The sequence below is a fragment of the Nocardia sp. NPDC102475 genome, from assembly GCF_055584605.1.
Window position 1 is genome coordinate 1 of the sequence record NZ_JBVJLS010000033.1, and the last position, 93,056, is coordinate 93,056.

The window sequence follows — 93,056 nt, forward strand, 5'->3', positions numbered from 1 at the left end:
ATCCGACAGCACAATCTCGACAGCAGAAGGCCCACGATGCGACACACAAAATAGGTTACATACTTACTTGCCTAATTTCAGGCGCGACACACTAGTTGCGGGACGCGCGGCAGTAACAGTGGCGGCGGGAGTGCCGTAACAGGTGAGGTCCCCTGTTGTCGGAGCCGCCGGCTTGGTCTGCGGATGTGTTGGCGCCGTGGGTGAGTTCGATTCCCGTCCGGGCGCAATTGCGCGCTCAGCGTAATTGGTGCGCTCGACTTGACCTCAACTCTGCTTAAGGTTTCAGGCTGGTCCATGTCGGATCGAGTCAGGAATTGATGGAGGTTGTCATGCGCGCTGTACACGCTGCGGAATTCGGTGGGCCCGAAGTTCTTTCGGTGCGTGAAGTGCCGGAGCCGGTCGCCGGACAGGGGCAGGTGGTCGTCGACGTCGCGGCCGCCGATGTCATGTTTCTGGATGTCCAGCTCCGAAGTGGTTGGGGCACCGAGTTTTTCCAGCTCGAACCGCCGTATGTGCCGGGCGGTGCGGTCGCCGGGGTGGTTACTTCGGTCGGTCCGGAGGTCGACCCGAGTTGGGTCGGCAAGCGCGTTGTCACCGATACCGCCGCGAGCGGCATCGGGGGCGGTCAGCCGGTCGGTGGCTATGCGGAGCAAGCACTCGCCAAGGCCGAAACTCTTGTCGCCGTGCCTGAAGGGCTGAGCTTGACGGCGGCGGTAGCGCTCGCCCACGACGGTAAGACCGCGTTCGCCATCTTCGATCGAGCCGCGGTCCAGCCCGGTGAGTGGGTTCTCATCACCGCGGCGGGTGGGGGATTGGGAACCTTGCTGATCCAGCTCGCCCGCGCGGCCGGAGCCAATGTTGTCGCCGCGGCGCGTGGTAGCGTCAAGCTGGAGCTCGCGGCACGACTCGGCGCGAATGCGGTCATCGACTACTCCGAGTCCGATTGGTCTGCGAAGGCGCGCGCCGCGACCGGTGGAGCAGGTGCGAATGTTGTATTGGACGGTGCGGGTGGCGAATTGGGTGCCGGTGCGATCGAAGCCGCAGCCGACCGCGGGCGCTTCATCGGATATGGGGCTGCCGCAGGGCAATTCGCCGACTTCGATCGAGAATCGGTGGCAGCACGCGGAATCAACGTGCTCGGGCTGTTCGACCTGACCGGAAAAGGCGATATCGATTGGCTCGCCTTGACCGGACGTTCGCTCGCCGAAGCGGCGGCCGGACGGCTGGAAGTCATTATCGGCCAGTCCTTTCCGCTCGAACAAGCCGATCGCGCACATGTGGCAATAGAATCGCGAACCGCCCTCGGACGCACACTTCTTACGGTCTGAACGGCCTTCCGGGACAACTTGTCTCGGTACCTGCGGGTACCTCTTTTGGGCATTAGGGTGCCCCGGGTGGAAACGCTGATTGTCGTTGTCGTCGTCCTCATCGTGCTCGGTCTCGTCGCTCTCATCGTGCAGTGGGCCAGCCGCCCGCCTCGGAGCGAGTCCGCTTGGGACCGTGGTGATGTCGACGACGACTACGAGTCTTGGGAGACCGACTGAACTCAGCCGACCGGGGTCAGCACCACCACCGCGATCGGCCGCTTGGTCATCTTCTGGTACTCGCTGTAGCGCCCCTGATTGACCTTGTCGACAATCGCCCAGCGCCGCGCATAATCCGGATCGCCGGGCAACGTCGCCCGCGCGATCACCGCTACCTTGCGCCGCCCGACCTGAATCTCACACTCCGGCTTCGCCTTCACATTCGCCAACCACCCCGGTGGCCGCGGCGACCCACCATTCGACGCGGTCACCAAATAATTCGCCCCATCCCGCCCGTACGTCAGCGCCGACGTCCGCGCCTGCCCCGTCTTGCGCCCCACCGTCCGCAACAACAACGTCGGATTCCCGAACAGCACCCGATGCCCCACCACCCCGCCACTCTTCTCATAAACCCACTGATGCACCTTCAGCACATTCGCAAACAAACTCGCCACAGCCCACCCTCCAGCCAGTTCCCGGGTTACACCCCCACCCTATCCACCCCCACACACCACCCACCGTCACCACGCCGCCCCCATCCGACTGGTGCCAGCCCCACCCCACCCGGTACCATCCCCAACGCTGTCGGTATCCACCGCACACGGGGCGGTAGCTCAGTCGGTTAGAGCCGTGGACTCATAATCCATTGGTCGTGGGTTCGAGCCCCACCCGCCCCACAAATGCCCTCTCACCTGCGGATGTCTTCCGAGCGTCAGCCGAGTTGGTCCAGAACAACGCTTCGTCACCAATGTCTTTTGCGGATGAGATCCGGTCATGGGGCTGGATCTGGACGACATACGCGAGCTGGCGGCGGACTTCGCGAACGAGCTTCCGACCACTGCGCCGGACATCACTCGAGCCCATATCGGCGGCTACATCGAGGACCTGCTTACGCGTCCAAATCGCCGCACCGGTGAACCGCTGTCGCCCGAATACGCTCGCGGGCAGTATCGGTCTTTGCAACAGTTCTTCAAATACCTTGCGGCCGAAGACATCCGGGATTTGTGACGCGGAGTTCGTCAGCAATGCGGCTGTCATGGCTGTTGCCCGTCTCGATGGACTACGCGGTAACGCAGATGTGTGGCGCCGCGGCCTTCGAGCCGGCGGACGAGTTCCAGTTCGATGTGGCCTTGTGCCGTCGGCTCGAACAGGCGCCGTCCCTCACCCAGCAGTACGGGGACGAGGTGCAGTTCGAGTTCGTCGAGCTGGCCTGCTGCCAGCAGAGCCCGTGCCGCGCCCGCGCCGTGGACCAGCACGGCTCGATCTCCTGCTGCTTCTCGGGCCTCGTCGGCACACGCGTCGACGTCGGTGTAGTACTTCGCGCTGCCCGGTGGCACGTCGGCCGGGTCGATGGTGTGGGTGAGCACGTGGATCGGCACGCCGTCGTGGTGGTCGCCGTTCCATCGCTTGGCCAGCTCGAACGTGCGGCGTCCGGATATCACGGCGCCGGTGGACGCGGCCTCGGCGTACACCTGCCTGTTGACCCCCTCGGACATCCGGTCGTCGAGCCAGTCGAACAGCCGCCCGCCGTTGCGGCCGAGTTCCTGGCCCGGCCGGTCGTCCGGCCCGGTGATGTACCCGTCGACCGACACGGACATGTAAAGGCGCAGCGGCGTCCTGTCCATCCTCAATTTCCTTTCTCCGGCCAGTCGGCGGCGGTCATGCCGTCGGTGTGGCCCGCGGGCCACTGGACGAGTTCGATCCGGCGACCGTCCGGGTCGGCGATGAACGCCGTCTTCAGGCCGTCATCGCCGTCGTGCCCCGGGGCGACCGGCTCGATCCCGTGGCCGGCCAGCACATCGAGCGTGTCGGCCATCGACTCGACCTGCACGACAACATGACTGACGTCGGTACCCCGGTCGACCGGGTCGCCGTCGTGCACCAGCTCGATGGTGACGAACTCGTCGTCAGGGAGCTTCAGCATGGTCAGATGCCCGATCGGCGTCTCGGGCACACTACCGACGACCTCGTAACCGATAGCCGTGTAGAACGTTAGCGACCGCCCGAGATCGGTCACCCGCAACCCGATGTGCAACGTTCTCATCCCAGTACCTCCTTTGCCTGCGTCGATCATGCTGCGACCTGGATTCTTACGGCTATCCCACATTTCTGGGGGTTCGGCTAGGTTGAGGCATGGCCACCTCCCAGCCAGTGCACGACCGGCTCCGCGACACCATCTCGCGGCTGGTCCACCGCGGTCTGGGTGTGGAGGACTACTGGCGCGCGGTGAGCGATGCGCTGGATGGCGCGGTGCCGTCGGAAGGCTCCTGCCTGATGACGATGGACCCGGCCACCATGCTGCCGACCGCGGAGTTCGTCGAGAACGGGATGCCCGCGGACGCGATCAGCCGGCTCGTCGAGATCGAGTTACGCGAACCCGACTACACCAAGTGGGTCGACATGGCGCGCGCGGGCCGAACCGCGGCGAGCCTCAGCGACGTCACAGCAGGCGAGCTCGACCTCAGTCGGCGTCACCGGGAGGTCCGACGCCCCGGGGGTTACTCCGACGAACTCCGGGTCGTCCTGTCCAGCAGCACCGGCACTTGGGGCGCGCTTACCGTGTTCCGTGAGAAGGACCGCCCGTACTTCTCGCCTTCCGAGGTACGGCTCGTCACATCGCTGACCGGTTTGATCTCGGACGGACTGCGCCGGTCGCTGCTACTGGACGACGCCCGCGCCGACCGCCACGACACCGGAATGCTCGTCCTGGATCCCGATGACGGCGTCGCCCACGCCAATCAGGTGGCCGAGAAATGGATCGACGAACTCGGCATCGGCACAAGAGCAGGCACAACGCTCCCACTGGTGATCCGTGCGGTCGCCAGGCAGGCCCGTGCCATCGACGGCCGGGAGGATGGGCACGTGTGCGAAGCGAGCACCAGACCAGCCAGAGCGCGTGTGCGCACTAAGGCTGGGCGTTGGGTGACAGTCCGGGCATCGCTACTGGGCGAGGGCACAGCGGCACCGGTCGCGGTCCTGCTCGAAGCAGCTCGTCCGGCGGAGATGGCACCACTGCTGGCCGACGTATACAACCTCACCCCTCAGGAACGCCGGGTCACCGAATGTGTCGCCCAAGGCCTGCCAACCAGACAGATCGCCAACCAGCTCCGGATGTCGACCTACACCGTCCAGGACCACCTGAAATCGATCTTCTCGAAGACCGGCACCGGCTCCCGCGGCGACCTCGTCGCCCGCCTGTTCTTCGATCAGCGCGCCATGCAACTTACAGGCCCGCCGATAATTCCGGACGAGTTGCGCGGCGTTTCGGTAACGGCCCGGTTGTGAGGATGTGCGACTTTCCCAAGGTTTCTCGCACTTCCCTTGCGGTGTTGGTGTAGCTGCCGCTCGCCAGCGCGGCGGCCTTGTCCTCCCAGATTCTTGCCCGGATGAAGTCGTCGATAGCGCGCGGCCGAGAATCCATTTCCGCGGTGTGTCTACCGCCATCCGGTGGGTTCCATGCGCATAACCGGCTGGGCATCGAGCGTTCGGCGCAGCGTGGCATCGAGGGGCCAAGGAAACAGCAGGTCGTGGCCGAGCCGATTGTCCACCGCAGACACCGCTCCCGGCAGCATTGACGTGGTACCGACCCGGTCGACGATCGATTCGAACAACTGGGGCGGCGTCGCTAGGTAATACAGGGGCCGCCGCATTGTCCCCGCCGGTACTCGGCGAGTGGCCCTTCGCCACAATGGCGCGCTCAATCCAGCGGCATAGAGCAGACCGTCGGGTGTTATCAGCAAACGCTCCGAGGTAACAGCGACGTTGCCGGTGGATTCGCTGCTGCCCCATTCCATCGCCGCAAGTCGACCGTGCATCACACGCCATCGGGCGTCGTCGGACAGCACCCTTTCGACGTCGTCCCGGCACAACCACGGATACGGCCCGGCGCCGGAATCGAAGCATTGCCGCAGGGCCTCGTCGATGAAATCGAACAATCGCTGGTTCATCACATGCTCCTCGATCGCGCTACATCCGGACAAGCTGCGTGTCGTCCGGCATAACTTCGCACTGAACATCGCCTCGGCGGAGCGGTCGAGATCCATCATCGCGGCCACGATATCGAGACTGGCTGGTGGTCGAACGACGGTTCCGCCGCCGCACTCCGTCCACTGCACCGTGACCCTGCGGCTCGGGGCGCGCGGGCGCGATTGTTCCTTCTTCGGCCAGATCAGCGGGACCTAAGTGGTACGTCCGGATAGCTTCGGCTTCTCCGTCGACGCTCGTCATTTCGAACGCGAAGATGGCAACGCGTTCTCCCTTGGCCGGACGCCCTGACGGCCCCGGAATGTCGTACCGTCCCCCCAACGGATTCCCGATCGTCTTCGCGATTGTCGTTGTCGACTCACCCATGATTCCCGTTCCTCACTTTCTTCGGCTTCCGAAGCGTGGGGCCCGTCGCGGATCGAAAAAAGCTGGTCAGCTCCACCATGACCGCATAGTCCACCCTAGCGCCGGGGCGCTGGGTCGGCGGCCCTTCCGGTCGAGATCTGTGCAATCCGTCAGTCCGACTTGTACAACGAGTTCACCGTCGTCGGCATCGAGGGTGATGGTGGCACCGTCGTCGATGTCGCCGGACAACAGCGCCCGCCCAATGCGTGTCTCGACTTCGCAACTGCTATCGAAGGTAAGGCACGAGAGCGGATGAGCCGGGTGTATGAACGGGACCGGGCGCTGCGCAAGCGCAAAATCGAGCAGTCGAGACGAGCGCGCCACAGCATCGCCTGCGAGGCTTCCGACACCCTGCCCGACCAGGGCACCGGGAGCTGATTGTTTGCTATCCCGTGGTGACTGACCTCCGGGCATCGCAAGGACGGCGGGTCGGCACCGATAGTCCTGGGGGAACCAATGCGCATTATGGTGCATCGAATCCAGGAGATTATGTCGGTGGATTCGGGCTAAGAGCGTCGGCCATCCGTTTTGGTCGCCACGCCGATAATCAGCGGTCGGACAATGGGGACCATCATTCCCCGCCACGTCGCTTCCTGGACGTCGTCGAGCTCCAATCCGGATGCCCGGATCAGCTCGAGCGTGGCACGGTTGCAGCGGCAACCCTCCGCGAACCGGCGCCACGGGCCTTCGAGGCGGTCTTGCCAATGGGCAAGTCGCGGCGACTGCGAGCGGACGTGTTCGAGGAACAGCAGCCTGCCGTCGGGGCGCAGCACGCGCTTGATCTCGCGCAACACCGCATCGGGGCTGTCGACAGTGCACAAGACAAGCGTGGAGACGACCGTGTCCACGGATTCTTCCGCGAACGGCAGCTGATCCGCCGACGCGTCGAGCACCTTCGCCCGACGTTGGGTGCTGCGCAGCCTCCGGTCCAACCGCGCACGCATCGCGGCCTCGGGTTCGGTCAGGATCAACTCATCGAGGTCGTCGGGGTAGTACTGCAGGTTGAGACCGGTACCGCTGCCGAGCTCGACCGTCCGTCCTCTTGCGCGGCCGAGCAACTGGCGTCGACGCGCCCCCATGCCCGCCCGCTCGCCTCTCCACAGGAGCGGGTCGTACAGTGCCGCGAACGCTCGCGCCCACAGGTCCGATCCCTGCCGGGCCGCCGCCGGTGCGGTGCCACTGGTCATAGACTCGACTATACGTCGGCAGGCGTTGTCGCGAATATCCAGCTACCTCAACTGAGGGCCCATGCGGACGGAGTAGGCGGTCTCGCTGCGCAGTTGCGACTACGGCGCCGCAGCAGCGGCGTAGCGCCTCGACCTTCGGTCACGCCGGCACCGCCGGACTGATCACCGCCACCGAGGTCAACTCCCGCGACAAACTCTCCGAAGCCACCCGCCACCAGAAAATCAATTACGGAAAGCCGAACTCGCCCCGCTCGCACGGACTATCACGATGGCAGCCCTCGCATTCTCCAGCGGCATTCTCCCTCGCATACAATTCTGCGGCGATCGCGTCGGCGCAGGTATTCCACGCCTCGCCCGCCACAACAGCGCAAACCGAGCTCTACACCGAGATGCGGACGCTATGGGGTCAGCACATGGACGGGACCTGGTCGACCGTGGTCGCGTTCGCCGACGACCCCCTCGTGCTGCCGCCAAGTCTGGACCGACTGCTGCGCAACCAGGTCGACATCGGTAACGCGTTCGCGCCGTACTACGGCCAGGAGGTCGCCCGGCAGCTCACTGTCCACATCTTGGAGGCTGTGCCAGTCCTCACCGCCGCCAAGATCGGCTACAAACCGGCACTCGACACGGCAGTCGCGGCCTCGCATGCCAATGCTCGAGATATCGCCGACTTCTTCGCTCGGATCAACCCCAACTGGTCGCAGCAGGACATGCGTGAGGCGATGAGCATTCACATCGACCAGACCGTCGCTTACGCAGCCGCCGTCATCGGCGGCAAAGTACAGCGACGCGATCGCCAAGTTCGACGAGGCCAAGGCGCACATGATGGACGTCGCCGACGCCCTCAGCCAGGGCATCATCACCCAGTTCCCGGACAAGTTCTGAATTCCCGGAACGGCGGACGGGGCTTGCTGAGCCGCGCATGTCTCAGTGCTGGATCAAGCCGCCGACCGGGACGGGAGCAACGTGGCCGGTCGGCGGAACCGTCCGAGCCAGGGCGAGGCCGATATCGACAAGTGAAGATCGACGCAGGCCGGCTACATCAGGTATCGGAATCCAGATCGACTTAGCGGTTTCACCATTCGGCTCAGGCCGGAGCCGGCCGCCGGTGACGCGCACCTGGTAGAAGATGCCGACATTCTGGTGCTCGGCACCGGCCCGCGCGGCGGCAGCGGGGATCACCCTCGAGTCCACGCCGAGCAGACGTTCGACGATCCCGTCGCATCCGGTTTCTTCAGCGAGCTCCCGGGTCACCGCATCGAACGGATCCTCCGCGTGCTCGACCCCACCGCCCGGAAGCGTCCAGCTGGTTTCGCCACTCGGTGGAACGTGGCAGGCGAGCAGAACCTGTCCCTGCTCGATGCATACGGCGTACGCCGCCAGTCTGAAACTCATCCCATAACCTCTACCGGACCCTGTGTCGACCTCGTCCGCATGCGGTGTGGGTGTGTACCGAGCGCATCTGTGTGCAGGCCCCGATCTGCGATGAATTCGTCGACCGGTCGTATCGAATGTGCGGGCGCTGCGGCTGGGTGTCGACGGCCCGGACATCGGTGCCGAACTCGGGGCGATGACCTACACCGCGCAGGTCGAGCCGGTCATGCGTACATAACCCGAAAGTAGCGACATGGTGCCGGTTCCGCGGAGTAGCCTACGGTTCCATGAGCGCATGCGAGGTTTGCGGTAACGATTACGCTATGCCGATCGTCGTCGAGGCTCAGGGAACGCGGCATGTCTTCGACTGCTTCGAATGTGCGATCCACCGCATGGCACCTATCTGCGAGCATTGCGACTGCAAGATCATCGGCCACGGAGTGGAGTCAGATGGTCGATTCTTCTGCTGCGCGCACTGCGCCGTGTCCGAGGGTGCCAGAGGCTTGGTCGACCACGTGTGAGGGCGGTGTGTCGTCCCGGGAGGGTCCTTCCCGTCATCCCGGGCGGTGTCCAACGCCGTTCGGCTTGAACACCGGCGCAGGTATGCGCCCACTTGCTCAGCGGAGCGGATAGTGAAACCGAGTCAGGGGAATGCCGTGCCTGAGTGCCCCGGATACGAGATTACTGAACGCTTTTCGGGCCTCGTCTCGGGTCGGTGTCCTGTGCGGGGGTTGTATTACTTGCGTGCAACGCCCGCGTAGGCGGACACTTGCGCGTCCATTTTCTTCGGGGGTTCGACACCGTCCGGGTGCCAGCGGTGCGGCACCTCTATACCCGGATCGACCAGCTCTAGTCCCTCGAAGAACCGCATGAATTCGTCTCGGCTTCGAGATTGGCATGGCAGGCCGCTGCGGCGGTAGATGTCGACCACGCTAGCTATTGCCGTCGGATCGAAGTCGGGCGTGACGTGTGTCATCACTAAATACGAGCCAGGAACGAGCTCGTCCATCAGCGTATCGACGATTCCGTAGGCATCCTGCTCGTCGGGGATGAAATGCATCAGTGCGTTGAGACTGAGCGCGACCGGTTGGGTCAGGTCCAGTGTCTCGCGCAATCCCGGGGCGTTGAGGATCTTTTCGGGTGTCGTGACATCGGCGGAGACGTAGTTGGTACGCCCCTCCTGTGAGCTGACCATCAATGCCCTGGCGTGGACGAGCACGATCGGATCGTTGTCGACGTAGACGACTCGCGCGTCAGGCGCGACCTGTTGGGCCACCTGATGCAGATTCGGCTCGGTCGGGATACCGGTTCCGATATCGAGGAATTGACGAATGCCCGCGTTTGCAAGGAACCGCGTCACGCGGTGTATGAAGGCCCTGTTCTGCTGGGCGGCCGCCCGCACTCCTGGCCAGATGCCCACGACCTGTTCAGCCGCTGCCTCGTCCGCGCTGTAATGGTCCTTGCCGCCGAGGTAGTAGTCATACATTCGGGCGGTGTGGGGCTGATTCTGCCGCAGGTCGACAGGGGAGCCGGGTTCCACGTTCGGCGTCCTTTCATAGGCGAGGCAACATCAAGGTAGCAATCGGGCGGTATGCGGGCGCGTCGATTCAATCTCGTTGGGAGGGTGCATCTTGCGGCCCACTACAAGCGCGTGAGCGCGCCGAGCGTTGTCGGGGGCGACGTTGGGTCGGCGAACAGGACTGATCCCATGCTTACCACGCTAGTCTATTCGGCGCCTTTGATCTGGCCGCCGGTCCGCCCTACCGTCGGATCCGAGATCGCAAGCGTTGGACCGAGTTTCGAGCCCTTCCGCAATCATTTGCGCCAGCGCTGGCCGGGCGAGAAGTTGTATGTGATCGTCGATAACGTCCCCGTACAAACGCAGCGAGTGCTCGAGCGTTTCCTGTGGCGAACGGTCAGCGCAGTGACCAGGGTGCGGCGGCTCGCTGTTGAGCCCACCGATGCGGATCGCTTTCGAGTGTGCTGCGATCCCAATGGCCGAGTTCGGCTGCGGCCTCATATGTTTCGTGGAGGAACTTGGCGACCACGGCATTCGGATCGTCCGCGGTGCGCACCGTTTCGTAGGGTAGGACGAACTCACCCAGGTTGGGGTCGTAGGTCGCACCGGGCACCTGCAGCTGGTGTTCGCGGTAGCCGTCGGGTTCGGGATAGCAGTAGGCGTAGAACGCGCCTTCCGCTCCACCGCCGGGCCAGAATCCGCAGCTGCTGAGCTCGTGTGAATAGCCCTCCACCATGACCCAGTCGGCGCAGTGCGGTGCGCCGCCGCTGTGTTCGGGAGCGGTCCGTCCCGAAAAACGTGTGTAGGCAAGATCCATTGCGCCCCAATAGAAATGAACCGGACTGGTCTTGCCGGTGTAGCCGGAGCGAAACTCGTTGAGCAGGCGGTTGGCATGGACGAGCTGCCGCCAGAACGCCTGCGCGGACGTCGGATCGTAGGAGGCGTGCCGGGTGTCCTCAGCGAACGGAATCGACACCTCGACTTCATTGGGGTGCCCCTGAATTCGGGTCTCGAACCCGAGTTCGTCCAGCGCTTGCATGGTTTCGGTGTAGAACTGCGCCACCGATTTCGGCGCGAGTGCCACGGTGCGGGTGTCGCCGTTGTCGGCGCGGATGACCAATCGGTGCGCGAGGAAATCGAATTCGATATCGAAGAGGCGGTCGGCGTAGGGGATTGCCGAGGTCGTCAGCCCGCGTGGGCTCACATACAGGGTCACCTGCCACCAGTGATTCAACAATGGTGCGTGGGCGAGCCGGATCTTTCCCACCACCTGCGTCCACATGTGCAGGGTGTCACGCGTATCTGTCCAGTCCGCCACACGCAGCTGCGGCCACGTCGCGGTGGAATTCGCTGCCGATAGCTCCGACATGTCAGATTCCCTTCGTCGCTGGATTCGATTCAGTCGCGGATTCGGCGGAACGGGCCTATTCAGCGTGTGAGGGTTCGTTGCGTCCAGTCACGAAACGACGTCCAGTCGACCTCGGGGTTCGAGCGATGCAGCGCATCGATATCGACGCGATAGCCGCCGCCGTTGAGGAATGTCCACATGGCGTGCATATCCGCGGAGGATTTGTCACAGCACCCCAATCCGAGCAGTAGGTCCGAAAGTGCCGACGTAGCTACCGTAGCGCGAACTCGGAGTAAAGGTCGTGGCACTGTCCGCTCGACGGCGATACGAGGCAGGTTTGCACGCCACATATTCACCACGCGTTCAGCCGGGGCGAGTAATCCGAAGTCATGGTGACCCAGCCCGACCGGGCGATGCGGTCCAACGTGCTCGAGCGCGATTGGACTATCGATATTGTGCGCGTCGGCGGGACGCGTTCTGCTCCCGATACGCCGCCCGCACCGCAACACTTCCCGTCCTTGCGGGCTCAGTGCTAGCGGCGGCGGGCATTTTCGCGCTCTGGCGCGATGGCCTTTCGCAATATGGGATGGCTGGTCTCGCCGCGCTTACTGCTTTCGGATGCGCGAGCCGAAGGAGGTCTTATGGTCCAGTCGCCGCGTCCCCTTGGCGGTTCCCGGTCAGCAGGTGCCGGTGCCGAGCATGGCGATCAGGGTCTCACGCCGTGGCGCTACGATCAGCCCAACGTTCTGAGAGGAAATCATGACCAAGTCGACGGCCTTCGCCGCTGTGCTCGCTGCGGCCGCTGCCGCTCTGCTATTCCTGCCCGCCGTACCCGCGCACGCCCAGTCCCCCCACTGCGCCAAGGCCATCGAGCTGATCAACATCGCGATCGACACGAGCGGCGGCACCCTGGACGACGCGACGGCGACAGCGCTGTCCAACAGGCTGAGCGGCCTGGCCGATCTGGCCCAGGGTGCGGAGAAGGATGTCATCGCCGCCTACGCCGGCGCGCTGGTAGATGAGGACGTCGCCAACCTCGCCCCCTACACCGACGAGCTCAACCGCGTCTGCGCCTGACCGCTACCAGAACCGTAGACGGCTGCATCTGCCGAGCCGCACCGATTGGGCGCGACCTACTACTGGATTTTCGCCGCTGCGTGGGGTGTCAACTGCCGCAGGGAGTTTCCGATCTCCCGACGTCATACGGAGTCGATGGGAGTAGCCGACGATCCGGTTGGAGATACGGCGGCTGCGGTGTCGGAGCCGGTAGCGTCGGTGACGTGCGGGATCAGTTCGAGGTGGGGCTGTCGCGGCGTTGGAGGGTACTGCTGGTCGCCTGCACTAGTGCCACGTTGTTGCCGGTAGTGTTGCTCGTTCCTCAGGGGGTACCTACGGCCCGTGTCGTTGTGATCGGGTTGGTGGTGTGCCAGGCGGTCGTCGTTTGGTGGATGGACCGGCGGCCTGTTTTCGTCACGATTGCCTCCCTTTTCGTGGGAGCAACGTTGGAACTGCTGCACGTTCCGGTGGGGTCGGGCGTCGCCCTGATCGTGTTGACGACCTTTTCCTGGCTGCGTCCCGCGCGTACGTCGTTGTCGGGTCTTGCCGCGGCGGTGTTGTTCTTCGTGCTCGCGTTGGGAACGACCGGGCGAGGGTTGCAAGCTTTGCTGTGGTCTGGTGCCGCCCTGCTGGCCTGGAGCTGGGGGGCGTTGGGACGCGCGAGATCTGCACAGCGCGACTCCGAAGCCCGGCGTATGGTCCAGCAGGAACGTGCCCGCATCACGCGCGAACTACACGATGTGCTCGCGCACACGGTGTCGCTGATGGTGCTGCAAGCCGCAGCGGCCAACGATGTTTTCGACACTCACCCGGACAAGGCCCGGGAGGCTGTCGCCGCCCTGGAGTCCGTTGGCCGACAAGCTCTCGGCGAAGTACGCCGGCTGCTCGAGGTGATCGACCGCGACCCGAGCGTGTCCCCCGGACTGGAGGATCTGGACAGGTTGGTGGAGTCGATGTCACAGGCGGGAGTCGAGGTGGTCGTGAATCGGCACGGGACGGACGGCGCCGCTGTCGCGCCGAGAGTTGCGGAAGCTGCCTACCGGATCGTGCAGGAGTCCCTGACCAACGTCTTGCGCCACGCGAGAGCCGATCGAGCCGAGGTCGAGGTTCGGATTGCCGCAGGGCAACTCATGGTGGCGATCACCGATAACGGCGGCGGCGGCCGGCTCGGTCACGGTAGCGGTCGGGGCATGGACGGCATGCGGCGACGTGCCACAGAACTGGGCGGACGATTCGAGGCAGGCCCTTCCACTGCTGGTGGCTTCCGCGTCGCGGCATGGCTTCCGGTCCGGTAGTCGGCTGCCTTCCGATGGCTGTCTCCAACTTTCGACAGAGGCGAATACCCGCCTGCAAGTTGATGTTCCCGGCTCGGCGACAAGAAACACTGAAGTTACGCCGTTAGGGATCCCGCGGCGTGAACACTCGGTGGAGTAAGGAGTCGATCAGTGGTACAGCAGGAATGGCGCGGGACGGTCATCAAGAAGTCGCGTGGATTGTTCGACGGGGCAAACCTGTATCGGCGCTTGATTATTCGGCTAGAGGACGGCAGTACCGTGAAGGTCCGGGTAAACCGGGAACTGTGGAATACGCTGGAAGCCGGTGATTCGGTGACCAAGCACGCGGGAGCCGATCCGGTGAAGGACTGACATGCCCGCATGGATCTCCGCACCCGGATGATTGGATGCTCGCCATGAACCAGCCGCCGCGACGTGCGTGCACCCGGCAGATCACATGGAGGCGGGGATGACTGTCAGTGTGCTGGTCGCCGACGATCAGGCCTTGGTCCGTACCGGGCTTCGGATGATCCTGGAGGCCCGTGAGGACATCCGAGTCGTCGGTGAGGCTGGGGACGGGGAGGAAGCGGTCCGCTTGGCAGCTCAGATGCTGCCGGATATCGTGCTGATGGATCTGCGGATGCCCGGCGTCGACGGTGTGCAGGCGACACAACGACTTTCCGCATTCCAGCGCGGTCCCTCGGTCATCATCCTGACCACCTTCGACGAGGACGAACTGCTCTACGCGGCCCTGCGTGCCGGTGCGGGCGGTTTCCTGCTGAAGGACACCCGCCCCGCCGAACTGGTCGAGGCGATACGGGTGGTGGCCGGCGGCGAGGCACTGCTCGCGCCGCGGGTGACGCGTCGGCTGCTGGATCGGTTCGTCGCCGAGATACGCCCCGAAACGGCGGCGATGCCGGATCTCGCCGATCTCACGAATCGCGAGGTCGAGGTCCTCACGCTCATCGCGCAAGCGGCCTCCAACGCCGAGATAGCGGCGAAACTGGTTGTCACCGAAGGCACTGTAAAGAGCCATGTCTCGGCGATTCTGCGCAAACTCGGCCTGCGGGATCGAGTGCAGGCGGTGGTGCTCGCCTACGATATCGGCCTGGTCCGGCCCCGAAATTCCTAGGGTCCGCAACTGGTCCGCATTGTCTGCGTCGTTTGAAATCGTCTTAGCGAGACCGCTCATCGGCCGGTGAAGGCAGGCGGTCTGCGCTCCAGCATGGCCGTGACCGCCTCGCGGTGATCTTCGGTATGGTGGGCGGCCGCCTGCATCGCGGCGGACAGCTCGAGGTGGCTGCCGAGGCTCTGGTGTCGGCCCTCGCGGAGTAGTCGCTTCGTCATTCGAAGTACGTGCGGTGGGTTGGTGGCTATCCGGGCGGCGAGGCGGTGGGCGGTTTCGAGGAGGGCGTCGGGTTCGACGACATCGGAGATCAGGCCCCAATCGAGCGCGGTGTGCGCGTCGATCGGCTCACCGGTGAAGGCCATCTCGCACGCTCGGGCCATGCCGATTGCCCTTGGCAACAGCCACGAGCCACCGTCGCCGGGCACGAGTCCGACCCGGACGAAGCTCTCGGCGAATACCGCGGTGCGCGTGGCGATCCGCAGATCGCACAGCAACGCCAGATCACACCCCGCACCGATGGCCGCACCATTGACGGCGGCGATGGTCGGGATCTCACAGTGGTACAGCGCTTTTGGAATACGCTGGATGCCGTGCCGGTACCCCTGTCGCAGCTCCGCCGGTGCGCCACCGAACATTCCGGCACGATCGCGCATCTGCTTTACGTCGCCGCCGGAGGAGAAGGCCGTCCCAGCACCGGTGAGAATCGCCGCCCGCACGCTGTGGTCTCGATTCACCGCCGTCACCGCGTCCTCGAGGGCGGTTATCGTGTCGACCGCGGATATCGGGTTGCGCGCTGCCGGGCGGTTCAGTGTCCAGACGACGACATGGCCGACACGGTCGACGCGGATCGGCTCAGCCATTGTCGTCTCCGGTCTTCTCGCGCAATACAATTCGAACGTCGACCGGGACTATGTCGGAACCGGAAGCAATTACCGGATTGAGATCGAGTTCGGATATCTCCGGGTGCGTGGCAACGAAATCGCCTATGCAGACCAGAAATCGGGCCAGCCGGTGGCGGTCGACCGCAGGGAGATGGCGGTAGCCGTCGAGCATGCGTGCGGCGATCGTCTCGTCGATCATTTCGCGGGCCTCGAACTCGGTGAAGGGCGCGGCGCGAAATGTGATGTCGCGCAATGCCTCGACCATTACCCCACCGCTACCGAACGCCACCACCGGACCGAAAATCGGATCGCGAGTGGCGCCGACCAGCAGTTCGATTCCAGCATCGGCCATGGGGGCGACGATCATCCCGTCGACGTGGGCGTCGGGCATATGCGCATGGACAGAGTCGATGATCGCCTGAGCGTCCTGGGCCGCCTGGGCGGCCAGTACGCCGACCCTGACCCCGCCCACCTCGGATTTGTGGATGACCTGCGGGGAAACAACTTTCAGTGCGCACGGTCGCTGATAGTCGGCGACAGCCGCAACCACATCCTCGACGGTGCGTGCAAAAGTCCATGCGCCGAGGTCGATTCCGGCGGCGGCGACCACCCGTCGTGCGGTCGGTTCATCGAGGAGTCCCGATCCGGGAATGGCGGGTGCCTGGGGTGGAAGTACGAGCGCGGAGCGTTGCGGGGCAGTCGCCAGCAGGCGACCACGCCGCTCCAGGGCCGCCACGACCCGCACGGCGTGATCGATGGAGCTGATCACCGGTACGCCGCCGGCTCGCAGACGGTCGTGGTTGGCGATGTCGAGACCGGCGTAGCAGCTCTGGATCACCAGGGGGACATCGTGTTCGGCGACGAGTGTGAGCAACACTCCGGCGACGGCATCCTCGATTGCGCGCAGCCTTGGGTCGAAGCGCAGGTGGTAGCCGCCATAGAGACCGATGACCAGCACGAGACCGACATCGGGATCGCACATGAGGATTTCGGCGGCCTCGGCGAACACCAATGGGTCGGTGTCGGTGGCGCCGGCCACGTCGACCGGACCAGCCACGGCAGCGGCAGCGCCGAGTAGGTGCCGCAGCCGCTTCTGGGTCCGATCGCCGAGCCGGGCCACTTCGATGCCGCGCGCGGCGAGGGCGTCGGCGGCCAGCGTGGCGTGGCCACCACCGTCGCTGAGGATCGCGACCTTGCGCCCGGGCGCGATCGGGGCGCAGTCGGCAAGGGCGCCTGCGACGACCGCGAGCTCGTCGGAGCGGTCGACCAGCTCCACCCCGGCTTGCCGCAGCACCGCGGTCGCGACGGCGTCGAGTCCGGCGATCGAGCCGGTGTGCGACCGCGCGGCGCGGCGGCCACCTTCCGAACGGCCACCGCGCAGCACGGCAACCGGTTTATCCGGAACCGCACGAGCCGCGGCGATCAGGAACGACCGTCCGTCTGTAAACCCCTCGGAATGAATGGCCACGACGCCTGTACCCGGATCGCGGACGAATTCGGTGAGGCACTCGTCGTACCGGATATCGGCCTGGTTACCCAGCCCCACACAGATGTGGAAACCGGGGCCTTTGATCGCCCGATCATCGTTGACCAGCGACAGCAGCATATTCCCGCTCTGCGTGATCACACTGATCGGGCCACACGGAACATCCTCGAGGCCAACGAGATTCGCGCCCGAGGCGACGTTGAGCAGGCCGGAGGTGTTGGGCCCGATGACCCGAATGCCGGTCTCGGCGATCGCCGCTTCGAGCGCGGCGGCGAGTTCGGCGCCGGTTCCCCCGATCTCTGCGAAACCGTTGGCGAGCACGACGGCTCCGGCGATCCCGGCAGCGGCGCACCGGCGCAGCATATCGGGGACGGCGGCGGCGGGTAAAGCGATCAGCGCGACGTCGATGCCGTGTGGGAGCCGATCGATCGAGGCGTACACGCCGAGGCCGAGGATCTGCAGTGCTGTCGGGTGGACCGGGTAGATGGGATGGGCGAAGCCGGACTGCTGCAGGGCGCGGATGGCCTGGAACCCACGCTTGGCCGGATTGCCGGACGCACCGATGATGGCGACGGAATGCGGGTCGAACAATCGCTCGAGTGCGGTGCGGGCGGGCGCGCCGATGCTGGACGCGCGGTCGTCGATGCTGGTCATCTCTACTTTCCTTCGAAGACGGGGGTGCGGTGTTCGGCGAATGCGGCGACACCCTCGGCCCAGTCCCGGGTGGCCATCAATTCCAGGAGCTCGCGCTGCTCAGTGGCGAACGCGACGTCGAGGGCGTCGTCGCGGTGCAGTGCCGCCTTCATCCGGGCCAGCGCGAGTGGCGCCTTCGCCGAAAGGGTTTCGGCGAGCGCTCGAGCCGAGCCGAGCAGAAGATCCGTGGCAACCGCGGCATGCGCCAACCCCCAATCGAGTGCCTGCCGACCGGTGAATCGCTCTCCGAGGATCAGCATGTCCGTGGCCCTGCGCAGGCCGACCAGACGCGGGAGCCGGTTGGTCACGCCACCACCGACGAAGGTGCCGATGCTCACCTCGGGAAACCCCATCCGCGCGTCCTCGGCCATGACCAGGAAATCCGCGCTGACGGCCAGCTCCGCACCGGCACCGAGGGCGTATCCGTTGACCGCTGCCACCACCGGGGTGCCCATCGTCTGGATCTGCTCGCATGCGCGCTGGCCCAACTCGACGTAGCGCGCCTGCTCCGCGGGAGTCCTGGTGCCGGAGTTGTGCGCTTTCAGGTCGGCACCCACGCAGAACGCCCGTCCGGCACCGGTGAGGACGACACAGCGGATACCCGGATCGGAGTCGGCGGCATTCAGCTCGTCGATCAGCGTTAGGTACAGCTCCGCGCTGACGGCGTTCAGTCGTTCGGGCCTGTTGAGAACGAGCGTTGCGATGGAACCGGATCTGCTCACCAGCACGGTGGACATGGGCCTCACTTCTTCCTCGGCGGGTTCTACGACTGCACTATGCCATAGATTTTGCATAGTTCACATGTTATGCAATTGCTATTGCGTTGAACCGGCTGGGCGTGTTCCATGTCACTACTGCTATCGGGCAACGGCCCACGGTTCAGGGAAGAAGGCATCGTGCCAACCTCGGGAAATCTGAAGCACAGCATCAACACTCGGCAGCTGACGATGATCGGCATCGGTGGAGTGATCGGCGCCGGGTTGTTCGTCGGCAGCGGCAAAGCGATCTCCGCGGCAGGCCCGGGCATCGTCATCGTGTACCTACTCACCGGCCTGGTGATCATCCTGGTAATGCGCATGCTTGCCGAGCTGGCGACGGCCAGCCCCGAAACGGGATCGTTCTCGAGCTACGCCTCCCGTGAACTCGGTACCTGGGCTGGACTGTCGGTGGGCTGGGTCTACGCCTATCACTGGTGTGTCACAGTCGCTTTCGAGGCCATTGCCGGCGCGGCGGTCGCCCATCAGCTCCTGCCGTCGGTGCCGACCTGGCTGTATTCCCTGATCTTCATGAGCGCCTTGACCGGCGTAAACCTCGCGGCGGTAACGTCTTTCGCGCGTTTCGAGTTTTGGTTCGCGATGATCAAGGTTGTCGCGATCGTCGCCTTCATCGCAATCGGCCTCGCGGCCATCTGTGGCCTGCTTCCGCACTACCGGGCGCCGGGAACGGTCAACCTGCTCGGGCACGGTGGCCTGTTCCCGAATGGCGCGATGCCATTGCTCGTGGCGTCGTTGACGGTGTTCTTCTCGTATTTCGGCACCGAACTGGTCACGATCGCCGCGGGCGAGGCGCAAGATCCGGTCAGCGCGGTGCGCGCGAGCATGCGCAGCGTCGCCGGCCGCATCCTGATCTTCTACGTCGGCTCGGTACTTGTTGTCGTCACGCTATTGCCCTGGAACACAACGCAAGTCACGGAGAGCCCGTACACCGCCGTGCTGGATCAGCTCGACATTCCGGGTGCGCAGACAACCATGAATCTGGTGGTGCTCACGGCGGTGCTGTCGTGCCTGAACTCGGGTCTGTACTCGTCATCGCGGATGCTGTTCTCGCTCTCGCGCCGCGGTGAAGGCCCCCGCGTGCTGAGCAGGACCGCCCGCTCCGGGGTCCCGGTCGCCGGTGTTCTCGCCGCTTCGAGCGCCGGATTCCTGGCGGTCGTGGCGAACTACTTCCTGCCCACCGGAGCGGTTTTCACCTTCCTGCTCAGCTCCTCCGGTGCGGTCGCGGTCGTGGTCTACCTGTGCATCTGCGCCACTCAGATCGTCGGGCGTCGCCGTAAGACCGCGGCGCAGATCACTGCTCTGCCGGTGAAGATGTGGGGCGCCCCGTACGTGTCCTACGCGGTCGGAGTCATCCTGCTGGCCATCGTCGGTGGAATGGCCCTGAATTCCGGTACCCGTACGCCGCTCGCGCTGACCCTACTGGTCACCGCGACTGCGGTCACCGCAGGTGTGATTCATCAGCGCCGGGCTGGTGCGGCCCAACTGGCCGCGGCGGAGTAGCCGACCGCACCGAGGTCATTCGGGGGCGTAGACGCCGAACTCGCTCAACAGCTTTTCCTCCTCGAGCAGCGTCGGGCGCACTTCATGCCCCAGGACTTGTGCAACGGCACCCGTCATTGCCTGGGCGAGGGAGGTAAAGGCGGTCATCGATCGCAGGATGCCAGCGCTGGACGCATCGACGTAAAACGTATCGTGCGCCGACACCGCCAGCGGTGATACGGCGGTATCGGTCAATGCGATGACGTGGGTACCGCGCTGGCGAGCCCACTGCGCGGCGCGCACGGTGTCGAGGCTGTATCGGTGGATCGACATCGCCACGAAACAATCGCCCGCACGCACCCGGCGCAGTTCATCTGTCAGCGTGCCCGCGGTGGCATCGATCGCCGACACATCCTCGCGCAGCATCCGGAGCAGGTAGGTCAGCAGATACGCCGGAGCGTGGCATTTGCGCAGACCCATCACATGCACCCGGGGAGCGTGAGCCAGCCGATCGACGGCCGAATCCCACATCGCGTCGTCGATACGCGCGAATGTGCGGGCGATATTCGCTTGATCCAGCGCCACGGTCTGTTCGCGCGTCCCGACACCTTCGGCGACGAGGTGTTCGAGGTTGTCGAAGCGGCGCAACAGTTGTGCTTGCTCCTGCAACCGTTCGCGACACAATCGCGTCAGCCCCGGATACCCCTTCAGACCGAGACCATTGGCAAAGCGCACCACCGTGGCCTCGTTGACATCGACAGCGCTGGCGAGCTCGGAAACAGTCATGAACGCCACCGCTTCGGGATCCGACAGCACTCGCCGAGCCAGCTTCTTGTGCGCGGCGGACAGCGAATCCATCCGGCGGCGTATCTGGACTGCCAGTTCGTCGAAGCTCGCCGAACCCGTCGTCTCCGCGCTCGTATCCACCGAACCTCCTCCGCAACCTCGGCACCGCTTTTGCCACGCGGTTCTCTGTCAAGTTAGCCGACTACGCTGCTGGCCTTTGAGGCCACGCTGCTTCACCGCCCAGAATGTCAATGCCGTTACCCGGTCTCCGGGGCGTCATGTCGGCCGGTCGTGATCAAGACTGACTATGTGGGCCTGTTGGCTGAACTTCTCTTGAGTCGCCGCCACTGTGGCCCCGCGAGAGGCCGAGCGAGAGAAATCGTCGCGTCTTGTCTGCGATCCCGCTCGACCTCACCGACGCGTCGAGCCGAATCAAACCACTCACGGCGGCAACGGGTTTCGGTGAAGGAGCTGCGGGCCGTGTGAGGGCGATATCGCCTACGGGGGCGCATGCCTACTCCGCAGCTGCGCTCATGTCCGGGTCGATCCGGCGTAGTGCGGAGGCCAGCCATTCACTCTCGCGGTGCTCGGTTGGCATCGCGGCGAGCCCGTGTATCGCCTCCCCGACTGCTTCGACTGTGTGCCCCAGTAAGGCCAGAACTCCGCCGCGTTGCACAGCCGCGAATCCGGTGCTCCACCAATACATCGACGCGGGGGGTTCCATGCCGTCGGCTGCTTCCGCTGCTGCGTCGGCCATGGTCAGTGCGTGCTGTGCTTCGCGCCTTTCCCCGTGCGCGGCCAGTAGTTCAGCTCGCCGCATTCGCCCGTAGGCGCTAACGATCGGGTGCGCGCCTGGTACCGCCAGTGCGGCGTCTGACAGGGCGATGACCTCGTCATAATTCCCCGCGCTCACCGTCACGTAGCCGAGGAAGCCCAGGCTGTGTGCAAGCCGGTCCGGGGCTCGGGACTCCTTCGCCAGGCTCACGGCCGTGCCGAGGCTACGCCGTGCGACCACGTCAGCGCCGATCGCGTGTTCCAACCATCCCCGGTACTGCGTGACCTCCGACGCGAGAGCCGCCGCTTCGGCCTGCACCGTGCGCGCCTCACGGGCAAATGCCTCGGTCATCGCCGACATGCCCCGCGCTGCGGGAAGTACCGCCACAGCTCCGGCCGCGTCCTCGATGCGGCGCGTAGCCGCCAACATCACGGCCACGTCGGCCAGGGCAGTGGTGTCGACGCTGGCTGGTGTTCGTGCCACGACCGTAAGCCGCTCCACGTCCGTGCCCAGCACCCTCTGGTAGGCGGCGGAGACACCGGCAGGTACCGGGCGCTGGCCGGTCTCGATCAGTGACAGGTACGCCTTGCTGTAGTAGCTCCGCTCGGCCATCGCGCGCAGCGAGATGCCCGCCGCTTCGCGAGCGGCACGCAGGAGCGCGCCCGGTTCCATAACTCCAGCCTAATGCGCTGGCGGGCTGTGGACGCCTGTGAACAGCGAAATCGTATGCGGCCCAGCCCTTGCCTCATAGCGTCGGTGCCAGCCCCGCCGCCGGGTCGACTGTTTCCTCGGCGGCGGGAGCTTGCCAATGATAGGGGACGAAGGGCAGGGGAATGCACGCACTCGGATGGATTGACCCGATATCGCTGACACCCGAATGGGATTCGGCTCAGGTGCGTCGGTTGGGGTATCCGCTGCGCTGGGCGGACCCTGGTTCGGTGCTTGGTCTGGCTGAGCAGGTCGAGTCATCGGGGGCTGATGTGGTGTTGCTGCCGTCGTCGGCGCATCTGGACGCCGTGACGCTTGATCGTGTGATGGCTGTTGCCGATGTTGAATGTGCAACGCCGCGAGAGTCGTTCGGCCGCTGGTCGCCCTTGGGCGGGGTGCGCCGATGAGTGCGGCGCAGGTCGGACTCGTGTTCGCTATCGGTCTGCCTCTTGCGGTGTTCGTCGCAATGATCTTCTGGCCGTCCGGCTATGACGACTGAGATGCCGACAGCAGCAACTCGCTGCCGTACCCGCGATGCCGAGCGAGGCACTACTTCGAGGTCGACAGGATCGTGCGCTGCCTTTTTGGCCTGAACGAATTGGGCAGTCGTGCTCGTAGCCGGATGGCTTGCGCTGTTTGGATTCATCTACACGACGGCCTAATGGTGGGCAGTGGACCATCGACTGGCGTGTGGGTTGCAGGGGTGCGCGTTGAGTTGTAACGCCTCCGCGCTCGATTGCCGAAAGTCCTCGTACAAAGAGTGCTGAGTCGCGGTGGAGGTGGGGTATGCGGGTGCTCGGGTGGACGGTGCTGTTTTGATGGGATTATGAGTCCACGGCTCTACTGGCTGAGCTATCGCCCCGTGTGCGGCGGATACTACCGCCGACGTCGTTGGGGTTATCCGATCCCTCGACCCGGCATCTGTCGCGACGGCTCGAAATACTTTTGAGTTCGTTGCGGCAACGAGCGACCGAAGGAGCTTGAAACTGCTTGGTGCAGTTCGGAGTTCGGCGATGTTATTGCCAGAGTCGCTGACAAGGCAGGGGCTGCAGGGCTTCTCGCATATCTTGGTCGATCAGAATTGTTGCCAGTTGCGTGGCGTGCACTGCCTTGGCGAAAGTGTGGGCTGCTATGGAGTCTGCCCAGTAGTGCAGGGACGGCCAACCCGGAAACTTTACTGTGACATGGCATTGCATTGCGTTACTCGGTGATGTGGTGGAGGTGCGGTGCGTGATCCGAGGTCTGTAGTCGCATAGGGATGTTCGCTTGGGCGTAGCATCGGGTCGGACTCGTGGTCCGATTGCGGGCATTCGGTGGGATTTACCCGTGCCAGCTGCATACCGCGCTGACCGATGGAGATTGCTTTCTCAGGACCTGCTGGCCCGACCGGAGGGAACCTCCCGACAGGTGGTAAGTACAGCGGTTCGCCAACTGGGTAGCCAGTAACAAGAAATCCAAAGTCTGACCCGGTTTGTCCGATTGTCTTCGTATGATCCTCCAAAATCACCCCGTGTATCGCCCGATCTCGGTGTTGCGATCGTGCACCGGTCTGTGCGCCGACCAGGGGTTTCTCGACGTAGCGCCACCGTCGCAACGGCACGCTGCTTATCGGTGTCGGATAGGTCCGATCTGCTGCGGACCCGGCACGGATCGCCGCATGATGGGTGACGTGGGTATAGCCCCACGGTTCTAGCCGAGTTCGTTGTGCTCTCCATGACATAGACGATGGCGCGACAGTATGTGCAGGTCACGTGGACTGTGCCGCGCCCCGACAGGCAAGGAGATTTCCATGGCTATCGGCGACACGATCAGCGGTTCCACCTTCGTTGTCGATCTGGGAAAGTTTCAGGTGGAAACGGTTCAGCAGATCAGTGGGCTATCGCTCGGGGAGGACGCGGTCGAAATCAAACAGGTGACTCCCGATGGCGAGGTGATTGTCGGGAAGCAGCCGGGCTCAGCGCGCGGTGGGGAGATCACGATTACTCGCGGGTTGGACCAGAGCAAGGTGTTCACCGAATGGATCTATACGACCATGACCATGCGAGATGTGGATGATGCTCGCCAAGACATCACGTTGATGGTGCTGGATCCGGATAAGAAGCCGGTCAAACGGGTGCACTTGGCGCGCGCTCGGGCATCCGACTGGCGGGGGCCGTTTCTGGATGCCGGAGCGACCAGTTCGGCGACTGAAGCGGTGACGATCGTCTACGAGGACATCACGGTCGAGAACGCCTGAATGTCGGTACGGAACGATAACCGGGCAGCATCCGCGAGATGTTCAGGTCGCCTGCTCACCGAGGTTGTATTGGTGGTGTAGGCGGTGGACCGCGTCGTCCATGTGCTCGACGAGCAGCGTGCGCGCTCGGCGCACCGGACCAGAGCCGATCGCATCGCGCAGTTCGACGTGCTCTCGTGCTTGCTCACGCAGGTCCGGATACGTTGTCTGCAACGCCCCCAAGCACATTCGGGTTTCGATCAAAAGGGTGCGGGCGGCGCGGACCAGGCGGGGGCTGCCCGCGCTGTCGACGAGAGCCTCGTGGAAGGCTTGGTCGGCGTCGGAAACGCCTGCGGCGTCGCCGTTTTCGGCGTGGGCGCACATGGCGGTGACGCTGGGCTCCAAAGCCGCATAGGCGATATCTCGGCGGCCGTCGAGGATGAGGGCCAGCGCGCCGCCTTCGATGGCGGTTCGGGCGCGGTAGATGTCGACGACGTCGTCGATGGCCAGTTCGATGACGAAGATGCCGCGGTTGCGGATGCTGTACAGGAGGCCCTCGGTGAGCAGGCGCTGCAGTGCTTCGCGGACCGGGCCGCGCGATACGCCGAATCGGGTTGCGAGGTCGGCTTCGCCGAGTTGGGCGCCGGGGGCGAGATTGCCGCGCATGATCGCCTCGCGGAGCCGGTCGGCGATCATTTCCGCCGTCGACTGCCGGTTCACCGGCTCGAAATCAACGACCGACATGGATATGCCTTTCCGAGAAGAGAGAGCCGAGCACCGCGGATGCCATCGTGCTGCCGGTCAGCCGCAGGCCTTCCCAGATGGTGACCTGATTGGCCGTCAACACGATCTTGCCCGAGCGGGCCTCGAGTTCCGGCAATACCCCGAGGGTGTGCATGGCGGTATCCGGGATCAGCAGCGCCTGCGCGTCGGGATGATCATTGGCGGCCGCCAGCTCGCGCACCTGCTCGGCGGTCAAGGTGCCGACTTCCGCGGCGGTGTCGATACCGGCGCTGGAGAAGGCGACCACTTCGATACCGGCATCGGCCAGAAACTCCACGAACAGCCGCGCGACCTCGTCCGGATAGCTCGCGGCGATCGCGACGCGGCGCACGTCGAGCGCCTGCGCTGCCGCGACAAAGGCGAGGCTGGTACTCGAGGCAGGCACCCCAGCGGCCGAAGCCAGTTCGCGCACCTGCTCCCGCGCACCCTGCGGTCCGTATACGAAACTCCCTGAGGTGCAGGCCCATACCACTGCGTCGGGCTTGTCAGATGCGAGCAAGGAAGCGCCGTGGCGCAGCTTGTCCGGACTGCCCAGATCGAGCAGCTCCGGAATGGCGTGCAGATCGGTGCCGTAGATGTGGGCCACCGGCAACCGCACGCCGAGCAGCGATGCGGCGAGTGGGTAGTCGTCCTCGGCCGCGTGGTCCGGGTAGATGAAACCGACGGTGGGTGCCTGCATGTTCTTCCAATCAGAAAACATTGAGTAGCCACTTTCCCGGACCGGTCATCGGCAGCTTCATCCGGCCCAGGCAGGCCCACATGGTGAGCTGATTCGCGGTGAGTACGGGTTTGCCGAGCGCCTGTTCGAGCGGCTCGATGACGTCGTAGGTGGGCAGGTTGGTGCAGCTGACGAAGATCGCCTGGGCCTGTGGGTCGTCCGCGCCGACGATGCGTTCGGCGATGGTGCGGTAGTTGACCTTCCAGATGCCGCCGCCCAATCCCAGGTGGTCCGAACGGATTACGCTGCAGCCGGCCTCGGCGAGGAAGTCGTGCAGTTTGTGGGTGAGAATTTCGTCGTAGGGGGTGAGCACCGAGACTCTGCTGATGTCCAGATGCTGGATCGCCTCCACGAGCGCACCGGAGGTGGTGACGGCGTCCTGCGCTCCGGCCTGGCAGATGGTGTCGCGCAGTGACCTCTCATAGGCGAGCCCCCTGATGAAACTGCCCGAAGTGCAGAGGTAGGCAACGACTTCCGGCTCGACATGCATCACATCGCGCGTCGCCGCCGTCAGATGTACCGGATTGGAGACCAGCTCGGCCATCGCCATCGAAACCGGCACCGGTTCATACGGCGTGCGGGCCAGATGCAGGCTGACGTCCAGCGGTGCCCAGCGCCAGAGTTCGCGTTCGAGCGCGAGGTCGAACGGTGCGATGATCCCGATCCCCCGTTGTGCAACGGGCCCTTCGATATCGGGAAAGCCGAGTTCCAATGCGGCCCCTCTCGCGCTCAGCCGTCATACCTCCGAGAACGATCGGATTGTTGACAATCATACGATGCGATTTTAGTGTGTCAATGTGGAACAGGGCCCGATTGTCACCGTCCTGCACAGTGACAGTGTGCCCGACGCGGACCTCATGGCCCCGGTGGCCGATCGAGCCGAAGTGCGGTACACGGAAGCGCCCGGACTCGCCGACGCACTGCGCGGCGCCGACGCGTTGTTCGTCTACGACTTCCTGACTCGCGCGATCCCCGGGGCTTGGTACGCGGCCGATCGTTTGCGCTGGCTGCATATGGGTTCGACCGGGGTGGATCCGGTGATGTTCCCTGAACTTCGGGAAAGCGAGGTCGTGGTCACCAATACACGTGGCGTATTCGATACGGCCATCGCGGAATACGTCTTGGCGCAGATTCTCGGTTTCGCCAAAGATCTGTCCGGATCGCTGCGTTTGCAGCAACGGCACGAATGGCGGCACCGCGAATCCGAACGCATTTCGGGCGCCTCCGTCCTGATAGTCGGAACCGGCTCGATCGGTCGTGCCATCGCGCGGTTATTGCGCGCGGCCGGGATGACTGTGCGAGCGGTGGGGCGCCGCGCGCGGGCCACCGACCCGGATTTCGGCACCGTGAGCACCGACCTGCTCGCCGAACTTCCCATTGCCGATTACGTCGTCGCGGTCGCGCCACTGACGCCGCAGACCCGGGAAATGTTCGATGCCAAGGCATTCGCCGCGATGAAACCACATGCGAGGTTTGTCAATGTCGGCCGTGGGGAACTCGTTGTGACCGACGACCTTCTCGCCGCACTCAGCACCGGATCAATAGCCGGGGCGGCACTCGATGTGGTGGATCCGGAACCGCTACCGGCGCGGCATCCGCTGTGGGATCTGCCGAATGTGCTTATTACTCCGCACAATTCGGGCGATTTCAGCGGCTGGCGAACCGAGGTCGTCACGGCGTTCATCCGCAATTTCGACAATTGGATCGCCGGCCGGACTTTGGACAACGTGGTCGATAAAGAGCTGGGGTACGTGCCCGGCTGAAGGAGCCTGCCATGAGTTATCCGGACAGCAAAACGCAACCGGCCGCGATGACCGCCGTCGAATTGGTCTCGGCCTACGCGGCCGGCGCCCTGTCCCCGGTCGAGGCGACCGAGGCGATTCTGGAAGCCATCGCGGCGCGCGACGGTGAGGTGAATGCCTACTGTCTGGTCGATCCGGATCGCGCACTGGTGCAGGCGAAAGATTCGGAGGCGCGCTGGAATTCGGGTTACGCCCGCGGGCTGCTCGACGGTGTGCCGATTTCGATCAAGGACATTTTCCTGACCGAGGGCTGGCCGACTCGGCGCGGCAGCACCTCGGTCGATCCGAGTGGTCCCTGGCAGGTGGACAGCCCGGTTGCGGCCCGGCTGCGCGAGGACGGCATGGTGTTCCTCGGGAAGACGACAACGCCCGAAATCGCTTGGAAGGGCGTCACCGACAGCCCGCTGACCGGCATCACCCGCAACCCGGTCGACCCCACGACAACCTCGGGCGGCTCCTCCGGCGGCAGCGCGGCTGCGGTGGCGGCGGGAATGGGTCCGGTGTCGGTCGGCACGGACGGCGGTGGGAGCATTCGCATTCCAGCCGCGTTCTGCGGCATCGTCGGTTTCAAGCCGACGCACGGCCGGGTCCCGCTGTATCCGGCGAGCCCGTTCGGTCCGCTGGCCCACGCCGGGCCGATGACCAGGACGGTCGAGGATGCCGCGCTGCTCATGGACATTCTGGCGCTGCCCGATCCGCGCGATCCGACCGCGCTGCCGCCCACGGTGGCGACCTTCCGCGGCCAGATATCGCGCGAGGTGCGCGGACTCACTGTCGCCTACTCGCCGACGCTCGGTTATGCGAAGGTCGATCCGGAGGTCGCCGCGATCGTGGATGCGGCGGTGCGGCGGCTGGCAGATGCGGAGCTGCGGGTCATCGCGACAGATCCGGGTTTCGAAGACCCGCGCGACGCATTCGAGGTGCTGTGGGCCGCCGGTGCGGCGACCATGTTGGCGAAATTCCCGGACGGCGCGCGCGAGAAGGTGGACAAGGGACTGCGCGCGGTGTGGGAGCGCGGCGAAACCGTCAGTGCCGTCGACTATCTCGACGCCCGCGCGGTCGCCGCCCAACTGGGCATCACCATGGGTGTCTTCCATAACACCTACGATCTGCTGATCACCCCGACCATGCCGATCACCGCATTCGAGGCGGGGCACGATGTCCCGCCCGGCAGCGGGCTCGACGGTTGGCCGCAGTGGACGCCGTTCACCTATCCGTTCAATATGACCCAGCAGCCCGCGATCAGCATCCCCGCGGGCAAGACCGCCGCGGGGCTGCCGGTCGGACTGCAGATCATCGGGCCGCGCCACTCCGATGATCTGGTCCTCGCGGTCGCCCGCTACGCGGAATACGTCCTGGGCTAAAGCGCGTCCTGGGGGTTGGTCACCGAAGACGGCTGCAGTCGGTCATCCAGGAGTCCCTGGAAACGCGGGCACGTCATGATGTCGTCGTACGGGCATTCGCCCTCGAGCATGTCGAGTGCGGCCTGCGCCCGGGCGATCCGGGCCAGCAGCCTCTCGCGGTGGCGGACCGTCACCTCGTGGCGGGCCGGTGCGGACCGGGCGGCCAGCATCGTCCGGATGTCGGCGAGGCCGAAGCCCGCCTCCTTCGAAATCAGGATCGCCGCCACCCGGTGCAGGTCCGCGTCGGTGTAGCGGCGACGGTCGCCGACGCGGGCCGGTGTCAGCAGTCCTTCCGCCTCCCAATGTCGCAGCACGTGTGTCGGCAACCCGAACCGAGCCGCCACCTCGCCGATTGACTTCATGTCGACATTAAGTCGCACAATTGCGGCCATGTCCACGTTGCTCACCCTGCTCGACGCCTTCGACGACCTACCCCAGGTCCTTAACCTGCGAGAACGCACCTACGAAGCGTTGGGCGACACCGTTGTCGACGTCGGTTGCGGGAGCGGGCGCGCCGTCGGCGAGTTGGCCGCCCGCGGGGTGCGGGCCATCGGCATCGACCTGGACCCCGCCATGATCGAGATCGCCATCGAGCGCTGGCCCACAGGCCGGTTCCATGTCGGCGATGCCACCGCGCTACATCTCGATGACGGCTCGGTCACCGGCTACCGCGCCGACAAGGTTCTGCACACCCTCGCCGAGCCCGAGCTAGCCGTCGCCGAGGCCCGCCGGGTCCTGGCCCGGAACGGCCGCGCTGTGCTCATCGGCCAAGATTGGGACACGTTCGTGATCGACTCCGACGATCCCGAACTCACCCGCACGCTCGTCCACGCTCGCGCGGACGGCATGGCCAACCCGCGGGTCGCCCGCCGTTACCGAAACCTCCTGCTGGACAACGGGTTCGTCGACGTTGCCGTCGAGGTCCACACGATTGTGTGGACAGATGCCGCGTGCCTGCCGGTGCTCGCCGATATCGCGGGAGAAGGCGCTTGGCTGGACGGCCAAGGCGCCAGGGCACGCGATGATCGGCTGTTCGTCGCCGTCCCGATGTTTCTCGCGGCTGGGACTCGCGCCGACTGAGCCGATCCCGAATTCTCAGACGCGGGCGAATGCCAAGGTCTCGCCTTGGACACCGTGCAGCCAGAGCGCGTTGCACGCCGTCGCGATATCGGTGAGGCCCTCTTCGATGGTGGCGAAGACATTTCCGGGCACCCAGCCCAAATCCCCATTGATCAGTAAGTTGTTGCGGCCGTAGAACAAAGCGAGGTCGGTGGCGCCCTGCTCGTGGTGCGCCGCCGTACCGGGCTCGTAGCCGTAGGCCGGGTTGCCGATCTCCCACGCTTCGAAATCGAACAGGCACACGTCGCCCGGAATGGGTGTGACGGTCGGGTTCTCCCGATGCGGCGCCGCGACGATCCGGGGCAGCAGGGTGTACACCTCGTTGCGGGCGTATTTGGCGTGGAAGGCGTCGCCTTCTTGCGGCAGCGCATCCCACACGGCCGCGCAGGTCCGCGGTGCCTCGGCGTCGAGCAGTCGGGCTCGGCAGGTCACGCCCGCCTTGGTCAGTGTGATCGAGATGTAGCGGGCCATCGGTTCTGCCTCCTGGTCACGCGGGGAGTTCGGCGAGCACGGTGGACCAGATCGCGAGCGCATCGTCGATCTGGGTATCGGTCACGATCAGCGGCGGGATCATCCGCACCACATTCATATACGCACCGCAGGTGAGCAGCAGCAGCCCCTTCTCGACCGCGAGCCGCTGGGCGGCGACGGCGGTCGCGGTATCAGGTTCGCCTGTGGCGGTGGTGAACTCGGTGCCGCAGAGTAGTCCGAGGCCGCGCACATCGCCGATCGCCTTGGTGGCGCCCTCGCGCAGTCCGGTCAGTAGTTGCGTGCCGCGCGCGGCGGCGTTGTCCACCAACCCCTCCGATTCGATCACCTCGAGTGTGGCGATCGCCGCCGCGCAGGCCACCGCATTGCCGCCGTAGGTGCCGCCCTGCGAGCCGGGCCAGGCCTTGGCCATCAGCTCCCGCGGCGCCGCGATTCCGGACAGCGGGAACCCACTGGCCAGACCCTTCGCGATGGTGATGACATCGGGCCGGACGTCGAAGTGCTGATGTCCGAAGAACTTTCCGGTCCGGCCGAAGCCGGTCTGGATCTCGTCGAAGATGAGCAGAATGCCGTGCCGGTCCGCGCGTTCGCGCAGCCCGCGGAAGAACGCGGCGTTGCCGGGGATGTAGCCGCCCTCGCCGAGCATCGGTTCGACCACGAATGCGGCGGTTTCGGAGGGGGAGGTGACGGTGGCGAAGAGGTAATCGAGTTCGCGCAGTGCGAAGTCGGTGGCCTCGGCCTCGGTCCAGCCATAGCGGTAGGCCGTGGGGAACGGTGCCACGTGCACACCGGACATCAGCGGACTGAACCCGGCGGAGAAGCGGGTGCCCGAGGTAGTCATGGTCGCCGCCGCGACGGTGCGACCGTGGAATCCGCCTTGGAAGACAACGATATTCGGCCGTCCGGTGGCCTGGCGGGCCAGGCGCAGCGCGGCCTCGACCGCCTCGCTGCCGGAGTTGGCGAAGAACAGCGTGTCCAGACCTTCGGGCAGGACTGTGCCGAGTCGCTCGATGAGTTCGAGCAGCGGCCGGTGCATGACGGTGGTGTATTGGCCGTGGATCAGGCTGGCGACCTGGGCCTGGGCCGCAGCGACCACGTGGGGATGGCAGTGGCCGGTGCTGGTTACGCCGATGCCCGCGGTGAAGTCGAGATAGCGGCGGCCGTCGGTGCCGTAGAGGTAGCAGCCCGATCCGTGGTCGACGGTTACCGGGGTGGCCTGCTTGAGAACGGGGGATAACTCGGTCATGATCCGCCTCCCGGGCGCGTATCCGCTGATTGTCTATTGTCGGATTGTTGACAATATGCATAACATGGGCACGGGGTTCACAGCAATGGCCGAAGGCCGCGTCGGGAATGAAAAGGAGCCCACATGCTCACCGAAACCGCCCTGACCGCAGCCGAACGCGCCGCGATCGACACGGTTCCGACCGGACTGTTCATCGACGGCGGATGGCGCGGAACAGCCGCTACGCTCCCGGTCACCGATCCGGCAACCGGCCAGTTGCTCTGTGAGGTGGCCGATGCCGATGCGACCGACGGGCTGAACGCCTTGGCTGCGGCCGATCGGGCCCAAGCGAAGTGGGCGCGAACGACGCCGAGGCAGCGCAGCGACATCCTCATGGACGCGCACCGGGCACTGCTCGCCGATACCGAACGACTCGCGCTGATCACGACGCTGGAAATGGGTAAGCCGCTGGCCGAGGCGCGCGGTGAAATCGCCTATGCGGCAGAGTTTTTCCGATGGTTCGCCGAAGAGGCCGTCCGTCTGGACGGTGGGTACATGCCTGCACCGGCAGGTGGTTCGCGCTTCTTGGTGACCAGACAACCGGTCGGTCCGAGCCTGCTCATCACGCCGTGGAACTTCCCGATGGCCATGGGGGCTCGCAAGATCGGTCCGGCACTGGCCGCGGGATGCACCTGCATCGTGAAACCCGCTGAGCAGACGCCACTTTCGATGTTGGCGCTGGCCGACATCCTGGATCGGGTCGGTGTCCCGGCGGGTGTCGTCAATGTGATCACCACATCCGACCCAGCGGCGGTGATGACACCGCTGATTCTGGACAGCCGTTCGCGCAAGCTGTCGTTCACCGGTTCGACCGCCGTCGGGAAGCTGCTGCTCGAACAGTGCGCGCGGACCGTGATGCGCACCTCGATGGAGCTCGGCGGCAATGCGCCGTTCATCGTGTTCGACGATGCGGACCTCGATGAGGCCGTCGAGGGCGCGCTCGCGGCGAAGATGCGCAATATCGGGCAGGCGTGTACTGCCGCGAACCGAATCTTCGTGCAGCGCGGTGTTGTTGACGAATTCGCGACTCGGCTTGCGGACCGGCTGACGGCGCTGCCGATGGGGCGCGGGACCGAGCCGGGAGTCGTAGTCGGCCCGCTGATCGACGCCGATGCGGTGGCGAAGGTGACCGGCCTGGTCGCCGATGCGGTCCGCCGCGGGGCCACTACCCGCACTGGCGGAGCGGCCTTGGCGGGCCTCGGAAACTTCTATCCCGCAACGGTATTGACCGATGTACCCGATGACGCCGAGATGTGCCACACCGAGATTTTCGGACCGGTCGCAGCGATCGCCGCCTTCGATACCGAAGATGAGGTCGTCGCGCGCGCGAATAACACGCCATACGGATTGGTGAGCTATGTTTTCACCGAAAATCTGCGGCGCGGACTGCGGGTGTGTGAGGCGCTGGAATCCGGCATGGTCGGCTTGAACCAGGGAGTAGTGTCCAACCCCGCCGCACCGTTCGGCGGCGTGAAAGAATCCGGGCTCGGCCGTGAGGGCGGACTCACCGGCATAGACGAATTCCTGGAGACCAAATACATCGGAGTGCGATTGTGACCCACTATCGGATAGCGACCATTCCCGGCGACGGCATCGGTGTCGATGTCACGGCCGAGGCGGTAGCGGTACTGGACGCGGTGCTGCCCGGTATCGAATGGACCGAATTCGACTGGTCCTGTGAGAATTACCTGCGCACCGGAGCGATGATGCCCGCGGACGCGCCTGGTCAACTGGCCGGATTCAACGCGATCCTGCTCGGTGCGGTCGGCTTTCCCGGTGTACCCGATCATATTTCGCTGTGGGGTTTGCTGATTCCGCTGCGTCGCGCCTTCGGCCAGTATGTGAATCTGCGTCCGGTCCGACTGCTGCCCGGCACCGAATCGGCCTTGCGCGACCGTACCGCCGAAGACCTGGACATTCTGATCGTGCGGGAGAATTCCGAGGGCGAATATTCCGCGATCGGCGGCATGCACCATCCCGGTCGCACCGACGAATTCGTCCGGCAGGAATCGATCTTCACACGGGTCGGCTGCGAACGGATCATCCGCTACGCCTTCGAACGGGCCCTCGAACGCGACGGCCGCCTGTGCTCGGCCACCAAATCGAATGGGCTGCTGCACTCGATGCCGTACTGGGACAGCATCTTCGAGCGCATTGGCTCGGAATATCCGCAGGTGGAGACCCGACAGCTGCATGTCGACGCGTTGGCCGCCGAAATCGTGCTGCATCCGGATCGGCTCGATGTGATCGTCGGATCGAATCTCTTCGGCGATATCCTGTCCGACCTGGCCGCCGCGGTAACGGGTGGCCTCGGCCTCGCCCCATCGGGCAATATCAATCCCGAGCGCACGGCGCCGTCGATGTTCGAGGCAGTACACGGTAGCGCGCCCGATATCGCCGGACAGGGCATTGCGAATCCGGTTGCGCAGATTCTCGCCGGAGCAATGCTGTTGGAGCACTTGGGCGAACATGCGGCCGCCGCGGCGGTCGATCGCGCGGTCTGCGATGTGCTGCGCGAAGGTCGAATTCGCACACCGGATCTCGGCGGCACCGCGACGACTGGCGAGCTCGGCAGCGCGATTGCGCACCGTGCGGCCGAATTGGTCGAGACCGGTTCGGTTTTCGCGCAACCGTAGGTTCGTATCGTCATGTGACCGCAAAGAATTCGGCAGGTCGATCGCAAAGTTCATCCGAGAGCATGGGGCGACTCGCGTGTCTGCGGAAGGACTGGGTCATGAAGTTCGAATTCGAGGGTGCGCGCAGGCGATTGCGTCGCGCCATGGCCGCTGCGGTGGCCGCGGCCAGCCTCGTAGTGGTAGCGGGCTGCGGATTGGGCGGCGACGATGCGGCGGCGGTGACCTACGAGGATGCGAAATCCTCGGGCAAGATCAAGGTCGGCTTCGCCAACGAGGCGCCGTGGGCCTTCCTCGGCGCGGACGGCCAGCTGACCGGATATGCGCCGACCGTCGCCCGCGCGGTATTGAAACGACTCGGCATCAACGAAATCGAAGGCGTCGTCACCGATTTCGACGGACTGATCGACGGCGTTCGGGCCAAGAACTACGCATTCGTCGCGGCGGGCATGTTCATCAATCCGAAGCGGTGTGCGAGTTCGGCATTCGCCACTCCCGACTACCAGGTCGGTTCGTCATTCCTGGTGCCGGAAGGCAACCCACGCAATATCAACAAGTTCGAGGACATCACCCGGGAGAACGTCCGGATAGCCACGCTGGGTGGCGCGGTCGAGAACGGCTACGCGCAATCCTCGGGTGTGCCATCCCAACTCATCGAGCCGATGGCCAAACAGGACGACATCCTGCGCGCGGTGCGCAACAAGGATGTCTACGGCGCGGCGATGCTGGACGTCACGGCCGCGTGGCTGGTGAAGAACAATCCGGACGCCAACCTGGCGGTCGGCCCGTCCTTCCGCTTCGGCAATAAGCCGGATGTCGGCACCTTCAACTTCCGCATCGGTGATGACAAGTTCCGCGAGGACTTCAACCGCGAGCTGCGCGCACTGCACGAAAGCGGTGAATGGTTGAAGCTGGTGGAGCCGTTCGGCCTGACCAAGGCGAACGAGGCCGATCCGGCGGCCACGGCCGAGCAGTACTGCACGGCTTGACCTCGTGTCGTCGCATTTCTCGACCTACCTCGAGCGGGTACTCCAGGGTCTTCCTTTCACGCTGTGGGCTGCGGTCGGCGGCATCGCGCTGACCGTCGTGCTGTCCTTCGTCGCCGGAATCGCCATGCTGTCGCCGTATCTGCCGGTGCGGTTCGTCACCCGCATCTATGTGGAGGGGTTCCGGGGCAGCTCGGAGGTGGTGCAGCTGTTCTTCTTCGCGGTGGCGATACCGATCTTTTTCGGAGTATCGCTCGGTGCGACGGCGAAGGGTCTGCTGGTCATCGGCATTATCGTGCTCGGTCTCAACCATGGCGCCTACGGTGCCGAAATAGTCAGGGGTGCGATCGGATCCGTGCCGCAGGCACAGGTCGAGGCCGCGATCGCGCTGAATCTCTCACCGGCCCAACGCATGTGGCGGGTAGTCCTGCCGCAGGCCGTGGTGGAGATGCTGCCGTCGTTCAACAACCTGTTCATCCAGCTCGTGAAAGCAACTGCGCTGCTGAGCTTTATCGCGGTGCCCGAGGTGTTCAAGAAGGCTGATGAACTGCGTGCGGTACCTGCGTTCTCTCGCGAACTCGGTCTCATCTACGGGATTCAGCTGGTCGTGTACCTGCTGATCGCGGTGGTGATCACGGTGATCATGCGGGTGCTGGAGCTGCTGGCGGCCCGGCGGGTCGGGCGGCGGCCGAAGCGATCGAGCATTCGACTCTCGGCACATGTGGGGGTCTGATGGAGAAATGGCGGTGGGACCGCTTCTTCGATGCCTTTCCCTTCATTTGGGACGGGCTGCTCGTCACGATCCAGTACACCCTGCTCGGGTCGCTGGTCGCGTATGTGCTCGGTCTGATCTTCGCGGTGATCCGGCGGCTGCGGATTCCGGTGGTTGATCAGCTGCTGTGGGCGTTCATCGAATTCATCCGCAGCACACCGCTTTTGGTGCAGGTCTTTTTCCTGTACTGGGTGGTGCGTCCGGACCTGCTCGGCGGGCTGTCCATCGACACCCAACGGCTGGTTGTCGGCGTGACCGCACTGGGCGTGCACTATGCCTGCTACACCTCGGAGGTGTTCCGCGCGGGCATCGACGCGGTGCCCGCTGCGCAATGGGAGGCGGCCACGGCGCTGAATCTGCCGCGCACGCGCACCTGGGTCGATGTGATTCTGCCGCAGGCGGTGCCGCGGGTGCTGCCCGCGCTCGGCAATTACATGATCGCCATGTTCAAAGAGGTGCCGCTGCTGTCCTCGATCGTCATCCTCGACATGGTTTATCAGGTCAAAACCGAGTACGCCGCCGATACCGGCGGCGCGGGACCCGAGGCCTGGTTCGCGGCCGGTCTGACCTTCCTCGCGCTGAGCTATCCGTGCTCGATCCTGGTACGAAAGTTGGAACGACGTGTCTGAACCGATGATCCGGTTCACCGGTGTGGAAAAGCGCTACGGCGCCACGGTGTGCCTGGACGAACTCGATTTCGCCATTGCGCCAGGTGAATTCGTCACTTTGATCGGGCCGTCCGGATCCGGCAAAACCACCATTCTGCGTCTGCTCATGGGGCTCGAGCGGATAGACGCGGGCACCATCGAAGTCGGCGGAGAATTGCTCAGCCACCAGCGGCGCGGTGACAAACTGGTGCCCGCCGGTCCGGCGCACCTACGCCGGATGCGCCGCAAGATCGGGATGGTCTTCCAGCAGTTCAATCTGTTCCCGAATATGACCGTGCTGCGCAATGTCACCGAGGGCCCGGTCCGCGGTCTCGGCCAGTCCAAGGATGCCGCCGAGGAGCGGGCGCGAAAGTTGCTCGAACTGGTCGGGCTCACCGACAAGATCGACGCCCGTCCCGCGCACCTGTCCGGCGGCCAGCAGCAGCGAGTCGCCATTGCCAGGGCGTTGGCCATGGAGCCGGAAGTGCTGCTGCTCGACGAGGTGACCTCGGCGCTCGACCCGGAGTTGGTGACCGGCGTCCTGCATCTGCTGGCGGATATCGCGGCCGATACCGAGATCACGTTCCTCTGCGTCACCCACGAAATGCAGTTCGCCCGAAAAGTTTCCGATCGCGTAATGATGTTCGACGCGGGGCGCGTGCTCGAGGACGGTGATCCGGAACGAATCTTCACCGATCCCCGGCAGGATCGGACTCGCGAATTCTTACAGGCGGTCTTGGATGAAAACTGACCGCCGATCTTCCACAATCTGAAGCATGACCAAGCCGTGTCTAGTCCTGCAGTTGCGGCCGGAGCGACCCGCCGCGGATGACGAATGCCGCGCCATCCTGCGCATGGCCGACCTCACCGAGGGTGACACGGTCCGGGTGCAGATGGATCAGGAATTCCCGGATATCGATCTCGACGATTACTCGGCGGTCATCGTCGGTGGCGGGCCGAGCAATGTCAGCAGTCCGGACGCCAAGAAATACGGGTACCAGCGGACATTCGAACCCAAGCTGAAGAAGCTGATAACCGAGATCGTCGGCCGGGATTTCCCGTATCTGGGCGCCTGCTACGGATTGGGCATCCTCGCGGACGTGCTCGGCGGCGAGGTGAGCGTCCAGCAATACAGTGAACCGGTCGGTGCGCAGACCATCGATCTGACCGAGCACGGCCGCACGGACCAGCTGCTGGCAGGTATTCCGCGGACATTCCGAGCGTTCGTCGGACACAAGGAAGCCTGTCAGGAGGTGCCACCCGGTGCGGTGCTGCTGGCCGGATCGGCCGATTGCCCGGTGCAGATGATTCGCGTCGGGCAGCACGTGTACGCGACCCAATTCCATCCCGAATTGGACAGCGACGGACTGGCTTTGCGCATCGAGGTTTACCGGCACGCAGGCTATTTCGAACCCCATGAGGCCGAGGACCTGATCGAGCTAGGTCATCGGGAATCGATCACGGTGCCCAGTGTGATTCTGAGCCGATTCGTCGCGCGGTACTGCCACGGATAGATCCGATTACCTATCGGAGTCGAGGCGATGGCGACTTCGGTGTTCGGTGCGCGAACTGGTACGCAGCGCCCAGCTGGGGGAGTCGGGGCGCACGTCGGTGATCACCGGCCAGGATCCGGTCGTCGTGGCTGACGATTCGCGTGGTTCGCGCCGGACCGGGAGCGCTTCGCGGGTGCTGCGCTCGTCGATCTCGGCGAGTCCGACGACGATCATCAGGATCATGATGACCAGCGTGACGGTCACGATGAGCGGCGACACCAGCTGGAGGGGATCGATGCCGCCGCTGTCGACCTGGTGGTCGGCATGGCTGGCGTGCATGGACGTCATCCCGACGTAGTGCATTCCGCACACCGCGACACCCATGATCAGCGCGGCGCCGATGGTGGCGAACAGACCGCGGACATGCAGCATGAACCACAGTGCCGCGGTGGCCGCGACCACCGCGATCACGATCGACACCACCACCGTGTTGCGGTCGTATTCGACGTGTGCGGTGGTTTTCATCGCGTACATGCCCAGGTAGTGCATGGCGGCCACGCCGAGTCCGGTGACCGCGCCGCCGATCGGCAGTGCCACGAACTCGTTTCGACCGCGTACCACGATCGATAGCCCGACCCACACGACCACGATCGCGATGACCGCGCTGAGCAATGTCATCGGAACGTCGTAGCGAATGGTGGCGCCGTGGATGGAGAAGCCGAGCATGGCGGTGAAATGCATGACCCAAATGCCCGCCCCGCCGAGGGAGACGGCGGCGGTGGCCAGCCACCCGGCCGGCCAATCGGAGGACCGAGCGTGTGTCACACAACGCAGCGCGAGGCCGGATCCGATAAAGGAGACGAGGTAGGCCATGACCGGGGTCAACCAGCCGTGGCTGAAATGATCGAGTTCTAGCATGTGTACTCCGCGTTCACCAGTTGTGCCGTGGCGGCCGAATGCTGGTCAGTAGGGGTGACCCGCTATCGGTCGGCGGCAACCAGCTGCCTGTCGAGCACAGCGGCAGTAAACCAATGAACATCGGGTGGAACCTCACGATCTGCGGAAATTTACAGTGATATTTCCGCCAGGCGCTGACAATAGCCAGGCCAGACGCTCATGGCCAGCGCGGGTCCCAGATTCACAGCTAACGCATAGTTCCCTGATGGACGTCCACGGAGCAATCGGCCAGCGTGCCGCTTCGGCCGGGCCGGCGCAAACTATCCGCTATGACGCACGAAAGCCCCCGCGCAGCGGGGGCTTCGTCAATGTCGGAGAAGGCCCTAGATTTTCGTCACCGGCTCGAGGTCGACTACTCCTTTCCCGCTCGGGATGTCGAGCGGGACCGAGACTTGGTCATGCGCGATCAACCACGTGTCGTCGATCTTCCGGAGGCCGTACGTGACTCTGACCCACATACCGCTCGTGGTCGACCCGTTTCGCAATGTGCCGCTGAGGCGAGCGAAGGCGTGCCCGAATGCCACCTCGTCGCCCATCGTGAGTGTCAGGTCGCGCACCTCGTAACTCACGCTTTCGAAGACCGCGAACACCTTCGTCCAATTCTCGAGTTTCGCCACTATCCCGACATGCTGGAGCGGCGGCTCGACATCGAATGACACGACGTCGGTCGTGTACACCTGCTCGAGGGCCTCGAGATCCTTGGCTCGCAGTGCTGCGACTATCTGGTCGATTTGCCGGCGAACCTTGGCCTCATCCACCTCGCGTTGCGTTTCGATTCGGTCAGCGAGTGACTGAAATTCGTTCGGTGTCGTCATGATCGGCTCCTTCAATGGTGTGCGGGGTATCGGTGCCGGGTCGCCGCAGCGGCGCGAGTGCGTTGCTCCATGCGACGAGCTGATCCAGCAGCGTGTTCAGGGCTGTGACGTGCCGGTCGCCGGGCGTGAAGGTGGTGAAGTTCTCGAAATCGTGGTGCAGCGAGATCGTGACCTGGGGGCCCACACCAGCCATGCTCAGCGTGCTGCAGATCAGCCGCAGCTGGTCCACCGCGTGGACGCCGCCACCCGCACCGTAGGAGACGAATCCGACCGCCTTGCCGACCCATTCCTGGAACAGGTGGTCGATGGCGTTCTTCAGTACACCGGGGAGGCCGTGGTTGTACTCGGGGGTCACGATCACGAACCCGTCGAAGGGCGCGATCCGCTCGGCCCACGCGCGGGTGTGTTCATGGCTCGACGGGCCGAACATCGGCGGAACCGGTTCGTCGAGATGCGGTAGCGGGTGGTCGCGCAGGTCGATCAGTTCGAACTCGGCGTCGCCGCGACGCGATGCCGAGTCGAGGACCCACTGGGCCACCTGCGGGCCATTGCGGTTGGGCCGGGTACTGCCGAGAATGATGGCGATTCTGATCATGTCCGCAACTCCTGGTCTGCTGAAACTGTCACGACCTCCCGACGATGCAGGCGGTCGGAATGTCAGGTCGTCTCACAGTTCGGGCCGCTATTTCGTCGGATTCGGTGAGAGACGCATCGACCGAAGGAGCCGAACATTATGACCGATCCGCAACTGCGCTCGGTGATCAGTGAACGCCGTCAGCTGATCAATCTCGCCTATCGGCTGCTCGGCTCGCTCGCCGAGGCCGAGGATGTGGTGCAGGAGACCTATGTGCGCTGGTACGCGCTATCCGAGCGACAGCGCCATGAGGTGGCGGTGCCCGGCGCTTGGTTGACGACGGTCGCCGGCCGGATCTGCCTCGATCTGCTCGGCTCGGCGCGAGCCAGGCGGGAACGGTATGTGGGCGAATGGATTCCGGAGCCGATTCCCGGCCACTCCGAATGGTTCGGTGGTCCGGCCCCCACCGATCCGGCCGACCGGGTCACCCTGGACGAGTCGATCAGTATGGCCTTCCTCGTCGTGCTCGATTCCATGACACCGGCCGAGCGGGTGGCGTTCGTCCTGCACGATGTATTCCGCTACTCCTTCGCCGAGGTCGCCGACGTTGTTGGCCGCACTCCCGCGGCCTGCCGCCAGCTCGCCTCCTCTGCCCGCCGCCGTATCGACACATCGCGGGGCCCGTCGAGCGCCCAGCGTTCCGATGTGGTCAGGGACTTCAAACGGGCCTGGGAGACAAGCGATATCGAGGCCCTGATCGGTTTGCTCGATCCGACCGCGACCGCGACCGCTGACAGCGGCGGCCTGGCCCCGGCCTTCCGCCAACCGATCATCGGCGGTGAGCAGATCGCGCGCGCCTGGATCGAAATTGCCGCCCGAGGCCCCGAGGTAACACTGCTCGAGCGCACGGTCAACGGCCAGCCTGGACTGGTGGCGCAGCTCGGCGACACCATCGTGTCGGTTTACGCCTTCGACATCGCCGACGGCCGGATCACTCGCATCTGGGCGATCCGGAATCCGGAGAAACTGCGGCCCTGGACAGTCGGCTGAATCAATAGAATGTCCCAACTGCCGCAACGCCGGGGCGGTGTCGCAAACACCGGATCGCCGACCAAGCGAAGCCGGGCCGCGATCTCATGCGCTACGAATCCGCCGAGGACCGAGCTGGGCTACTGGTTCCCGAGTTTCCGGAGCGCCTGTTCGGATGCCGAACCGGGCTCGGCGGCGAACAGGTCCAGGCCGCAGCACGACGGTGCGTCGGGGAGTGCGATGAGTTCGCCGTGCAGGGGCAGGGACCGCGGGAATCACGGTGCATTGCAGCCGAATTGATCTCCCACGCGCCACAGGCGCATCCGAACTGTCGGCCGGGATGCCGCTGCCCGCGGCGTGTGCGGAAGATTCCGACCGGACATCGGCCTTAAGCGTGCGCCGTTTTGCCGCCGTCGATGACCAGCTGCGCCCCGGTCAGGTATGGATGTTCGCCGGAGGCGAGGGTGAGTGCGAACGATGCGATCTCCTCGGGTGTGGCGAGCCTGCCCAGGCCGGGGACATTCGTTTTCGCCCACTGTTTCATCGCCACCTGATAGGCGTCGTCGGGGAGGTTGCCGATGGGGGTGGCATTGCGCACTAATTCGGTATCGGTAGTGCCGGGGACGAGTGCGTTGACGCGAATTCCGTCGCCGGCGTAGTCGAGGGCGGCCGATTGCACCAGGCCGACCAGGCCGCGCTTGCTCGCGGTGTAGGCGGCTCGACCGGCGTCGGTGGCGAGGGCGTTCGAGGATGAGGTCACCACGATCGTGCCGCCGCCGGCACGGACCATATGCGGGAGTTCGTATTTCATCGCCAGGAAGCAGCCGCGCAGGTTGGTGTGCAGCACTCGGTCGAATTCCTCGGTGCTGTACTCGTGCAGTTTCTTCTGGATGGTGATGCCCGCGTTGTTGAACGCGACGTGCAGGCCGCCGTACTTGTCGACGGCCCCGTCGACGAACTTGCGGACATCGTCCGCTACGAGCACATCGGCATGGAAGTAGGTGGCTTCGCCGCCGGCGGCGCGGATATCGCGTTCCACCCCGTGTCCGCGCTCGACCCTGCGGCCGCAGAACGCCACCCGGGCACCCTCGGCCGCAAACAGTTTCGCCGCGGCGGCACCGATGCCGGAGGTGGCGCCGGTGATCACCACGACCTGGTTCTCGAAGCGGCGCCGGCCCGCCGGTTGGAATCGGGGCGGATTGGAGTCGGTACCCAGTGCCACACCGGCGGCCAGTCCAGCGGCACTGGCTGCTATACCGGTCGCGGCCACGGCGCCGAGAAGTTTTCGGCGACTCGGCTTGACGGGGGAGGTGTGGGGAGCGGTGGCATCGTCGGTCATGGGTTCACTCTCACGAGTTCCGGTGCGCGCTGGATCGAACCGCGGGCCCGTTCGGGTGGCCGCTGGAATGAGCCGCCTCCTCCGCTGGTAGGAGACCAGCGGTAGCGGTATAGCGGCATAATGTGCGCGTGGTGGATTTTCCGGGTGCGACGCGCGACATGGATGCGCCCGGCGGGCTGTTCTCAGTGCTGCCGATGCCGGGTAAGACCCGCGCAGCAATGGATTCGCCCGGTCCTGCACCGGGTATCGACGTCCCGCTGTCCGGTACGCCTGCGGACGTGCCGGGCGACTTTCCGTTCGCGATGCGGCCGGCATCCGCAGTCGTCGACCGGCGCTACGCGAGCGGGTTGTTCGGGATCTGGCGGTGGCCCCGGTGGGGTGCGCCGTGGCTTCGCGGGCCACTCGGATCAACCTTCCGCAGGCCCGAGCCCGGAGTCGCGCGGGGCGTCGAATGGCTGCTCGACGGGCGATCGCTGCCGATCCGGCTGAGCGTCTGGTTGGCGCTGGCCGTTGGATGTCTGCTGTGGCTAGGGGACTCGCCCACGGTCGTCGACTGGGTGCTCGGGATGGGTGCGGTGCTGGTGACAGTGGGCGGCGCGCGTCTGCCGCTGGCAACCTCGCTGGCGGCAACAGGGCTTTTGGCGCTCGGGTTCGAGTTCGGTCATACCGGGCCGATTGTCGGTAAGGTGGCCGCCGCAGTGGCGCTCACCGAACTCGCCGTGCACCGCGGAGGTTGGCGTCCCTGGTTCGGCGCGGCCGTCCTCTCCGCCGCCTATCTGCTGCATACCGCCGGCGGTACCGGCGCGACGGGATATCGGGCAGTGGTGATGGCGGGGCTGCCGTTGCTGATCGGTGGCTTGCTGCGGGCCGCGTTGGACAGTGCTGCTCGGGCACGGCAGGCGACTCGTGAGGTCGCGCGGCACCGCGAGACCGCGGTGGCGGCGGCGCGGGCCGCCGAGCGCACCGCGATCGCTCGCGAATTGCACGATCTCATCGCCCACCATGTGTCCTCGACGGTCCTGCGCGTCGGTGTGGCGCGGCATGCGCTGTCCGATACGTCACCCGCGGTGCGGAAGGTGCTCGACGACATCCATGCCAGTGGGAAGGAAACACTGGCTGATCTTCGGAAACTTGTGGCAATCCTGCGTGATTCGAACGCGGCCGGGGAATCTTTCGTCGCGCCGGGCGATCTGCCGGATGCGATCGAGGCGGCGGTGCGGCGAACCCGACAGCTGGGACCGGCAGTGGAGACCGAGATCGGTGATGTCACCGCGGTGGACGCGATATCGGCTCTGACGTTGCTGCGTTTGACGCAGGAGGGACTGGCGAACGTGGTCAAACATGGTGGGTCCGATGCCGTGGCACGGCTCGTGATCGGTGTCGCCGATGGAGTCGACTTCCTGTTGTCCAACACCGAGCCGAACTGCGAAAAGGTGCCTGCGGCAACAGGGCTGGGATTAGTCGGCCTTGCTGAGCGGGTGGAACTGCTCGGCGGTCGCCTGACCGCCGGGAGCACCGCGACGGGCTGGCGGCTGGCGGCGCACCTGCCTGGGCGGACCATAGGTACGGCGCCGTGACCATCCGTATTCTGCTCGTTGACGACCAGCGGCTGGTCCGGGCCGGGCTGCGCATGCTGTGTGAGAACGCCGACGATCTGGAGGTGGTCGGGGAGGCCGCAACTGGCACCGACGCCGTACGCTTGGCCGATCGCACTCGCCCCGACGTGGTGCTGATGGACTTGCGCATGCCCGGCATGGACGGGATCCGTGCCACCGCAACGATTCTCGCTGCCCACCCGGCTACCCGCGTGCTGGCGTTGACCACCTTCGACGATGACGATCACCTGTACCCGGCGCTCGGCGCCGGCGCCGTCGGTTTCCTGGTCAAGGATGCCTCGCCGACCGATCTGCTCGACGGTATCCGCCGAGCGGCGTCGGGAGAGCGGCCGTTCTCGCCGGATGTGCTGAGCCGGGTGGTGAATTCGGCGGTCACAGCCCATACCGCGTCCGAAACTTCCCTGGCCGCGCCCACCACCGGCGGGCTGACAGCCCGAGAAGGCGAAGTGCTGCAGCTGGTCTCGGAGGGGCTGTCCAATTCCGAGATCGCCGACTGCCTGCACGTGAGTGTGACGACGGTCAAGACTCATATCACGAGCCTGATGATGAAAACCGGTGCAGGTAACCGAGTTCGCCTTGCTGTGATTGGTTTGCGCGGCCGGTGATGGTGACCGAGTCCGCGTTGCTGTGGATGGCTCTTGGTGGTGACCGCAATGAGGTCTGCCTCGCCGTGATCGGCCTACGCAGCCGGTGGCCGTAGCTCGGCGACGCCACGACGCTCACTGCGGATAGGCCAGCGCCGCTGGCAGGCCGCCAGCCCGCAGGCGAAGCAGAACTTCCCAGCGCCGACTGAGCGGCCCCGAGGAATGCGCCGTCGAGCATGCGTCAACCTTCGATGAGCGACGCGATCAATAGCAGCTCAACATATTTGCCGGTTGCGCGGGGTGCGCAGACGTTGCGGGCGGATCTGGAGAGAGTTCTTCCGGATACTGATAACGTGGGCGGGTCGTCGAGTTCTGGGCGGCTGGTAGGGCGTCCGGTGATTGTGCGTCGAAATCACCTGTCCTGCAGGGACTGTGGGGTGACCGCAGTCGACTGTGGTTGCCTCGCCAGGGTCCGAGTTCTCGACGCGGACCTCATGGCCGGGGTCACATGCGGTCGGCGTCGCGAGGAGGGCTGAACTGAGTGCTGTGGCCGCAGGCTGTGTTATCGCCGCGGTGCTTTCATTGATCCTGGCCTCCTTGCTGATCCAACGTCTGGAGTCACGCCTTTGACCACGCCACCGGCAACCCACACCACCGCCAACGGAGTCTGCCCCGCGCTGCACGGCTCACCGCTCGATTCCGGCGAACCTCGAGTTCGGTTGCATACCCCGGAGTTCGCCGCCGATCCGCATCGGGCCTATCGGGAGGCTCGCAGCCAGTACGGGTCGCTGGTGCCGATGGAGTTGGCGCCTGGTGTGCCCGCGACCCTGGTGGTCGGGTATCAGACCGCGGTGCGAATCCTGAATGATCCTGAACACTTCCCGGCGGATCCGCGGCATTGGGAACAGACGATTCCCGACGACTCGGTCGTCAAGCCGATGATGATGTGGTACCCGAACGCACTACGCAATACCGGGGCGGCGCATGCCCGCTACCGGCAGGCGTATAGCGGCAGCATCGACGGAATCGATCTGCACGAACTGCATTCGACGGTCGAGAAGATCGCCATTCCGGTGATCAACAGCTTCTGCGAGGCCGGCGAGGTCGACCTGGTCACCCAGTACGCGCTGCCGGTCGTCTTCGAGGTCATCAACCAGATGGTCGGCTGCCCAACGGAACTGGGGCAGCGGGTCGCGACCGGTATGGCGATGCTCTTCGACACCATCGAGGCGGCCGCCGGTATGGCGATGCTCAGCGAGGCGCTGCTGGAGCTGGTGCAGCTACGCCGGGCCGAGCCCGGTGACGACGTCACCTCGCGAATGGCCCACCACCCGTCCAAGCTCGACGATACCGAAATGCTATGCCAGCTGATCAGTTTCTACGGTGCGGGCATCGAACCGATGCAGAATCTGATCACGAACACTCTGCTGCTGATGCTCACCGACGACCGGTTCGGCGGTGACATGCTCGGCGGTAGCCTCTCGACCCGCGACGCACTCGACGAGGTGTTGTTCAACGACCCGCCGATGGCCAACTTCAGCATCACCTACCCGCGCCAGCCGATCCTCATCGACAACACCTGGCTGCCCGCCCATCAGCCGGTCGTGGTCAGCTTTTCGGGCTGCAATAACGATCCGGCGATCCGCGGCGGCGACCGCACCGGCAACCGCTCGCATCTGGCGTGGGGCGCCGGGCCGCACGCCTGCCCCGCGAAATCCGTTGCCTACCTGGTCGTTCAGGACGCCATCGATCAGCTGCTCGACGCACTGCCCGAGATGGAACTCGCCATGCCCGCGGACGAATTGGCTTGGCGGCCCGGCCCCTTCCACCGCGCATTGGCGGCGCTGCCGGTCGTTTTTCCCCAGTCCCCTCCGCTGCCCGTTTTCTAAAGGAGATAACGATGGAGCATGAACCGCTGGTCCTGGATCTGACCGGCGCCGATATCCAAGGCGAGAACGAGCGGATCCGGGAGCGCGGGCCGGTCGCGCTGGTCGCCCTGCCCGGCGGTGTGCCCGCGTGGTCGGTAACAGATGCCGCCGTGCTCAAGAGTCTGCTCGCCGATCCGCGGGTATCGAAAGACGCACGGCAGCACTGGTCTTCGTTCATCAATGGCGAGATCACCCAGGAGTGGCCGCTGCTTCCGTGGATCGCGGTCGACAACATGTTCACCGCGTACGGCACGGATCATCGCCGCCTGCGCAAGCTGGTCTCGCCCGCGTTCACACACCGTCGCACCACGGCGCTGCGCCCGCGCATCGAGGCGATCACCGAGGGTCTGCTGAACGCGCTCGCGGCCACCCCGAAGGGCGAGGTGGCCGATCTGCGGGAGGGTTACGCCTATCCGGTGCCGATCGAGATCATCACCGAAATGATGGGTGTGCCCGAACATCTCGGCCCCGGTCTGCGCAAATGCGTCGACGGTTTCTTCGACACCTCGTTCGGGCCTGAGGAAGCACAGGCCAACTACCTCGAGATGTACCGCCTCGTCAGCGAACTCGTGGCCTACCGGCGCGAGACCCCGGGCGACGACGTCACCAGTGTCCTCATCGCCACCCGCGACGAGGACGACGGCTCGCAGCTGAGCGAGAAGGAACTCGTCGACACGCTGATGCTGGTCATCAATGCCGGTCACGAGACCACCGTCAATCTGCTCGACCAGGCGATCTTCATCCTGCTCACCCATCCCGAGCAGCGCGCCGATCTGGTCGAGGGCCGGGTGCCGTGGTCGGATCTGGTGGAGGAGACGCTGCGCTACGAGGCGCCGGTCGCGCACCTGCCACTGCGGTACGCGGTCGAGGATATCGAGCTCGGGGAGATCCGAATTCCCAAGGGCGAAGCGATTCTGGCGTCCTATGCCGCCGCGGGCCGCGATCCGAACCTGCACGGTGCCACGGCTGCGACGTTCGACCTGCACCGGGTCAACAAAGAGCATCTGTCCTTCGGGCACGGCGCGCACCACTGCATCGGCGCCCCGCTCGCTCGGCTGGAGGCGACGATCGCTCTCCCGGCCATCTTCGAGCGCTTCCCGAATATGCGCTTGGCCGTGGATCCGGCGGAATTGGCGCCGGTCGGCAGTTTCATTTCGAACGGACACCGCACACTGCCGGTTTTCCTGGACGCCGAGTAGCACGGCCCGGGGGTGCCGCCAGATCGGCACCCCCGCGACGTATCACCGCTCGGCGAGCACGATTTCGAGTTGTCGGCGTTGGGGCAGCAATAGGGCCAGGACGGACTCGGGGTCGCGTAGGCGGGCCGAGGTGGTCGAGAGGGTGAGGCCCGCGACGAGGGTGCCGGCGCGGTTGCGGATGGGGACGGCGAGGCAGCCGGAACCTGGGCGGAGTTCATCGAGTTGCATCGCGAAGCCATGCCGACGGATATCGGTACCCGGATCGGATTCGGCGAGGGCGAGTCGGCCGATTGCGGAGGCGGTCAGCTCGCGGATGACCAATTGTTCGTGCTCGATCGGGTATTCGGGGTCGGCGTCGAGGATACGGACAAGTGGGCGGGTCGTGCCGGTGCGGTGGTATCCCGCAAGGTGGATGCCGCCTCGGGTACGGCCGCGCAGGCGGTCGAGAATGTCCGCGGCGGCGGTCGGAATGGTCGGCGGAGCGGCCATTCCGGCGAGTTGGGTGACCTTGCTGCCGAGCGCGAAGCCGCTGAGATCGGGTGTGCGGACCAGATATTCCTGTTGGACAAGGAGATTGAGCAATCGGTAGATGGTTGCCTTCGGCATCGCGAGGTTGCGACTGATCTCGCGGGCAGTGACGCCCGGTCCGCAGGCCGCCACCTCCTCCAGCACGACCAGCGCGCTGAGTACGGCCTTGGGTTGTCGGCCGCCGAGCGCTCCGGAGGCGGTCACCGCGACCGCCGGTCGGAACCGGTCGGTGCACCCCCAAGGACCTCGTCTCGGATCGGGGTGTCATGGGTACCGATCCGAGGGAGCAGCCGCAGTCGCGCGCGGACGAACCACCCGAGGGCAAGCGCGACGCTGCCCAGGAAAAGCCAAACACCCACTGCCCGAGGGCTGTTCGATTCTCTGGTCAGATACACGACAAGGCAGCCACCGAGACAGGCTGCGGCGCTCGCCGCTCCGATGGCGGGCCACATCGTCAGCTCCCCGATCCGGCGCAGGAAGAATACGGCGGCGACGCAGACCAAGGTGTAGGCCAGCACATACCCGCCCGCGGAGACGACCAGGAGAATGCCGACGGCCTGCCTCGAGGTCGCACCAGCGAGTAACAGGATGATGGGACCGATGGTGAGAACCGGCATCGCGGTGTAGATCGCGATATGCGGTGTCTTGAATCGCGCATGGGTATGGCCGACGGTCGCCGGGATCACACCGTCGATCCCCAGGGCGAGCAGCACCCGCACGAGCGCCGTCGAGGACGCGAGCGCACACGCGAAAAACGATGCCGCGACCCCGATATCGAGAATCGGGGTGATCCAGCCGACGCCGTAATAGGCGGAGAGCGCGGCCACCGGCGTGACATCCTCGCCGAGCGCGACGTCGGCCGCCCGGAATCCGGTGGTCTGCACCGAGGTCGCGGCCACCACGAGCAGGCCCGCCGCGATCGGCGACCAGGTCAGGACGCGCGGTACGGTCGCGAAGGGGCGGCGGGCCTCGACCGAGAGCGATGCGGCGCTCTCGAAGCCGACGAAGGCCGTGATCGCGATGACCACCCCGGTGACCAGTTGACCGAGGCTCAGCTGATGCGGCGCGATCAGCTCCCAGGAGGTGGGCCGACTGCCCTGTCCGATGAACAGCACCACGACCAGTGCGACGAGCACGGCTACGGCGACCGACTCGACCAGCAGGCTGATCCGCGCCGATAACCGGATACCGCGCACCATGACGACGGTGCACAGCACTCCACACGTGGCGACGCACAGCAACGGAACGATCAGCCCGTGTGTCGGCCCGGATCCGACGTAGCCGAGCAGATTCGACACGTGGAAGCCGACATTGGCGAAGGCGTACATCGAGATGAAGCCATAGCCGAGGATCAGACTCACCCCGCTCGCGAACCCCGCCGTCGCGCCGAGCCCTTTGGCGGTGAAGGTGTACAGCGATCCCGCGGTCGCGATGCGCTTGGTGAACTGGTTGATCGTCGCCGCCGCGAGCAGGGTGAGCAGGACGCCGATCAGCGCGGCCCACAGTCCCGCGTTGCCGCTGTACAGTGCCAGCAGCCCGGGCACGGTGGCTGCCGCGGCGCACGGCGCGATAGCGGAGACCGACTGCGCCAGTACATCGCCGAAGCCGAGGGTGCGCCGATGTAGGCCGGACATCGGCGATGTCATACCCACGCCGGTCACCGGCTCGGGATCGGCAATGGCCCGGTCCAGGGCGCTGACGTGAGCGTTCATACGGTCGGAATGTAGGAACCGCGTGTTTCGGACATGTTGCTGTCGCGTCATCTGTGGGTGATCGGCAAACGAGGCGGCGATCGGATCCGCGGTCTCATTCGGCGCACCGCTGACCTTTACCGCTGGGTGACTCTTCGGCAAAGGCCCCCGCCAACAGTGTGTGCATCGCAAATGTTCGCCTGTTTCGGAGGTTCACCATGGTCGCCAATTCCCCGCTCGACGCGACGGCCGCATCCCCGCCGCTCGGTAGTCTGCGCGGTTCGCTCGGTCCAGGGGCCATCGTCTTCATGGTGGTGGCGGCGGCCGCGCCGCTCACCGTGATCGGTGGCGCGGCGCCGATCGGCATGCTGATCGGCGACGGGCCCGGATATCCGACCATGTTCGTGGTGTCCGCCGTGGTGCTGCTGTTCTTTTCGGTCGGCCTCGCAGCGATGAGCCGTTACGTGCCCAAGGCCGGGGCCTTCTTCACTTATGTCGGCTACGGGCTCGGACGTCCGATGGGACTGGGCGCGGCGTATCTGGCGCTGTTGACCTACACGATGATCCAGGTGGCGGTCTACGGGTATCTCGGCGCAGCGCTCGAACGGTCGGTCGTCGATATCGGCGGACCCGACCTGCCCTGGTACGTGTATGCGTTGCTGGTCGTCGCGGCGGTCGGTGTGCTCGGGTACCGGCACATCGAGCTCAGTTCGAAGGTGTTGGGGCTGTTGCTGATCGGTGAAGTGGGGATCGTGCTCGTACTCGCCGCGGTGGTAATGGGGCGCGGTGGGGCCGATGGGCTCTCGCTCGAGCCCTTTACCCCGAGCGCCGCGCTATCGGGTTCGCCCGGTATCGGTTTGATGATGGCGCTGGCCGGATTCATCGGTTTCGAGGCGACCGCCATCTTCCGGGACGAGGCGCGCGATCCGCACCGGACGATTCCGCGGGCCACCTATGCGGCGGTGATCTCGATCGGGGTGTTCTACACCTTCGGAACCTGGGCGCTGGTCATGGCGTGGGGCCCGGAGCAGGTGGTCGCGGTCGCCGCCGAGGATCCGGCGGGCATGATCGTGCGGACAGCTTCGGACTATCTGGGCTCGGTCGGTGCCGTCGCGATCAATGTGCTGTTGCTGACGAGCCTGTTCGCGTGTGTGCTCTCGTTCCACAATGTCGTCGCGCGGTACCAGCATTCGATGGCCTCGACGGGTGTGCTGCCAGGTGCGCTGGCGGGCGTGCACGCCAAACATCTGTCGCCGCACACCTCGTCGCTGGTGCAGACCGGCACCGCGGCAACGCTGGTGGCCGTGTTCGCGCTGTGCCGACTTGATCCCGAACTCGAGGTCTTCACCTGGTTCTCGGGAGTAGCGACGCTGGGCGTCGCGGTGCTCATGGCGACGACCTGCCTTGCCGTCATCGTTTACTTCGCGCGCACCCGCGCCGATACCCGGCGCTGGCACACGCGCATTGCCCCGGCGCTCGGCCTGGTCGGCCTGCTGGTGGCCGCGGGCATCATCGTTGCGAACTTCCCCACCCTGATCGGTGGATCGACCACGCTCGCCGTGATCCTGCTGCTCGTCACGGCGGCGTTTCCGCTGGCCGGGATCGCGCAGGCGCAGGCTCTGCGCCGTACCAACCGCACCGCCTACGACGGTATCGCCCACGCGATCGCCGCCTGAACTTCCAGAGGAGACCTGCCATGTCCATCATCGAATTCGATACTCGCGCAACCGATGTGCGGGTACTCGAAAGCCTCTCCGCCGACGAGATCACCATGGTGCGCGCGGTCGTCGCCGATGCGGGCCTGCTCGCGGCGACCGGCCGATTCGTATACGTGGGATTGAACGAACCCGATAAGGCGCAGGTGCTGGCCTATCAAGCCGGGACCGGGCCCGCACCGGAGCGGTTGGTGCGAGTGCTGCTGCTGGACCTCGCCTCCGGCGCGGCGCGCGATGTCTCGGTGTCGTTGACGGCGGGTGTGATCCGCACCGATACACCGATCGACGGTACGCGCGGCCAGGTTCCGATTCTCGAAGAGGAGTTCGCGGAGGTCGGCACGGTGCTCGCCGGTAACGAGCGGTGGTGTGCCGCGCTGCGGCAGCGGGGTGTCGACCCGGAGTCGGTCGTCTGTGTGCCGCTGTCCGCCGGGCACTACGACATACCGAATGAGCGGGGGCGCCGCATTATTCGTGTATTCGCCTTCCGCCAGGACCATCCGCTGGATCACCCGTGGGCGCATCCGGTCGACGGCCTGTGCGCCTATGTCGACATCATTGCGCATGAGTTGGTCGACCTGATCGACTTCCGCACATTCGAGGTGCCCGCGGAACCCGGCAACTTCCAGGATCCGGCGCAGGCCGGTGCGCCACTGGAGGGGTTGCGTCCCATCGAGATCAGCCAGCCAGAGGGGCCGAGCTTCACCGTCGACGGTGATCGGATCGAATGGGCCAACTGGCGGCTCAGCATCGGATTCGACGCGCGTGAGGGATTGATCCTGCGGCAGTTGGCATTCCGGGACGGCGCGGAATACCGGCCGGTGCTCTATCGGGCTTCCATCGCGGAAATGGTTGTGCCCTACGCCGATCCGTCCCCGAATCGCTACTGGCAGAACTACTTCGACACCGGTGAATATCTATTCGGCCGATTCGCCAATTCGTTGCGCCTCGGATGCGACTGCCTGGGCGAAATCCATTACTTCGATGCCACTCTCAGCGATGAACTCGGTATGCCACGCACCATCGAGAACGCGATCTGCATGCACGAGGAGGACTACGGCACGCTCTGGAAGCACACCGACCTGTTCACCGGAGTCAGTGAGGTGCGGCGGCAGCGTCGCCTCGTCATCAGCTTCTTCACCACGGTCGGCAACTATGACTACGGGTTCTACTGGTATCTGTACCTGGACGGCACCATCGAATGCGAGGCCAAGCTGACCGGCGTCGCGTTCACCGCCGCCTACCCGCCCGAAGGTTCGCCCTACCAAAGCGAAGTCGCGCCCGGTCTCGGGCTGCCGTATCACCAGCATTTGTTCAGCGCACGTTTGGACATGATGGTCGATGGTCTGACCAATGCGGTCGACGAGGTGCAGGTGCAACGGGTGCCGCTCAGCGAGGCGAATCCGTTCGGCAATGCCTTCACCGCGAAATCCACCCGCATCACCAGCGAATCCGAGGGCGCGCGCGACGCCGACGCCTCGGTCGGCCGGGTATGGCACATCGTCAATACCGAAAAGACCAATCGCATGGGTGCACCGACCGCCTACGTCCTGTACCCGGAGCAAACACCCACCCTGCTCGCCGACCCGTCCTCCTCGATCGCGGCCCGGGCCACCTACACAACCAAACAACTCTGGGTAACCCGCTACGCCCCCGAGGAGCGTTACCCCGCGGGCGATCTGGTCAACCAGAATCCGGGTGGCGACGGCCTGCCTGCCTATATGGCCGCGAACCGATCCCTCGACGGTGCCGACATCGTGGTCTGGCACACCTTCGGACTCACCCACTTCCCGCGCACTGAGGATTGGCCGGTAATGCCCACCGACTATTGTGGATTCACGCTGAAGCCCTATGGATTCTTCGCCGCCAACCCGGTGCTGAATGTCCCGGCGACAACCAGTGATCACTGCGGTCCGGCACACGAATCCCATTGTCATGGTGGCTGATTCACCCCGCACGCGGCCCGGGACGATAATCCTGGGCCGCCTGCTCGCCATCGGTTCCATCGCTAGTTCCGGTCTGCACCTCGCCGGTGTCGGTGCGCACGGCCTGCTCCACGGCCTCGTTGTCCTCACCTTGGCACTGGCATGTCTGCGCTGTGTCCCTGCCCTGTGGATCCGCCCTTGCACCGACGCTTTCGGGCTGGCGGCGCTGCTGAACCTGGTGATGGTGGCGGTGCATTTCTCGATGTCGACGGCGGTCGGGCACGTGCACCACGGCGCCAACGCACCCGCGAACGGCTCACTCGACCCGCTCCAAGCCGTTACCCTCGGCGCTGCCGTATTCGAAGCCCTCTTCGCCGCCTCCGTCGTTTTTGCCACGACGCGTGGGGTGGTGATTGCCGACCAGCAGTACCAGCAGGAACGCCAGCACCGCTCGGCTGATTCGGTGTAACGGGCTCACGCGAGGATTGTGCACCCGCGGCAACGGTCATATCCGGCAATTGCCGCGCGACGTGCGTCATGAGATCGTCGGTTGCTCCTCGGTTGGTATCGGGGTGACGGCACCGTGGACAACTCCGACGGCCGCGCCGGCGACGGCGCCGGCCGCGGCGGCCGGGATGGCAATCACCGCGTAGCCGATGGCCGCGCCGAGAATGGGGACGACCACCAAGCCCGCTGGGAGGAATGGGATCCCGGCGATGAGACCTGCGGCCGCCCCGACGACGGCACTCGTGGCGGCGAGCGGGCTCGCCAGGGTGGAGCCCACCGACGCGCCTACGACCGCGTCACCCACGACAGCACTGGCGATTTGGTCCGAACGAGCGCGCTCGACGCCTGCCGACTGCAGGCCTTGGGACAGCGCGGATTCGGTGCCTGCCGAAGCGTCATTGATCTGGGTGGCCAGTTCGGGCGGCAGAAAGTCCGGGCGATCGACCTGGATATTGCCGATGCGGATGCGATTGGTGGCCTGCGGGACTTGTTCCGGCTGTGCCGCGTCCGGAATGTCCGGCACCGTGGCGTCCGGCTCGGCCACCGGTGCGGTGGCGTCGCGCAGCGGCAAGGGCGCGAATACGGCGGGATCGTCGACCGGAGCCGATGGATCGGCGATGAGCGCCAGTCCATATGGAGTCTGCGAGAGCGTCGCGGTGCCGAGTGGTTGCGACTCGGCGCTGGCGGGTGTGGTGCTGATCAGGGCGGCGGACAGGGGAAGCGCACTGGCCAAAACCAGTGTGGCTGTCCGTCGACGGATGAGACGAACCGGATGTGTGGGTCGATGTTTACCCATGGATTACCTCATTCCGAACATCGATGATTACTTACCTATATTCGGGACCGCCTGCCTTTCGGATGAACCCATTTTTGTCGAGCCGATTCGGCCCGGTGCGGGGGTGTCCGCACCGGGCCGAATCGACTCGGATCAGGCCACGGCGACCAAGCGGGCCGCATTGGCCGACTCGTCGTCGGCGGCCTTGTTGGCTGCAAGTTCGGCCTCGACCCGCTCGCGGTAGCGGGTGATTTCGTGGTCCGTGCTCGCGGCATCCCAGCCGAGTCGCGCGCCCATGAGGAAGGCGACCGCGGGTGCGGCGGTCAGGCCGCGGTCGGCGGTCTCGATCGAGATGCGGGTGCGGCGGGTGAGGACATCGTCGAGATGCAGTGCGCCCTCATGGGTCACCGCGTAGACGACCTCGGCACCGAGGTACTCACCGGCACCGGGCAGCGGCTCGGCCAACTCCGGTTCGGCCGCGATCAGATCGAACAGTTCGGCGACGCCCGAACCATAGCGACCGAGCAGGTGCTCGACGGTCGCGACGGGCAGACCGGCCCGCTGCGCGACGCTGTTCACATCGGCCGCCAGCTCCTGGTAGCCGACGGCACCGAGCAGCGGCAGGTGTTCGGTCACCGACGGCGCGGCCGCGCGACCGAGCCCCTCGACGGCCGCGTCCACCACATCGGCGGCCATCACGCGGTAGGTGGTGTACTTACCGCCCGCGATCACGAACAGACCCGGAACCGGTTCCGCGACAGCGTGTTCCCGCGAGAGCGTCGCGGTATCGGCGGACGCGCCCGACAGCAGCGGGCGCAGACCCGCGTATGTGCCGACAATATCGTTGCGGGTCAACGGCTCTCGCAGCACCGCGTTCATATGATCGAGGATGTACTGCACATCGGCATCGCTGGCGACCGGATGGTTCTTGTCCAGTGCCCAATCGGTATCGGTGGTGCCGATGATCCAGTGCCGGGCCCACGGGATCACGAACAGCACACTTTTCTCGGTCCGCATGATCAGACCGGTATCCAGGTCGAGCCGCTCGCGCGGGACCAGGATGTGCACGCCCTTCGACATGCGCACGTGGAACGGGAATTCCACGCCGGTCATCTTGTTCATCTCGTCGGTCCAGATGCCGGTCGCGCTGATCACCCGGCGGGCGCGCACGGTGTATTCGCGACCGGTCTCCACATCGGTGACCTGCGCGCCGACTACCCGCTCGCCGTCGCGCAACAGTCCGGTGACCTTGGTGCGGGTGAGTACCGTCGCGCCGTGCTGGGCTGCGGTGCGGGCGATGGTCATGGTGTGGCGCGCGTCGTCGACCTGTGCGTCGAAGTAGCGGATCGCACCGATCATCGCATCGTCGCGCAGTGCGGGCGCCAATTCCATCGCGCGCGTGTGCGACAGGTGCCGGTGCATGGGCAGCGCCCTGGCCCCGCCGATGGTGTCGTACAACGCGACGCCCGCGCCGATGTAGGCGCGCTCCCAGACCCGGTGCTGCAGCGGCAGCAGGAACGACACCGGGCGCACCAGATGCGGGGCGAGCCGGTGCAGCAGCAGGCTGCGCTCCTTCAAAGCCTCGCGCACCAGCCAGAAGTCGAGCTGCTCCAGATAGCGCAGGCCGCCGTGGATGAGCTTGCTGGATCGGCTCGAGGTGCCAGCCGCGAAATCCCTTGCCTCGACCAGGGTTACGGTCAGGCCGCGGGCGGCGGCATCGAGGGCGGCACCGGCGCCGACCACGCCGCCGCCGATCACCAGTACGTCGATTTCATTGTCGCCCAATGTGTTCAATGCATTGGCGCGGTAGTTCGAGTCCAAGCGTGCGGACACGGTATGTCTCCTTGTTTCGGTGCTACTGCGTCTTCGAAATGGGGTGGTCAGTCCTCGACGTCGATCCAGTCGAGCGTGTGCGAGACCGCCTTTTTCCAACGTGCGTAACCGCGTTCGCGCTGCTCCGCGGTCCATGTGGGTGTCCAGCGCTTGTCCTCGTGCCAGTTCTGTACGAGTTCGTCGGTGTCGCTCCAGAATCCGACCGCCAGTCCGGCCGCGTAGGCCGCGCCGAGTGCGGTGGTCTCCGCGACCACCGGCCGCGAGACCGGCACATCGAGGAAGTCGGCCTGCAGCTGCATGCACAGTTCATTGGCCGTGACGCCACCATCTACACGCAATGTGTCCAGGCGCACACCGGAATCGGCCTCCATGGCCTCGACGACATCGCGGGTCTGATAGCAGATCGACTCCAGCGTGGCCCGTGCGAGATGGGCATTGGTGCTGTAGCGCGACAGCCCGACGATCACCCCGCGCGCGTCCGATCGCCAATACGGTGCGAACAGGCCGGAGAATGCGGGCACGAAGTACACCCCGCCGTTGTCCTCGGCCTGCCTGGCCAGCGATTCACTTTGTGCCGCACCGGAAATGATGCCGAGCTGATCGCGCAACCACTGCACGGCCGAGCCGGTGACCGCGATCGAACCCTCCAGCGCGTACACCGGCTTCTCGTCGCCGAACTGGTAGGCGATGGTGGTGAGCAGTCCGTGCTGGGAGCGCACGAGTTCGGTTCCGGTATTGAGCAGCAGGAAGTTTCCGGTGCCGTAGGTGTTCTTGGCCTCGCCGGGGCGGAAGCACACCTGACCGACGGTGGCCGCCTGCTGATCGCCGAGCACACCCGCCAGCGGCACCTCGCCGCCGAACGGTCCGTCGGTGCGGGTCATGCCGAACATTTCCGGATTCGACGAGGGCGCGATGGTGGGCAGCATGGCTCGCGGAATTCCGAAGAGGGACAACAGTTCGTCGTCCCAGTCGCAGGTCTCCAGATCCATCAGCATGGTGCGGCTGGCATTGGTCGGATCGGTGACGTGCACGCCGCCGTCGATGCCGCCGGTGAGATTCCACAGCAGCCAGGTGTCGGTGGTGCCGAAGACGGCCTCGCCCCTGTCCGCATCGGCGGCGACGCCGGGCACATTGTCCAGGATCCAGCGCAGCTTGCCGCCGGAGAAGTAGGTTGCGGGCGGCAGACCCGCCTTGCGGCGGATGATTTCGCCGTGACCCGCACGTTCCAGTTCGGCGGCGATCTTGTCGGTGCGGGTGTCCTGCCAGACGATGGCATTGCAATACGGCCGCCCGGTCCGGCGATTCCACACCACGGTGGTTTCGCGCTGATTGGTCACACCGACCGCTGCCAGATCGCTCGCGACGAGATTTGCCTTGTTCAGGGTGGAGACGATGACCGAACGGGTGCGCTCCCAGATCTCGGTCGGGTTGTGCTCCACCCACCCCGCGCGCGGCAGGATCTGCTCGTGCTCGAGCTGGTGGCGGGCGATCTCGTTGCCACCGTGGTCGAACACCATGAAGCGGGTGCTCGTGGTGCCCTGATCGATGGCGCCGACGTACGAGCCGAGTTTCACCGGTGAGCCTCCGTCTGCAAAGACTGCCGCGGTTGCGGCCGTCGGGGCCGACGCTATTAGCGGATTGCCGAAACGGACATAGCGTGCGTTCGACAATGCCGAACGGTTGTGATGGCCATCGCCATGTAGGTTTCGGCGTATGCCCGGTCCGATCCAATCGATCGAACGAGCGGCGGCCGTCCTGCAGCTGCTCGCTCGGGGTTCCGGCCGCCTCGGGGTCGGCGAAATCGCGGGTGCGCTCGGGCTGGCCAAGCCGACCGCGCACGGCATTCTGCGCACATTGCAGGGTGTGGGATTCGTCGAACAGGATCAGGCCAGTGGCAAGTACCAGCTCGGCGCGGCCGTACTGCATCTCGGGACAAGTTATCTCGACAACAACGAACTGCGCTCGCGGGCGATCAACTGGGCCGATGCCCTGGCCGCGCGGACCGGGGAGTCGGTGCGAATCGGTGCCGCGGCGGACGAAAGCGTGGTGGTCGTGCACCACGTCTTCCGGCCGGACAACACCGAACAGGCGCTCGAGGTCGGTGAACTGCTACCGGCGCACGCGACCGCGCTCGGCAAGGTGCTGCTCGCCTATGACGCCGAGCTGGCCGTCGCTGTTCGCGGTGGTGAATTGGCGCCGCTCACCCGGCGCACCATTGTCGATCGGGCGGCGCTCTCCCGGGCGCTTGCCGCGGTCCGGCAGGCCGGATGGGCCGGGGAGACCGAGGAATTCCGGTCCGGTGTGGCCGGTATCGCCGCGCCGATCCGGACACACGGCGGACTCGTGGTCGGTGCGATCGGGATCAGCGGTCCGGTCGACCGGCTCTGTGATCCGCAACTGCGGCACCGGCCGACACTGGTCGGGCACGTCCGCGATGCCGCGCATGCGGTATCGCGGGATCTCGGTGCCGGACAATGAATTTCGTACATCATGTTGCACCAATTCTCGTCCGACAGGAAGTAGCCGATGGCGCAACGCTATGTGCTGGCGATCGATCAGGGCACCACCTCCACCAGGTGCATCCTGTTCGATCAGCGCGCACGCCTGGTCGGCGTCGCACAGCGTGAACATCAGCAGCACTATCCGCGGCCCGGGTGGGTCGAGCAGGATGCGCTGGAGATCTGGCGCAATGTCGAGCGGATCGTGCCGCAGGCGATGCGGGATTCCGGTATAGCCGCGGAACAGGTTGTGGCCCTCGGCATCGCGAATCAACGGGAAACCACGGTGGTGTGGGATCGCCACACCGGTGTGCCGATCCGGCGGGCAGTCGTCTGGCAGGACGTGCGCACCGATGAACTGGTGCGCGAATTCGAGAGCATGCCTGGTGCGGAACGGATTCGCGAACTGTGCGGCCTGCCGCTGGCCGGTTATTTCGCCGCGCCGCGGCTGCGCTGGCTGCTGGATACCATTCCCGGACTGCGGGATCGGGCCGAGCGCGGGGAAGTGCTGTTCGGCACCATGGAGACCTGGCTGATCTGGAATCTGACCGGTGGACCGGACGGCGGTGTGCATCACACCGATGTCACCAATGCCAGTCGCACGCTGTTGATGAATATCGCATCGCTCACCTGGGATCGAGAACTGCTGGAGTTCTTCGGAATTCCCGCCGCGATGCTGCCGAGCATTCAGCCCTCGACCGCGTCCTACGGGACGACCAGCCGAGTGGTGCCCGGTATCCGGATCGCCGCCGCGCTCGGCGACCAGCACGCCGCGCTGTTCGGCCAAACCTGTTTCGCCCGTGGGGAAACCAAATGCACCTACGGCACCGGCGGCTTCCTGATGATGAATACCGGGCGCGAGCTGGTGCAGTCCTCGCACGGTCTGCTCACCACCATCGGCTATCAGATCGAGCCCGAACCGGTGTACGCGCTGGAGGGGCCGATCGCGGTCACCGGCTCGCTGGTGCAGTGGGTGCGCGACAATATCGGTCTGGTGTCGAGTGCGCCCGAGATCGAAACCCTCGCTCGCACAGTCGAAGACAATGGCGGCTGCTATATCGTGCCCGCCTTCTCCGGCCTGTATGCGCCGCATTGGCGCAGTGACGCAAGGGGTCTCGTCATCGGCCTGACCTCATACATCAACAAAGGCCACCTCGCCCGCGCCGTCCTGGAGGCGACCGCCTGGCAGACCCGCGAAGTCGTCGACGCCATGAACGCCGACTCCGGACTCCAGGCCCGCACCCTACGCGTCGACGGCGGTATGACCTCCGACAACCTGCTCATGCAGATCGTCGCCGACGTCCTCGACATCCCGGTCATGCGCCCCTTCGTAGCCGAAACCGTCTCTCTCGGAGCCGCTTACGCCGCTGGTCTGGCCGTCGGCTACTGGCCCGATCTCGAAGGCCTGCGTAGCAACTGGCGCCTGGCCGGACAATGGATCCCCCGAATGGACCCCGCCCACCGCCGAGACGAATACGACAACTGGAAACGCGCCGTAGCCCTGACCTTCGGCTGGTCCCGCTCGAAGCGATAGGGTGTGGTGATCTTGCGGGGCTCGCCGGTGTCGACGTGCGCCGGTTCCGGGACGCGCTCGTCGCCGATCGAGAGGCGCGCGAGCATCTGGTCGGCGGGTCCGTCACCGAATCCGGCAGTCTCATCCTGGTCGCCGATCTCGCGGATTTCACGCTGATCCAGCGATTCGTCACCAGCATCGGCGGCACGTGGAATCCGGATACCGTCCACTACGGTGACCGCGAGTTCGTGGGTTGACGTGTCACTGGTCGGTGGAAACCTGAATGGCCCTTAGACTTCGGCAGTGCGAGCTTCTTTGCGAACGGCCGTCCTCGGACTGATCACCGCGATATTCGCCATGAGCGTCGGGCTGATGCCGATGGCCATCGCGGAGCCGGTTGCTCCGGCGTTCTGTGGCACACCGCTGTCGGCGGACGAACTCGATACCATCGCTCAGCTCTCCGATACCAGCACGTTGACCGGAGATGCGTTGCAGCGCTTGGAGACCGCGGTAGCGCGCCACCGGGAGATCACCGAAATCCTGGTCGCGCACCGGGATCGCCGCGGGCTGTTTCCGCTCGGTCTCGACGGTGTGGAGCAGTCGGCGGTAATGCCGATGCAGCGTGATCCCGGCGCGTTCGTGGATCCGGAGTACGCGCATGCGATCAGCCTGGAATTGCTGCGGCGGTTCCTGGTCAATGTGCACGCGGCCTTCACCGGCGCGCCGGTCGAGCCGCAGTGGGCGCGGTATTTCGAGCTCGCTCGCCGGTGTGAGGTATCGCCCGCCCGCGTCGCCATGGCGGGCTACAACGCGCATTTGAGCGTGGATCTCGCGTATTCCGTAGCGACGGTCGCGAGTAAGCCGGAGAACGCGCCCGACTACTTCAAGATCGTCGACGCGATCGCGGCCTCCGGTCAGGTGATCATCGATCAGACCGAGGAGATCTACAACGGCGATCTCGGTCCGCTGTGGCGGTTCTATTTCGTCGGTGAGGGGCTGGACCTGCTGCTCGGTGCGGGCGTGGCGACCGGTCCGCTGCTGCGGGTCGCCGATCTCGGCTACAACGTGGTGGTCTACGGCAATGGCCTGGCGCTGGAGGATCCCGGACTGCACGACGCGACCGCGGCGGAGGTCCGGCTGCTCAGCGATTCCGTCGAAACGGCATTGGATGTGTTGACACTGCTCAGGGGTCTGTGAGACGCCTATTCTGTACAGGTTCGGGTACGGCAAGGAGTCGCGGTGGGCATATCACTCGTCAAGGGACAGAACGGCCCGCTCGCGGCGTCGAATGTCGTTGTCTCGGTGCGATCCATCGCCCCGGCCGATGTCTCGGCATTATTGGTGACCGAAGCGGGCCGGGTTCGCACCGACGCCGATTTCGTTTTCTTCAACCAGCCGCAGGCACCTGGCGTCGAGTTGCGGTCGGGAACGCCTGCGGCGCTGGCCGTTTCCGCGGCCCATATCCCTGCCGATATCGCCCAAATACGTGTGGTTATCACTTTGGACGAATCCGGGGCAACCTTCGGGCAATTCGCACCGCCGATTGCGACCATTGTCGACGGATCCGGAAATGCGCTCTACGAGTATGTAATCGATGGACTCGACAGCGAGTCAGTCGTCATCGCACTGGAATTGTATCGGCGTAACTCCGAGTGGAAGGTTCGCGCGGTCGGGCAGGGGTATGCGGGCGGATTCGCCGCGCTGGTCACCGATCACGGCGTAAGCGTCGACGACGAGCCCGCGCCGGTCACTGCTCCCACCACCCCCGAGGTCCGCACCGTCCCCGGCGAAGCCGCACTCTCCTTCGAGAAGCGCGCCAGACTCGACCTGCGCAAACGCGAAGTCGCCAAGGTTCTGATCGACAAGAACGCCTTCGGAATTCGCGCCCGCGTCATCCTGGTCATCGACAAAACCCTCAGCATGAGCAGGCAATACAGCAAACAGGTCGTGCACCGCGTTGTGCAGCGGATGATCCCGGTGGCGACCCAGCTCGACGAAGACGGCACCCTGGAGGCCTACCTCTACGCGCTGTCCTTCGCGAAACTGCCCGATATCACCGTCGAGCACGGCGAGGCATGGGCCCAGACCTTCTTGCACCTCACCGGCACTCACCAGGGCATCGACTACGCCAGAATCGGCGGTCGCAATGACGAACTGCCGATCATGCGCGACATCACCGCCTCGCTGCGGCCCGGCGATGCGCCGACCCTGGTGCTGTTCTTCACCGACGGCGGGTTCGCGAAGAAGCGCGAGATCGCCGCACTGATGCGCGATGCGTCCCGACTGCCCGCCTTCTGGCAGTTCGTCGGCCTCGGCAGGGCCAACTACGGCCTGCTGCGCACGCTCGACGAGATGTCGGATCGGGTCGTGGACAACGTGGGCTTCTTCGCTTTGGACGACATCGACCAGGTGGACGACGCACAGCTGTATGCCCGATTGCTGGGCGAATTCCCGGACTGGCTACGCGCGGCCGGCCAAGCGGGCATCCTGCGCTGAATCGTGCCGGTCCGCAGTCGAAGTCGCGGACTCAGCCGATGACGGCGTTCATGATGGTGCCCGCACTGGTGGCAACGACACCGCCGATCATGGCTCCGGCCACCATCTTCGGGGATTCCAGACCGCCGCCGCTCCACTTCTCCCAGGCGAAGCGGCCACCTGCGTAGATGATGGCGACTATGCCGGCGAGCAGCACGAACCAGGTGAAGTAGCGGACCAGTTGAAGAATCTTGTCGGACACCGGAGGGGCCTCAGGAGTGGGATTGCCGATCTGTGCCCAAGTGTCGTAAACGGCGGCCAGGATCATCTCGTGTTGCTCATTCTGGATGCGGGACAGGGGGTTAACGCGCTCTCCGAGAGATGGTATCGGTTTCTCGGCGACCGCGCAGTCACGATGCCTGCACGCTTGCGAGACCACTCGTTGTGCGGATCATGGAAAGGAGCGTGATAGTCGAGGAGTAGACGATGAACATCTATCTGATGTCGATCGGCGATGCCTATGCGACGTTGGCGCAGATCCAGAATCCGACGCCGCAAGCTCCGCCGCTATCGGACAAGCTGCTGCAGATGGTGCGCTATCTGACCTGGTTTGCCCTGCTGTCCGGAATAATCAGCATCATCTATGCGGGCGGCCGGTTCGCCTGGGAGAAATGGAGCGGCGGTGCGATGCAATCGCCGAAGATGGTGGCGGGAGCCATGATCGGCGGTGTCGTCGCCACCAGTGCGGGCACGATTATGAATTCGATTCTCGGCACCGGCTGATCGGCGAAAACCCGGCCGCATCGCCACTTGCCCGAATTACGGCAAATATGTGGCTATACTCCGGCTGATCTCTCTCGAAGTTGTCCGACCTGATCGGGAAAGTAGGGAGAAGGCATGAGTTTGTCGCGGCGATCTATGCTGCTGGCCGGTGCCGTTACGGGCGCGGGCCTGGTCGCGTGCGGCAAATCGACGGATTCCGATAATGTGGCGAGTTCCGGCAGCGTGCCGCCGAGCGATCCGCGTTCGATCGCGACCGACGCCTATATCTATGGATATCCGCTGGTGCTGATGGATGTCACGCTGCAGTCGAATACCGCCGCCGTACCCGCCAATCAGATCTGGGCCGTCAGTCCGATGAATCCCGCGATGAATACGGTGGTCATGCCGAATATCGACACCCTTTATGCCACAGCCTGGCTCGATTTGGGTGTCGAGCCGGTGGTGCTGCAGGTTCCGCCGATGGACGGCGACCGGTACTGGCTCATGCAGATCATGGACGCCTGGACCAATACCGCCCACAATCCCAGCAGTGTCGCACCACGGGTACGCGCCGGTCAGGACCCGCCGTACGGCTACGTGATCACCGGCCCCAATTGGTCTGGTGCGCTGCCGGATAACCTGACCAGATTGGCGGTGCCCACCGCGACCGCTTGGCTGATCGGTCGCATCGAGTTGCGCGGCGAGGCCGATTTCGCCGCCGCCGAGAGCCTGCAGCAGCAGGTGCTGCTCGCACCGCTGAGCGCCTGGTTGCGCGGTGAACGGCCGAACCCGGTGATCGATCCCGTTATGGCCGCCCCGATCGCACCTCCACAGCAGGTTGCGCGGATGGACGGGCGCACCTTCTTCGACCGGCTCTGCACGCTTATGATCACCAACCCGCCCGCTCGCGACGATGCCCCCGCGCTGGAGCGGTTTTCGAAGATCGGCATCCGGCCGGGGGGCACGGTGCACGGTGCACCGGTCGCCGACCTCAACGCCGCGGTGGCGGCGGGCCAGATGCGCATCCCGGACTACGCCAATCCCAAAGCCAGACGTGAGAACGGCTGGGATTTCGCGACGAACCTCGGCACCTACGGCACCGATTACTCACTGCGTGCCTCGACCGCGTGGACCGCACTCGGTGCGAATCTGCCGGAAGACGCCGTCTATCCGGAGATCAGCGCGAGTGCGGGGGAGCAGGGTGCGCCGCGCTCGTACCGGCTGCATTTCCCCGCGGGCCAGACGCCGCCCGCGCGGGCCTTCTGGTCGCTGACCGCCTACACCGCGGAGCGCTTTTTGGTGCCCAACGCGGCGGGCATCTTCTCGGTCGGTCATCAGCGTCCCGTTGTACCGCTGCCGGACGGCTCGCTGGAACTCGCCATCCAGGCGGCGGACCCGGGAAGTGATGTGCCATACGGCAATTGGTTGCCGATACCGGAAACCGGCACCTTCCGGCTCGCGCTTCGCCTGTATGTGCCCGAGCAGCGGGCACTCGATGGTCACTGGCAACCGCCGAGTCTGAACCGAGTCGGATGAAGGAGATGTATGAACGTCTCGCGCAGAACCGCACTCGGGCTCGCCGTGACAGGCATCGGACTGGACGCCTGGGGGAAATCCTCGGACAACACGCCGTCGAGTTCGACCGTGGCATCCGATGACGCGCGCGACATCGCCAAGGATGCCTACGTCTTCGGGTATCCGCTGGTGCTGATGGACGTCACCCGGGCCGCGGCCGATGCGGTGACTCCGGTCAATACCTTCCAGCACGCCGGGGCGCTGCCGACACCCGAGCGCCGCGATGTGGTGCGGCTGAATCTGGATGCCCTGTATGAGGATCCGGGCGCAAGCGTTCCGGCGGGCAATTGGCTGCCGATCCCGGCGTCGGGCCAGTTCTCGCTGACCATGCGGCTGTACGTGCCGAAAGACATTGCCATCGACGGGCATTGGCAGCCGCCCGTCTCGACCGTAGTGCGATAGGAGCGAGAAACTATGGGCCGCTTGGCTTTCCCGATCTCGATCGCCGCCGCGGTGCTGGTATTCGCCGCGCCCGTTGCCGCCGCCGAGGTGGGTGATGAGGACGGTGTGCCGTCGCGAACCGCGTTCTCCTTCCGTTCGGTGCTGCCAGGCGTCCAGTGGGGCACCAGCAACGAACACGAGATGCGCACCGGATTGTCGCTGGTCAAGCTCTATATGGTCGACTACGCGCTGCATCGCGGCGACGGGTCGGCGACGGATCTGGCGTTGGCGGAGCGGATGATCCGCTATTCCGACGACTCCGCGGCCGACGAACTCGGCGCGAAGTATCCGCAGGCGATCGACGCCATTGCCGCGGAGTACGGCCTGACCGCTACCAAATCGGGCCCGGCCTGGGGTATGTCGTACACCAGCACCGCGGATGTGGCCACCTTCCTGGCGATCAAGAAGCGCACCGAACCCTGGTCGCCGATCTTCGGCTGGATGGCCGCGGCGGGCGAACAGGCGGCCGACGGCACCGCACAGGACTGGGGGACCGCGCGGCTGCCCGGCGTCCAGGGCACCAAGTGGGGCTGGTCCGACAGCGGGCCGCTGGAGGTGGCCTCGGCATCTTTCGGCGAGACTTTCGCGGTCGCGGCACATACTCGCGGCACACCCGAGGATCAGACGGCCGATGTCAGCGCCACCGTGCCGTTCTTGCTACTGGCTCTGGTCGCGCGCGTGACGGGATAGGCGGCGGTCAGTCGTCGCCGTCCCAGGTCCAGTGCGGCACCTCGCGGATCGGATGCAGTTCGTCGTCGGTCTGGGCATGCGAATTCTGTTGTGCCACTTGGGCGCCGAATTCGGCATGTTCGCGCACCGCGGCGCGGAAGGCGGGATCGTCGAATAGCCCCGCCTCCTCGAACGCCTCCAGATACAGCTGGGCGAAGCGCTGGCGCTGTTCGTCGGTGATTTCGAGGCCGCGGTGCACGGCGATGATGTAGTCGAAGCCGAGGTTGCGGGTGAAACGGTCCGGGCCGCCGAAGGATTCGGCGGTGAACCAGGTGAGATGGTCGACGTGCGTGGGGCGGCGTTCGGTGAACTGGGTTTTCAGCACCGGATCGGCGAGCACCTTGTCGTAGAAGGCTTCTTCGACGCGATGCAATGCCTCGTCGCCACCGGCGTGCTCGTACAGGCTGGGCATGGGGGACCTCCGAACAGTGACCTGTTGCGTCCCATTACAGGCTTGTCCGCTCGGTCGCGTGCACGGTTTCGCGATAAGCGATCAAGAGAGTGATTTATAGCTTATGGCTATTGAGAGGTGAGTGACTCAACCGCTACCAAGCGTGAAGTTAACGGGGTTTACTAAACACTATTCACAAAATCCCGGTTGTGTGGTTTTATCGGCTCCGGAACGTGTCCACACAGTTCTTACCCGCCCCGCCGGCTCCGCCGGCCGCCATCCCCAGTGTCGTGAGGTCTGCAGCCCAAGTCAGACCGGTAGGAGATAGCCGTGACCGTGACCACGCCGTCGATTCCCGCGGGATTCGACTTCACCGACCCAGATCTGCTGTCCACCCGCCTGCCCATCCAGGAATTCGCCGAGCTGCGCCGGACCGCCCCGGTCTGGTGGTGCGCGCAGACCGGGCGGGCCAGCGGCTTCGATGACGGCGGCTACTGGGTCATCTCCAAGCTCGACCACATCAAGGAGATCTCGAAGAATCCGGAGGTGTTCTCCTCGCACGAGAACACCGCGATCATCCGGTTCAACGAGGAAACCACCCGCGAGCAGATCGACATGCTCGGCAATATGCTGATGCTCAATCAGGATCCGCCGCAGCACACCAAGACCCGCCGCATCATCTCCAAGGGTTTCACTCCGCGCGCGGTGGAGAGCCTGCGCGCGGCGCTCACCGAGCGTGCGGCCCGAATTGTGCACGAGGCCAAGCAGACCGGTCGCGGCGACTTCGTCGAACAGATCGCCTGCGAACTGCCGCTGCAGGCCATCGCGGAACTGCTCGGAGTGCCGCAGGACGACCGCAAGAAGCTGTTCGACTGGACCAACCAGATGATCTCCTACGATGATCCGGAATTCGACGGCAATCACCACACCGCCACCGCCGAGGTCATGGGCTACGCCTGGAATATGGCCGAGGAGCGGCGCAAATGTCCGGCCGACGACATCGTCACCCAGTTGATCAACGCCGATATCAACGGCGAGAACCTGGGCTCGGACGAATTCGCGTTCTTCGTGATCCTGCTGTCGGTCGCAGGCAACGAGACCACCCGCAACTCGATCACCCACGGCATGAAGGCCTTCGTCGACAACCCGGACCAATGGGAGCTCTACAAGCAGCAGCGCCCACGCACCGCGCCCGATGAGATCGTGCGCTGGGCCACCCCGGTGACCGCTTTCCAGCGCACCGCGACCCAGGACACCGAGGTCGGCGGCCAGGAGATCAAGAAGGGACAGCGCCTCGGGCTGTTCTACAGCTCGGCCAATTTCGACGAGGACGGATTCGAGAACCCGTTCACCTTCGATGTGCTGCGCAACCCCAACCCGCACGTCGGCTTCGGCGGCACCGGCACGCACTACTGCGTGGGCGCCAACCTGGCCCGGCTGCAGATCGATCTGATGTTCAACGCCATTGCCGATGTGATGCCGAACCTGCGCCAGGTCTCCGATCCGGTGCGGTTGCGCTCGGGTTGGTTGAACGGCATCAAGCGCTGGGAAGTCGAATACGCTTGAATTCTTTTATGAACAGCTCCAAGCCGCGGGGGCGGGCACCGGTGGTTTCGGATGCGGATATCCGCCGGGTGGCCCGCACATTGCTGGTCGAGCACGGGCCCGATGCGGTCACGCTGCGGGCGATCGCGCGCGAACTCGGCATTACCGCGCCCGCGCTGTACCGGTATTACAACTCGCGCGAGGACCTGCTCGAGAGTTTGCGCCTGGAGTTCTGTGCGGACCTCGCCGCCGAGTTGTCCGAGCAGATCGCGACGCTGCCCGATGACGGCGCGGTGCAGTTCTTCGCCATCTGCAAGGGATTCCGGCGCTGGGCGCTGGCGCACACCGGGGAATTCACCCTGGTGTTCGCCTCGCCGGGCGCGGGCCGCGCGCGCATGCTGCGCCGGTTCGACGAACCGTTCGGCCGGATCTTCCTCGCCGCAGCCGGGCGACTGCTGGCCACCTACGATGTTGTGACACCGCCGACCGATGTGATTCCGGCGGAGCTGCGCGATGACCTCGTGCTATTCCAAACCGAGCTGCTGGCAGCGCTTTCGGAGGCCGGACAGAAGTTTCCGGCCGAAAAGCTCGACCTCGGCGTGACGTATCTGATGATCCAGATCTGGGCACGGCTCTACGGGCACGTCACGCTCGAGGTGTTCGGGAATTATCCGATCCCGCTGTCGAATCCGGAGATCCTGTTCGATGCGATGCTGGCCGATCTGGGGCGCACGGCCGGGTTGATCAGCGAGTGATTCGGCGAGACAGCCATTCGGCGTAGCCGATGCCGATCGCGTCGCCGTTTCCATCCAGGCAGAGAGCGCCCGACCGTAGGGCACGTCCGGCGCGGCCGGGAATGGGCACGGGAAGCGGGAGCAGCTTGCGGCCGATGTGTTCGCGGTAGATATCGGCCAGTTCGGTGAGGGTGTGCACGGTCGGTCCGGCGATATCCGGGATGCGCCCGGCCGGACCATTGTCCACCGCGTCGGCGAGCCTTGTCGCGACCGCGTCGACGTCGATCGGCTGTATCTTCGCCGTCGAGCGCGGTGCGAGCCGCCAGCGCGCCGACAGGGCCAGGATATCGGTGACGAGTTCGTGGAATTGGCTGGCGCGCAACAGTGTCCAGGGGATCTCACCGGTGGCGACCACCTGTTCCTGGTCCACCTTCGCGTTGTAATAGCCGAAGGGGACGAGATCGCAACCGACGATGGAGATTTCGACATGATGGCCGATACCCGCCTGCTTTTCGGCCGCCAGTAGTCGGCGCACGCCGTCCACCATGACCGATCGGGTCCGGCTGCGGGCGCTCACCGCGTCGACGACGGTGTCGCAGCCGTCCAGTGCCGATTCCAGGCCGGAGCCGGTGGCGAGATCCGCGGACCGGTGCTCCAGGGTTCGATCCGCCGGAGCGGTACGGCTCACCACGCGGACCCGATGTCCGCGTGCGCTCAGCTCTCGTACTACCGCGGTCCCCAATACCCCGGTTCCGCCGATTACCGCTACCTGCATTGATCCTCCCAAACGGCGCTGTTCGGTATTGGACGCTACGGTGATACGCCGGACCGCTCAACGTGCTTCATCGCATATGCATTGTTCGCCACATCGGTGTTCCGGTGCGTGATCGCGTGCGGTATCCGCATCAGATCCGCGCACCCTTGGCGCGGTTGCAGGCGCGGCAGAGGATCTGCAGATTGGTCGCACTCGTCGCGCCACCGCGGCTGAGCGGGATGACGTGATCGAATTCGAGGTAGTGGCCGTCGCCGCATTCGACGCATTTACCGCCGTCACGTTGCCACACCTCGGCCTTGACCTCCTGCGGGATGCTGCGTGTGTCGCGCTGGCCGGGCGTGAGCACCAGCCGTTTGGCGACCCGCAGCGCACCCTCCAGCGCGGCCGCTACGTAATCCGGATCGTCGACATCGAAGATGGCGCCACCGCGGGACGAGGTCGCCGCGACAACTACCGAACGCTGCTCGACATGCACCGAAACCACCCGGTTCCACGGCAATTCGGTGCCGGTATCGGTACCGACGAACCGCAGCTTCTTATTGCTGGCGATCAGCCTGCCATGGGTGAGCTTCGGGCCCTTGGCGAGCAGGCGGACGTGCACGGCGGGCAGATCCACGTGCACCTTCTCCTCCGGATCCAGATGCAGGCCGGGCGTTCGCACCACCGGTAGATCGCCGCCGCGCAACCGCGACAGGGTGCGCCCGCGATACATCCGCCTGCGCAGATCCTCGACCAGCGGTCCGCCGAGCGCCAGCTCGTCGATCGCGTGCTCGAACGCCTCGAATTCGGTCTGCTCGATCTCGCCATCCGCGAATGCGAAGGCGACCAGTCGCTCGACATAGGTGAGCGCCACATCCCGCAGCGCCGCCCGGCCCAGGCCCTCATCGATTCGCTGATACCGCAACGATGCCCACAGTGCATCCCACTCCGCACCGCGCGGCCCGGCCGTGGTCAGCGCCCGCCAGGCCTGGGTATGCCAGTGCGTCAGGAATTCCTCGGTTTCGTGCTCGCAGCTCTGGCACGGCGCGAGACCGCCGAACAGCTTGCGGCGCCGGGGATTTCCGCACCGCTCACAGCTGCGTGGGCCAGGCTGGCGCCGTTCGTATGTGGCAGTGGTCCATTCGGCCCCATCCCACCAACGCAGCCGCGCAGGATTCTCGGGATCCGAATGCCAGTCCGCACGTTCGGGATTCGGAGGTGCTGGTATCGGCGGCTCGACCTCGTGCCGCTGGCGCTGAAGGTCGACCGGCCTGCCCGGTCGCGGCCGGGCAGGCCGGTCGGCCGAGTCGGTGCGATGGTCGGCTCGGTCCGGGGGGCCGGTCGCGGCGGCGTGGTGGCCAGCCTGATCTCCACGGTGTGCGCCGAGCGTCCGTGGTCGGGCCGGTGCATCATCGGGCCGATCTTGCTGTCCAGTCGGGTCTGCGTGTGTGCCGTCTTGCTCCCAGGACGCGGTGTCGAGCTGCTGCGGACCGGGTGATCCGGCCAGCGCGGTGCCAGTCGAGACACGTTGCTGCACTGGAAAAGTGGGTATCCGATTCGTGTGCGCCGCGCGCGAGCGGTCGGGTGTCGGTTCGCCGGGGTCATCGATGGTGATGCCGAATTCGGTGACGAGACCGGGGAGCCCACTGGCCCAACCCTGGCCGATCGCGCGGAAGCGCCACTGGCCCTCGCGGCGGTAGAACTCGCCGAACATCATCGCGGAGACCGCATCGGGATCGGTGATCTCGAACCGGGCGACCGGCCCGTGGGCGGCCTCGATGGTGAGGGTCAGATCCGCGATATCGCCGAAGGTGCCGTCGTCGATCGATCCGGCGACCACGATCCGCGCCACATCCGATTCGGTGCGCGGTAGCGACACGCTCAGGCGCGCCGTCCCCGGTGCGGGTTCCTGATCGAGCGTCACCGCCTGCGACATATGTCGGGGTGCATTGAAGAACACCAGATCCCGATCGGTGCGCACCGTCCCCGCCTCCGCCAGCAACAGCGCGTGCGCATCCACCGCATGCCCCGACCGCCATGAAACAACCACGGCAAGAAGGGAAGTCGGCACCGCCGCATTGGCCCCTTTACTGAGTTTCATCGTGCTCGAACTATGCCACGAACCACCGACACGCCGACTTCGGCGGTCCATACCTTCGGCGATGCGAGCGACTGCGCGCCGACGCGACACAAACCGGTCGGTCGGGGATATTCGGCCTCGAGTGCTATGGGTGCGGCAGAGTGGAGGGATGACTACCCCGAAGGGTGCGGGCCGGAAGGGCGCGACTCCGAAGGCGCCGGGTGGGCGGGTGCCGAGTCCCGGCGATGTGCTGGCGGCCGCGCAGTCGGCGGTGGAGGCGGCACAGTCGGCGGCGAGTCAAGTATTGGATGCCGCACAACTTACCGCTGGTCAGGCCTTCGATGCGGCGGTGCGCCTGCCACCGGCCTCGGCGCAGCTGGCGGCGCAGCTCCCCGATCTGATCGCGAGCCTCTCGATCGCCATCGACCGGCTCAACTCCACCATCGATCGCCTGGACCGCACCCTGGCGCTGGCGGATCCGGCCTTTGCCGCCTACGACCGCTTGCTGCCCCGTCTGGAGGCGATGATCGGCCTCGGCGAAGACCTCTTCACCGCCATCGCCAAACTCCCGGGCGTCTCCCTCCTCGGTCGCTTCACCGGCAAACCCGCCGAACCTCCCGCGCCTCCCGAACCGCCGAAGCGCACCCGCCGCCGCAAATAACCGGGCTCAGTGGGGGGCGGCGCGGAGGGTGGCGGCGGCCTTGAGCAGGGTTTCGTGGTACTCGTCCTCGGGGTCCGAGTCGAGGACGATGGCGCCGCCCGCGCCGATGCGCCAGTGACCGTCGTGCCGGACCGCGGTGCGGATGACGATATTGAGGTCGGCGGTGCCCCCAAGACCGAGGAAACCGATGGTGCCCGAATAGATGCCGCGCGCTTCGGTTTCCAGCTCGTCGATGATCTCCATGGTCCGCAACTTGGGCGCCCCGGTCATCGAGCCGCCCGGGAAACACGCACGCAGACAATCGATCACGTCGACATTCGGTCGCAGCGTGCCGCGCACGGTGGAAACCAGCTGGTGCACGGTCGTATATGTCTCGGTGGCCATCAATTTCGGCACGTGCACACTGCCGACCTGGCAGACCCGGCCCAGGTCATTGCGCAACAGGTCGACGATCATCAGGTTTTCGGCCCTGGTCTTCGGACTGTCGGCCAGGTCGCGCCGCAGCCGCTCGTCCTCGGCGGCCGTGGTCCCGCGCGCCGCGGTGCCCTTGATCGGCTTGCTCTCCACGGTGCGGGCGCGGTCCACCTTGAGGAAGCGTTCCGGGGAGGAGCAGGCGATTTCGAGATCGTCGAAGCGCAGATACGCCGCGTATGGTGCGGGATTGCAGCGGCGCAGCGTGCGGTAGAAGTCGAGTCCATCCGCTTCGGCGGCCGCCATGGATGCGGTGTCGGTCAGGCAGATTTCGTAGGACTCGCCCGCATGCAGCCGCTCCTGGCAGACGGCGATATCGGCGAGATACCGCTCGCGTCCGCGGGTGAACAGCGGTGCGACGGCGGCGGTATCGGAGCGCACCTCGAGTGTCGGCGGATTCGCCCACGTCGGTAGGGATTCCAGGATCTCGCGGGTGTCGCGCAACCAATCCGCGCCCGCCCGAAGGGCTTCCGGCGTGGGATCGGTGAGCGCGAGCAGATGGGTGCGCCCGCCGACATGGTCCACGACCACGATTCGATCGGCGAAAATCCACTGCGCGTCCGGTGTCGAGGCGCGATGCGCGGCATTCGCGCCGCAATCGGCCTTCACCTCATAGCCCAGGTATCCGACGTAACCACACGCGAAATCGAAAGGCAGATCGGGTAGTTCGGTATGTCTGAGGTGTAGCTGCCCGGCGAGATAGTCGAGAATTCCGCCGGGTACGGTCCGCCGATTCCCGTCCGAGGATTCGACCGTCACCTTGTTCTCGCCGACCCGGTAGCGGATCACTTCGGCCAGTGGTCCGCTCGCATCGCCGAGGAAGGAGAACCGATCCAGTCCGGGTTCGACATGTTCGCTGTCGAGCCAGAATGCGGTGGGGGAGTTGCCGTATAGCCGGAGGAACGCGGCCTCGGTATCGATCGCCCGCTCGATCACCGCATGCCGCAGCTGCCAGGAGCGCCGGGATTCGCGGAACTCGTGTCTACCCATCAGCGGCTCGGCATTCTCGAACGGTGCGATGATGCTCGACCGAATCCGCTGGCCCGCAGTAAGTTTCGCGAAATTGCCGAGCAACGCCGCACCGTACTCGCTGGCTATCGATTCGGGATGGAACTGCACCCCCCACTGCGGTCTGCTCCGGTGCCGCACACCCATGATCACCCCATCGGCCGCGACGGCGGTGATCTCGAGGCTGTCCGGCAACGGCCGCTGTGCGCATAGCGAGTGGTAGCGCACCGCGGTGAACCCCTCGGGCAGCCCGGCGAACAGTTCGTCGCCGTCGTGCTCGATGTGATCGAGATAGCCGTGCAGCGCGGTGGGCGAAGTCGTGACGATGCCGCCCGCCGCGACGACGATGGCCTGATGTCCGAGACAGACGCCGAGCAGCGGCAGTTCGGTCTCGCGGATCACCGCGGCCGAGATGCCGATATCCCGGCCGACATCCGGGCGACCCGGCCCGGGGGAGATGACGACATTGTCGAAGCGCTCCAGTCGCAGCCGCGCGATATCGTCCACCTCGTCATTGCGCACGACCGTGGGTTCTTCCCCGTTCACCTCGCTGATCAGCTGATAGAGGTTGTAGGTGAACGAGTCGTAATTGTCGATCAGAAGCGTGCGCATCGTGCTCCGAACCCTACGCCGCACCGGTCGCAGCAAACTGTTGTCATGTGCCTTCAGTTAGGTTCGGCGCGTGGTGCACAATGTGGGACATGTCAGAGGTGGATCGCGATATCGTCGACTTTGCCGTCGTCGGTAAATGGATGGACGAGCAGGGCCTGCCTGCCGGTGAGTTCGAGGATGTGACCGCCCTCGGCGGCGGAACCCAGAACATCATGCTGCGCTTCGCGCGCGGCGGTCAGGACTACGTGCTGCGCCGCGGTCCGAAACACTTGCGCGCCAAGAGCAATGACGTCATCCGTCGCGAGGCCCGCCTGCTCGGCGCGCTCGACGGAACCGGCGTGCGCGCGCCGAAGGTGATCGCCGCCTGCCCGGACGAATCCGTTCTCGGTGCGGTGTTCTACCTGATGGAGCCCATTACCGGATTCAATCCGCAGAACGAACTGCCGGAGCCGCACGCGAGCGATCCGGAGATCCGGCGGCAGATGGGCCTGTCCGCGGTGGAGGCCATCGCCCGCCTCGGTTCGCTCGACTATCGGGCGCTCGGCCTGCAGGACTACGGCAAACCGGACGGCTTCCTGGAGCGTCAGGTGCCGCGCTGGCTCGGCGAACTCGAGTCCTATTCGGCCAATGCGGGGTATCCGGGCCCGGAGATTCCCGGCGTGCGGCAGGTCGGGGAATGGCTGGATCGGAATCGACCCGCGCAGTGGGCTCCTGGCATCCTGCACGGCGACTGTCACCTGGCCAACATGATGTTCTCCTACGACGGCCCGGAGGTGGCCGCGATGGTGGACTGGGAGATGTCGACCATCGGCGACCCGCTGCTCGACCTCGGCTGGCAGATCGCGACGCGTCCGGAGCCGGGTACCACGGGTGCGGCGCTGATCGGCAAGCTCGGTGCGGTCGGCGGTCTGCCGACGCCGGAGCAGATGGTCGAGCACTACGGCAGGTTCTCCGATCGCGACCTGAGCAATGTCACCTGGTACACGGTGCTCGCCTGCTTCAAGCTGGGAATCGTGCTGGAGGGCACGCATGCTCGCGCATTCGCGGGCAAGGCGCCCAAGCAGGTTGGTGACTTCTTGCATGCCATCACGCTCGAGCTCTTCGAACGCGCGCTTCGTCTGACGGAGTGAACTGCCCCTGTCGGGATCTTGTCGCTAGCTGGCTGAATATATATCGCTGAAGATATTCAGCCAATCTAGGGTAGGCGCATGCCGATCGTTCCCGACGTCAAGAACTGGACCTGGGTCCTCGAACGCTCCTGTCCCGAATGTGGATTCGACCCGGAGTCGATCACGTACGCGGCGGTGCCCGATCTGACTCGCGAATATGCGGGCCGCCTGTCGGCAACGCTCACGCGACATGACGCCACCGCCCGCTCGGACGACTCCACCTGGTCGGCGCTCGAATATGCCGCTCACGTTCGCGATGTCTGCCGAATCTTCACCTACCGCACGGCCGTCGCGGCCCGCACCGAGGCAGTGGATCCGAGGGTTCCCGGGTTCGACGCCGAAGGCCTCGAGTCCGAGGACGGTATCCCGGTCTTCTCGAACTGGGATCAGGACGTCACCGCCATCGCCGATCAATACGACAAGCAGGATCCACGAAAGGTCGCCGCGGAGCTGACCGACGCGGCCGAGGCGGTCGCGCGCGCCTTCGCATCGGTCCCCGCAGCCGCCCTCGGCAACCAGGCTCGACGCAGCGACGGCTCGGTCTTCACGGTCGAATCCCTGGCCGCTTATTTCCTGCACGACGTAATCCACCATGTGCACGACGTGCGCGGCTGAAGTCGGGCAGTATCGGTCCGGGACGGGTTCGCGGTCGGATGGAACTGGAACTCGTTCGGGAGTTCCGTCAATCCGTGTCGACGAATTTTCGATCGAGTACTAGAACGCGTTACAGTTTTCTCGTACTGTGGGTGCAGTCACATAGAAGCCCGTGCATGCGAGAGGTCGACACGAATGAAGACGAAAGGCGCGATCCTGTGGGGGACCGACCAGCAGTGGTCGGTCGAGGAGATCGAGGTCGGCGACCCGGTATCCGGTGAGGTCCAGATCCGGATGGAAACCGCCGGTATGTGCCACTCGGACCACCACATCGTGACCGGCGCAACGCCGATGCCCGCATTCCCGGTCATGGGCGGCCACGAGGGCGCCGGCGTGATCACCAAGCTCGGGCCGAACTGCCCCGCCGATCTTCAGGTCGGCGACCACGTGATCCTGTCGTTCATCCCGGCCTGCGGTCGCTGTCCGGCGTGTGTGAGCGGCAATATGGCGCTGTGTGATCTGGGCGCGGGCCTGCTGATGGGTCAGGCCATCAGCGACGGCACCTACCGCATCCAGGCGCGCGGTGAGAATGTCATCCCGATGTGCCTGCTGGGCACCTTCGCGCCGTATATGACGGTGCACCACACCTCGGTGGTCAAGATCGACCCGAGCATTCCATTCGAGGTCGCCTGCCTCGTCGGCTGCGGCGTCCCCACTGGTTTCGGTTCTTCCACCCACGTCGCCCAGGTCGCGCCCGGTGAGACCGTGGTGATCGCGGGCATCGGTGGCGTCGGCATGAGCGCGCTGCAGGGCGCGGTGCTCTCCGGCGCATCCAAAGTCGTTGCCATCGACCCGAACCCGTGGAAGCGCGAGCAGGCGCAGAAGTTCGGCGCGACGCACACCTACGAGAGCATGGCCGCCGCGATCATGCCGCTGATGGAGGCCACCGAGGGCCGGATGGCGCAGAAGGTCATCCTGACCATGGGGGAGATGCACGGCGAATACATCGAAGAGGGCCTCATCCTCACCGCCAAGGCCGGCACCCTGGTCGTCACCTCCATGGGCCGCATGGACGAGAACGACGTGAAGCTGAACAGCTTCCTGCTGTCCATGCTGCAGAAGACCGTCAAGGGCTGCATCTTCGGCGGTGGCAATGCCCGCCAGGACGCGCCGCACCTGCTGTCGCTGTACAAGTCGGGCCAGCTGAACCTCGACGATATGGTGACCCGTCAGTACTCCCTGGAGCAGATCAACGAGGGCTACCAGGACATGTTGGACGGCAAGAACATTCGCGGCATCATCAAGTACACCGAGGCCGACTGGTAAACCGCCGCGTCACGGCTCGGCGAGCTACGGAACCAGCTCGCCGAGCGGAGACTCGGTCAGACGGGGCAGCGGAGCAGGGCATTGCGCAGGTTGCGGCTGCGGACGTCGTCGAGGACGGCGAGGCCGAGGCGGTTCATCGAGTAGCCGAAGCCGAGACCGGTTGCCGGATCGGCGAATCCGAAGGAGCCACCGAGGCCCGTGGTGCCGTAGGCGCGTTTATCCGAGCCGAAGCTGAACGAGCCGCGGGATTTGCGGAAGCCCAGGTGATAGCGAGACTTGGTGTGCAATACCAGATCGTCGGCGGGCACATCGTCGGCGGCCGCGGCGGCGAGCCGATCGAGCACTGCGTCCTCGATCGGGAGCGCACCGGTGCGCCCCGCCGCCGCGCCGTATGTCTTGGCCAGCGATCTGGCATTGCCGACGCCATTGGAACCCGGCATCTCCAACTCGAGCAGTTCGCGTCGGCTCGCCCGCACCGGCGCGCCGATGCGCGGATTGGTCAGTGCCGCATGGGAAAGTCCGCGCTTGGCGAAGATCTCCGCACCGATGCGCACCGGAATATCGCGCTCGTAGCGCAGGATGTCCACGCCCTCGGTAGCGGCCAGGGTGGCGATCCGGTCCATGCTCTGTTCGGCGGGCAGGCCGATGAAGAAGTCCAGGTCGAGCGGTTTCGCGATTTCCTCGGCGAAGATCCGGCCGAGTGTGCGGTGTTCCGGATCGGCGCGGCGCACGAGTTCGCCTTGATAAAGGCCGAGGGTGATGGCGTGATAGCCGTGCCGCGTGCCCGGCCGCCACGCGGGCCGCTGTGCGGCGAGAATTGTTGCGAGACCGTCGAGATCGGCGATCTGCCGCAGCCGCACCACGGTATCGAGTCCGGAAAGTCCGGCCTGATGGTCGATCAGCTGACGCACCGTGACCGTGCCCTTGCCCTGCGCGGCGAACTCCGGCCAGTACTTGGCGACCGGCTCTTCGTAGTCGAGCAGTCCCTTCGACACCAGGGTGGCGACCACGAACGCGGCCATACCCTTGGTCGAGGAGAAGACCGGGACGATCGTGTCGCGCTCCCACGGCAGGGTCCGGCGGCGGTCACGATGACCCGCCCACAGGTCGACCACTGGGCGATCGCCCGCGTAAACGGCCACGGCAGCGCCGACTTCGCCGTGCCGGGCGAAGTTGCGGCGGAAGGCGTCGGCAACGGGGCCGAAACCGGCCGCCACATCGCCGTGGATGGTGGGTTCGCTCATGATCGGTTGATGGTACCGGCGGTACCGACTTTCCCATGCAGACGGTGCGGACACGCCGGGAACGGGCGTCTCGTACGCTGATTTCGTGCGTGCATTCGAGCAGATCAAGGACTGGCCGGTTCGGCATGCGGCGGCGGGCGTCGTCACCCGCGACGGTGCGCAGACGGCGGGTGATACCGAGCGCGTATTCCCGCTCGCCTCGGTGACCAAGCCGCTGGTCGCCTACGCGGTGCTCGTCGCGGTGGAGGAGGGTGCGATCGAACTCGATCAACCCGCCGGTCCGCCGGGAGCTACCGTCCGGCATCTACTCGCGCACACTTCCGGCATCGCCTTCGATACCACCGAGGTGATCGCCGCGCCCGGTACGCGGCGCATCTACTCCAGCGCCGGATTCGAAATCCTCGCGGCTTTCGTCGTGGAGCAGACCGGGATCGCGTTCCCGGAGTACTTGCGCGAGGCCGTATTCGAGCCACTCGGCATGGCGGCCTCGGTGCTGGCCGGTCCGGCCGGACATGCGGGCCGGTCCACCGCGGCGGATCTGGTGCGCTTCGGTGCGGAACTGCTGGATCCCCAGCTGATTTCGGCGCAGACCCACGCCGAGGCGACCACAGTCGCGTTTGCCGGACTCAACGGTGTGCTGCCGGGTTACGGATCGCAGCGTCCCAACGACTGGGGACTCGGATTCGAGATTCGCGACGGTAAATCACCGCACTGGACCGGCGGATCGAATTCCGCAGGTACCTATGGCCATTTCGGGCAGTCCGGCACATTTCTGTGGGTCGATCCCGAATTAGGAGTGGCGAGTATCGCTTTGAGCGACGAGAATTTCGGCGACTGGGCACGGGAGGCATGGCCCGTCTTTTCCGATGCGGTGATCGCCGAGGTGATCCTCGCTCGGAACTCGGTTGCGAAGTAACAGGTCGGACACGCCTCCGAAGTAACATGTGTAACTCGGGGCACTCCAGTACACTCGGGCAACGCCAGTGCGACGGATCGTTGGGGAAGACGTTTCTCGTCGAAGCTGGAGGTGTCAGTGGTGCGCGCATCGAGTCAGTTCGCCGACGCGACGGCGGGTGTGGTCTATATCCACTCATCGCCGGCCGCGCTGTGCCCACATATCGAATGGGCACTCACCTCGGCCCTCGGCTCACCCGCGAAATTGCGCTGGACCGCACAACCCGCTGACGGACAGCTGCGTGCGACCACCGACTGGATCGGTCCGGTCGGCACCGCATCCCGAATTGCCCAATCCTTGCGGTCCTGGCCGGTTCTGCGCTTCGAGGTCACCGAGGACCCCAGCGACGGCGTCGACGGTGAGCGCTACAGCTTCGTGCCCACCCTCGGCCTCTGGCACGGTTCCACCTCCGCCAACGGCGATGTCACCATCGGCGAAATGCGTCTGCGCGCCATGCTGCAGGCCAACAATGAACTCGGCAACTACACCGGCTATGACTTGGCAACCGAACTCGACCGCGCCCTCGGCACCCCGTGGGACGAAGATCTCGAGATCTATCGCTACGGCACCGAATCCGGTGCGGAGGTGATGTGGCTGCGCCGCGACGTCGGTTGATGGCTGGCCCGTCCGGGTGTTCGGGTACTCAATGGCCGACTCTGCCAACGACTCTCGGGCAACCGATATGAAGAAGGCCCCGGGCGGCGAGCCCAGGGCCTTCGGTCTGTCTAGACCTACTGACGATTGAACTCACCGTCGTTCACTCCAGCGGTGAAGGCATCCCACTCGCCAGGGGTGAAGACCAGCGCCGGGCCGGTCGGGTTCTTGGAGTCGCGGACGCCGACCTTGCCGCCGTCGAGGAATGCGACCTCAACGCAATCCTGGCTTGCGCCGCTGCGGCTGCTCTTGAACCACCGCGCTCCGGACAGGTCACTGCTCACGTCCATACTCCTTCGCTAGCTGCCGGAACTTTCTCCGGCTCTCCTGGGGGTTCAGGGCACTGCTCCGGATCGCCCCATAAGCCCCACCATACTGCTGCACCGTACTGGGCTTGTCGACGTACAGTGCGCCAGTGAAGCCTTCCATGTAGACGACCGGCGGTTCAATGGGTTGTCCCTTGCTGTCCTTGGCGAACTCCAGGATCGTGAATGGTCCGATCTGGTCTCCTGTTGGATAGCCCGCCTCGAATGGCAGGATCTGGAGGGTTACGTTCGGCAGTCCGGAAGCATCGGCCAGCGCCCGCATCTGATCCGCCATCGTTCGCCTGCTGCCTATGACCCGGCGCAGGATCGATTCGTGGAAGACCGCGTTGATCTGGATCGGCTCGACACTTCGGGTGATGAGTGATTGCCGTTTCATCCTGAGCTGAACTCGTCTGTCGATCTCAGCCGCACGGTCGTCGGGTCGGCGTGTGGTGATCAATGTCTGGGCGTATGCCCGTGTCTGAAACAAACCTGGCACCAACTCGGACTGAAAGATCGTCAGCCTTGTGGCCGAGTTCTCCAAACCGACGTAAACATCGAAGTTCTCCGGAATGAGATCGCCATAGGCATGCCACCATTCGGGGGCGTTTGCCTGGCGGGCGAGTCCAACAAGCGCCTCTTCCTGATCCGGGCGGGCATCGTAGATTCGGCACAATTCCTTGATGTCGGCGTCACGGATCTTGTCTATCTGGCCCTTCTCCGTTCGCTGCAACATGTTGAAGCTCCACTGCATCAGCCCGGCCGCTGAAGTGAGCGTGAGACCAGCCGCAGTCCGTAGCTCCCGCAGTTCCCGCCCCAGCTGCCTACGCGGAACCGTTGAGCCAGCCATGTTTTCCCCTTCTGACCTCGCCGTTCGCGACTGTAGATAATCGCTGGATCTATGGTAGATAACTCTCTGCCGATTCGGGATATCTCTCATGAATATCTGCCACGCCTACAGTTTCGGCCGCACACGGTGCTGAACTTGATGTGCGCCCGGAAGGGATGACGGATCGCGAAGCTTTGCTGCGGTCCTCCCGTCCTCGGGGACATTCAGGGGTTGTCGGGGATCGGGCGCACCCAAGGCACTTCGATGCGAGCAGAGGTCTCAACGATGGACCACATAGCTTTTGGCGATACGCCACTGTCCCGCTGCCACTTCTACCGGCGGGTGTGCGATCTACCTGCCACGATCGACCCACCCAATCTTGGGCGAATCATCATGAAAGCCGAGCATGTTTGGGCGCTCATCATGCCCGGACGTCTCGGCCGGGCGGTCAAATCGCTTATAGAACAACAGGGTTCGGATATCGGACCGATTCTGTCGCACCCACGCTCGGGTCGGTGGACATACATCGTGCGCCCGGACATCCCTGATGACGTGCGCCTTTTCGCGGAGATGTTCCGCCTCGACGTCTCCGTCGTGCGCACCGGCGGCACTATCGCCCTTCCATCACCCACAAATCAATGTGCCGAGTTCCGGCGCTGGGTAGAACCACCACGATGCACATTCCGCCCCTCCGGCCTCGTCATCGTCGACTCGATCCGCGCGTGCACAGGTCAGCCGAAGCGACGAAGGGCCGCGAATGCCTGAGTGCACGTGTGGGCCATGGATCAAGGTATCCCTTTGCGGCGCGGCGATATTCAGCGCCAACACCGGGAAGTTGGTGTCGGTGGCATGCCCGTCGAGACTGTGCGCGGGCATGGTCGCGATTGTCGATGACCGCATCGCCGATCACACGCCGATCATGCCGAACCCACAGCCGTGCCCGTGGGTTGGTGTGCGGGTCGCCGACGACCGCGCCGATTTCGAGACCCGCTGCATCGGAGTTGTGCGCCATGAGTGAGGTTGAACGGCAACGTAAGTCTGAGATAGCGCCGTCGGTGGTGGCGTTGCTCGCGGTCTTCCATGAGCACACGTTGGAAAAGTTGGCACTCGCCCCAATCGACAGCGTTGTGCTCCGCCACACCGCCGAAGGGATCGCCAAGATCGATGAGGACGGCTGGTGCGCCGAGTACGACGATAGCCACGGAGAGGATGCAATCGAAGTCCTGCCTATCAATGTCATCGATACCGAGAACCCATGAGCGCGAATATATCTCCGCGCCCGACAGAGCCGGACGTGCATCTGAGTGTCTTCCTGCACGGCGCCCGATTCGACTTCACCGCCTGCCTGACCGCCGCATTGATCTTCGTGCGCGAGCACCAAGCGCAGCATTACGTCGATGCCGTCACCATCGATCTCGGCGACACCAGCCGCTATCCTCGCCTTCCGTGCGAGCGCCTCTACCTTGGCCCGTGACCTGAGCGACCAAATAGGGGGCGTGTGGGAGCATCGCGCGAGAATGTTCTGGTGGAGGGGTGCTCTCGCTGTTTGCCGCCACCGATACATTCTCGGCTGCTGCGCTATCTCTTTTGAGGGGATCCTTGGTTCGGGCAGCAATTCGAGCGGGTGTGGGTGCATCGGGATGGTGCGGTGTGCGTCTCAGCCGATCAGGTGCTCGAGTGCGAGTTGTTGCAGTCGGACGAAACCGAAGTCTCGTTCGGCTGCCTTGTCCGGATCGAAACCTTCGTCGTCGCGCAGGAATGACTCGATCGATTCGCCGTCGTCGAGGGTGGGGTGCGCCAGGTCGAGGACGCCGGAGGAGGCCATCGCCTCCTGCACGCGGGAATCGGCGCGGAAGGCACGTGCCTTGTCCGCCAGCATCAGGTAGGTCGCCATACATGCCTTGGCCGATTCCCATACGCCGGTGAGGTGTTCGGTGCGTGAGGGCTTGTAGTCGAAGTGCCGGGGTCCGGTGTAGCGCGGGCCGTCCGGGTAGCCGGGGAAACCGTTTTCGAGCAGGTCGACGGTGAAGAATGCGGAGACCAGATCGCCGTGTCCGAAGACGAGGTCCTGGTCGTATTTGAGACCGCGCTGGCCATTGAGGTCGATGTGGAACAGCTTGCCGCTCCACAATGCCTGGCCCAGGGCGTGCGTGTAGTTGAGGTTGGACATCTGTTCGTGGCCGGTTTCCGGATTGAGGCCGACGATATCGCCGTGCTCCAATTCTGCGATCAGGGCAAGTGCGTGCCCGACGGTGGGCAGGAAGATATCGCCGCGTGGCTCATTGGGCTTGGGCTCCAACGCGATTCGCAGGTCGTATCCCTGCGACTTGATGTATCCGGCGACCGTATCCAAACCCTCTTTGTAGCGTTCGAACGCGGCGAAGATGTCCTTGGATCCGTCGTACTCGCTGCCCTCGCGGCCGCCCCACATCACGAAGGTGGTGGCGCCGACCTGCGCGGCCAGATCCACCGCGCGCAGGATTTTGCGCAGACCGAAGCGGCGGATCGAGCGGTCGTTGGCGGTCAGCCCGCCGTCCTTGAAGACCGGATGGGTGAAGGTGTTGGTCGTGACCATCTCGATGGTGAGACCGCAGCGATCGGTCGCTGCTTTGAGTCGCGCGAGGTTGCGCTCCTTGGTGGCGTCGTCGGCATCGAAGGGGAATACATCGTTGTCGTGGAAGGTGATTCCCCAGACGCCGAGTTCGGCCAGGCGTTCGGCGTACTCCCACGGTGCGAGTGCCGGTCGGGTCGGCAGGCCGAACGGGTCGGTACCCGTCCAACCGACCGTCCACAGGCCGAAGGAGAACTTGTCGTCGGTGGTGGGTTGACGGGTCATGCGATGCCTCCAGGTGTGTCTACGACGGGCCCCAGCTTCCGGTGTACCCCTCGGCGAAGTACGCCGCGCCGCGCCGGGATTCGGTGAGCATCGCGAGTTCACCACGTTGGCGTTCGAGATCGAAGGGGGACGCGCCGTCGATCGAGTGCAGCAGGGTCGTCGCCCAGTAGGAGAAATGCTGAGCCTTCCACACTCGATCGAGTGCGCGGTCGGTATAGCGACGCAGTGATTCGTCGGACCCCCGGGCGAAGTATTCGTCGATGACCTCGTGCAGCACGCGCACATCCGCGAGCGCGAGATTCAACCCCTTCGCGCCGGTCGGCGGGACGGTGTGGGCGGCATCGCCTGCCAGCAGGAGTCTGCCGTGACGCATCGGCGCGGTGACGAACGAGCGGAACGGCAGCACCGTCTTCCCACTGATCGGCCCCTCTTGCAGTGCGAAACCATTGCCGTTGACACGGCGGCGCATTTCGGCCCAGATTCGTTCGTCATCCCAGTCTTCGGGGCGTTCGTTGGGTGCGCATTGGAAATACATGCGCTGCATCGTCGACGTGCGCTGGCTGACCAGGGCGAAGCCGTGTTCGGAACGTGCGTAGATCAGTTCCGGATGCGACTGCGGCGCCTCGGCGAGGAAGCCGAACCAAGCGAAGGGGTATTCGCGGAACCATTCGGTGCGCAGGCCATCGGGAAAGGCGTGACGGCAGATCGAACGTGAGCCGTCGGCCCCGACGATCAGATCGGCCGCCAGCCGGGCCGGGCGGCCGTCCGCCTCGGTGAACGTCACCACCGGAGGATCGATGCAGACCGCGGTATCCCGGACGCCGTAGCGGACATCACCGCCATCGGTCTTGCGGCGGTCGGCGAGGTCGATGAACACATCGGTCTGCGGATACAGCCACACGGATTCGCCGACCAGTTCCCGGAAATCGATCCGATGGTTGTCACCGTCGAAACGCAGCACCACACCGTCGTGCCGGTCGCCTTCGGTGAGTACGCGATCGGAGACGCCGGAATCCACCAGCATGCGCACCGAACCCGCCTCCAGAATGCCCGCGCGAATGGTGGTCGCGATCTCCTCGTGCGTGCGGATATCGATGACGACCGAATCGATTCCGGAGCGGTGCAACAGATGTGACAGCAGCAGACCCGCCGGACCCGCGCCGACAATGGCGACCTGTGTGCGCGTATTCCTCATAGGGCGAACCCCTTCGAAGTGTCGAGGGTGGCGGCCGGTTCCACCGACCGAGTGCTGAACCGGGACACCGCCGTCATCGCGAGCATGCCGACGCCCGCCACCGCGGCGAAAAAGTAGAAGCCCCACGGGTATGCGGATCCGGCGACGATGAGCCAGCCGGTAATGCTCGGACCGAAGATCGCGCCGAGTCGACCGACACTCGAGGTGAGGCCGAGCGCGGTAGCCCGCACCTCGGCGGGATATACCTGCGTGACGTAGGCGTAAATCAGCGCCTGGGCCGAGAACACGAAGATGCCGGTGACCAGTACCAGCGCATTGAGGAGCACGGTGCTGGAGACTTTGACGCTCAACATGGCCAGCAATACGGCGGCGGCCGCAAACCAAATGAGGACAATCGGTTTCGTGCCGCGCCGGTCCGCGAGCGGACCGGCGATCAGCAGCCCGACGATCGCACCGACATTCAGCACCAGCAGCAGCGTCAACGAGGTCGACATGTTGTATCCGGCGTCACGCATCAGCTTCGGCAACCAGGTGTTGAGTCCGTAGACCAGCAGCAGGCCCATGAACGAACCGACCCACACCCCGAGTGTGGTGCGCAGATAACGCGGCGCGAGCAGCACGGTCGGCTTTACCCGTTCAGGAGCGGCCTTGGCGGTCAGATACGCCTCGGATTCGGGAAGTTCGGCCCAGATCAGCGGCAGCAGTAGGAATCCCGCGATGCCGCCGAGATAGAACAGCGGCTGCCAGTGCGGAACGAGCTGTAGCGCGAGGAGCGAGGTGAGCACCGCGCCGACGTGATAGCCGGTCATCGTGATCGTGCCGATGAAGGCGCGGCGGGTGGCGGGTACCTGCTCGGCCATGAAGGTCAACGCTGTCGGCAGACAGGCGCCGAGCCCGATCCCGGCCAGCAGGCGGAATACGCCGAAAACGGTGACGGATCCGGCCGCCGGGACGGCCGCGGTGAATGCCGAGAACAATGCGATCGAGGCGAGTAGTACCTTGCGGCGGCCGTAGCGGTCGGCGATCGGCCCGACCAACGCGGCGCCGATGGCGACGCCGACCAGCGAGATCGTCGCGGCGAATGTCGCACGCGCCGCGGTGAATCCGATGTGGTGGTGCTCGATGAGGGTGGGAATGACGGCGCCGAGCACTACCAGGTCGTAGCCCTCGAGCAGGACGATGAGCCAGCACAGCACGGCCGGCCACGACGACAGCTTGTTCATGATGATTCGTTTCTGCAGATTCGGACCGGTCATAGCGGGCCCTGATTGTGATGGCTCTCACGCTAGAATGACCGCCAATCAGAAATCCAATTGATATTTTTCTCGATCCACATAGAGGAGATCTATGGCAGCCGAGTTCGATCTGAACCTGGTGCGCACCTTTGTGCTGCTCTACGAGACCAGGAGTGTCACGGCCGCCGCGGACCTGCTCGGGGTCACCCAGCCGACGGTCAGCTACGGGCTCGGCAAGTTGCGGCGGCGGCTGCGTGACGAACTGTTCGTGCGCGGCCCGGGTGGTCTGGTACCGAGTGCGGAGGCCGAGCGGCTGTATCCGCCGCTGCGCGCGGCTATCGCTGGTGTCGATGAAACACTCGGCGCCGCAACTGAATTCGATCCGAGTCGACCGGCGCGGTTTACGCTCGGGCTCTCCGATCTCGGTGAGGTGACGGTGCTGCCGCTGGTGCTCGCGGAACTCGCGGTACGGGCACCGCAGGTGACCCTGCACGTCGAGGCGTTCGATGTCGATACCGCGACCGATCGGCTGGCCCGCGGCGAGGTCGACGCGATGGTGGCCAGTCCGATACTCGATTCACCTCGGCTGACTCGGACGCCGCTGTTCAGCGAGGGCTATGCCGGGCTGGTCGCGGCGCGCCACCCTCGGCTGCACGGTGAAAAGCCCACCCAAGCCGAACTGGATCGTGAGCGGCATATCGTCGTCGAGGGCGTGACAGGCCACCCCGGCCCGCGCAAGGCGCTGCGCGAGCACCATCTCGAAGATCGGGTCGCGGTGCGGGTCACCCGATTCGCCACCCTGCCCTATGTGGTGCAGGACAGTGAGCTGGTCGCCATCGTGCCCGATCGGGTGGCACACGCTTTGGCGCGCACCCATCCCGTGCGCGTATTCACCCTCCCGTGGCCGATCGAGCCGGTGGAAGTGGCGGCCTATACCCGGCGCGCACCTGGCCGGGTGGCGGCTCAGGGTTGGTTTCTGGAGGTTGTTCGGGCGGCGCTGGAGAATCTGCCGTCGGTCAGCCCAGCCGCGTAATCGGCTTCGCGGCGGTGAGATCCGCTTCGATGCGGTGGGCGGCCGTCTGCAGGCGCGGAATCAGTTCGGCCCGAATGGATTCGATGCTGCGGCGGGAGGCGTGCGTCGAAATATTGATCGCGGCGATCACGCCCGATCGATCGCGGATGGGGGCCGCGACCGACCGCAGACCTTCCTCCAATTCCTGGTCGACGATGGAAAAGCCCTGTGCGCGAACCATTTCCAAGGCGGCCCGCAAGGCATCCTGATCGGTGATGGTATTGGCGGTCAACCGGGCCAGTGGCGTGCGCGCCAGATAGGCGTCGAGTTCAGCGGCCGGGAGTCCGGCCAGCAGGACATGGCCCATGGAGGTGGCGTAGGCAGGGAAACGGGTGCCGATATTGATGCTGACGGTCATGATCCGGGATGCGGCGACCCGGGCGACGTACACGACATCCGGACCGTCGAGCACCGATACCGAGCTGGATTCGTGCACGTCGGCGGAGAGCTGTTCGAGGTGCGGCTGCGCCACCTCGGACAGACTCATGCTGGACAGATACGAATAACCCAGTTCCAGCACCTTCGCGGTGAGCGAGAAGCGTTTGCCGTCGGTGCGGACGTAGCCGAGATCGGCGAGGGTCAACAGGAACCGGCGCGCCGCCGCGCGGGTGAGTCCGGTCAGGCGCGCGACATCGGAGAGCGTCAGCTGCGGGTTCTCGGCATCGAATGCCTTGATGACTGCGAGGCCGCGTTCGAGCGACTGCACATAGTGGGTGCCGCGCTGTCCGTCGTCGTCGTTACCGCCGGTCGTCATCGTCGTCCTCCTCGACAGGGTGCTACAGGGCGGTATCGTCCCCGAGTTCGGCCAATACCTGCTGCCCGATCGCGAAGGCGGCGTTGGCCGCGGGCACGCCCGCGTAGGCGCCGGTGTGCAGCAGTACTTCGGCGATCTCGGCGGCGGTGAGACCGTTGGTGATCGCGGCGCGGACATGCATCGCGATCTCCTCGTGCCGCCCGAGGGCGGTGAGCACCGCAAGGGTAACGCAGCTGCGGGTGCGCCGGTCCAGGCCCTCGCGGGTCCAGATCGAGCCCCAGACCGACTCGGTGATGTACTCCTGGAACGGCCTGGTGAATTCGGTGGTCCTGGCGACGGCGCGATCGACGTGATCGTCGCCGAGCACTTCACGCCGGACCGCCATGCCGCTATCGGCTCGTTCGTTCACGAGTCCTCCTTCAGGTGAGCGAGAATCAGATTGTTGACCGCCTCCGACGCCTCGGCGCTGGCCAGATGTGCGCCGGGGCCGACGATTTCGAGGCGCGCGTGCGGGATCGTGCGCGCAATGCGCTGTCCGTGCTCCGGTGGAATGGCCGGATCCTGGGCACCAGCGATTACGAGTGTGGGTGCGGTGATCGATGACAGCCGGTCCGCGATACTCATCGTTTCGATTGCCTGGCAACAGGATGCGTAGCCGTCGGCGTCGGTGGCCGCGACCATGTCCTCGTAGTAATGGGTGCGCTCCGGATGGTCGGCGCGCCATTGCGGGGTGAACCAGCGTTGCACCACGGCATCTGAAACTGCCTGTGTCCCTTCGGCTCTGACCAGCGCGGCGCGATCGGCCCAACCGCTGGGCGGGCCCAGTTCGGCGGAGGTGCAGCACAGGGTGAGCGTGCGCAGCCGGTCCGGTGCGTGTTCGCCGAGCCACATGCCGACCATGCCGCCGAGGGAGAGTCCGACGAAATGCGCTCGCCCGACCCCGAATCGGTCGAGCAGCCTGATCACATCGGAGCCCAGGTCCGTCAGCGTGTACGGGCCAGGGGGTACGGGCGATGCGCCATGTCCGCGGTGGTCGTAGCGCAATACCCGATACCCAGCGGCGGTCAGCGCGGCGACCTGCGGATCCCACATCCGCAGGTCGCTGCCCAGTGACCCGCTCAGTACGACGGGTTCGCCGTCATCGGGACCGTCCACGGCGCAGTTCACTTCGACGGCGCACACGACTCCGCCTGCCGAATCAGTTTCCTGTCATCGAGTGATCCGCTCAGTACGACGGGTTCGTGGTCGTCGGGATCATCCACGGCGCAGTTCATCTCGACGGCGCTCACGACCGCGCCTGCCGAATCAGTTTCCTGCCATCCTGTGATCCGCTCAGTACGACGGGTTCGCCGTCGTCGGGACCGTCCACGAGGCAGTTCATCTCGACCACGGTCATGCCACGCCTCCGTCTCGTTGGCGCTTGGCTCCTTAAGGGCCTGGACGACGAATGATCGTTTGCTCATAATCTGTCCCGCCAATCGTCGAGTGCCCGTTCGATGAACTTGCGTGCCGACCCGAGGTACCGCGCTGGATCGAGCAGTCTTTCGATCTGTTCGCGTTCCAGATACTTTCCGACCACCGGATCGGCGGCGAGCAGATCGGCGAGTGGGCCCGCACCGGCGAGGGCGGCTTGGCAGCACTGCGCGACGGCATCGCCCGCGGTATGCCTGCCGACCTCCCCATTGGATGTCGAAACCAACTCGGCCACCACATTTTCCGCGAGTGCGAGGCCGCCGGTGAGTTCGAGGTTGGCATGCATGCGCTGTGGATCGACTCGAAGTCGCTCCAGGCTGATACGCAGCCAATGCACCGCGGAACCGCAGGTCCGCAGCAATTCGACATACGGTCGCCATTCCGCATGCCACGAGCCTGCCGCGCGCTGATGTTCGTGCGCGGCCGAGCCGAGCAGTGCGGCAACCAAACCCGGTGCCTGCCCGGCGGATCCGGCGGCAAGCACGGCGGCAACCGGATTGCGTTTGTGCGGCATGGTCGAGGAGCCGCCCGTACCCGCCGGGCCCTCCTCGTGGACTTCCGCGACCTCGGTCTGCGCCAGCAGCGTGATATCGCGGGCGATCTTGGCCACCGCCGCACAGGTCTGACCGAGCGCACCGGCGATCTCGGCGATGCGTCCGCGCTCGGTATGCCACGGCAGGGCCGGTTCGGCCAATCCGAGCTGCCGCGCGAGTCCGCTCATGACGGCAATCCCGTTGTCGCCCAACGAAGCCAGTGTGCCGACCGCCCCGCCGAACTGCACCGCCAAGCGGTGCCGCCGGATGTCGTCGAGCCGGTCCCGCGCCGCGGCGATACCGCCGAGCCAGCCCGCCGCGGTGAGGCCGAAGGTGACCGGCGGCCCCTGCTGGAGCAGGCTGCGCCCGGCCAGCACGGTGTCGGCGTGGATTTCGGCGAGGTGCGCCAGCTGGGCCGCGCATGCGCCCAAGTCCTCATCGAGCACGGTCAGCGCCCGGTGCGTCACCAGCATGGCGGCGGTATCGCCCACGTCCTGGCTGGTCGCGCCGAGGTGCACATATCCGGCCGCATCGCCCGCGACGCGTGCGGTGAGTGCCCGCACCAGCGGCCCGGCCGGATTGCCGATGCCGACCGCCTGCGCGCCGAGCTCAGCGATGTCGTAATCATCTGCATTGCAACAGCTTTGGATTGCCACGGCGGCCTCGGGTGGAACGGCCCCGGCTGCGGCCGAGGCGGCCGCCAGCGCGCCTTCGAAGTCGAGCATGGCCTGCACCCATGCCCGGTCGCCGACCTGCGCCGCGACCGGACCGGCCGCGAGCACAGCGTCGAACAACCCGTCAGACATCCCTACCTTCTTTCTCGGGTGACTCGGGCCAGTCGTAGGGTCCTGGTGCCCAGGGGTGTCGGGTGTGGCTTTCAGACATCCGCCGCG

The 93,056-nt window shown here is 65.3% G+C and carries 96 protein-coding genes and 1 tRNA gene; 52 read left to right on the forward strand and 45 right to left on the reverse strand.

Annotated features, from left to right (window positions below):
- Positions 1 to 329: 329 nt before the first annotated feature.
- Both ACZ60G_RS38725 and ACZ60G_RS38730 read left to right on the forward strand, forming a co-directional pair.
- A complete protein-coding gene (locus ACZ60G_RS38725) occupies positions 330 to 1,328 on the forward strand; it encodes a zinc-binding dehydrogenase (protein ID WP_465816891.1) in 999 nt (332 codons plus the stop codon).
- Between the two features lie 66 nt (positions 1,329 to 1,394).
- Positions 1,395 to 1,544, forward strand: a complete 150-nt coding sequence (locus ACZ60G_RS38730; RefSeq protein WP_465816893.1) for a hypothetical protein — start codon at positions 1,395 to 1,397, stop codon at positions 1,542 to 1,544.
- A 2-nt stretch (positions 1,545 to 1,546) separates the two neighbouring features.
- Here ACZ60G_RS38730 and ACZ60G_RS38735 read toward each other — a convergent pair whose 3' ends face one another.
- Positions 1,547 to 1,978: a nitroreductase family deazaflavin-dependent oxidoreductase gene (locus ACZ60G_RS38735; protein WP_465816894.1), complete on the reverse strand. Its 432-nt coding sequence runs from the start codon at positions 1,976 to 1,978 to the stop codon at positions 1,547 to 1,549.
- A 148-nt stretch (positions 1,979 to 2,126) separates the two neighbouring features.
- Here ACZ60G_RS38735 and ACZ60G_RS38740 point away from each other — a divergent pair.
- Together ACZ60G_RS38740 and ACZ60G_RS38745 are read left to right on the forward strand one after the other, a co-directional pair.
- Positions 2,127 to 2,200 (forward strand) — tRNA-Ile (locus ACZ60G_RS38740).
- Between the two features lie 97 nt (positions 2,201 to 2,297).
- Positions 2,298 to 2,531, forward strand: coding sequence for a hypothetical protein (locus ACZ60G_RS38745; RefSeq protein WP_465816896.1), 234 nt, complete (start codon positions 2,298 to 2,300; stop codon positions 2,529 to 2,531).
- Between the two features lie 26 nt (positions 2,532 to 2,557).
- Here ACZ60G_RS38745 and ACZ60G_RS38750 read toward each other — a convergent pair whose 3' ends face one another.
- Both ACZ60G_RS38750 and ACZ60G_RS38755 read right to left on the reverse strand, forming a co-directional pair.
- Positions 2,558 to 3,148 carry a dihydrofolate reductase family protein gene (locus ACZ60G_RS38750; protein ID WP_465816898.1) on the reverse strand — a complete coding sequence of 197 codons (591 nt, stop codon included), beginning with the start codon at positions 3,146 to 3,148 and terminating at the stop codon, positions 2,558 to 2,560.
- 2 nt (positions 3,149 to 3,150) lie between these two features.
- Positions 3,151 to 3,567, reverse strand: coding sequence for a VOC family protein (locus ACZ60G_RS38755; RefSeq protein ID WP_465816900.1), 417 nt, complete (start codon positions 3,565 to 3,567; stop codon positions 3,151 to 3,153).
- A gap of 89 nt (positions 3,568 to 3,656) precedes the next feature.
- Between ACZ60G_RS38755 and ACZ60G_RS38760 the strand changes: the two genes are divergently transcribed.
- On the forward strand, positions 3,657 to 4,808 hold the full coding sequence (locus tag ACZ60G_RS38760) for a helix-turn-helix transcriptional regulator (RefSeq protein ID WP_465816902.1): 1,152 nt from the start codon (positions 3,657 to 3,659) through the stop codon (positions 4,806 to 4,808).
- A 149-nt stretch (positions 4,809 to 4,957) separates the two neighbouring features.
- On the opposite strand, the gene ACZ60G_RS38765 is transcribed toward ACZ60G_RS38760, so the two are convergent.
- Positions 4,958 to 5,470: a hypothetical protein gene (locus tag ACZ60G_RS38765; RefSeq protein WP_465816904.1), complete on the reverse strand. Its 513-nt coding sequence runs from the start codon at positions 5,468 to 5,470 to the stop codon at positions 4,958 to 4,960.
- Between the two features lie 562 nt (positions 5,471 to 6,032).
- On the opposite strand from ACZ60G_RS38765, the gene ACZ60G_RS38770 reads away from it, so the two are divergent.
- Complete coding sequence (locus ACZ60G_RS38770) at positions 6,033 to 6,290, forward strand: hypothetical protein (RefSeq protein WP_465816905.1); 258 nt, start codon at positions 6,033 to 6,035, stop codon at positions 6,288 to 6,290.
- Positions 6,291 to 6,418: 128 nt separating this feature from the next.
- On the opposite strand, the gene ACZ60G_RS38775 is transcribed toward ACZ60G_RS38770, so the two are convergent.
- From ACZ60G_RS38775 to ACZ60G_RS38800, 6 genes are all read right to left on the reverse strand, one after another.
- Positions 6,419 to 7,099 (reverse strand): class I SAM-dependent methyltransferase, encoded by a 681-nt coding sequence (locus tag ACZ60G_RS38775; RefSeq protein ID WP_465816907.1) that lies wholly within the window; start codon positions 7,097 to 7,099, stop codon positions 6,419 to 6,421.
- Positions 7,100 to 7,497: 398 nt separating this feature from the next.
- Positions 7,498 to 7,959, reverse strand: coding sequence for a hypothetical protein (locus tag ACZ60G_RS38780; RefSeq protein WP_465816909.1), 462 nt, complete (start codon positions 7,957 to 7,959; stop codon positions 7,498 to 7,500).
- 67 nt (positions 7,960 to 8,026) lie between these two features.
- Positions 8,027 to 8,494 (reverse strand): NUDIX hydrolase, encoded by a 468-nt coding sequence (locus tag ACZ60G_RS38785; protein ID WP_465816911.1) that lies wholly within the window; start codon positions 8,492 to 8,494, stop codon positions 8,027 to 8,029.
- 715 nt (positions 8,495 to 9,209) lie between these two features.
- A complete protein-coding gene (locus tag ACZ60G_RS38790) occupies positions 9,210 to 10,013 on the reverse strand; it encodes an SAM-dependent methyltransferase (RefSeq protein WP_465816912.1) in 804 nt (267 codons plus the stop codon).
- Positions 10,014 to 10,389: 376 nt separating this feature from the next.
- On the reverse strand, positions 10,390 to 11,361 hold the full coding sequence (locus ACZ60G_RS38795; RefSeq protein WP_465816914.1) for a DUF5996 family protein: 972 nt from the start codon (positions 11,359 to 11,361) through the stop codon (positions 10,390 to 10,392).
- Positions 11,362 to 11,420: 59 nt separating this feature from the next.
- Entirely contained in the window at positions 11,421 to 11,549 is a 129-nt protein-coding gene (locus tag ACZ60G_RS38800) for a hypothetical protein (protein ID WP_465816916.1), read from the reverse strand.
- A gap of 550 nt (positions 11,550 to 12,099) precedes the next feature.
- On the opposite strand from ACZ60G_RS38800, the gene ACZ60G_RS38805 reads away from it, so the two are divergent.
- The 4 genes from ACZ60G_RS38805 to ACZ60G_RS38820 all read left to right on the forward strand — a co-directional run bounded on the left by ACZ60G_RS38805 (position 12,100) and on the right by ACZ60G_RS38820 (position 14,802).
- Positions 12,100 to 12,417: a hypothetical protein gene (locus ACZ60G_RS38805; protein WP_465816918.1), complete on the forward strand. Its 318-nt coding sequence runs from the start codon at positions 12,100 to 12,102 to the stop codon at positions 12,415 to 12,417.
- A 413-nt stretch (positions 12,418 to 12,830) separates the two neighbouring features.
- A complete protein-coding gene (locus ACZ60G_RS38810) occupies positions 12,831 to 13,691 on the forward strand; it encodes a sensor histidine kinase (protein WP_465816920.1) in 861 nt (286 codons plus the stop codon).
- A 150-nt stretch (positions 13,692 to 13,841) separates the two neighbouring features.
- Positions 13,842 to 14,042, forward strand: coding sequence for a DUF7489 domain-containing protein (locus ACZ60G_RS38815; RefSeq protein ID WP_465816922.1), 201 nt, complete (start codon positions 13,842 to 13,844; stop codon positions 14,040 to 14,042).
- Between the two features lie 97 nt (positions 14,043 to 14,139).
- Complete coding sequence (locus ACZ60G_RS38820; RefSeq protein ID WP_465816923.1) at positions 14,140 to 14,802, forward strand: response regulator; 663 nt, start codon at positions 14,140 to 14,142, stop codon at positions 14,800 to 14,802.
- 56 nt (positions 14,803 to 14,858) lie between these two features.
- Here the strand turns inward: ACZ60G_RS38820 and ACZ60G_RS38825 are convergent, their stop codons facing one another.
- From ACZ60G_RS38825 to ACZ60G_RS38835, 3 genes are read right to left on the reverse strand one after another with little or no spacing between them, the layout of a single operon-like run.
- Positions 14,859 to 15,659 carry a crotonase/enoyl-CoA hydratase family protein gene (locus ACZ60G_RS38825; protein WP_465816924.1) on the reverse strand — a complete coding sequence of 267 codons (801 nt, stop codon included), beginning with the start codon at positions 15,657 to 15,659 and terminating at the stop codon, positions 14,859 to 14,861.
- On the reverse strand, positions 15,652 to 17,820 hold the full coding sequence (locus ACZ60G_RS38830; RefSeq protein WP_465816926.1) for an acetate--CoA ligase family protein: 2,169 nt from the start codon (positions 17,818 to 17,820) through the stop codon (positions 15,652 to 15,654). The genes ACZ60G_RS38825 and ACZ60G_RS38830 overlap by 8 nt, the downstream gene beginning before the upstream one ends.
- A 2-nt stretch (positions 17,821 to 17,822) precedes the next feature.
- Complete coding sequence (locus ACZ60G_RS38835; RefSeq protein ID WP_465816928.1) at positions 17,823 to 18,596, reverse strand: enoyl-CoA hydratase/isomerase family protein; 774 nt, start codon at positions 18,594 to 18,596, stop codon at positions 17,823 to 17,825.
- A gap of 159 nt (positions 18,597 to 18,755) precedes the next feature.
- Here ACZ60G_RS38835 and ACZ60G_RS38840 point away from each other — a divergent pair, with 159 nt between their 5' ends.
- Complete coding sequence (locus ACZ60G_RS38840; protein WP_465816930.1) at positions 18,756 to 20,135, forward strand: amino acid permease; 1,380 nt, start codon at positions 18,756 to 18,758, stop codon at positions 20,133 to 20,135.
- Positions 20,136 to 20,150: 15 nt separating this feature from the next.
- Here the strand turns inward: ACZ60G_RS38840 and ACZ60G_RS38845 are convergent, their stop codons facing one another.
- Together ACZ60G_RS38845 and ACZ60G_RS38850 are read right to left on the reverse strand one after the other, a co-directional pair.
- A complete protein-coding gene (locus tag ACZ60G_RS38845) occupies positions 20,151 to 21,041 on the reverse strand; it encodes a MurR/RpiR family transcriptional regulator (RefSeq protein WP_465816932.1) in 891 nt (296 codons plus the stop codon).
- Between the two features lie 373 nt (positions 21,042 to 21,414).
- Positions 21,415 to 22,347 carry a helix-turn-helix domain-containing protein gene (locus ACZ60G_RS38850; protein WP_465816934.1) on the reverse strand — a complete coding sequence of 311 codons (933 nt, stop codon included), beginning with the start codon at positions 22,345 to 22,347 and terminating at the stop codon, positions 21,415 to 21,417.
- 1,825 nt (positions 22,348 to 24,172) lie between these two features.
- Between ACZ60G_RS38850 and ACZ60G_RS38855 the strand changes: the two genes are divergently transcribed.
- Positions 24,173 to 24,619, forward strand: coding sequence for a phage tail protein (locus ACZ60G_RS38855; protein WP_465816936.1), 447 nt, complete (start codon positions 24,173 to 24,175; stop codon positions 24,617 to 24,619).
- 42 nt (positions 24,620 to 24,661) lie between these two features.
- On the opposite strand, the gene ACZ60G_RS38860 is transcribed toward ACZ60G_RS38855, so the two are convergent.
- Genes ACZ60G_RS38860 through ACZ60G_RS38870 form a run of 3 tightly spaced genes read right to left on the reverse strand, consistent with a single transcriptional unit; the run spans position 24,662 to position 26,811 of the window.
- Complete coding sequence (locus ACZ60G_RS38860; RefSeq protein WP_465816938.1) at positions 24,662 to 25,342, reverse strand: GntR family transcriptional regulator; 681 nt, start codon at positions 25,340 to 25,342, stop codon at positions 24,662 to 24,664.
- Positions 25,329 to 26,060, reverse strand: coding sequence for a maleate cis-trans isomerase family protein (locus tag ACZ60G_RS38865; protein WP_465817025.1), 732 nt, complete (start codon positions 26,058 to 26,060; stop codon positions 25,329 to 25,331). The genes ACZ60G_RS38860 and ACZ60G_RS38865 overlap by 14 nt, the downstream gene beginning before the upstream one ends.
- Positions 26,061 to 26,070: 10 nt before the next feature.
- Positions 26,071 to 26,811, reverse strand: a complete 741-nt coding sequence (locus tag ACZ60G_RS38870; protein WP_465816940.1) for a maleate cis-trans isomerase family protein — start codon at positions 26,809 to 26,811, stop codon at positions 26,071 to 26,073.
- Positions 26,812 to 26,896: 85 nt separating this feature from the next.
- On the opposite strand from ACZ60G_RS38870, the gene ACZ60G_RS38875 reads away from it, so the two are divergent.
- Entirely contained in the window at positions 26,897 to 27,862 is a 966-nt protein-coding gene (locus ACZ60G_RS38875; protein WP_465816942.1) for a D-2-hydroxyacid dehydrogenase, read from the forward strand.
- 11 nt (positions 27,863 to 27,873) lie between these two features.
- On the forward strand, positions 27,874 to 29,265 hold the full coding sequence (locus tag ACZ60G_RS38880; protein WP_465816944.1) for an amidase: 1,392 nt from the start codon (positions 27,874 to 27,876) through the stop codon (positions 29,263 to 29,265).
- Here ACZ60G_RS38880 and ACZ60G_RS38885 read toward each other — a convergent pair.
- Entirely contained in the window at positions 29,262 to 29,666 is a 405-nt protein-coding gene (locus tag ACZ60G_RS38885) for a helix-turn-helix domain-containing protein (protein ID WP_465816946.1), read from the reverse strand. The two genes, ACZ60G_RS38880 and ACZ60G_RS38885, sit on opposite strands and share 4 nt — an antisense overlap.
- A 28-nt stretch (positions 29,667 to 29,694) precedes the next feature.
- Between ACZ60G_RS38885 and ACZ60G_RS38890 the strand changes: the two genes are divergently transcribed.
- The gene (locus ACZ60G_RS38890; protein WP_465816948.1) at positions 29,695 to 30,384 is read left to right on the forward strand and encodes a methyltransferase domain-containing protein; all 690 of its coding nucleotides are present in this window, start codon (positions 29,695 to 29,697) and stop codon (positions 30,382 to 30,384) included.
- A gap of 15 nt (positions 30,385 to 30,399) precedes the next feature.
- On the opposite strand, the gene ACZ60G_RS38895 is transcribed toward ACZ60G_RS38890, so the two are convergent.
- Complete coding sequence (locus tag ACZ60G_RS38895; protein WP_465816950.1) at positions 30,400 to 30,894, reverse strand: DUF3830 family protein; 495 nt, start codon at positions 30,892 to 30,894, stop codon at positions 30,400 to 30,402.
- 16 nt (positions 30,895 to 30,910) lie between these two features.
- Positions 30,911 to 32,158: an aspartate aminotransferase family protein gene (locus ACZ60G_RS38900; protein WP_465816952.1), complete on the reverse strand. Its 1,248-nt coding sequence runs from the start codon at positions 32,156 to 32,158 to the stop codon at positions 30,911 to 30,913.
- A gap of 123 nt (positions 32,159 to 32,281) precedes the next feature.
- On the opposite strand from ACZ60G_RS38900, the gene ACZ60G_RS38905 reads away from it, so the two are divergent.
- From ACZ60G_RS38905 to ACZ60G_RS38935, 7 genes are all read left to right on the forward strand, one after another.
- On the forward strand, positions 32,282 to 33,754 hold the full coding sequence (locus ACZ60G_RS38905; RefSeq protein ID WP_465816953.1) for an NAD-dependent succinate-semialdehyde dehydrogenase: 1,473 nt from the start codon (positions 32,282 to 32,284) through the stop codon (positions 33,752 to 33,754).
- A complete protein-coding gene (locus ACZ60G_RS38910; RefSeq protein ID WP_465817026.1) occupies positions 33,748 to 34,833 on the forward strand; it encodes a tartrate dehydrogenase in 1,086 nt (361 codons plus the stop codon). The genes ACZ60G_RS38905 and ACZ60G_RS38910 overlap by 7 nt, the downstream gene beginning before the upstream one ends.
- Before the next feature lie 98 nt (positions 34,834 to 34,931).
- A complete protein-coding gene (gene ehuB / locus ACZ60G_RS38915; RefSeq protein ID WP_465816955.1) occupies positions 34,932 to 35,819 on the forward strand; it encodes an ectoine/hydroxyectoine ABC transporter substrate-binding protein EhuB in 888 nt (295 codons plus the stop codon).
- A 4-nt stretch (positions 35,820 to 35,823) separates the two neighbouring features.
- Positions 35,824 to 36,549: an amino acid ABC transporter permease gene (locus ACZ60G_RS38920; protein ID WP_465816957.1), complete on the forward strand. Its 726-nt coding sequence runs from the start codon at positions 35,824 to 35,826 to the stop codon at positions 36,547 to 36,549.
- Positions 36,549 to 37,217: an ectoine/hydroxyectoine ABC transporter permease subunit EhuD gene (gene ehuD / locus ACZ60G_RS38925; protein ID WP_465816959.1), complete on the forward strand. Its 669-nt coding sequence runs from the start codon at positions 36,549 to 36,551 to the stop codon at positions 37,215 to 37,217. The genes ACZ60G_RS38920 and ehuD overlap by 1 nt, the downstream gene beginning before the upstream one ends.
- 4 nt (positions 37,218 to 37,221) lie before the next feature.
- On the forward strand, positions 37,222 to 37,986 hold the full coding sequence (gene ehuA, locus ACZ60G_RS38930) for an ectoine/hydroxyectoine ABC transporter ATP-binding protein EhuA (protein ID WP_063040680.1): 765 nt from the start codon (positions 37,222 to 37,224) through the stop codon (positions 37,984 to 37,986).
- A 25-nt stretch (positions 37,987 to 38,011) separates the two neighbouring features.
- Complete coding sequence (locus ACZ60G_RS38935; RefSeq protein WP_465816961.1) at positions 38,012 to 38,749, forward strand: glutamine amidotransferase; 738 nt, start codon at positions 38,012 to 38,014, stop codon at positions 38,747 to 38,749.
- A 6-nt stretch (positions 38,750 to 38,755) separates the two neighbouring features.
- On the opposite strand, the gene ACZ60G_RS38940 is transcribed toward ACZ60G_RS38935, so the two are convergent.
- The 3 genes from ACZ60G_RS38940 to ACZ60G_RS38950 form a co-directional block, all read right to left on the reverse strand.
- Positions 38,756 to 39,646 carry an MHYT domain-containing protein gene (locus ACZ60G_RS38940; protein WP_465816963.1) on the reverse strand — a complete coding sequence of 297 codons (891 nt, stop codon included), beginning with the start codon at positions 39,644 to 39,646 and terminating at the stop codon, positions 38,756 to 38,758.
- 362 nt (positions 39,647 to 40,008) lie between these two features.
- The gene (locus tag ACZ60G_RS38945) at positions 40,009 to 40,500 is read right to left on the reverse strand and encodes a YybH family protein (RefSeq protein WP_465816964.1); all 492 of its coding nucleotides are present in this window, start codon (positions 40,498 to 40,500) and stop codon (positions 40,009 to 40,011) included.
- Complete coding sequence (locus ACZ60G_RS38950; protein ID WP_465816966.1) at positions 40,466 to 41,095, reverse strand: NADPH-dependent FMN reductase; 630 nt, start codon at positions 41,093 to 41,095, stop codon at positions 40,466 to 40,468. Before ACZ60G_RS38950 ends, ACZ60G_RS38945 begins: the two co-directional genes overlap by 35 nt.
- 138 nt (positions 41,096 to 41,233) lie before the next feature.
- Here ACZ60G_RS38950 and sigJ point away from each other — a divergent pair, with 138 nt between their 5' ends.
- Positions 41,234 to 42,124 carry an RNA polymerase sigma factor SigJ gene (sigJ, locus tag ACZ60G_RS38955; protein ID WP_465816968.1) on the forward strand — a complete coding sequence of 297 codons (891 nt, stop codon included), beginning with the start codon at positions 41,234 to 41,236 and terminating at the stop codon, positions 42,122 to 42,124.
- A gap of 367 nt (positions 42,125 to 42,491) precedes the next feature.
- On the opposite strand, the gene ACZ60G_RS38960 is transcribed toward sigJ, so the two are convergent.
- Complete coding sequence (locus ACZ60G_RS38960; RefSeq protein ID WP_465816970.1) at positions 42,492 to 43,442, reverse strand: SDR family NAD(P)-dependent oxidoreductase; 951 nt, start codon at positions 43,440 to 43,442, stop codon at positions 42,492 to 42,494.
- Between the two features lie 128 nt (positions 43,443 to 43,570).
- On the opposite strand from ACZ60G_RS38960, the gene ACZ60G_RS38965 reads away from it, so the two are divergent.
- The 4 genes from ACZ60G_RS38965 (at position 43,571) to ACZ60G_RS38980 (ending at position 48,769) form a co-directional block, all read left to right on the forward strand.
- On the forward strand, positions 43,571 to 45,019 hold the full coding sequence (locus tag ACZ60G_RS38965; protein ID WP_465816972.1) for a sensor histidine kinase: 1,449 nt from the start codon (positions 43,571 to 43,573) through the stop codon (positions 45,017 to 45,019).
- Positions 45,016 to 45,663 carry a response regulator transcription factor gene (locus ACZ60G_RS38970; protein ID WP_465816974.1) on the forward strand — a complete coding sequence of 216 codons (648 nt, stop codon included), beginning with the start codon at positions 45,016 to 45,018 and terminating at the stop codon, positions 45,661 to 45,663. The genes ACZ60G_RS38965 and ACZ60G_RS38970 overlap by 4 nt, the downstream gene beginning before the upstream one ends.
- A 605-nt stretch (positions 45,664 to 46,268) precedes the next feature.
- Positions 46,269 to 47,531 (forward strand): cytochrome P450 family protein, encoded by a 1,263-nt coding sequence (locus ACZ60G_RS38975; protein ID WP_465816976.1) that lies wholly within the window; start codon positions 46,269 to 46,271, stop codon positions 47,529 to 47,531.
- Positions 47,532 to 47,542: 11 nt separating this feature from the next.
- The gene (locus ACZ60G_RS38980; protein ID WP_465816978.1) at positions 47,543 to 48,769 is read left to right on the forward strand and encodes a cytochrome P450 family protein; all 1,227 of its coding nucleotides are present in this window, start codon (positions 47,543 to 47,545) and stop codon (positions 48,767 to 48,769) included.
- 42 nt (positions 48,770 to 48,811) lie between these two features.
- Here ACZ60G_RS38980 and ACZ60G_RS38985 read toward each other — a convergent pair whose 3' ends face one another.
- Positions 48,812 to 49,501, reverse strand: coding sequence for a helix-turn-helix domain-containing protein (locus ACZ60G_RS38985; RefSeq protein ID WP_465816979.1), 690 nt, complete (start codon positions 49,499 to 49,501; stop codon positions 48,812 to 48,814).
- Entirely contained in the window at positions 49,498 to 51,009 is a 1,512-nt protein-coding gene (locus ACZ60G_RS38990; protein WP_465816981.1) for an APC family permease, read from the reverse strand. Before ACZ60G_RS38990 ends, ACZ60G_RS38985 begins: the two co-directional genes overlap by 4 nt.
- 197 nt (positions 51,010 to 51,206) lie before the next feature.
- On the opposite strand from ACZ60G_RS38990, the gene ACZ60G_RS38995 reads away from it, so the two are divergent.
- Genes ACZ60G_RS38995 through ACZ60G_RS39005 form a run of 3 tightly spaced genes read left to right on the forward strand, consistent with a single transcriptional unit; the run spans position 51,207 to position 55,094 of the window.
- Positions 51,207 to 52,664, forward strand: a complete 1,458-nt coding sequence (locus tag ACZ60G_RS38995; RefSeq protein ID WP_465816983.1) for an APC family permease — start codon at positions 51,207 to 51,209, stop codon at positions 52,662 to 52,664.
- A gap of 20 nt (positions 52,665 to 52,684) precedes the next feature.
- A complete protein-coding gene (locus ACZ60G_RS39000) occupies positions 52,685 to 54,646 on the forward strand; it encodes a primary-amine oxidase (protein WP_465816985.1) in 1,962 nt (653 codons plus the stop codon).
- Positions 54,639 to 55,094 carry a hypothetical protein gene (locus tag ACZ60G_RS39005; RefSeq protein ID WP_465816987.1) on the forward strand — a complete coding sequence of 152 codons (456 nt, stop codon included), beginning with the start codon at positions 54,639 to 54,641 and terminating at the stop codon, positions 55,092 to 55,094. Before ACZ60G_RS39000 ends, ACZ60G_RS39005 begins: the two co-directional genes overlap by 8 nt.
- 66 nt (positions 55,095 to 55,160) lie before the next feature.
- Here the strand turns inward: ACZ60G_RS39005 and ACZ60G_RS39010 are convergent, their stop codons facing one another.
- From ACZ60G_RS39010 to glpK (ACZ60G_RS39020), 3 genes are all read right to left on the reverse strand, one after another.
- A complete protein-coding gene (locus tag ACZ60G_RS39010; protein WP_465816989.1) occupies positions 55,161 to 55,928 on the reverse strand; it encodes a hypothetical protein in 768 nt (255 codons plus the stop codon).
- A gap of 132 nt (positions 55,929 to 56,060) precedes the next feature.
- Positions 56,061 to 57,740 carry a glycerol-3-phosphate dehydrogenase gene (gene glpD / locus ACZ60G_RS39015; protein ID WP_465816991.1) on the reverse strand — a complete coding sequence of 560 codons (1,680 nt, stop codon included), beginning with the start codon at positions 57,738 to 57,740 and terminating at the stop codon, positions 56,061 to 56,063.
- 47 nt (positions 57,741 to 57,787) lie between these two features.
- Positions 57,788 to 59,257 carry a glycerol kinase GlpK gene (gene glpK, locus ACZ60G_RS39020; RefSeq protein WP_465817027.1) on the reverse strand — a complete coding sequence of 490 codons (1,470 nt, stop codon included), beginning with the start codon at positions 59,255 to 59,257 and terminating at the stop codon, positions 57,788 to 57,790.
- Between the two features lie 196 nt (positions 59,258 to 59,453).
- Between glpK (ACZ60G_RS39020) and ACZ60G_RS39025 the strand changes: the two genes are divergently transcribed.
- Genes ACZ60G_RS39025 through ACZ60G_RS39045 form a run of 5 tightly spaced genes read left to right on the forward strand, consistent with a single transcriptional unit; the run spans position 59,454 to position 64,247 of the window.
- Positions 59,454 to 60,218 carry an IclR family transcriptional regulator gene (locus tag ACZ60G_RS39025; protein ID WP_465816993.1) on the forward strand — a complete coding sequence of 255 codons (765 nt, stop codon included), beginning with the start codon at positions 59,454 to 59,456 and terminating at the stop codon, positions 60,216 to 60,218.
- Positions 60,219 to 60,266: 48 nt separating this feature from the next.
- Positions 60,267 to 61,772: a glycerol kinase GlpK gene (gene glpK / locus ACZ60G_RS39030; protein ID WP_465816994.1), complete on the forward strand. Its 1,506-nt coding sequence runs from the start codon at positions 60,267 to 60,269 to the stop codon at positions 61,770 to 61,772.
- Between the two features lie 35 nt (positions 61,773 to 61,807).
- Positions 61,808 to 62,008 (forward strand): hypothetical protein, encoded by a 201-nt coding sequence (locus tag ACZ60G_RS39035; RefSeq protein WP_465816995.1) that lies wholly within the window; start codon positions 61,808 to 61,810, stop codon positions 62,006 to 62,008.
- 46 nt (positions 62,009 to 62,054) lie between these two features.
- On the forward strand, positions 62,055 to 62,948 hold the full coding sequence (locus tag ACZ60G_RS39040) for a DUF5995 family protein (protein ID WP_465816996.1): 894 nt from the start codon (positions 62,055 to 62,057) through the stop codon (positions 62,946 to 62,948).
- A gap of 42 nt (positions 62,949 to 62,990) precedes the next feature.
- On the forward strand, positions 62,991 to 64,247 hold the full coding sequence (locus ACZ60G_RS39045) for a vWA domain-containing protein (protein ID WP_465816997.1): 1,257 nt from the start codon (positions 62,991 to 62,993) through the stop codon (positions 64,245 to 64,247).
- Between the two features lie 31 nt (positions 64,248 to 64,278).
- On the opposite strand, the gene ACZ60G_RS39050 is transcribed toward ACZ60G_RS39045, so the two are convergent.
- Positions 64,279 to 64,554: a hypothetical protein gene (locus tag ACZ60G_RS39050; RefSeq protein ID WP_040688132.1), complete on the reverse strand. Its 276-nt coding sequence runs from the start codon at positions 64,552 to 64,554 to the stop codon at positions 64,279 to 64,281.
- 158 nt (positions 64,555 to 64,712) lie between these two features.
- On the opposite strand from ACZ60G_RS39050, the gene ACZ60G_RS39055 reads away from it, so the two are divergent.
- From ACZ60G_RS39055 to ACZ60G_RS39070, 4 genes are all read left to right on the forward strand, one after another.
- Positions 64,713 to 65,009, forward strand: a complete 297-nt coding sequence (locus tag ACZ60G_RS39055; RefSeq protein ID WP_062992381.1) for a hypothetical protein — start codon at positions 64,713 to 64,715, stop codon at positions 65,007 to 65,009.
- Positions 65,010 to 65,123: 114 nt separating this feature from the next.
- The gene (locus ACZ60G_RS39060) at positions 65,124 to 66,524 is read left to right on the forward strand and encodes a DUF1254 domain-containing protein (RefSeq protein WP_465816998.1); all 1,401 of its coding nucleotides are present in this window, start codon (positions 65,124 to 65,126) and stop codon (positions 66,522 to 66,524) included.
- A 9-nt stretch (positions 66,525 to 66,533) separates the two neighbouring features.
- Entirely contained in the window at positions 66,534 to 66,965 is a 432-nt protein-coding gene (locus tag ACZ60G_RS39065; protein ID WP_465816999.1) for a DUF1214 domain-containing protein, read from the forward strand.
- A 12-nt stretch (positions 66,966 to 66,977) separates the two neighbouring features.
- Positions 66,978 to 67,694: a hypothetical protein gene (locus ACZ60G_RS39070; protein ID WP_465817000.1), complete on the forward strand. Its 717-nt coding sequence runs from the start codon at positions 66,978 to 66,980 to the stop codon at positions 67,692 to 67,694.
- A 7-nt stretch (positions 67,695 to 67,701) separates the two neighbouring features.
- Here ACZ60G_RS39070 and ACZ60G_RS39075 read toward each other — a convergent pair whose 3' ends face one another.
- Positions 67,702 to 68,145: a group II truncated hemoglobin gene (locus ACZ60G_RS39075; RefSeq protein ID WP_465817001.1), complete on the reverse strand. Its 444-nt coding sequence runs from the start codon at positions 68,143 to 68,145 to the stop codon at positions 67,702 to 67,704.
- 315 nt (positions 68,146 to 68,460) lie between these two features.
- Here ACZ60G_RS39075 and ACZ60G_RS39080 point away from each other — a divergent pair, with 315 nt between their 5' ends.
- Entirely contained in the window at positions 68,461 to 69,690 is a 1,230-nt protein-coding gene (locus ACZ60G_RS39080; protein WP_465817028.1) for a cytochrome P450, read from the forward strand.
- An 8-nt stretch (positions 69,691 to 69,698) separates the two neighbouring features.
- Positions 69,699 to 70,424: a TetR/AcrR family transcriptional regulator gene (locus tag ACZ60G_RS39085; RefSeq protein WP_465817002.1), complete on the forward strand. Its 726-nt coding sequence runs from the start codon at positions 69,699 to 69,701 to the stop codon at positions 70,422 to 70,424.
- On the opposite strand, the gene ACZ60G_RS39090 is transcribed toward ACZ60G_RS39085, so the two are convergent.
- Positions 70,414 to 71,178 carry an SDR family oxidoreductase gene (locus ACZ60G_RS39090; protein ID WP_465817003.1) on the reverse strand — a complete coding sequence of 255 codons (765 nt, stop codon included), beginning with the start codon at positions 71,176 to 71,178 and terminating at the stop codon, positions 70,414 to 70,416. The two genes, ACZ60G_RS39085 and ACZ60G_RS39090, sit on opposite strands and share 11 nt — an antisense overlap.
- Positions 71,179 to 71,308: 130 nt before the next feature.
- Positions 71,309 to 73,258 (reverse strand): TerD family protein, encoded by a 1,950-nt coding sequence (locus ACZ60G_RS39095; protein WP_465817004.1) that lies wholly within the window; start codon positions 73,256 to 73,258, stop codon positions 71,309 to 71,311.
- Positions 73,259 to 73,406: 148 nt separating this feature from the next.
- Between ACZ60G_RS39095 and ACZ60G_RS39100 the strand changes: the two genes are divergently transcribed.
- Positions 73,407 to 73,898 carry a hypothetical protein gene (locus tag ACZ60G_RS39100; protein WP_465817005.1) on the forward strand — a complete coding sequence of 164 codons (492 nt, stop codon included), beginning with the start codon at positions 73,407 to 73,409 and terminating at the stop codon, positions 73,896 to 73,898.
- 6 nt (positions 73,899 to 73,904) lie between these two features.
- On the opposite strand, the gene pabB is transcribed toward ACZ60G_RS39100, so the two are convergent.
- Positions 73,905 to 75,989, reverse strand: coding sequence for an aminodeoxychorismate synthase component I (pabB, locus tag ACZ60G_RS39105; RefSeq protein WP_465817006.1), 2,085 nt, complete (start codon positions 75,987 to 75,989; stop codon positions 73,905 to 73,907).
- Positions 75,990 to 76,069: 80 nt separating this feature from the next.
- Here pabB and ACZ60G_RS39110 point away from each other — a divergent pair, with 80 nt between their 5' ends.
- The 3 genes from ACZ60G_RS39110 to ACZ60G_RS39120 all read left to right on the forward strand — a co-directional run bounded on the left by ACZ60G_RS39110 (position 76,070) and on the right by ACZ60G_RS39120 (position 79,078).
- Positions 76,070 to 77,119 carry a phosphotransferase family protein gene (locus ACZ60G_RS39110; protein ID WP_465817007.1) on the forward strand — a complete coding sequence of 350 codons (1,050 nt, stop codon included), beginning with the start codon at positions 76,070 to 76,072 and terminating at the stop codon, positions 77,117 to 77,119.
- A gap of 78 nt (positions 77,120 to 77,197) precedes the next feature.
- Positions 77,198 to 77,773, forward strand: a complete 576-nt coding sequence (locus ACZ60G_RS39115) for a DinB family protein (RefSeq protein WP_465817008.1) — start codon at positions 77,198 to 77,200, stop codon at positions 77,771 to 77,773.
- A gap of 174 nt (positions 77,774 to 77,947) precedes the next feature.
- Positions 77,948 to 79,078 (forward strand): NDMA-dependent alcohol dehydrogenase, encoded by a 1,131-nt coding sequence (locus tag ACZ60G_RS39120; protein ID WP_040688149.1) that lies wholly within the window; start codon positions 77,948 to 77,950, stop codon positions 79,076 to 79,078.
- Positions 79,079 to 79,134: 56 nt separating this feature from the next.
- On the opposite strand, the gene ACZ60G_RS39125 is transcribed toward ACZ60G_RS39120, so the two are convergent.
- Positions 79,135 to 80,322, reverse strand: a complete 1,188-nt coding sequence (locus ACZ60G_RS39125) for a serine hydrolase domain-containing protein (protein ID WP_465817009.1) — start codon at positions 80,320 to 80,322, stop codon at positions 79,135 to 79,137.
- A gap of 85 nt (positions 80,323 to 80,407) precedes the next feature.
- On the opposite strand from ACZ60G_RS39125, the gene ACZ60G_RS39130 reads away from it, so the two are divergent.
- Entirely contained in the window at positions 80,408 to 81,238 is an 831-nt protein-coding gene (locus tag ACZ60G_RS39130) for a serine hydrolase domain-containing protein (protein WP_465817010.1), read from the forward strand.
- A gap of 120 nt (positions 81,239 to 81,358) precedes the next feature.
- The gene (locus ACZ60G_RS39135; RefSeq protein WP_465817011.1) at positions 81,359 to 81,892 is read left to right on the forward strand and encodes a DUF3145 domain-containing protein; all 534 of its coding nucleotides are present in this window, start codon (positions 81,359 to 81,361) and stop codon (positions 81,890 to 81,892) included.
- 116 nt (positions 81,893 to 82,008) lie between these two features.
- Here ACZ60G_RS39135 and ACZ60G_RS39140 read toward each other — a convergent pair whose 3' ends face one another.
- Together ACZ60G_RS39140 and ACZ60G_RS39145 are read right to left on the reverse strand one after the other, a co-directional pair.
- On the reverse strand, positions 82,009 to 82,215 hold the full coding sequence (locus ACZ60G_RS39140) for a DUF397 domain-containing protein (protein ID WP_465817012.1): 207 nt from the start codon (positions 82,213 to 82,215) through the stop codon (positions 82,009 to 82,011).
- Positions 82,205 to 83,086: a helix-turn-helix domain-containing protein gene (locus ACZ60G_RS39145; RefSeq protein ID WP_465817013.1), complete on the reverse strand. Its 882-nt coding sequence runs from the start codon at positions 83,084 to 83,086 to the stop codon at positions 82,205 to 82,207. The genes ACZ60G_RS39140 and ACZ60G_RS39145 overlap by 11 nt, the downstream gene beginning before the upstream one ends.
- A 243-nt stretch (positions 83,087 to 83,329) precedes the next feature.
- Here ACZ60G_RS39145 and ACZ60G_RS39150 point away from each other — a divergent pair, with 243 nt between their 5' ends.
- Genes ACZ60G_RS39150 through ACZ60G_RS39165 form a run of 4 tightly spaced genes read left to right on the forward strand, consistent with a single transcriptional unit; the run spans position 83,330 to position 84,539 of the window.
- Positions 83,330 to 83,830: a DNA-directed RNA polymerase subunit beta gene (locus ACZ60G_RS39150; protein ID WP_465817014.1), complete on the forward strand. Its 501-nt coding sequence runs from the start codon at positions 83,330 to 83,332 to the stop codon at positions 83,828 to 83,830.
- Positions 83,823 to 84,083, forward strand: coding sequence for a hypothetical protein (locus tag ACZ60G_RS39155; protein WP_465817015.1), 261 nt, complete (start codon positions 83,823 to 83,825; stop codon positions 84,081 to 84,083). Before ACZ60G_RS39150 ends, ACZ60G_RS39155 begins: the two co-directional genes overlap by 8 nt.
- Positions 84,076 to 84,324 (forward strand): hypothetical protein, encoded by a 249-nt coding sequence (locus tag ACZ60G_RS39160; RefSeq protein ID WP_465817016.1) that lies wholly within the window; start codon positions 84,076 to 84,078, stop codon positions 84,322 to 84,324. The genes ACZ60G_RS39155 and ACZ60G_RS39160 overlap by 8 nt, the downstream gene beginning before the upstream one ends.
- On the forward strand, positions 84,321 to 84,539 hold the full coding sequence (locus ACZ60G_RS39165) for a hypothetical protein (RefSeq protein WP_465817017.1): 219 nt from the start codon (positions 84,321 to 84,323) through the stop codon (positions 84,537 to 84,539). The genes ACZ60G_RS39160 and ACZ60G_RS39165 overlap by 4 nt, the downstream gene beginning before the upstream one ends.
- A gap of 183 nt (positions 84,540 to 84,722) precedes the next feature.
- On the opposite strand, the gene xylA is transcribed toward ACZ60G_RS39165, so the two are convergent.
- Genes xylA through ACZ60G_RS39180 form a run of 3 tightly spaced genes read right to left on the reverse strand, consistent with a single transcriptional unit; the run spans position 84,723 to position 88,352 of the window.
- The gene (gene xylA / locus ACZ60G_RS39170; RefSeq protein ID WP_465817018.1) at positions 84,723 to 85,901 is read right to left on the reverse strand and encodes a xylose isomerase; all 1,179 of its coding nucleotides are present in this window, start codon (positions 85,899 to 85,901) and stop codon (positions 84,723 to 84,725) included.
- 19 nt (positions 85,902 to 85,920) lie between these two features.
- Positions 85,921 to 87,096 (reverse strand): 4-hydroxybenzoate 3-monooxygenase, encoded by a 1,176-nt coding sequence (locus ACZ60G_RS39175; RefSeq protein ID WP_465817019.1) that lies wholly within the window; start codon positions 87,094 to 87,096, stop codon positions 85,921 to 85,923.
- On the reverse strand, positions 87,093 to 88,352 hold the full coding sequence (locus ACZ60G_RS39180; protein ID WP_465817020.1) for an MFS transporter: 1,260 nt from the start codon (positions 88,350 to 88,352) through the stop codon (positions 87,093 to 87,095). The genes ACZ60G_RS39175 and ACZ60G_RS39180 overlap by 4 nt, the downstream gene beginning before the upstream one ends.
- A 91-nt stretch (positions 88,353 to 88,443) precedes the next feature.
- On the opposite strand from ACZ60G_RS39180, the gene ACZ60G_RS39185 reads away from it, so the two are divergent.
- Positions 88,444 to 89,364, forward strand: a complete 921-nt coding sequence (locus ACZ60G_RS39185; RefSeq protein ID WP_465817021.1) for a LysR family transcriptional regulator — start codon at positions 88,444 to 88,446, stop codon at positions 89,362 to 89,364.
- On the opposite strand, the gene ACZ60G_RS39190 is transcribed toward ACZ60G_RS39185, so the two are convergent.
- The 4 genes from ACZ60G_RS39190 to pcaB all read right to left on the reverse strand — a co-directional run bounded on the left by ACZ60G_RS39190 (position 89,348) and on the right by pcaB (position 92,969).
- Entirely contained in the window at positions 89,348 to 90,157 is an 810-nt protein-coding gene (locus ACZ60G_RS39190) for an IclR family transcriptional regulator domain-containing protein (RefSeq protein WP_465817022.1), read from the reverse strand. The genes ACZ60G_RS39185 and ACZ60G_RS39190 overlap by 17 nt on opposite strands.
- Before the next feature lie 22 nt (positions 90,158 to 90,179).
- Positions 90,180 to 90,566 carry a 4-carboxymuconolactone decarboxylase gene (gene pcaC / locus ACZ60G_RS39195; RefSeq protein ID WP_062992341.1) on the reverse strand — a complete coding sequence of 129 codons (387 nt, stop codon included), beginning with the start codon at positions 90,564 to 90,566 and terminating at the stop codon, positions 90,180 to 90,182.
- On the reverse strand, positions 90,563 to 91,339 hold the full coding sequence (gene pcaD / locus ACZ60G_RS39200; protein WP_465817023.1) for a 3-oxoadipate enol-lactonase: 777 nt from the start codon (positions 91,337 to 91,339) through the stop codon (positions 90,563 to 90,565). The genes pcaC and pcaD overlap by 4 nt, the downstream gene beginning before the upstream one ends.
- 277 nt (positions 91,340 to 91,616) lie before the next feature.
- Positions 91,617 to 92,969: a 3-carboxy-cis,cis-muconate cycloisomerase gene (gene pcaB, locus ACZ60G_RS39205; RefSeq protein WP_465817024.1), complete on the reverse strand. Its 1,353-nt coding sequence runs from the start codon at positions 92,967 to 92,969 to the stop codon at positions 91,617 to 91,619.
- Between the last annotated feature and the right edge of the window lie 87 nt (positions 92,970 to 93,056).

Excerpts from the sequence above, each read along its gene's own strand:
- ACZ60G_RS38800 (WP_465816916.1), bottom strand. The coding sequence starts at position 11,549 with ATGCACGCCATGTGGACATTCCTCAACGGCGGCGGCTATCGCGTCGAT.
- ACZ60G_RS38855 (WP_465816936.1), top strand. The coding sequence starts at position 24,173 with ATGGCTATCGGCGACACGATCAGCGGTTCCACCTTCGTTGTCGATCTG.
- ACZ60G_RS38820 (WP_465816923.1), top strand. The coding sequence starts at position 14,140 with ATGACTGTCAGTGTGCTGGTCGCCGACGATCAGGCCTTGGTCCGTACC.
- ACZ60G_RS38725 (WP_465816891.1), top strand. The coding sequence starts at position 330 with ATGCGCGCTGTACACGCTGCGGAATTCGGTGGGCCCGAAGTTCTTTCG.
- xylA (WP_465817018.1), bottom strand. The coding sequence starts at position 85,901 with ATGACCCGTCAACCCACCACCGACGACAAGTTCTCCTTCGGCCTGTGG.
- ACZ60G_RS39120 (WP_040688149.1), top strand. The coding sequence starts at position 77,948 with ATGAAGACGAAAGGCGCGATCCTGTGGGGGACCGACCAGCAGTGGTCG.
- ACZ60G_RS38890 (WP_465816948.1), top strand. The coding sequence starts at position 29,695 with ATGTCCACGTTGCTCACCCTGCTCGACGCCTTCGACGACCTACCCCAG.
- ACZ60G_RS39160 (WP_465817016.1), top strand. The coding sequence starts at position 84,076 with ATGAGTGAGGTTGAACGGCAACGTAAGTCTGAGATAGCGCCGTCGGTG.
- ACZ60G_RS39085 (WP_465817002.1), top strand. The coding sequence starts at position 69,699 with ATGAACAGCTCCAAGCCGCGGGGGCGGGCACCGGTGGTTTCGGATGCG.
- glpK (WP_465817027.1), bottom strand. The coding sequence starts at position 59,257 with ATGGTGTTCGACCACGGTGGCAACGAGATCGCCCGCCACCAGCTCGAG.
- ACZ60G_RS39185 (WP_465817021.1), top strand. The coding sequence starts at position 88,444 with ATGGCAGCCGAGTTCGATCTGAACCTGGTGCGCACCTTTGTGCTGCTC.
- ehuD (WP_465816959.1), top strand. The coding sequence starts at position 36,549 with ATGGAGAAATGGCGGTGGGACCGCTTCTTCGATGCCTTTCCCTTCATT.
- ACZ60G_RS38825 (WP_465816924.1), bottom strand. The coding sequence starts at position 15,659 with ATGGCTGAGCCGATCCGCGTCGACCGTGTCGGCCATGTCGTCGTCTGG.
- ACZ60G_RS38805 (WP_465816918.1), top strand. The coding sequence starts at position 12,100 with ATGACCAAGTCGACGGCCTTCGCCGCTGTGCTCGCTGCGGCCGCTGCC.
- pabB (WP_465817006.1), bottom strand. The coding sequence starts at position 75,989 with ATGCGCACGCTTCTGATCGACAATTACGACTCGTTCACCTACAACCTC.
- ACZ60G_RS39065 (WP_465816999.1), top strand. The coding sequence starts at position 66,534 with ATGAACGTCTCGCGCAGAACCGCACTCGGGCTCGCCGTGACAGGCATC.
- ACZ60G_RS38795 (WP_465816914.1), bottom strand. The coding sequence starts at position 11,361 with ATGTCGGAGCTATCGGCAGCGAATTCCACCGCGACGTGGCCGCAGCTG.
- ACZ60G_RS38945 (WP_465816964.1), bottom strand. The coding sequence starts at position 40,500 with ATGACGACACCGAACGAATTTCAGTCACTCGCTGACCGAATCGAAACG.
- ACZ60G_RS39175 (WP_465817019.1), bottom strand. The coding sequence starts at position 87,096 with ATGAGGAATACGCGCACACAGGTCGCCATTGTCGGCGCGGGTCCGGCG.
- ACZ60G_RS38995 (WP_465816983.1), top strand. The coding sequence starts at position 51,207 with ATGGTCGCCAATTCCCCGCTCGACGCGACGGCCGCATCCCCGCCGCTC.
- ACZ60G_RS38895 (WP_465816950.1), bottom strand. The coding sequence starts at position 30,894 with ATGGCCCGCTACATCTCGATCACACTGACCAAGGCGGGCGTGACCTGC.
- ACZ60G_RS38765 (WP_465816904.1), bottom strand. The coding sequence starts at position 5,470 with ATGAACCAGCGATTGTTCGATTTCATCGACGAGGCCCTGCGGCAATGC.
- ACZ60G_RS38850 (WP_465816934.1), bottom strand. The coding sequence starts at position 22,347 with ATGGAACCGGGCGCGCTCCTGCGTGCCGCTCGCGAAGCGGCGGGCATC.
- ACZ60G_RS38860 (WP_465816938.1), bottom strand. The coding sequence starts at position 25,342 with ATGTCGGTCGTTGATTTCGAGCCGGTGAACCGGCAGTCGACGGCGGAA.
- ACZ60G_RS38775 (WP_465816907.1), bottom strand. The coding sequence starts at position 7,099 with ATGACCAGTGGCACCGCACCGGCGGCGGCCCGGCAGGGATCGGACCTG.
- ACZ60G_RS39090 (WP_465817003.1), bottom strand. The coding sequence starts at position 71,178 with ATGCAGGTAGCGGTAATCGGCGGAACCGGGGTATTGGGGACCGCGGTA.
- ACZ60G_RS38835 (WP_465816928.1), bottom strand. The coding sequence starts at position 18,596 with ATGTCCACCGTGCTGGTGAGCAGATCCGGTTCCATCGCAACGCTCGTT.
- ACZ60G_RS38750 (WP_465816898.1), bottom strand. The coding sequence starts at position 3,148 with ATGGACAGGACGCCGCTGCGCCTTTACATGTCCGTGTCGGTCGACGGG.
- ACZ60G_RS39180 (WP_465817020.1), bottom strand. The coding sequence starts at position 88,352 with ATGACCGGTCCGAATCTGCAGAAACGAATCATCATGAACAAGCTGTCG.
- ACZ60G_RS38785 (WP_465816911.1), bottom strand. The coding sequence starts at position 8,494 with ATGAGTTTCAGACTGGCGGCGTACGCCGTATGCATCGAGCAGGGACAG.
- ACZ60G_RS39095 (WP_465817004.1), bottom strand. The coding sequence starts at position 73,258 with ATGAAACTCAGTAAAGGGGCCAATGCGGCGGTGCCGACTTCCCTTCTT.
- ACZ60G_RS39010 (WP_465816989.1), bottom strand. The coding sequence starts at position 55,928 with ATGGGTAAACATCGACCCACACATCCGGTTCGTCTCATCCGTCGACGG.
- ACZ60G_RS38905 (WP_465816953.1), top strand. The coding sequence starts at position 32,282 with ATGCTCACCGAAACCGCCCTGACCGCAGCCGAACGCGCCGCGATCGAC.
- ACZ60G_RS38900 (WP_465816952.1), bottom strand. The coding sequence starts at position 32,158 with ATGACCGAGTTATCCCCCGTTCTCAAGCAGGCCACCCCGGTAACCGTC.
- ACZ60G_RS39125 (WP_465817009.1), bottom strand. The coding sequence starts at position 80,322 with ATGAGCGAACCCACCATCCACGGCGATGTGGCGGCCGGTTTCGGCCCC.
- ACZ60G_RS38935 (WP_465816961.1), top strand. The coding sequence starts at position 38,012 with ATGACCAAGCCGTGTCTAGTCCTGCAGTTGCGGCCGGAGCGACCCGCC.
- ACZ60G_RS39100 (WP_465817005.1), top strand. The coding sequence starts at position 73,407 with ATGACTACCCCGAAGGGTGCGGGCCGGAAGGGCGCGACTCCGAAGGCG.
- ACZ60G_RS38950 (WP_465816966.1), bottom strand. The coding sequence starts at position 41,095 with ATGATCAGAATCGCCATCATTCTCGGCAGTACCCGGCCCAACCGCAAT.
- ACZ60G_RS38830 (WP_465816926.1), bottom strand. The coding sequence starts at position 17,820 with ATGACCAGCATCGACGACCGCGCGTCCAGCATCGGCGCGCCCGCCCGC.
- ACZ60G_RS38980 (WP_465816978.1), top strand. The coding sequence starts at position 47,543 with ATGGAGCATGAACCGCTGGTCCTGGATCTGACCGGCGCCGATATCCAA.
- ACZ60G_RS38940 (WP_465816963.1), bottom strand. The coding sequence starts at position 39,646 with ATGCTAGAACTCGATCATTTCAGCCACGGCTGGTTGACCCCGGTCATG.
- ACZ60G_RS39145 (WP_465817013.1), bottom strand. The coding sequence starts at position 83,086 with ATGGCTGGCTCAACGGTTCCGCGTAGGCAGCTGGGGCGGGAACTGCGG.
- ACZ60G_RS39050 (WP_040688132.1), bottom strand. The coding sequence starts at position 64,554 with ATGATCCTGGCCGCCGTTTACGACACTTGGGCACAGATCGGCAATCCC.
- ACZ60G_RS39000 (WP_465816985.1), top strand. The coding sequence starts at position 52,685 with ATGTCCATCATCGAATTCGATACTCGCGCAACCGATGTGCGGGTACTC.
- ACZ60G_RS38960 (WP_465816970.1), bottom strand. The coding sequence starts at position 43,442 with ATGACCGACGATGCCACCGCTCCCCACACCTCCCCCGTCAAGCCGAGT.
- ACZ60G_RS39070 (WP_465817000.1), top strand. The coding sequence starts at position 66,978 with ATGGGCCGCTTGGCTTTCCCGATCTCGATCGCCGCCGCGGTGCTGGTA.
- ACZ60G_RS38990 (WP_465816981.1), bottom strand. The coding sequence starts at position 51,009 with ATGAACGCTCACGTCAGCGCCCTGGACCGGGCCATTGCCGATCCCGAG.
- ACZ60G_RS38880 (WP_465816944.1), top strand. The coding sequence starts at position 27,874 with ATGAGTTATCCGGACAGCAAAACGCAACCGGCCGCGATGACCGCCGTC.
- glpK (WP_465816994.1), top strand. The coding sequence starts at position 60,267 with ATGGCGCAACGCTATGTGCTGGCGATCGATCAGGGCACCACCTCCACC.
- ACZ60G_RS39190 (WP_465817022.1), bottom strand. The coding sequence starts at position 90,157 with ATGACGACCGGCGGTAACGACGACGACGGACAGCGCGGCACCCACTAT.
- ACZ60G_RS39075 (WP_465817001.1), bottom strand. The coding sequence starts at position 68,145 with ATGCCCAGCCTGTACGAGCACGCCGGTGGCGACGAGGCATTGCATCGC.
- ACZ60G_RS39060 (WP_465816998.1), top strand. The coding sequence starts at position 65,124 with ATGAGTTTGTCGCGGCGATCTATGCTGCTGGCCGGTGCCGTTACGGGC.
- ACZ60G_RS39155 (WP_465817015.1), top strand. The coding sequence starts at position 83,823 with ATGCCTGAGTGCACGTGTGGGCCATGGATCAAGGTATCCCTTTGCGGC.
- ACZ60G_RS39115 (WP_465817008.1), top strand. The coding sequence starts at position 77,198 with ATGCCGATCGTTCCCGACGTCAAGAACTGGACCTGGGTCCTCGAACGC.
- ACZ60G_RS39150 (WP_465817014.1), top strand. The coding sequence starts at position 83,330 with ATGCGAGCAGAGGTCTCAACGATGGACCACATAGCTTTTGGCGATACG.
- ACZ60G_RS38755 (WP_465816900.1), bottom strand. The coding sequence starts at position 3,567 with ATGAGAACGTTGCACATCGGGTTGCGGGTGACCGATCTCGGGCGGTCG.
- ACZ60G_RS39165 (WP_465817017.1), top strand. The coding sequence starts at position 84,321 with ATGAGCGCGAATATATCTCCGCGCCCGACAGAGCCGGACGTGCATCTG.
- ehuA (WP_063040680.1), top strand. The coding sequence starts at position 37,222 with ATGATCCGGTTCACCGGTGTGGAAAAGCGCTACGGCGCCACGGTGTGC.
- pcaB (WP_465817024.1), bottom strand. The coding sequence starts at position 92,969 with ATGTCTGACGGGTTGTTCGACGCTGTGCTCGCGGCCGGTCCGGTCGCG.
- sigJ (WP_465816968.1), top strand. The coding sequence starts at position 41,234 with ATGACCGATCCGCAACTGCGCTCGGTGATCAGTGAACGCCGTCAGCTG.
- ACZ60G_RS39025 (WP_465816993.1), top strand. The coding sequence starts at position 59,454 with ATGCCCGGTCCGATCCAATCGATCGAACGAGCGGCGGCCGTCCTGCAG.
- ACZ60G_RS38780 (WP_465816909.1), bottom strand. The coding sequence starts at position 7,959 with ATGATGCCCTGGCTGAGGGCGTCGGCGACGTCCATCATGTGCGCCTTG.
- ACZ60G_RS38760 (WP_465816902.1), top strand. The coding sequence starts at position 3,657 with ATGGCCACCTCCCAGCCAGTGCACGACCGGCTCCGCGACACCATCTCG.
- ACZ60G_RS39055 (WP_062992381.1), top strand. The coding sequence starts at position 64,713 with ATGAACATCTATCTGATGTCGATCGGCGATGCCTATGCGACGTTGGCG.
- ACZ60G_RS38885 (WP_465816946.1), bottom strand. The coding sequence starts at position 29,666 with ATGAAGTCAATCGGCGAGGTGGCGGCTCGGTTCGGGTTGCCGACACAC.
- ACZ60G_RS39110 (WP_465817007.1), top strand. The coding sequence starts at position 76,070 with ATGTGGGACATGTCAGAGGTGGATCGCGATATCGTCGACTTTGCCGTC.
- ehuB (WP_465816955.1), top strand. The coding sequence starts at position 34,932 with ATGAAGTTCGAATTCGAGGGTGCGCGCAGGCGATTGCGTCGCGCCATG.
- ACZ60G_RS38865 (WP_465817025.1), bottom strand. The coding sequence starts at position 26,060 with ATGCAGGCACCCACCGTCGGTTTCATCTACCCGGACCACGCGGCCGAG.
- ACZ60G_RS38745 (WP_465816896.1), top strand. The coding sequence starts at position 2,298 with ATGGGGCTGGATCTGGACGACATACGCGAGCTGGCGGCGGACTTCGCG.